At 62.9% G+C, this 82,243-nt stretch carries 75 protein-coding genes, 2 tRNA genes and 1 pseudogene; 38 read left to right on the top strand and 40 right to left on the bottom strand.

All coding sequences use genetic code 11. The features are described from left to right. Nucleotides 1–269, top strand: a 269-nt coding sequence (locus tag CS1GBM3_RS19195) for a phosphomethylpyrimidine synthase ThiC (protein ID WP_171946531.1), incomplete at its 5' end; no start/stop codon positions are given. A gap of 9 nt (nucleotides 270–278) precedes the next feature. On the opposite strand, the gene CS1GBM3_RS19190 is transcribed toward CS1GBM3_RS19195, so the two are convergent. Next, nucleotides 279–1,247 (bottom strand): PQQ-dependent catabolism-associated beta-propeller protein, encoded by a 969-nt coding sequence (locus CS1GBM3_RS19190; RefSeq protein WP_072397298.1) that lies wholly within the window; start codon nucleotides 1,245–1,247, stop codon nucleotides 279–281. Nucleotides 1,248–1,389: 142 nt separating this feature from the next. Further along, nucleotides 1,390–3,513, bottom strand: coding sequence for a PQQ-dependent dehydrogenase, methanol/ethanol family (locus tag CS1GBM3_RS19185; RefSeq protein WP_083567789.1), 2,124 nt, complete (start codon nucleotides 3,511–3,513; stop codon nucleotides 1,390–1,392). Between the two features lie 642 nt (nucleotides 3,514–4,155). On the opposite strand from CS1GBM3_RS19185, the gene CS1GBM3_RS19180 reads away from it, so the two are divergent. From CS1GBM3_RS19180 to CS1GBM3_RS19160, 5 genes are all read left to right on the top strand, one after another. Continuing rightward, the gene (locus CS1GBM3_RS19180; RefSeq protein ID WP_072397297.1) at nucleotides 4,156–5,112 is read left to right on the top strand and encodes a thiamine pyrophosphate-dependent dehydrogenase E1 component subunit alpha; all 957 of its coding nucleotides are present in this window, start codon (nucleotides 4,156–4,158) and stop codon (nucleotides 5,110–5,112) included. A gap of 57 nt (nucleotides 5,113–5,169) precedes the next feature. Beyond that, a complete protein-coding gene (locus CS1GBM3_RS19175; protein WP_072397293.1) occupies nucleotides 5,170–6,222 on the top strand; it encodes an alpha-ketoacid dehydrogenase subunit beta in 1,053 nt (350 codons plus the stop codon). Beyond that, a complete protein-coding gene (locus CS1GBM3_RS19170) occupies nucleotides 6,207–6,440 on the top strand; it encodes a biotin/lipoyl-containing protein (protein WP_072397291.1) in 234 nt (77 codons plus the stop codon). Before CS1GBM3_RS19175 ends, CS1GBM3_RS19170 begins: the two co-directional genes overlap by 16 nt. 19 nt (nucleotides 6,441–6,459) lie before the next feature. After that, nucleotides 6,460–7,173, top strand: a complete 714-nt coding sequence (locus CS1GBM3_RS19165) for a 2-oxo acid dehydrogenase subunit E2 (RefSeq protein WP_072397287.1) — start codon at nucleotides 6,460–6,462, stop codon at nucleotides 7,171–7,173. Between the two features lie 94 nt (nucleotides 7,174–7,267). Next, a complete protein-coding gene (locus CS1GBM3_RS19160; RefSeq protein ID WP_072397283.1) occupies nucleotides 7,268–7,951 on the top strand; it encodes a lipoate--protein ligase family protein in 684 nt (227 codons plus the stop codon). Here the strand turns inward: CS1GBM3_RS19160 and CS1GBM3_RS19155 are convergent. The 7 genes from CS1GBM3_RS19155 to CS1GBM3_RS19125 all read right to left on the bottom strand — a co-directional run bounded on the left by CS1GBM3_RS19155 (nucleotide 7,926) and on the right by CS1GBM3_RS19125 (nucleotide 16,868). Beyond that, nucleotides 7,926–9,710 carry a sigma-54-dependent Fis family transcriptional regulator gene (locus tag CS1GBM3_RS19155; RefSeq protein ID WP_171946530.1) on the bottom strand — a complete coding sequence of 595 codons (1,785 nt, stop codon included), beginning with the start codon at nucleotides 9,708–9,710 and terminating at the stop codon, nucleotides 7,926–7,928. The two genes, CS1GBM3_RS19160 and CS1GBM3_RS19155, sit on opposite strands and share 26 nt — an antisense overlap. Nucleotides 9,711–10,608: 898 nt before the next feature. Further along, nucleotides 10,609–10,785: a hypothetical protein gene (locus CS1GBM3_RS19890; RefSeq protein WP_171946529.1), complete on the bottom strand. Its 177-nt coding sequence runs from the start codon at nucleotides 10,783–10,785 to the stop codon at nucleotides 10,609–10,611. 19 nt (nucleotides 10,786–10,804) lie between these two features. Further along, nucleotides 10,805–12,262 carry a dihydrolipoyl dehydrogenase gene (lpdA, locus tag CS1GBM3_RS19145; RefSeq protein WP_139248025.1) on the bottom strand — a complete coding sequence of 486 codons (1,458 nt, stop codon included), beginning with the start codon at nucleotides 12,260–12,262 and terminating at the stop codon, nucleotides 10,805–10,807. A gap of 112 nt (nucleotides 12,263–12,374) precedes the next feature. Further along, on the bottom strand, nucleotides 12,375–13,955 hold the full coding sequence (locus tag CS1GBM3_RS19140) for a GMC family oxidoreductase (RefSeq protein ID WP_072397281.1): 1,581 nt from the start codon (nucleotides 13,953–13,955) through the stop codon (nucleotides 12,375–12,377). 28 nt (nucleotides 13,956–13,983) lie between these two features. Next, nucleotides 13,984–14,529, bottom strand: coding sequence for a gluconate 2-dehydrogenase subunit 3 family protein (locus tag CS1GBM3_RS19135; protein ID WP_139247976.1), 546 nt, complete (start codon nucleotides 14,527–14,529; stop codon nucleotides 13,984–13,986). Nucleotides 14,530–14,734: 205 nt separating this feature from the next. Continuing rightward, complete coding sequence (locus tag CS1GBM3_RS19130) at nucleotides 14,735–15,145, bottom strand: c-type cytochrome (RefSeq protein ID WP_210186224.1); 411 nt, start codon at nucleotides 15,143–15,145, stop codon at nucleotides 14,735–14,737. A 40-nt stretch (nucleotides 15,146–15,185) separates the two neighbouring features. After that, nucleotides 15,186–16,868, bottom strand: coding sequence for a pyrroloquinoline quinone-dependent dehydrogenase (locus CS1GBM3_RS19125; RefSeq protein ID WP_072397279.1), 1,683 nt, complete (start codon nucleotides 16,866–16,868; stop codon nucleotides 15,186–15,188). An 896-nt stretch (nucleotides 16,869–17,764) separates the two neighbouring features. Between CS1GBM3_RS19125 and CS1GBM3_RS19120 the strand changes: the two genes are divergently transcribed. The 3 genes and pseudogenes from CS1GBM3_RS19120 to CS1GBM3_RS19660 form a co-directional block, all read left to right on the top strand. Further along, on the top strand, nucleotides 17,765–19,078 hold the full coding sequence (locus CS1GBM3_RS19120; protein ID WP_171946528.1) for a porin: 1,314 nt from the start codon (nucleotides 17,765–17,767) through the stop codon (nucleotides 19,076–19,078). A 137-nt stretch (nucleotides 19,079–19,215) separates the two neighbouring features. Continuing rightward, complete coding sequence (locus CS1GBM3_RS19115) at nucleotides 19,216–19,596, top strand: response regulator transcription factor (protein ID WP_072397273.1); 381 nt, start codon at nucleotides 19,216–19,218, stop codon at nucleotides 19,594–19,596. Nucleotides 19,597–19,863: 267 nt separating this feature from the next. Further along, nucleotides 19,864–19,987: pseudogene (locus CS1GBM3_RS19660) on the top strand (IS110 family transposase); the annotation flags it as partial. A gap of 164 nt (nucleotides 19,988–20,151) precedes the next feature. Here CS1GBM3_RS19660 and CS1GBM3_RS19110 read toward each other — a convergent pair. Then, complete coding sequence (locus tag CS1GBM3_RS19110; RefSeq protein ID WP_139248024.1) at nucleotides 20,152–21,123, bottom strand: PQQ-dependent catabolism-associated beta-propeller protein; 972 nt, start codon at nucleotides 21,121–21,123, stop codon at nucleotides 20,152–20,154. 264 nt (nucleotides 21,124–21,387) lie between these two features. Here CS1GBM3_RS19110 and pedF point away from each other — a divergent pair, with 264 nt between their 5' ends. From pedF to CS1GBM3_RS19085, 5 genes are all read left to right on the top strand, one after another. After that, nucleotides 21,388–21,822 carry a cytochrome c-550 PedF gene (gene pedF, locus CS1GBM3_RS19105; RefSeq protein WP_072397270.1) on the top strand — a complete coding sequence of 145 codons (435 nt, stop codon included), beginning with the start codon at nucleotides 21,388–21,390 and terminating at the stop codon, nucleotides 21,820–21,822. Between the two features lie 14 nt (nucleotides 21,823–21,836). After that, nucleotides 21,837–22,685: a substrate-binding periplasmic protein gene (locus CS1GBM3_RS19100; RefSeq protein WP_083567928.1), complete on the top strand. Its 849-nt coding sequence runs from the start codon at nucleotides 21,837–21,839 to the stop codon at nucleotides 22,683–22,685. A 109-nt stretch (nucleotides 22,686–22,794) separates the two neighbouring features. After that, nucleotides 22,795–23,037, top strand: coding sequence for a hypothetical protein (locus CS1GBM3_RS19095; protein WP_139247975.1), 243 nt, complete (start codon nucleotides 22,795–22,797; stop codon nucleotides 23,035–23,037). Nucleotides 23,038–23,228: 191 nt separating this feature from the next. Further along, on the top strand, nucleotides 23,229–24,992 hold the full coding sequence (locus CS1GBM3_RS19090; RefSeq protein WP_072397266.1) for a PQQ-dependent methanol/ethanol family dehydrogenase: 1,764 nt from the start codon (nucleotides 23,229–23,231) through the stop codon (nucleotides 24,990–24,992). A gap of 96 nt (nucleotides 24,993–25,088) precedes the next feature. Further along, on the top strand, nucleotides 25,089–25,715 hold the full coding sequence (locus CS1GBM3_RS19085) for a DUF1194 domain-containing protein (RefSeq protein WP_171946527.1): 627 nt from the start codon (nucleotides 25,089–25,091) through the stop codon (nucleotides 25,713–25,715). A gap of 777 nt (nucleotides 25,716–26,492) precedes the next feature. Here CS1GBM3_RS19085 and CS1GBM3_RS19075 read toward each other — a convergent pair. Both CS1GBM3_RS19075 and CS1GBM3_RS19070 read right to left on the bottom strand, forming a co-directional pair. Next, on the bottom strand, nucleotides 26,493–27,749 hold the full coding sequence (locus CS1GBM3_RS19075; protein ID WP_072397262.1) for a tyrosine-type recombinase/integrase: 1,257 nt from the start codon (nucleotides 27,747–27,749) through the stop codon (nucleotides 26,493–26,495). A gap of 112 nt (nucleotides 27,750–27,861) precedes the next feature. Then, a tRNA-Tyr gene (locus tag CS1GBM3_RS19070) sits at nucleotides 27,862–27,946 on the bottom strand. Between the two features lie 259 nt (nucleotides 27,947–28,205). Here CS1GBM3_RS19070 and rlmB point away from each other — a divergent pair. Then, nucleotides 28,206–29,066 carry a 23S rRNA (guanosine(2251)-2'-O)-methyltransferase RlmB gene (gene rlmB / locus CS1GBM3_RS19065; protein ID WP_072397685.1) on the top strand — a complete coding sequence of 287 codons (861 nt, stop codon included), beginning with the start codon at nucleotides 28,206–28,208 and terminating at the stop codon, nucleotides 29,064–29,066. A gap of 57 nt (nucleotides 29,067–29,123) precedes the next feature. On the opposite strand, the gene CS1GBM3_RS19060 is transcribed toward rlmB, so the two are convergent. Together CS1GBM3_RS19060 and CS1GBM3_RS19055 are read right to left on the bottom strand one after the other, a co-directional pair. Beyond that, nucleotides 29,124–29,441, bottom strand: coding sequence for a hypothetical protein (locus CS1GBM3_RS19060; RefSeq protein ID WP_072397260.1), 318 nt, complete (start codon nucleotides 29,439–29,441; stop codon nucleotides 29,124–29,126). A 184-nt stretch (nucleotides 29,442–29,625) separates the two neighbouring features. Beyond that, nucleotides 29,626–30,012 carry a hypothetical protein gene (locus CS1GBM3_RS19055; RefSeq protein ID WP_139247974.1) on the bottom strand — a complete coding sequence of 129 codons (387 nt, stop codon included), beginning with the start codon at nucleotides 30,010–30,012 and terminating at the stop codon, nucleotides 29,626–29,628. A 127-nt stretch (nucleotides 30,013–30,139) separates the two neighbouring features. On the opposite strand from CS1GBM3_RS19055, the gene galE reads away from it, so the two are divergent. The 3 genes from galE to CS1GBM3_RS19040 all read left to right on the top strand — a co-directional run bounded on the left by galE (nucleotide 30,140) and on the right by CS1GBM3_RS19040 (nucleotide 32,154). After that, nucleotides 30,140–31,117, top strand: a complete 978-nt coding sequence (gene galE / locus CS1GBM3_RS19050) for a UDP-glucose 4-epimerase GalE (RefSeq protein ID WP_072397259.1) — start codon at nucleotides 30,140–30,142, stop codon at nucleotides 31,115–31,117. Nucleotides 31,118–31,168: 51 nt separating this feature from the next. After that, nucleotides 31,169–31,244: transfer RNA gene (locus CS1GBM3_RS19045), tRNA-Thr, on the top strand. A gap of 25 nt (nucleotides 31,245–31,269) precedes the next feature. After that, nucleotides 31,270–32,154, top strand: a complete 885-nt coding sequence (locus CS1GBM3_RS19040) for a TIGR01459 family HAD-type hydrolase (RefSeq protein WP_072397258.1) — start codon at nucleotides 31,270–31,272, stop codon at nucleotides 32,152–32,154. 33 nt (nucleotides 32,155–32,187) lie between these two features. Here the strand turns inward: CS1GBM3_RS19040 and ribA are convergent, their stop codons facing one another. Then, the gene (gene ribA, locus CS1GBM3_RS19035) at nucleotides 32,188–32,823 is read right to left on the bottom strand and encodes a GTP cyclohydrolase II (protein WP_072397257.1); all 636 of its coding nucleotides are present in this window, start codon (nucleotides 32,821–32,823) and stop codon (nucleotides 32,188–32,190) included. A 156-nt stretch (nucleotides 32,824–32,979) separates the two neighbouring features. Between ribA and CS1GBM3_RS19030 the strand changes: the two genes are divergently transcribed. Next, complete coding sequence (locus CS1GBM3_RS19030) at nucleotides 32,980–35,181, top strand: glycoside hydrolase family 3 N-terminal domain-containing protein (RefSeq protein ID WP_072397256.1); 2,202 nt, start codon at nucleotides 32,980–32,982, stop codon at nucleotides 35,179–35,181. A gap of 189 nt (nucleotides 35,182–35,370) precedes the next feature. Here CS1GBM3_RS19030 and CS1GBM3_RS19025 read toward each other — a convergent pair whose 3' ends face one another. The 7 genes from CS1GBM3_RS19025 to CS1GBM3_RS18995 form a co-directional block, all read right to left on the bottom strand. Next, nucleotides 35,371–35,955, bottom strand: a complete 585-nt coding sequence (locus tag CS1GBM3_RS19025) for a Spy/CpxP family protein refolding chaperone (protein WP_072397255.1) — start codon at nucleotides 35,953–35,955, stop codon at nucleotides 35,371–35,373. 104 nt (nucleotides 35,956–36,059) lie between these two features. Continuing rightward, entirely contained in the window at nucleotides 36,060–36,344 is a 285-nt protein-coding gene (locus CS1GBM3_RS19020; protein WP_072397254.1) for a DUF5676 family membrane protein, read from the bottom strand. Nucleotides 36,345–36,359: 15 nt separating this feature from the next. After that, a complete protein-coding gene (locus tag CS1GBM3_RS19880; protein ID WP_171946525.1) occupies nucleotides 36,360–36,503 on the bottom strand; it encodes a hypothetical protein in 144 nt (47 codons plus the stop codon). Between the two features lie 19 nt (nucleotides 36,504–36,522). Beyond that, nucleotides 36,523–36,996, bottom strand: coding sequence for a VOC family protein (locus CS1GBM3_RS19015; protein ID WP_171946547.1), 474 nt, complete (start codon nucleotides 36,994–36,996; stop codon nucleotides 36,523–36,525). A 151-nt stretch (nucleotides 36,997–37,147) separates the two neighbouring features. After that, nucleotides 37,148–38,008, bottom strand: a complete 861-nt coding sequence (locus tag CS1GBM3_RS20315; protein WP_348533608.1) for a CoA-binding protein — start codon at nucleotides 38,006–38,008, stop codon at nucleotides 37,148–37,150. A gap of 1 nt (nucleotide 38,009) precedes the next feature. After that, complete coding sequence (locus CS1GBM3_RS19000; RefSeq protein WP_072397252.1) at nucleotides 38,010–38,792, bottom strand: enoyl-CoA hydratase; 783 nt, start codon at nucleotides 38,790–38,792, stop codon at nucleotides 38,010–38,012. 128 nt (nucleotides 38,793–38,920) lie between these two features. After that, nucleotides 38,921–39,496: a hypothetical protein gene (locus tag CS1GBM3_RS18995; protein WP_072397251.1), complete on the bottom strand. Its 576-nt coding sequence runs from the start codon at nucleotides 39,494–39,496 to the stop codon at nucleotides 38,921–38,923. Nucleotides 39,497–39,931: 435 nt separating this feature from the next. On the opposite strand from CS1GBM3_RS18995, the gene rplM reads away from it, so the two are divergent. From rplM to CS1GBM3_RS20285, 5 genes are all read left to right on the top strand, one after another. Continuing rightward, complete coding sequence (rplM, locus tag CS1GBM3_RS18990) at nucleotides 39,932–40,393, top strand: 50S ribosomal protein L13 (protein ID WP_072397250.1); 462 nt, start codon at nucleotides 39,932–39,934, stop codon at nucleotides 40,391–40,393. A gap of 5 nt (nucleotides 40,394–40,398) precedes the next feature. Further along, entirely contained in the window at nucleotides 40,399–40,875 is a 477-nt protein-coding gene (gene rpsI / locus CS1GBM3_RS18985) for a 30S ribosomal protein S9 (protein WP_072397248.1), read from the top strand. Nucleotides 40,876–41,019: 144 nt separating this feature from the next. Continuing rightward, a complete protein-coding gene (locus CS1GBM3_RS18980) occupies nucleotides 41,020–41,730 on the top strand; it encodes a YjbE family putative metal transport protein (RefSeq protein WP_083567780.1) in 711 nt (236 codons plus the stop codon). Next, nucleotides 41,727–42,677, top strand: a complete 951-nt coding sequence (argC, locus tag CS1GBM3_RS18975) for an N-acetyl-gamma-glutamyl-phosphate reductase (RefSeq protein WP_072397243.1) — start codon at nucleotides 41,727–41,729, stop codon at nucleotides 42,675–42,677. Before CS1GBM3_RS18980 ends, argC begins: the two co-directional genes overlap by 4 nt. Before the next feature lie 76 nt (nucleotides 42,678–42,753). Beyond that, on the top strand, nucleotides 42,754–42,876 hold the full coding sequence (locus CS1GBM3_RS20285) for a hypothetical protein (RefSeq protein WP_280173507.1): 123 nt from the start codon (nucleotides 42,754–42,756) through the stop codon (nucleotides 42,874–42,876). A gap of 9 nt (nucleotides 42,877–42,885) precedes the next feature. Here CS1GBM3_RS20285 and CS1GBM3_RS18970 read toward each other — a convergent pair whose 3' ends face one another. Continuing rightward, nucleotides 42,886–43,950, bottom strand: coding sequence for a COX15/CtaA family protein (locus tag CS1GBM3_RS18970; protein WP_072397241.1), 1,065 nt, complete (start codon nucleotides 43,948–43,950; stop codon nucleotides 42,886–42,888). 135 nt (nucleotides 43,951–44,085) lie between these two features. Here CS1GBM3_RS18970 and CS1GBM3_RS18965 point away from each other — a divergent pair, with 135 nt between their 5' ends. Next, nucleotides 44,086–44,292 carry a DUF2842 domain-containing protein gene (locus tag CS1GBM3_RS18965; RefSeq protein ID WP_072397239.1) on the top strand — a complete coding sequence of 69 codons (207 nt, stop codon included), beginning with the start codon at nucleotides 44,086–44,088 and terminating at the stop codon, nucleotides 44,290–44,292. On the opposite strand, the gene CS1GBM3_RS18960 is transcribed toward CS1GBM3_RS18965, so the two are convergent. Then, nucleotides 44,264–45,388 carry a polysaccharide deacetylase family protein gene (locus tag CS1GBM3_RS18960; RefSeq protein WP_072397237.1) on the bottom strand — a complete coding sequence of 375 codons (1,125 nt, stop codon included), beginning with the start codon at nucleotides 45,386–45,388 and terminating at the stop codon, nucleotides 44,264–44,266. The two genes, CS1GBM3_RS18965 and CS1GBM3_RS18960, sit on opposite strands and share 29 nt — an antisense overlap. A gap of 87 nt (nucleotides 45,389–45,475) precedes the next feature. Beyond that, nucleotides 45,476–47,761: a GumC family protein gene (locus CS1GBM3_RS18955; protein WP_072397681.1), complete on the bottom strand. Its 2,286-nt coding sequence runs from the start codon at nucleotides 47,759–47,761 to the stop codon at nucleotides 45,476–45,478. Nucleotides 47,762–47,899: 138 nt separating this feature from the next. Here CS1GBM3_RS18955 and CS1GBM3_RS18950 point away from each other — a divergent pair, with 138 nt between their 5' ends. Beyond that, on the top strand, nucleotides 47,900–48,589 hold the full coding sequence (locus tag CS1GBM3_RS18950) for a polysaccharide biosynthesis/export family protein (RefSeq protein ID WP_072397235.1): 690 nt from the start codon (nucleotides 47,900–47,902) through the stop codon (nucleotides 48,587–48,589). After that, entirely contained in the window at nucleotides 48,589–49,821 is a 1,233-nt protein-coding gene (locus tag CS1GBM3_RS18945; protein WP_244534695.1) for a glycosyltransferase family 4 protein, read from the top strand. Before CS1GBM3_RS18950 ends, CS1GBM3_RS18945 begins: the two co-directional genes overlap by 1 nt. On the opposite strand, the gene CS1GBM3_RS18940 is transcribed toward CS1GBM3_RS18945, so the two are convergent. From CS1GBM3_RS18940 to CS1GBM3_RS18905, 8 genes are all read right to left on the bottom strand, one after another. Further along, on the bottom strand, nucleotides 49,719–51,599 hold the full coding sequence (locus tag CS1GBM3_RS18940; RefSeq protein ID WP_072397233.1) for a cyclic nucleotide-binding and patatin-like phospholipase domain-containing protein: 1,881 nt from the start codon (nucleotides 51,597–51,599) through the stop codon (nucleotides 49,719–49,721). The genes CS1GBM3_RS18945 and CS1GBM3_RS18940 overlap by 103 nt on opposite strands. 327 nt (nucleotides 51,600–51,926) lie before the next feature. Continuing rightward, nucleotides 51,927–52,376, bottom strand: a complete 450-nt coding sequence (locus CS1GBM3_RS18935) for a hypothetical protein (RefSeq protein WP_072397231.1) — start codon at nucleotides 52,374–52,376, stop codon at nucleotides 51,927–51,929. A gap of 6 nt (nucleotides 52,377–52,382) precedes the next feature. After that, nucleotides 52,383–52,616 carry a hypothetical protein gene (locus tag CS1GBM3_RS18930; RefSeq protein WP_072397229.1) on the bottom strand — a complete coding sequence of 78 codons (234 nt, stop codon included), beginning with the start codon at nucleotides 52,614–52,616 and terminating at the stop codon, nucleotides 52,383–52,385. 285 nt (nucleotides 52,617–52,901) lie between these two features. Continuing rightward, on the bottom strand, nucleotides 52,902–53,927 hold the full coding sequence (locus tag CS1GBM3_RS18925; RefSeq protein WP_072397227.1) for an HlyD family secretion protein: 1,026 nt from the start codon (nucleotides 53,925–53,927) through the stop codon (nucleotides 52,902–52,904). A gap of 15 nt (nucleotides 53,928–53,942) precedes the next feature. Further along, nucleotides 53,943–54,710 carry an ABC transporter ATP-binding protein gene (locus CS1GBM3_RS18920; protein WP_072397225.1) on the bottom strand — a complete coding sequence of 256 codons (768 nt, stop codon included), beginning with the start codon at nucleotides 54,708–54,710 and terminating at the stop codon, nucleotides 53,943–53,945. Between the two features lie 277 nt (nucleotides 54,711–54,987). After that, nucleotides 54,988–56,187, bottom strand: coding sequence for an ABC transporter permease (locus tag CS1GBM3_RS18915; RefSeq protein WP_083567921.1), 1,200 nt, complete (start codon nucleotides 56,185–56,187; stop codon nucleotides 54,988–54,990). A gap of 354 nt (nucleotides 56,188–56,541) precedes the next feature. Further along, a complete protein-coding gene (locus CS1GBM3_RS20280; protein WP_072397223.1) occupies nucleotides 56,542–57,192 on the bottom strand; it encodes a hypothetical protein in 651 nt (216 codons plus the stop codon). A 229-nt stretch (nucleotides 57,193–57,421) separates the two neighbouring features. Beyond that, the gene (locus tag CS1GBM3_RS18905) at nucleotides 57,422–58,285 is read right to left on the bottom strand and encodes an alpha/beta hydrolase (RefSeq protein ID WP_072397221.1); all 864 of its coding nucleotides are present in this window, start codon (nucleotides 58,283–58,285) and stop codon (nucleotides 57,422–57,424) included. Between the two features lie 292 nt (nucleotides 58,286–58,577). Between CS1GBM3_RS18905 and bfr the strand changes: the two genes are divergently transcribed. After that, nucleotides 58,578–59,069, top strand: coding sequence for a bacterioferritin (bfr, locus tag CS1GBM3_RS18900; RefSeq protein WP_072397219.1), 492 nt, complete (start codon nucleotides 58,578–58,580; stop codon nucleotides 59,067–59,069). Nucleotides 59,070–59,260: 191 nt separating this feature from the next. Continuing rightward, nucleotides 59,261–59,680 carry a response regulator transcription factor gene (locus tag CS1GBM3_RS18895; RefSeq protein WP_072397217.1) on the top strand — a complete coding sequence of 140 codons (420 nt, stop codon included), beginning with the start codon at nucleotides 59,261–59,263 and terminating at the stop codon, nucleotides 59,678–59,680. A 10-nt stretch (nucleotides 59,681–59,690) separates the two neighbouring features. Here CS1GBM3_RS18895 and hemF read toward each other — a convergent pair whose 3' ends face one another. Next, on the bottom strand, nucleotides 59,691–60,602 hold the full coding sequence (gene hemF, locus CS1GBM3_RS18890; protein ID WP_072397216.1) for an oxygen-dependent coproporphyrinogen oxidase: 912 nt from the start codon (nucleotides 60,600–60,602) through the stop codon (nucleotides 59,691–59,693). Between the two features lie 306 nt (nucleotides 60,603–60,908). On the opposite strand from hemF, the gene CS1GBM3_RS18885 reads away from it, so the two are divergent. After that, entirely contained in the window at nucleotides 60,909–62,750 is a 1,842-nt protein-coding gene (locus tag CS1GBM3_RS18885; protein ID WP_072397214.1) for an ABC transporter ATP-binding protein, read from the top strand. Nucleotides 62,751–62,776: 26 nt separating this feature from the next. Here CS1GBM3_RS18885 and CS1GBM3_RS18880 read toward each other — a convergent pair whose 3' ends face one another. Beyond that, the gene (locus CS1GBM3_RS18880) at nucleotides 62,777–64,450 is read right to left on the bottom strand and encodes a serine hydrolase (protein WP_171946524.1); all 1,674 of its coding nucleotides are present in this window, start codon (nucleotides 64,448–64,450) and stop codon (nucleotides 62,777–62,779) included. Between the two features lie 328 nt (nucleotides 64,451–64,778). Here CS1GBM3_RS18880 and CS1GBM3_RS18875 point away from each other — a divergent pair, with 328 nt between their 5' ends. From CS1GBM3_RS18875 to clpA, 3 genes are all read left to right on the top strand, one after another. Beyond that, nucleotides 64,779–65,129, top strand: a complete 351-nt coding sequence (locus tag CS1GBM3_RS18875) for a phasin family protein (protein ID WP_348533607.1) — start codon at nucleotides 64,779–64,781, stop codon at nucleotides 65,127–65,129. Nucleotides 65,130–65,383: 254 nt separating this feature from the next. After that, entirely contained in the window at nucleotides 65,384–65,722 is a 339-nt protein-coding gene (gene clpS, locus CS1GBM3_RS18870) for an ATP-dependent Clp protease adapter ClpS (protein WP_072397208.1), read from the top strand. A gap of 7 nt (nucleotides 65,723–65,729) precedes the next feature. Then, nucleotides 65,730–68,195, top strand: a complete 2,466-nt coding sequence (gene clpA, locus CS1GBM3_RS18865; RefSeq protein ID WP_072397206.1) for an ATP-dependent Clp protease ATP-binding subunit ClpA — start codon at nucleotides 65,730–65,732, stop codon at nucleotides 68,193–68,195. A gap of 69 nt (nucleotides 68,196–68,264) precedes the next feature. On the opposite strand, the gene CS1GBM3_RS18860 is transcribed toward clpA, so the two are convergent. The 4 genes from CS1GBM3_RS18860 to CS1GBM3_RS18845 all read right to left on the bottom strand — a co-directional run bounded on the left by CS1GBM3_RS18860 (nucleotide 68,265) and on the right by CS1GBM3_RS18845 (nucleotide 74,390). Next, a complete protein-coding gene (locus CS1GBM3_RS18860; RefSeq protein ID WP_072397204.1) occupies nucleotides 68,265–68,975 on the bottom strand; it encodes a DUF599 domain-containing protein in 711 nt (236 codons plus the stop codon). Between the two features lie 6 nt (nucleotides 68,976–68,981). Further along, nucleotides 68,982–69,989: a zinc-dependent alcohol dehydrogenase family protein gene (locus CS1GBM3_RS18855; RefSeq protein ID WP_072397202.1), complete on the bottom strand. Its 1,008-nt coding sequence runs from the start codon at nucleotides 69,987–69,989 to the stop codon at nucleotides 68,982–68,984. A gap of 232 nt (nucleotides 69,990–70,221) precedes the next feature. Next, on the bottom strand, nucleotides 70,222–72,405 hold the full coding sequence (scpA, locus tag CS1GBM3_RS18850) for a methylmalonyl-CoA mutase (RefSeq protein WP_072397200.1): 2,184 nt from the start codon (nucleotides 72,403–72,405) through the stop codon (nucleotides 70,222–70,224). Nucleotides 72,406–72,470: 65 nt separating this feature from the next. Continuing rightward, nucleotides 72,471–74,390 carry a methylmalonyl-CoA mutase family protein gene (locus CS1GBM3_RS18845; protein ID WP_072397198.1) on the bottom strand — a complete coding sequence of 640 codons (1,920 nt, stop codon included), beginning with the start codon at nucleotides 74,388–74,390 and terminating at the stop codon, nucleotides 72,471–72,473. A 377-nt stretch (nucleotides 74,391–74,767) separates the two neighbouring features. Between CS1GBM3_RS18845 and CS1GBM3_RS18840 the strand changes: the two genes are divergently transcribed. Further along, nucleotides 74,768–76,273 (top strand): helicase HerA-like domain-containing protein, encoded by a 1,506-nt coding sequence (locus CS1GBM3_RS18840; RefSeq protein WP_072397197.1) that lies wholly within the window; start codon nucleotides 74,768–74,770, stop codon nucleotides 76,271–76,273. 94 nt (nucleotides 76,274–76,367) lie between these two features. Continuing rightward, a complete protein-coding gene (locus tag CS1GBM3_RS18835) occupies nucleotides 76,368–77,570 on the top strand; it encodes a hypothetical protein (RefSeq protein ID WP_072397196.1) in 1,203 nt (400 codons plus the stop codon). A 78-nt stretch (nucleotides 77,571–77,648) separates the two neighbouring features. On the opposite strand, the gene CS1GBM3_RS18830 is transcribed toward CS1GBM3_RS18835, so the two are convergent. Continuing rightward, complete coding sequence (locus tag CS1GBM3_RS18830) at nucleotides 77,649–78,239, bottom strand: superoxide dismutase (protein ID WP_072397195.1); 591 nt, start codon at nucleotides 78,237–78,239, stop codon at nucleotides 77,649–77,651. Between the two features lie 398 nt (nucleotides 78,240–78,637). Between CS1GBM3_RS18830 and CS1GBM3_RS18825 the strand changes: the two genes are divergently transcribed. The 3 genes from CS1GBM3_RS18825 to CS1GBM3_RS18815 are packed head-to-tail and all read left to right on the top strand — an operon-like array spanning nucleotide 78,638 to nucleotide 82,115. Continuing rightward, nucleotides 78,638–80,101: an efflux RND transporter periplasmic adaptor subunit gene (locus CS1GBM3_RS18825; RefSeq protein WP_171946523.1), complete on the top strand. Its 1,464-nt coding sequence runs from the start codon at nucleotides 78,638–78,640 to the stop codon at nucleotides 80,099–80,101. Nucleotides 80,102–80,106: 5 nt separating this feature from the next. Beyond that, nucleotides 80,107–80,886, top strand: coding sequence for an ABC transporter ATP-binding protein (locus CS1GBM3_RS18820; protein WP_072397193.1), 780 nt, complete (start codon nucleotides 80,107–80,109; stop codon nucleotides 80,884–80,886). Next, the gene (locus CS1GBM3_RS18815; RefSeq protein ID WP_072397192.1) at nucleotides 80,883–82,115 is read left to right on the top strand and encodes an ABC transporter permease; all 1,233 of its coding nucleotides are present in this window, start codon (nucleotides 80,883–80,885) and stop codon (nucleotides 82,113–82,115) included. Before CS1GBM3_RS18820 ends, CS1GBM3_RS18815 begins: the two co-directional genes overlap by 4 nt. Nucleotides 82,116–82,243: the final 128 nt, after the last annotated feature.

Genomic DNA, 82,243 nt, shown 5'->3' with positions numbered 1-82,243 from the left:
CCCGCTTCGAGTTCCGCTGGAAGGATCAGTTCAACCTGTCGCTCGACCCCGACACGGCCCAGAGCTTCCACGACGAGACGCTGCCCAAGGAGGCGCACAAGGTGGCGCACTTCTGCTCCATGTGCGGACCGAAGTTCTGCTCCATGGAGATCACGCGCGAGGTTCGCGACTATGCCGCGCGCCTGAACGAGCAGCAGCAGGGAATGGATGAAATGAGTGAGAAGTTTCGGGAAATTGGAGAGCAGGTCTACATTCGAAGTGAGGCCTAACAGGACTAGTCAAGGCCGGGCGGCAGCACCCCATGGATATCGGCCAACCCGTATGGACTTGACGGGAGACAGCGTTGCCAAGTCGATCAACGTAATATCGTTGGAAACACCGTTGGTGGTGACAAGAAACTTGTCTTCGCGCGTAAGCTCGAGATGCCAAACGCGGATGCCGACGAGAAGGTACTTCTCGACGACGCCGGACTGAGCATTCACTACGGCGACGCGATTGGCCATCCCCAGTGCGACGAATGCCTTTTTCCCATCCTTCGTCAGCCGAATCCCGACCGGCGTGATGAGGTCTTTAGTGATGCCCCCAACCTGGAATGTTATGGTCCTCTCGATCGAGCGAGTTACCACGTCAATGACAGAGACGGAACCAGCGATCTCGGATGAGACCCAGAGCTTCTTGCCGTCGGCGGAAAACTCTGCATGGCGTGGACGTGCGCCGACGAGAACGTTGTCAAACACCTCGAGTTTGGCTGCATCGATGAAGTGCACCATGTTGCTCGTCTCTGACGTGACCACCACCGTTTTCCCGTCCGGCGACACGGCAATGCCCTCGGGCTCGACGCCCACGTCCACGCGCCCAACAACTTCCCGCGTCTTCACGTCGACGGCTGTCACCGCAGCGCTGTCCTCGTTGGCCGTGTAGAGGCGCAGGCCATCGCTCGCGAGAGCCAGCTGCTCCGGGTCATCGATATTATCGAAATCGCGCACATGCTCGTAAGTGTGCGCGTCGAACTCCTGGATGGCATTGCTGTCACTCGCACAAAGGTAGAGCTTCGTCCCATCTGGCGATATTTTCAGGCCGCGGGGCCGCTTCCCCACGCGCATGGTGTGCACGACCTCCATTTTCCTGATATCGATCACGGAGATGGTGTTGTCCTTCTCGTTGCTCACAAAAATCTCGTGAGCGCCGACCACAGAAGGCGCACAGATCGAGAGCACGACGGCAACAAGTCTCAGTCGGATCCACATGCTCCATTCCAATCAGGCGTTGAAGGGGGAAGGAAACATGATCTCTTTATTTCGACCCAAATGCTCAATTCGCAGGCAGCGTGGCGTGCAAGCGCTGGATAGCGCTTGCACGTTCTCTTGAGCCGATCGCAGTTGAGCGCAATCAGTTGCTCGCCGGCTGCGCCGCCTCCAAGGCCTGCTTTCTTATGAAATTCTGCAACGCCTTCAGATCGTCGTCAGAAAGGCTTCTAAACCTCGGCATCCCGTTGGGTGCGAGAGCTCCCTCCTGAACGATCGCCTTGAACTGCTCCGTGTGCACAACTGCCTCGGAGGCGCGAAGATCCGGTGTATAGCCGCCTGAGACCGCGCCGGCGCCATGGCACCAAGCGCAGGACGCCTTGTAGACGTGTTGCCCCCGATCGGCCAACTTGTCGTCCGGCGTGAAGCCATCGGGCGTCAGAACCTTCGCGAAGGTGGGCTCGCCGACCTCTGGCATGGGCTTGCCCGCGCCAACCGCAAAAGTCAAAAGCTGTCGAAGCTGTGCGCGGTAGCCCCAGCCATATTGAGCCATGGAACTTCCGCCGCCATAGGCGACGGCGGCACCGCCAAAGCCCACAAGCAGAGAGACATACTGGGTTCCGTCAACGGCGTAGGTAATCGGTGGAGCACTGATGCCGCTCCCCACGTTGACTGACCACAGCTCCTTGCCATCACGCGCGTCGTAAGCCGCGAACTTGCCGTCGATCCGACCTTGGAACACGAGGTTTCCGGCGGTGGTCATCGTTCCCGCATTCCAGTAGTTGGGTTGCGGCACCTCCCACACCTTTTTCTGCTTCACCGGATCCCACGCCATCAAAAAGCTGGTTCCCGCATCCTTCGGAATGTCGCTGCCGAGGCCAACATCGACGCCAACATCGATCTGGAACGACGGCTTTTTCCAAGAATTGAAATCGATTTTCGTGTCATCCCAGTGGGTCGGCAATTCCATCTGCGGGATGTACACGAGCCCCGTGTTTGGATTGTAGGACATGGCGTGCCACGAATGAGCGCCGAACACGCTCGGCCAGATCGTGATCGGCTTGTCCTCATAACGCGCGCCCGGGGCCTCAATTGGACGGCCGGTCTTCATGTCGATGCCAGTTGCCCAGGTCACTTTCGCAAATGGCTCCGCCGAGAGGAGCTTGCCGTCCTTCCGATCGATGACGTAGAAGAATCCGTTCTTGGGTGCATGCATCAGCACCTTCTTCCTACCCTCACCTTCCTTTAGCTCCAGGTCCGCGAGAACGATGTCCATCGTCGAGGTGTAGTCCCAGGTCTCCCCCGGCGTTGTCTGATAGTGCCACTTGTACTTTCCGGTTGTAGCATCGAGAGCGACGACCGAGCAGAGGAAGAGGTTGTCGCCGCCTTGCGGGCTGCGGATTTTCTGATTCCAGGGACCGCCGTTGCCGGTTCCGATCAGTATTTGATCGAACTCTGCGTCATAGGTGAAGGCGTTCCAGGTTTGGCCACCGCCGCCGATTTTCCACCACTCGCCGGTCCACGTCGTGGCCGCCATTGCTTGCGCTTCGTCCTCGAAGCCGTCGGCGGGGTTTCCGGGAACGACATAGAATCTCCACGCCTGCTCTCCTGTCTCGACGTGATACGCAGTGATGAACCCGCGCCCGCCACCTTGCTCGGAACCACCGTTGCCGACGATGACCAAATCTCGAAACGCCTTGGGAGCACCGCTGATATGAAGTGGCAGCTTCGGATCGAACGTCTGCGTGGTCCAAATGGGCGCCCCCGTCTTCGCGTCCAGCGCTATGAGGCGCCCATCAGCCGTCGCGATGATCACCTTACCCTTATAAAATGTTAGACCGCGGCTCCAACCCCACATCATGCGGGCGCGATCTCCGGCATGCTTCAGCGTCTCAGGGTTATATTCCCAGATCAGCTTTCCTGTTCTTGCGTCGACCGCGCGCGCGACGCTGTAGCTCCCCGTGAAATACATTACTCCATCAACCACGAGCGGCGTCCCCACGAGCGCGCGGTCTTCCGGCAAAGGCCGCGACCAGGCCAGACCAAGCTTTCCCACGTTGTCGACGTTGATCTGGTCGAGCGGGCTAAACCTCTGCTCGCTATGGTCCCGTCCATAAGCCAGCCAGTTGTCCTTCTGACCGCGGTCGCCCAACGCAGCATCATCGACAACCGTTTCCGCCGCGGCATCGCTCCAATATCCGGAAATAGTGCCGGCCAGGGCCAGCACCATTGCCGAGCCGGCGAGACACTTCAATCTGTCCACGTTCATCCTCGTTGCCTCCCCCTGTGTATATTCAGTTGTGTGGCGTTTCCTTTTATTTCCTTTACGCGGGAGGTGTCTCACGCGCGCGCGGCGACGCCTGCGATCCTTTGGGTGAGCACGGCGCGTGCGGTAGCAGACGTCGAAAGCCTCATTCCATTTTCTCCAGCGTTCGGGCCCACTTCATTGAGCAGCCCATTCCTTTTGTAGTCATCAATGCGCAAGCGTCATGCCAAGTCGAATCCACCCGGCACTTCCTTCAAAAACTTGCGAAAGCGCCACCCCTATACAGAGACAAATGTCACCTCATTGATCCAGGTGTCGTAGGACGTGTCGTGGCGCGCCTGCGCACGGCGTCGCACTCTCGGCGTGATACGATTCCCGCGGCGCCGTGATCTCTCGGCACGATGAAGGAGAAAGTCGATGCCGTGCGCATGCGACGATTGTCGCAACGGCGAGACATTCACGCAGTCGCTCATTTCAAAAGTTTGATTTTTCTCCCACCTTATCAGCGCCATAGGGCGGAGCCTCGTCCTGGCACGAAGGCTGCGTACATTAATTCGCGACGGCGACGGGCCGCAGGCGCGATCGCAATACGCAAGAAAATTGGGGAGGAGACACTTGCTTCCAACACGCGATCAAAAGGTATGGATGTACGAGACCATGCTCGTCAGCCGATACTTCGAAGAGACCATTGAAGCGATCTATCTCGAGGGAAAGAAACCCATTTTCAACATGGCCAAGGGGCCTATTCCGGGAGAGATGCATCTTTCCAATGGACAGGAGCCGTGTGCTGTTGGCGTCTGCGCGCATCTGGCGTCGTCCGACGTCGTCACCTCAACGCATCGCCCCCACCATGTCGCCATCGCCAAAGGCGTCGATCTCAGACGGATGGCGGCGGAGATCTTCGGCAAGAAGACCGGACTGAGCGGCGGCCGCGGCGGCCACATGCACATTTTCGATCCCGACGTGAATTTCAGTTGCTCCGGCATCATCGCCCAGGGCATGGGACCTGCGGTCGGCGCCGCGCTGTCTCGTAAGCTGCAGGGAAAGGAAGGCGTTGCAGTTTCCTATATCGGCGAAGGCGCCGCCAATCAGGGAGCCTTCCACGAGGCGCTCAATCTGGCCGCCTTATGGAAGCTGCCCGTGATCTTTGTCGTTGAGGATAACGCGTGGGGTATCTCCGTCGCGAAGGCAACATCGACGGCGGTGCCGAACAATGCCATGCGGGCGCAGGCTTACGGCATGCCCGGCTATCTGGTTCCGGGAAACGATCCGATCGCGATTTTCTCGGCGGCCGGCGAGGCCATCGCTCGCGCGCGCAACGGCGGCGGACCGAGCCTGCTCGACATCGAGACCGATCGGCTTGCGGGGCATTTCATGGGTGATGCCGAGGCCTATCGTCCGAAAGGCGAGCTCGACACCTTGAGAGCCAGGGATCCGATCCCAGCGCTTGCGCGGCGTCTCAAGACCGAGGACGCCCTTTCGGAGGCCGACAACAGTGCAATCCTCGCGCATGCCCGAAGCAGGGTGGACGACGCGATCAAGTTTGCACGCGAGAGCGATTACCCGGCGCCAGAGGAAGCGCTAGAGAAAGTCTTCGCCTGACGCGCGTACCCGCTGATTCAGAAACGACGTAGCCCAAAAATTACAGGAGAAACGCCCATGTCATCCGTAGCTGCCGCTGCTGTCAACGAGCGCCGGCTGACGATCGCGCGCGCTATGGCTGAATCGATTGCTCAGGAGATGCGGATCGATCCGCGGGTCTTTGTCATGGGCGAGGACGTTGGTCCGCTCGGCGGCGTCTTCGGCAATACGCGCGGATTGTTCGAGGAGTTTGGTGCCGAGCGCGTCCGCGATACCCCGATCTCGGAAACGGCCTTCATGGGCGCCGCCGTGGGTGCCGCATCCGACGGCATGCGCCCCATCGTCGAGTTGATGTTCGTCGACTTCTTCGGCGTCTGCTTCGACGCAATTTACAACTCGATGGCCAAGAATACCTACTTCTCGGGCGGCACAGTCAAGGTTCCCGTGGTGCTCATGACCTCGACGGGCGGCGGCTACTCCGATGCCGGGCAGCACTCCCAATGCCTCTACGCCACGTTCGCGCATCTGCCGGGAATGAAGGTCGTCGCTCCGAGCAACGCGTACGATGCCAAAGGGCTCATGACCACGGCGATCCGCGACGACAACCCCGTGATTTTCATGTACCACAAGGGTCTGCAAGGAATGGGTTGGCTCGGCACGGAACCCGCCGCCACGGTGAACGTGCCGGAGGAGAGCTACACGATCCCGTTCGGAACGGCGGCGATCGTGCGCGAGGGAAAAGACGTCACCATCGTCGGCGTAGCGATGGGCGTCCATAACGCGCTCAAGGCCGCGGATAGGCTGTCGACCCAAGGCGTCAGCGCAGAGGTCGTGGATCTACGGACTCTCGTTCCTCTTGATCGTGACACTGTGTTCGCTTCGGTCGCGAAAACCGGGAAGCTGATCGTCGTCGACGAGGACTATCGCAGTTACGGCCTAACAGGCGAGATCATCGCCAGCATCGTCGAGCGCGACATCACAATTCTCAATGCCGCGCCTCAGCGCGTGGCCTACCCGGATATTCCCATTCCGTTCACTCGGACGATGGAGCAGTTCGCTCTGCCGAATCCCGAGAAGATCATCGAAGCCTATGAAAAAATGAAAGGACGTCGCGGATGGCGGTGGATGTAAAGATCCCAACTGATCTTTGGGAGGAGGATGCAGAGGCAGCCATCACCAACTGGCTCGTCTCCGACGGAGCAAACGTGTCGGAGGGGCAGTTGATCGCAGAGATCATGGTCGAAAAGGTGCAGTACGAGATTCGATCTCCGGGCGCCGGCACCATTCAGATCGGGCTCCCGGTGGAGACTGTCGTGGCAAAAGGCGGCTCGATCGCCACCATCTCATAATTCGACGAGGAAAAGAGCCGTGAACGCTGAAATTCCGTCTCAAGTCGCCGCAGAAATCCCGGATCGAGTCATCCCGCTTTCTGGAATGAGAGGGATGATCGCGTCGAAAATGAAAGAAAGCATTTCGACCTCGGCTCAGTTGACCCACATCGCCGAGTGCGATGTGACGTCCCTCAGCGCGGCGAAGGCGCAACTGGCGGAGCGGGGCGTTAAAGCCTCGGTCGAGGATCTATTGATCCACGCCGTTGTCTCCTCGCTGCGAAAAAACCCACACCTCAACGCGACGCTCGAGGATAACGCCATCCGGGTGAAGTCTGCGATGAACATCTCCTGCGCGATCGCGCTGTCCGGCGACCTCCTAGTGGCGCCCACGATCTTGAATGCGGATTGCATGTCCCTCGCAGAGCGCATCGAAGCCCGGCGCGACCTAGTGGAACGCGCGCGCACCAACAAGCTCTCCGTCAAGGAGATGACAGCCGGGACGTTCACGCTGTCCAATATCGGCTTGTCCCGCGTGCGCTATTTCACGCCCATCCTGAATATGCCCCAGGTCGCAATACTCGGCATCGGCGAGGCCGGGTTGCGCCCCTGGGTCGTCGGCAATGGACGCATCGAGCCTCGCCCGATCATGGGCCTATCTCTGACGTTCGATCACCGGGCCGTCAACGGTGCTCCAGCCGCAAACTTCCTCACCGATCTCTGTCAGGCGATCGAACAATTCCGCCCCGAGTAGCTCCGTGCCAAACAACTTAGAGGCGACGACCTGGACGGCAGTGCCCGACGCTCCGCTCTTGGATTTCACCGCGGCTCGGAACCTGGAAAGGCGGATGCTCGATGCCGCGGCCGCGCGCGGGTTCGGCTGCGACTGGGTCGTCTGGAGAACGCATCAATCGCTGGTGGTTCCGTCGCAAACCGCAAACGTCGCGGATTTTTATCTGGCATCCTTGGATATGTCGCTGCGCGGATGGCCCGTCTACGTGCGCGACACAGGCGGCGACGTTACGCCTCAATCTCCTGGCGTTGTCAACGCATCCGCCGCGTTCGTCGTGCCACGCGCGGCGGACCTCAGCATACGCTCGACCTACCAACGCTTCTGCGAACCCCTGCTAGCGTTCCTGCGCACGCTCGGCGTTGACGCGTATCTATCGAGTGTGCCCGGCGCCTTCTGCGACGGCGCGTTCAACATTACCGTCGGAGGCAAGAAGCTGGCCGGAACGGCGCAGCGATGGCGGCTGACGCGAACATGTGATGGCGGGCCCGGCGTGGCCGTGCTGGCTCACGCGGCGATCCTGGCCGATCCGGACATCGAGCTCAGCATTGCCGCAACAAACCGGTTCTATCGCCTCTGTGGAGAGGGAGAGAGCCGCGAGGTGGATCCCGCACGACACACATCACTGGCCACTCTTCTGAGGACGTCGCAAGCTGGCGCGGAGCATATCTTACAGCGGCTGAGCGACTATCTCGAGCGGCAAAGAACGCTCGACATCAGTCTTGCTGGTTCGGCGAGATGATCCCGTACTTGCGGATTTTCCGGTGCAAGGTCGCTCGGCTGATGCCGAGCCCTTGCGCGGCGGTCGTAATGCACCACTTGGTCGCCTTGAGCGCGTCGATGATCTTCTCTTGCTCGACGCGCTCGTAAGCAAGCTCCAACGTCGCGTTCGGTTGATTGCTCGCAGTCGGCCACATGTGACGCGAGATCTCTGTTCTGGCGGCTGTCGACCAGGACAGCAGTTCCTCCGGAAGGTGCTCCAGCGTGATCTCGTGATCGTTGTGAACCGACAAGATCCAGCGGATCACATTTTTCAGTTCGCGCAGATTTCCCGGCCATCGATACCGCCGAAAAAGATCCTGCACCTCTTCCGAAATCGTGATCTTCTCTGCGTCGGGGCCCAGCTCGTCCTCGAGTATCCTCCCCACCAGCTCCAAAATGTCCAACCGCTCCCGTAAGGGCGAAACAACGATCTGCGCGCCTTTGATGCGGTAATAGAGGTCGCGTCGAAATCGTCCCGCCTCGACAAGCTGAGGCAGGTCGCGATGGGTCGCACAGATGATCCTGACATCAACGGCGATGGGTTCGGCGGCGCCCAACGGCGACACTTCGCGCTCCTCGAGGACGCGCAGGAGATGAGCTTGCAGGTCTGTCGGCATATCGCCGATCTCGTCCAGGAAGAGCGTGCCCCCGTTGCTGGCAACAATGCGTCCGACGCGACCCGTTTTCAGTCCCCCGGTGAATGTGCCCGGCGCATAGCCGAAGAGCTCGCTTGCGAGCAACGTCTCAGGGATCGCGGCGCAGTTAACGGCAATATATGGCTTGCTGGCCCTGTTGCTCTCGAGATGGATCGCCTTGGCGAATGTATCCTTGCCGACACCCGTCTCACCGAGAATGAGGAGAGAGATGTCCCGGTCCAGCAGCTTTCTGCAGAGGTCCACGTTGTGCCGCATCTTCGGGTCGCTGCCCGCGACGCGATCGAGCGCGAGTGGAGCCGACTTTCCGGACGCCCGCGACTTCGTCGCCGGCGATCCCGATGGACTTGCCCTCAGGACCTTCTTCTTGGGTAGGAAGGTCGTCACATACATGTCGGCACCATCAGTTCCGCTTAGCTTGACGTTGTGGGTCGCTAAGGGTTTGAGGTCGTCCAGGGGCACGCGCCAAAGATCCTGGAGATGCAAGCCTCCTAAATCGGAGAGCTCCGCCACACCCAGAAAGGACAACGCCTCCTGCGTGGCTCCCAGCAATCGTCCCGACTCGTCGATCGCAATAAGCGCATTCAACGCAAGCGGCATCGACTCCGGCTCACGCGAAAGCGCGACAATGCAGCTGTTCTGGTGGCATTTCCGAAAGAGGGTTGTGCTGATGCTTGCCGCTGCCTCTCGAACGATGTGATGTGCAAACGAACATTCGGAGCTGTTTGCAATCGACCGGCCGGAAAAGTCCAGCACCGCCACAACGCGGCCGTCGGGCGCGAAAATGGGCGCTGCCGTGCAGGTAAACCCCTTCAACGAGTGATTATAGTGGGCCGCTCCCGCCACTGTGACCGGGCGCCGCGACACGATGCACGTACCGATGCCGTTCGTGCCGACCATGTTCTCGTTCCATCGCGATCCGGTCGCGAGCCCCTCATCGGCCAACTCGCGGCTGGCCGATGTGTCAGCATAGCCCTGGATGACGATACCGGTTGCTTCGGTGAGCAGCAGGCAATAGTCGGCGTCACGCGCCACATGCCTCAAATGTGAAACGATCGCGTCGGATTCGAAGAGAATCTCCTCCATCCGTGATCGCAATTCTCGGACATTCTGATCCGCAACGCGCTCGACGTCCCGCCGCATGCTCGGCTCGAGGCCGTATTCTTGGATGCAGCGGTTCCAGGACGCTTGAATAACGTCCCCGCCAGGCGATTGCCCGGCAAAGCGCATCGGATTCTGGGGCATTGCCAGAGATCTCTATTGGTTGTTCTTTAAGCGTTTCCTAGTTCGAGCTTGCCATTAGTCCTGGAGACAAGCAAGGCGAGTTTGTCGCAAAATGATGACATTGAGAGTGCTGGATTAAGAAATTTAAAGTCGCAATTGTGCTCGGCAATCTGAGACGGCGGCATCGACTTTAGTACAAAATAGACCCTTAAAAAGGACGACCTGCTGCTGCAGATCCTGCTGCCCATCGATGCTCACAGCACGTTCGGTTCCAGCACCCGCTGCGGCATCCTCCCCTGTGGTGATCAAGCCGCCACGTTTGGCTCAGCAATAAGCATTGTAGCTCGAGACTTAATCTCGCGGGGCCCATAGCCGTTGAGTTCCCCTTTCGCTAGGGTGTTTTGATAAATAAAGAGAAGCCTGTCAGGGTCGCCGTGGCATCTTTGTCGACATCAAACTTCGGCGTCTTCAGTGCATGCATGGTAACAGTATACTTATGCTTTCGGCCATTCGGCGGGCACGGTCCGAAGAAGCCGGGTTTTCCAATATCGGTATTTCCTTCGACCGCGCCGGCAGGAAACACGCCGCCTTTTATCGCGTGTGCACTGGCCGGAATATTGTAAATGGCCCAATGCTAGAAACCGCTTCCCGTCGGGGCATCATGATCGAAGAAGGTGATCGCATAGCTTTGCGTGCCCTCCGGCCCCGCGTCCCACTCCAAGTCTGGGAGCTTGTTTCCGCCGCTGCATCCGAAGTTGTTTCAGAAGTGTTCGTTGCCGATCGGCTCGCCTTCCTTGAAAGTCGGGCTGCTAAGCGCCAGTGAATCCTCGGCGCGGGTCTGCGCACCACAGACCAAGGGTATGCTCACGGCCGTGCCGATGAAACCACTCGTTGCCAAAAATACCGCTGCCAGCGCCGCAGTCCTAACTTTGATCACTTTCCTCCTCCGTGGGTGGCTAGATGTGAATGGCCTGACCTGCAGCGGATAACGCACTCTCGTGCATCATTTCCGACAATGTGGGATGCGGGAAAATCGCCCAACCCAAGTCGCGGTGCGTCGCGCCGCACTGCATGGCGATGACGAAGCCATGGATCAGCTCCGTCACTTCTGCGCCGCACATGTGAGCCCCGATCAAACGTCCGTTTCCAGCGTCGAAGATGGTCTTGATCATTCCCTCGGTCTCGCCCAGTGCGATGGCCTTGCCATTGCCCCTAAACGGGAAGCGGCCAACAAGAATTTCGATGCCGGCCTCTCTCGCGCGCGCCTCGGTCAAGCCGACGCTTGCGATCTGAGGATGGCAGTACGTGCAGCCCGGAATTCTGTCCTTCAGCACGACATGCGCAGAACGCCCTGCAATCCCTTCGACGCAAGCGATACCTTCATGCTCCGCCTTGTGGGCCAGCATGGGGGGCCCGGCTACATCACCGATCGCGTAGATGCCCGGAACATTCGTCCGGCCGAGAGCGTTCGTAGCGATTGTGCCGTTCCTGAACTCAATCCCGAGAGCTTCGAGCCCCAGATTCTCTGTGTTGCCGACAACGCCAACCGCCAACAGCGTGCACTCGGCCGAAAGCTCCTGCGCGATATTCTTGTGGCTCACCGTCACGCGGACTTCGCCCGCTCCTGTGGAGAGCGCCACGACGCGTGCGTCCGTCAGGATCCTTATTCCGGACTTCTCGAGCTGCTTTCGGGCAAACGCGGCGATCTCCGCATCCTCGGCCGGCAGAATCTGCGGGAGCACCTCGATAACGGTAACATCGACGCCCAGCGCTCGATACAAGCTGGCGAACTCGATCCCAATAGCGCCCGATCCGACCACGATCATCGATTGTGGGATTGACGGCGGGTTCATGGCCTCGAAATAGGTCCAGATGCGGTCGCTGTCCGGCTCCATGCCGGGAAGCACACGTGGCCGGGCGCCGGTCGCGACGATGATGTGACGCGCCTGATAGGTACCGGGACCGATTGCGTCCTTTGGCGCGGGATGCTGCGGCTGAACAGCCGGCTTCTCTGTCGAACGAACGGAGACCTCTCCGGGCATGCCGTCACTCGGCGCACGCGCGATGAATGCTTCACCCCAGATGACATCCACCCTGTTCTTCTTAAGCAGAAAGCCCACACCAGTATTCAGCTGAGCGGAAATCGAGCGAGAGCGCTGGATCACGGCAGCCGAATCATAGTCGATGACGACTGTCTTGAGACCAAATTCCTTCGCACGGGAGGCGAGATGGAGGACCTCCGCGGTGCGCAGGAGCGCCTTCGTCGGAATGCAGCCCCAGTTCAGACAGATGCCCCCGAGGTGCTCCCGTTCGACGATTGCGCACCTGAGTCCAAGCTGCGCACCGCGTATGGCCGTCACGTAACCGCCAGGCCCCGCGCCAATGACAATCACATCGTAGACTGCGTTATCCATCGTTTCCTGCATGGTCGTGACTGCGAACTCCTGGCTGGGCGCCGCGGCGCTCCTCACGGGAGGTTCCGCGGGCTTGCAAGCCGGCAATGTGGTTGATCGGCAGTGGAAGAGCTCAGAGGTGTCCGCGCTGCATTTCTCCGGCGAGGTACTCCGCCTGACGGATCGCCAGTGCGACGATCGTCAGCGTCGGGTTCGGCGAGCCGCTGCTTGAGAACTGGCTCCCGTCTGAGACGAAGAGGTTCTTGATATCGTGGGATTGCCCCCACTTGTTCAGCACGCCATCGCGTGGCTTCTCGCTCATGCGGTTGGTGCCCATGTTGTGGCTCGCGGGGTAGGCCGGCAGATTGTAGATCTCTGTCGACCCGAGCGCGTTATAGATCTTCTCCATCTGCTGATAGGAGTGATTGCGCATGTTGGTATCGTTCGGGTGATCGGTCTTGTAGACGACGGGCGCCGGCAAGCCGTACTGGTCTTTCTCGGTCGGGTGCGGCTCGATGCGGTTCTGCTCCTGCGGCAGATCCTCCCCGCAGATCCACACCCCGGACATGTACTTGTACTTCTCGAGTGCGCCCGACACCTTCCGGCCCCATCCCGTGGGTCCGGGCACGAGAAACGCGGACAAGAAACCCAGCCCCAACGCAAGCTTCTCGATCGTGTAACCGGCGACAAACCCCCGCTTCGGATCGTTGTGCGCTTCGTCCCGCACGATACCGGCGACAGCCGTGCCGCGGTTCATATGCACTTCACCCGGCATGACCGCATAAACGCCCGCCGTAGTGTGCGTCATGTAGTTCCGACCGACCTGGCCCGACGAGTTGGCAAGGCCGTCCGGAAACATACTCGAGGCGGAGTTCAACAAAAGCCGCGGTGACTCGATGGAGTTGCCCGCCACGCAGACGACCCTGGCCTTCTGCCGCTGTTTTTTGCCTTCCGCATCCGCATACACGACGCCGGTTACCTTGCCGGACTTGTCGTGCTCGATCATCAGCGCCATGCAGTTGGCCCGGATTTCGCAGTTTCCGGTGGCCTGTGCGTTGGGCAGCTCAGTGTAAAGAGTCGACCATTTCGCACCAAGCTTGCAGCCCTGCATACAGAAGCCGATCTGCCGGCACGCCGGGCGACTGTCTCTCTCGACCGAATTGATCGACATCGGCCCCGCAGTGATCTTCGTGTAGCCGATCCGGCGGGCTCCTTCGGCAAGAACCTTGAAGTCTGCGCTCCAGGGAAGGTGGGGCATTCCCGTCACGTCCCCCGTCGTGCCCATCTTCAACTCCGCCCTGTCGTAATAAGGCGCGAGCTCCGCCAAAATGATCGGCCAATCGATGACGTTCGCTCCGACGACCTCACCATTGGTCGTCTTCATCTTGAACTCGTGCTCCTGGAATCGGATTGATACGCCAGCCCAATGCACCGTCGACCCGCCAAGCCCCTTCACGATCCAGGCCGGAAGGTTCGGGTGGTTCACCGCTCCGTGCCAGCCGCCGGAGGAGAAGCGCTTATCGAGCCAGGAGATCTTGGAGAACATCTCCCATTCATCGTTCTCGATGTCATCCAGGCTCAGCTTGTTTCCCGCTTCGAGAACGACGCATTTCACGCCTTTCTGAGCAAGCTCGTTAGCCATCGTGCCGCCGCCTGCGCCGGAGCCGACGATGACAACGAGGCTGTCGTCGTTGAGATCGAATTTCGCGTCCATGAGTTCCCCTGAGGAGTTTGTGCCGGCTTCAGAACCAGTCGATTTTGTCGAAATCCTTGTCGATGAAGCCGCCGGTCTCCCAGGAGGACCCGTCGTATCCGAACTTCGGCCACAGAGCCTTGTTGTTGTAGAGACCCATCAGGAGGCCTCCTTTGATTTTCTGGAAGAAGTCTGTGAGCTCGATCGAGCGGAGAACGCCTTCTCTCTCCTCCGGTCTGGGAATGGCGATGTAGCTTGTTTTGTAGATGCGTTGTGAGCGCTGCTCGAGGTCCGCGAGCCCTTTTCTCAAAAGGTCCGCGACGACAGGAGAGTTTTCGGCTTCGAGAAGGATAGCGTCGATCACGGCCTGATAAGGCGCATCGTCGAGAAAGCCCTCGTGGGGATAGATGTCGCGCGCGACGCGGAGCAACGTCGGCTTCTGGTCCACGCTCAGTGGAGCCGCGAAAGCATTGGGCGGAAGTGCCGGAAGAGCCAACGCGACAGTGACGAGCATCATAGCGTGGAGCAGACGCCGACGCGTAACGTCAGGCCTCGCCGCAGCGGGTCCTCCGACCTGCAGTGGTGAATTGTACATAGTTTCCTCCCCGATGCCGATATTTTTCGGCCTCTAACTTGAGGTCTCTTTGTGCGGCTGACAGACGTTCCGCAAATTGTGTGCCAACTGAATGCGGCCTGAAATGGCGCGAGGCGTCGGATGTTTGGTGTGCCTGTCCTCTCTGATGTGAGACACTCGTTTTGATGGTGCGCCACGTGTAACAGAGGCTACGACAGCAGGCCCTTCAGCGAGAGGCTGGTTGCTCGGACAAATAATTGAGGTAGGCGACGAGTTCCCAGATCTGCTCGGACGTGAAAGTCCTGCCCCAGGGGGGCATCACATCGGCCCCGACGCGCCCTTCGGTAATGGTCTTGTGCGCGTTGGCCGGGGCGAAGTTTGTATTGCCCTTGAAGCTCGGCGTTTTGCCGCCCTCACCCTCGGATCCGTGGCAATACGCAGCGCAATTCGCACCAAAGCGCTTTTTTCCGATTTCGATTTTGGCTGGGTCGGAAAGATCGAAGGGCGGCGTGCCGGCGTCATCTGCAAAAGCCGGATGCTCCATGAGCATGGATGCCATCATGCACACGAGGGCGAAGGGCAGACTGTGATGGTTCATCAATAAAAGATCCCCAGACTTAGAAAAGAAAAAGGCCACCGAGCCTAACGCCTCGGTGGCCGTCGGAAGCTAGCAGTTCTCAGTTCACCGTAAACACGAGCAGAGCCGCGCCGCCCGGAAGATCCTTGATCTTCGGGAACGCGCCGCTGAGGAAACCCGGTGCATGAGAGCCAAGACCGGTCGGAATGGCGATGTACTGCTTGCCATCGACCGCGTAACTCACAGGACCGCCGCGCGCGCCTGAACCAGCGTTGAACTTCCACAGTTCCTCGCCGTTGTCCGCGTCGAAGGCATAGAGGTTGCCGTACATATCGCCGGTGAACACGAGACCGGCTGCTGTCGAAAGGACCGTGCTCAGGGGCGGCATGTCGAAGCGAACCTTCCAGGCTTCCTTTCCGGTCAGCGGATCAAAGGCCGCAAGCCAGCCATCAGCCTTCTTCCCTGGAGGGTCCGTCAGTTTGATATCCGCGAGTCCAAGGGAGAGAGACCCCACACCTGCAGGCTTCTCCTGCTTGGCGCTGGTCACGTGATTGCAAACCTCCATGCCATGCGAGTACCAGAGCTTAGTGCCCGGGTTATACGAGCCGTGGTTCCAGCTGCGCGCACCGAGCAGGTTCGGGCAATGCAACTTCGTCTTGTCGGTCTCGGGGAAATTCGGCTCGATCGGGATCCCCGTCTTCGGATCGACGCCCTTCGCCCAGTTCATGTTCTCGGTGTATTGCCAGACGTTCTTGATATCTCCGTTGTCCTTGTCCATCACGTAGACAAAGCCGTTCTTGTTCAAGTGCACGAGCGCCTGCTCACCGCTGCCGTCGGGCACGAGCAGAGCCTCGTAGGCAGCATCGAAGTCCCAGGTATCATTGGGAACCTCCTGCCGATACCATTTGATCTTGCCCGTCTTCGGATCGAGCGCCAATACGGTCGCCGTATAGAGATTGTCTCCCTCGCGGCCCTCGCGATTGAAGTCAGGCGCGGCGTTGCTCGTGCCGATGTAGATGGTATCGGTCGAGGGATCGTAGGTGCCCGGCAACCATGCGGAACCGCCGCCGACCTTGCGGCTGTCTCCCGGCCAGCTCTTTGGATCGTCCTTCGGGATCTCGAAGGTCCACGCCCGCTCGCCGGTATCAGCCTTGACCGCAAAGATCTTGCCTATGATCGGCTGATCGCCGCCGGTCGTGCCTCCGAAAATGATGTCGCCAGCCAGCTGAGGTGGCGAAGAGAACAGAGCGCCGTACTCGTTCTTCATATCCGTAAGCTGAGTGGACCAGAGCTCCTTGCCGGTCTTCTGGTCCAGCGCAATGAAGCGACCGTCCAGCGAGCCGATAAAGACTTTGCCCCTGCCAACGGTCACGCCGCGGCTGGCGGATTGATAGAAGACCTCTTTGACGATCGGATCGAGCTTCGCCGTGTACCGCCAGATTATCTCTCCGGTCGCGGCATCGAGCGCAAAGACGTTGTTGTCGGCGGCAATTGTGTACATCACGCCGTCGATCACGATCGGCGTCGCCTGAAGGCCGTGCGTTATCACTCCCGGCTGATGGATCCACGAGATGCGGAGGTTTTTCACGTTGTCTTTGTTAATCTGGTCGAGCGGGCTGAACCGCCACGCGTTCGGACTGCGGTGATACTGAGGCCAGTTATTCGGATCATCGAACCCCGGACCTTTGCCTTCCGCGTTTGCGGCTCCAACACTCAGCAGAGCAATCGCTACCCCACCCACGATGCCTGACCAGGAGCGCTGCGGCTCCGTTTTTTTGAGCATGTTTCTCTCCCCGTCGCCCGACGCCGGGCAAACACTGCATTCTGACTTAACGGCATCAATCGATGCAGGCTCTATGCCAAACCCTAGCGATGCCTCTTACCTCCCTTTTTTCCAGCTTCACCGACGGAAAACTGAGTCATGTGACGCGCTACTCTTGTCGCATACCCAAACGAAATCGGCCCCGTGGACATCGCGGTCTTTGACTGATTGCGCATGGACACGAACAGCCGAGCCCTGTTCTGTCGGCGAAACCGGACTGAGAAAGCAGCATTCCCACACAGCGGATTGAACGTTGCGCGTCTTCCGCTCTTCTTTTCCTCATACACGCGCAATCAAAGGGAAAACGTCGATGCGGGGACGCCGTCCGAAATATGTCGCGCGACAGATGTCGCACGGCCTTTTCGCTTGTCTGCCTACAATAGGAACCCCAACACAATTCTCATGTGCTTGCACTGGCGCCAACTGCCTCCGCTGTTGCGCAATCACAACGATTCACAATAGGCGCGCAAAATAGCGAAGTGGCACACGCCTCCCCAACAACATTGTTTTTATTCGTTTTTTCTTACCGTTCGCCTCCAGCGCGACTTAGCGTTTTTTCTCTTGGGGCCAGATCGGTTGGGGGATAGCGCCGGATTGGCACAGCGCTTGCTGACAACATCCGTGACCGGACGATTTTCGAGTCCCGGCAGTCCTCGAGTTAGCCAGTCAATGCCGGCAACCAAGGGCGAAAGCGTAAGACCAGCCTTCGGAATAGGAGCGTCAAAGCGAAAGACGGGGGTTTTGAGCCTTTGGCACTCAATTGAAGATCAACGACAAGGAAACTAGACGAAATAACAATCGACGGGAAAGGGCCTAATGCGATGAATGGGGGAGTGAAAAACCGGGTGATATGCGCTTTGATCGCATCGGCCGGGTTGTGCATTGGAGTCGGCAGCGCGACATCTGCGGATCTCGGCGGAGACTGCTGCGCAGACCTTGAAGAGCGCATTGCCGAGCTGGAGGCGACGACGGCCCGGAAGGGCAATCGCAAGGTCTCGATCGTGATTTCCGGCTGGATCACCCAGCAGGTCATGGGGTGGGACGACAGCATCGACTCGGACGCGTATGTCGGCACCAGCTTGAATGATCTCGGCGACCGTCTGCATTTCGACGGCAGCGCGCAGATCAACGCGGAGTGGTCGGCGGGCTACAGTCTGCGCCTGGATATCACCGGCGCAAACGGCTTCGTTCAGGACGCACATAATGCCAACGGAGGCAGTGGGCCTCCTGGCAGCCTCAACTCGTACTGGTGGTTGAAAAGCGATCGCTTGGGTCGCGTCTCGATCGGCCGCCAGAGTCAGGCATCCGACGACACCTGGGTTGATCTCTCGGGAGCAGGCAGTATTTTTGCCGCCAACCTCGTGATCTTCGATGGCCAGAACTTCCAGCTGGTCCCCGAAGGAACGGGCACGCGGGCGAAAGCACGGTGGGGTGACATCGCTACCTGCTACACCGTCGGCGTCGGCATCTTCGCAGATTGCGGCGGCGATCGTACCAACAGCGTGCGTTACGACACTCCGACCTGGAACGGCTTTGTGCTCTCGACCTCATGGGGCCAGGACGATTTCTGGGACGTGGCGTTGCGGCATTCCGGTCAGTTTGGCTCGTTCAAAACCGCAATGGGCATCTCCTATCAGGACAACTCCGACAAGCGCATCAACACGATCACGGATTCCGAGCTCTTCCAGGTCAACTTCGCGTTCCTGCACGAGCCGACGGGTATTTTCGGCAGCGTCCACTGGGGACAGGAGAACCCCGCAGGTGCCAAGGACTCCAACCAACTCTATCTCAAGGCCGGTGTCCGCGCCGGGCTGAACAGCCTCGGCAAGACGGTATTTTACGGTGAGTACGGCCAGGACGACGATATGTTCAGCGGACTCACCGGAGGCGCTGTCTTCAGTGGCGTCACCGATATCTGCGACGGGTTCGCTGGCACAGGTGGCAACATCGATACGGCCTGCGGCGTCGCCGCAGTGGTTGATCCGACGGGTTCGACGTTCCGCCGGTTCGGCTTCGGCGTGGTGCAGGAAATCGATGCGGCATCGATGGCCGTCTGGCTCAAGTATAAAAACTACAGCGGAGAGGTCGACTTCTCTGCGGACGGTGTCGGCGGCAAGGAGGATTTCGAAGACCTCCACATCTATGCCCTCGGCGGAGCGATATTCTTCTGAGCTGGGGGATGTGAGGGAGCACTTGGCGCGTCTCTGGCAAGCCTCCTCCTCCGGAGGCTGCTGAGTGTTCCCTCACTCTTTACGTGACTACGGTCGACGGGCGGCGCTCACTCATATTGCCCACAAAGGAAGACTGAATGACGTACCTTGAGAAAAATTATGAGATTCTCGAAGCTGCCCGAAACCTCACCACACAACAGAAGCGCATACTGTTTCTTGTCACGCTTGGGCATCAGAACAAGGTGATCGGTGCCGCCCTCGGGCTGACAGAGGGCTCGATAAAGTCTCACATGACCCAGATACTCTGCGCGCTTTCCTGCTCCAACCGAACACAAGCCGCGCTTGTCGCCTTATGCTTGCAGCATCAGCTCAGGGTCGACGACATCGTCGGACGCCGGCGCGTGCTGACTGACAAGTGCCTTCCGACGGATCACCAGCTGGACGTGGGCTTTCTCGGCGAAGAAACACCGAACCCGAAAGCGAGTTCCTTAGGCGGTGCTCCGTGCTTTTCTTTGTAGGTTGAGAGCACCTTGTCTATCAGATCCTTCGCCGCTGGTGGCCGACGGTGATACTCGTAGTCGGCGGTTTTCCACGGGCCGTTGGCGCCTCGGAACACGACGCCGTCGCCTTCACTAAGGGACTTTGGGCCGCGCAGCAGACATGATGTTCGGGAAATTGGACAGGTGCTTATAGACAAGCCCCACGCAACGCGTGCCGGGGCGAACATTGGCGGGTTTCCAGGAGCGCGCAGGCTAGGTTTTATCGTATATCCCTGTTGTCCTCATGGGCACAAGAACGACTACCTCGACGCAGAGGGCAATCGCCGAAGCCGTCCAAAGGACGACGATGCGCTTTGTGCGGATTACTATGATCGAGCAACTCGACCTCCAAGCGATCCACCGTATGCGCAGAGAGCAAAGCGCCGGGGATGGGTGCGCGATAGCGACTGATTCTGAACCCAGTTGCCTGATCGAAGTGCGATCCTACAGTCTGCGCCACGACCGTTTGCGCAAGCATGATGGCTACGACGAGCGCGATGAAGGACCTACACGCCAAGAAACTCGAACTCCAGTTTAGCGCGTTTCCGTCGATGTGTTGCCGGAGGTGTGGGTCGGCTGCGGACGGACGGCCGCACCCCAGGGATAGCGGCCGACTTTGATCGACTTGATCGCCCTTTTTGTTGCCGTATCGATCACCGTCACGTCGTTCGAGACGCCGTTGGTCGCAAATAACATGTTTTCTTGGGGCGTAAATGCTAGGTGCCATACACGCTGTCCGACGAGAATGTAATCGGTGACTTCGTGTGTCCGCGTGTCGACCATGGCCACCCGGTTGGCCGGTCCGAGCGCGACGAAGGCAGTCGCTCCATCACGCGTAATACGAAAGCCGACTGGCTGAATCTTGTCGCGTGCAACGCCTGGAATATCAAAGGTGATCGTCTTCTCGATCTTGCGGGTGGCGAGGTCGAGGATGCTGAGGGTTCCGCCGATCTCGGAGGAGATCCAAATCTTAGCACCGTCGGGCGTGAACTCAGCGTGCCGCGGGCGGGCGTCGACCAAAATATTGTCGACGAGCGTGTTCGTCTTGGTATCGATCAGATGGGCCATGTTGGTCGTTTCTGACGTCGTTACCACCAAGCTGTCGTCGGGGGAGACGGCCATGCCTTCCGGCTCGACACCGACCGGAATCTGGGCCACCACTTGGCGAGCCTCGACGTCCACTACGGTCGCTATGGCGTCGTCCTCATTGGCGATGTAGAGGCGTTTGCCGTCGTGGGACAGCGCAAACTGCTCCGGGTCGGCGCCAGAAGGAAGATCGTGCATAAGTATTCCGGTATCTGCGTCGTAAACTTGCACGGCGTTGTCGTCGCTCGCGCACACGAAGAAGACCTTATGATCACGCGAGAAGGTGATGCCGCGCGGCCGCTTGCCGACTTTAATGGTTCGCACGACCGAGAGCGACTTGGTGTCGATCACGTTGATCGAGTTGTCTTTCTCGTTTGTCACGTAGACTTCGTGCGCGAAGACGGGCGCGGAGAGGATCATAGCGCCAGCCACGACTGCCAGGTCTATTCTGCGAAGCATCAACCCCTTTCCGAACGCTCGCGCGCGCCGATCTAAAACTCTCCGAGCATTTATCTATACGGGCGCATGAATGGTCGGATATTCGACCATGGTGCAAATTTGCGTCGACGCCGGCGCGGCCTTGCAAAAATAGAATTACACTAAATGGCAATTTCCGTTTCTCTCGGAGCGCGGCATAGCTTCTCGAAACAACTATAAACATTCGGGCGGACCCTGGAGCGCTTCATGTCACTTCGAGTTCTTTTTGCGGCACTGGCCGTCGCAGTGTCGTTTTGCGCCTATTTCGTCACCGGAGTCGCGGCTCACGGCGACGTCACTCCCCAGCCAATCGACACCACTGGGCTCGACCCGCTCGGCGAAGAGTGGCGCAAGCAGAACCCATATCGTGACAATGAAATGGCCGTTGAAATCGGCGCTTCTGGATACAATCAGAACTGCGCGCGCTGCCACGGCCTTGAGGTGATCTCGGGCGGGCTTGCGCCCGATCTTCGCCATCTCGACAAAGGCGATGCCGGCGATGAATGGTTCATGGAACGCATACGTCACGGCGCGAAGAAGTTAGACGGCACGACCATCATGCCGCCCTTCGAAGGGTTGATCAGCCAGGAAGCGATGTGGGCCATCCGCAGCTACATCGAGACCCAGCATACGGAGCAGTGACGACGGAGAGGCAGTTGCGATCCCTGCTCGCGCTCACATCCGCCCTGTTCCTCTGCACTGCTACGTGCGGAGATCATGCCAAGGCACGCCCTCTCGACGAGGTGGTCGCGACGGGTTCTCTGCGCGTCATCTCCTATTTGGATAACGCGCCGTTTTCATTTGAGCGGAACGGGCAACCGGCGGGGATCGACGTCGAGATCGCTCACGCAATCGCCCGGCAGCTTGGCGTCAAGGCCGACATCGTGCTGCGCATGCAGGGTGAGACGGCTGACGACGACATCCGCGCCAATGTCTGGCGCGGCCCGCTGACCGGTGGCGGCGTTGGCGATATCATGATGAACGTGCCGATGGACACGGAGTTCGCGCAGCGTAACCCGGAAGCGGTTTTCGGTAACTCCTACTTCCAGGAGCGGATCGTCTTGGCGGTCGATCCCGTGCTCAGCGACAAGATAACATCGGTCGACGCCTTCAAGACGCACAAGGTCGGGGTTCAACTAGCAACCGTTGCCGACTATTTCCTGATGACCTACGAGGACGGAGTGCTCGTTCCCAATATCTCCCACCACGTCAAGCCGGCGGAGGGCATTCGGGAATTCAAGGGCAAGGACGTATCTGCGCTGATGGGCGTGCGATCGAAGCTGGAATACTTGCTGCACGACGCGGGCGTCCGGGCAAAATTCCTGGTGCCTCCCATGCTTGGCATTGTACGAAAGAACTGGGTCGTTGGCATGGCGTGGAATAGGAACAGCCGGGATCTCGGGTATGCAATCGAAGGGGCGCTCGATAATCTTAAGGAGTCGGGCGAGCTTGCGCGGTGCTTTGAAAAACACGGTGTGAGCTACGTTCCTCCTCCCTTGCGTTGATTCTGAAGCGGGTCATGCGCAACGCCGCGACTGCATTGCTTTTTCTCGCGCAGGTTCTGCGTTCGCCGCGCCCGCTGCCGATCCACTGAAATCGCCGATGTGGTCGGACATGGTGGAACGCGTGCTCCAGGGTGGCGAAGTCATCTTTGACGAAGGGATCAAAGTCGTCGGACCGAGCGTCGTCGAGGACCAAGCTCAGGTGCCGGAAACGGCCGATGCGCGTGGCTTGTCGGGCGTCTATAAGATCATAGTCTTTGCCATCTACGCGATCGTGGCCGATGCGTTCGGGCGGACGGTTATGCGTCTTTATCCTAGTTTTCGAAGCCGAGCGTTGGCTGCGCGTGGACGATAAATCGCAAATAATACGCGGAACGTTTACGCTTCCTATTCGGAGCGATAGTTCCCGACTTTAGGCGAATAGACTAATTGCCAATTATTATCGACCCACCCCTAGAATAAGTTTCTGCGCGGCCTGCCTTCCTTGCCCAATTTTCAACGGGAAAAACTCCGGAAGCGGGTAGGAAACGAACAAAGGGGATTCCCATGAAGACTTCCAAGTGGCTCGCTTTTGCGAGCGCGCCTGCGCTTGCGCTTGTGCTCTCGGCGCCGACGTTGGCGGACGTGTCGATCGACGACATCATCAACGACGCCAGCACGACCAACGATGTCGTGACCTCTGGTCTCGGCGCTCAGGGCCAGCGCTATAGCCCGCTCAAATCGATCAACAAGGATAACGTCGGCCATCTCGTACCCGCCTGGGCCATGTCGCTCGGCGGCGAGAAGATGCGCGGCCAGCAGGCCCAGCCTCTCGTCAAGGACGGCGTCATCTACATCACAGGCTCGTACAGCCGCATGTGGGCCGTTGATGTTAAGAGCGGCCACGAAATCTGGCAGTATGACCATCGCCTCCCCGAAGGCATCTTGCCCTGCTGCGACGTCGTCAACCGCGGCGCCGCACTCATCAACGACAAGGTGATCTTCGGCACGCTCGACGCCAAGCTCGTTGCGCTCGACAAGAAGACTGGCAAGGTCGTCTGGACGAAAGAGATCGATGATTTCAAGTCCGGCTATTCCTACACCGCCGCTCCGCTGATCGTCCCGTCGAAGACATATGGCCCGCTCGTCGTGACCGGAGTCTCGGGTGGCGAGTTTGGCATCGTCGGCCGCATCGAGGCGCGCAAGGTCGATAACGGCGATCTCGTCTGGTCGCGCCCGACTATCGAAGGCCACGTTGGCATGCTCAACGGCAAGCCATCTACCATGACAGGAAAGAAGGGCGAGACTTGGCCGGGCGACCTCTGGAAGACTGGTGGCGGCGCCACTTGGCTCGGCGGCACCTACGATCCGGAGACAAATCTGATCTTTGTTGGAACCGGCAACCCTGCTCCGTGGAACAGCCATATGCGTCCCGGCGACAACAAGTGGTCGTGCTCGCGCCTCGCGATTGATCCAGAGACGGGCGACATCAAGTGGGGCTATCAGACAACGCCCAACGATGGTTGGGATTACGACGGCGTGAACGAGGTTGTTTCGTTCGACCTGAACGGCACCAAGGCCGTTGCTACGGCCGACCGCAACGGGTTCTTCTACGTGCTTGGCCGCGAGGACGGGGAATTCATCTCGGCGACGCCGTTCGTGGAGAATATCACGTGGGCCAAGGGTATCGGCAAGGACGGGCGTCCGGTCTACGATCCGGCGAACCGCCCGGGAGATCCCAGAAAGTCGGCGGACGGCAAGAAGGGCGAGACGATCTTCGCCGTTCCAAGCTTCCTCGGCGGCAAGAACCAGATGCCGATGGCCTATAGCCCGAATACCAAGCTCTTTTACATCCCCGCCAACGAGTGGGGCATGGATCTTCACAACGAGCCCGTGACGTACAAGAAGGGCGCGGCTTATCTCGGTGCGGGCTTCACGATCAAGCCGATCTTCGATGACCATATCGGCGCGCTGAAAGCCGTCGATCCGGCCACTGGCAATATCGTCTGGACTTACAAGAACAAGGCCCCGCTGTGGGGTGGCGTGCTAGCGACTGGCGCAGATCTCGTATTCTTCGGAACGCCTGAAGGCGAGCTCAAGGCGCTCGATGCAACCGACGGTAAGGAGCTTTGGAGCTTCAACACCGGCTCGGGCGTGGTTGCTCCTCCGATCACGTGGGAGCAGGACGGCGAGCAGTACGTCTCGGTTCTCTCCGGCTGGGGCGGCGCTGTTCCGCTCTGGGGCGGCGAAGTCGCCAAAACGGTCGCCAACCTGAACCAGGGCGGCATGCTCTGGACATTCAAGTTGCCGAAGAAGATGGCCAGCAACTAAGGGCCGCCAGCAACGTTTCCTCCAAGATACTGGGCGGTCCTTGCGGCCGCCCTTTTTCGTGTCGAGAGTTTGTCGACGCGCGCTACGATGAAGCTCATGGACATCTCCTTTCGATCATCGCTGTTCGCACTCGCAACCATGCTTTGCCTTGTACTCCCCGGCAAAGCAGGTGCCCCCGTCGAAGTCGACACGGCGTTGATTGTGGCCGTCGACGTCTCCGATTCTGTCAATGCGGAGCGATATCAACTTCAAATGGAAGGGATTGCTCGGGCGCTTGAGGACCAAGACGTTATTAATGCGCTGATGAGCGGACCGCGCGGCGGTATCGGCTTCGCGCTCGTCGAGTGGGCCGACACGTCGGAGTTCACCGTCCCTTGGCGTGTCATTCGCAGCCTCGAGGACGCACTTAAGGCTGCCGCAGTTGTGCGTGCACTCAAGCCAAAGAAGGGGGAACACACGTGCGTATCTCGCATGCTGTCCTTTATCCGCGAAAGCGTCGTTTACAACCTCCCTATCGCGGCACGTAGAACGGTGCTCGACGTTTCAGGAGATGGGATCGACAATTGCCAGGATCCCAAGAATATAATTGAAGAACGCGATAGCCTCGTGCGGCTTGGCGTTCAAATCAACGGTCTGCCTATCATCGTCGCAGGAGAGAACGAAATCGTTGGGGCCGGAGCCTATCGTGCGCCGGGATTTGGGCTTGCTCCGTTGAGCATTTGACTCCGGAGGCCAACAGACCACTCTCGACGGCTGGTATACTGATTTTGTCATTGGCGGTCCCGCTGGCTTCGTAATCCGCGCCAACGGGTACGAGGATTTCAGCCGTGCGTTCCGACTTAAATTTGTGACTGAGATCAGCCAAGAGAGCGCCGCCAAGCGGTGATGTTCCACCGGCCTTTCAATGCATGGATCAGCCAAGCTGCTTTAATGAAATAGCCATTCAATTTTTCAGCGAGACGACGAGCATCCATCGTGGGTACGTGGGTAATTTTGCAGCGACGGTGCAAATCTCGACGAGCGGCGTTGAGCTTGCATGCCAAGCTGGGAGTTGCGTGCACATGCGAATGCAACGGCGAATGATTTCGCTCTTTCGTGGTTGGTCGGAGCGGTGAATTTGGAGCCGGAGCCGTCACTGAGACACGGCTGAGACATGACCCAGGATCGCCATTATAGGAGGGTGCGATCAAAACGTGAGACTGAGACACCGGATGCCTAAGTCTCTGAGATGAATGGTCGGAGCGGGAGGATTTGAACCTCCGACCCCCAGTCCCCCAGCCTCGTGTCAGACAGCTACCCGCAATATATGCATAAGGCGCTTGGTTCGCGGGCACGCCCATTTCACTGGTTTTCCCGCTTTTCCCAATTGAGCCGAATAGCAGAGGCCACGATGATGATCTCGCAGCCCGTTGGATCGCCACCGCGGGCTTTCCCAAATCCGTGGCTCTGGGTCCTCAGGTTCGCCGTTGGTGGAAGAGCGAGGTCGAGCGCTGGATCGCGTCACGCCGCGTTTCGGAACCGTCGACTTGAGAGCAGCGCCGCAGCAGGCGGCAGGCCATCCAGGAGCAGATCAGCCCATTCCTGCGCAATTTCCTTGCGGAGCTCCAAATGCTCGGCGCGGTTGTACGCTGCTTCGATTTTGTCCTTCGGCACGTGCGCCAACATCAGATCAATAGCCTTGCTATCTGTCGGACGCCTCTCGTTCATGATCGTCGAGAACGTGGCTCGCCATCCGTGCGGAACGTGGCGGCCCTGGAAACCGGCACGTTTCAGGAGATACCCGAGCGCGTTTTCGCTCATCGGCCGGTGGAACCACCGATCGTTCGGAAACACAAAGGGGCTCATTGAACTCAACTGCTTCAGCGCCTCGACGACCTCCAAGGCCTGGCGCGACATGGGCACGAGATGATCGCGCGCCTCATCTTCCTTGTAGTGCAGACGAAGCTTCATGCGTTGAGCCGGCACCGTCCAAAGCCAATTGTCGGCATCGAGATCCCTCAGCTCGTCCCAGGGGCAGATCGCTATGACACCCGGCCGCACGATGGTCAGAGCCAATAAACGGTGTGCCAGCTTCGTCGTCGCGCTTCCCGCGATGGCCTCGCAGGCTCGCAGTACCTCCCTGGCGTCCTCGAGCTTACGCGTAGCCGGGTAGCGCCCTTTTTTGACCGGCGACAAGACCTTTCCCATCGCGGCCGCCGGATCGCTATCTGCCCGTCCGGTCGCCATCGCGTAGCAGAACACCATGGAGATGCGTTGCTTCACTCGGTGGGCGGTCTCAACTGCGGGTCGCTCCTGGATTTTCTTCAGCACGCTCCAAATCGTCGAAGGTCCCAGCTGCCGTATCGGCAAGTTCCCGATCTCGGGGAATACGTGGACCTCGAGGCTCTCGATGACGTCGGCGGCGTGATGCGGGACCCAGCCCGGCTTCCGGGATTGGTGCCATTCCCGCGCGAGGCTCTCGAAGGTGGCTTCGACCTCCTTGAGCTTCTCCATCTCCTGCAGCTTCTTCGCCAGTGCGGGATCCGTTTTCTCGCGCAGAAGCTGCCGCGCCTCTTCGCGCTTCCCCCTTGCCTCCACCAGTGACATGGTCGGGTACTCGCCAAACGACAGGATCCGCTCCTTGCCCTGCCATTCGTACCGGTATCGCCAGTACTTTCTTCCCGTGGGCATGATGTGAACGTAGAGACCTCCGCCGTCAGTCAGCTTGTAGGCCTTGGCCCGGCGAACGGCCTTCCTGACTGCCGTATCCGTCAACATCCCTGCACCTCAGCCGTCACCAAGCCTGCGCGGATGAGACAGATAATGTCAATGATTCTAGGGGCTTAGCTTACGGGAAGAGACAGGTTGGTATAACCTGAAATTGGAGGACTGGTGGAGGGGGCTGGATTCGAACCAGCGTAGGCGAAGCCAACGGATTTACAGTCCGTCCCCTTTAGCCACTCGGGCACCCCTCCGCGACCATCCTCGTGAAAGCCGGAACGAGCCGCGCCAGGCAGCGCTACCGTCAAAACCCGGCTCACAAAACGAAAGTGCCCTGCGCTCGCCGAGCGGCAGGGCAACGCTCGTCCTTATGGTAAGCCGCCCCCGGGATGTCAATTGGAAAAGCGCGCAAAAACGCTTATGGCTGCGGGGGCCAGCAGGGCCCGGCGCATCGGCGCAGGCAACCGGGCTGCGGGCGGTAAAAGCTCGCTAAATTTCAACGCAGGACAAGCCATGACACGGGGCTCAGCCGACAAAAAGGGGCCGAAATGGCGCCGCTTCGGGGAGGCCAAGGGGGCCGGGCGCGGGCGGGCCGGACCGCAGGGCCGCAGCGCGTCGAAAGGCCCCGCGGACAGCTCTGACGATAGCCTCGTCCGGCTGTTCGGCAGCCACGCCGTCGAGGCGGCGCTCAGGAATCCCGAGCGGCGCGCGCTTCGCCTGCTGGCGACGGAGAATGCCGAGCGTCGCCTCGCCGAGGCCATCGCCGCGAAGGGCGTGCCCATCGAGCGCACAAGCCCGGGCGCGCTCGACCGCCTGCTCGGCGCGGACACTGTCCATCAGGGGCTTCTGCTCGAGGCGGAGCCGCTGCCGGAGCCGAGCCTCGACGACCTGGTGGAGCGGGCGCAGCAGGTCGGGCCGCTCGTGCTGCTCGACCATGTCACCGATCCGCACAACGTGGGGGCCGTGCTGCGCAGCGCCGCCGCGTTCGGTGCGGCGGGGCTCATCTTTACAAGGCGTCATAGCCCGCCGCTCAACGGCGTGCTTGCCAAGTCGGCGTCGGGTGCGCTGGACCTGATCCCGGTCCTGCCGGTGCAGAACCTTGCCCGCACGATGCTCGACCTCAAGGGGATCGGTTTCCGTCTGATCGGGCTCGAGGGCACGGCCACCGCCGCACTGGAGGAGGAGCCCTTCGACGGCCTCACCGGGCTCGTGCTCGGCGCAGAAGGAAAAGGGCTGCGCGAGCTAACAAAGGAGACCTGCGATCAGCTCGTCTCGATCACCACCGCCGGAGCGCTTGCGAGTCTCAACGTCTCGAACGCCGCAGCCGTAGCGCTGCACTGGGCGGCGCTCAAGCGGCGGGCAAGCGCGAAATAGCGAAAGGCGACACCGCGATGGCGCCGCCTTCAGCTCAGTACGAAGCTTGTCGTGGACCTAATCGCAGTAGGTCGGGCGCCAACAGGTCCAGCGGCCGCCACGGCAAACGCGATCGCCCCAGCGATCGACGAAGCAGCGGCGGTTGGTCCAGCCGCACTCCTCGGGGCCGGGATAGCACTCGCCGCGCGAGCGATAGTAATAGTCGCGGTCACGCGAATGGGCATAAGCGCCAAGAACGCCGAGGCCGATGATGCCGGCGGCAACGCCTGCAGCTACGCCCCCTCTGCGGTGTGCTTCAGCAGGCTGGATCGACGATGCCGTAACGCCGACCATCAACGCCACTGCCATCACAGCTTGCATCAATTTCTTGATCATGGGTCGCTCCCAATCTCGACAGGTCAACTCCGCTTCGCCTAACGTGGAGCAGAGCTTTTGTTCAGGCATGCAGAAAATCACACGCTGTCCTAATAGGGTGTGAACGCGAAGATTTGAGGTCCAAAAAACGCCAAAAAGCCGCTTGGAAAGCGGCTTTTCAACGTCTCTGATCTCGATCGCGCTTTTACTTGAAGTGATGATAGCGGCGATGCGGCTTGCGGTATTTGTAGCCGTAATAGCGCGTCGGATGACCCCAGGCGCGGTAGTAAGGTGGCAGCTCTGCGTAGGGGCGATAGTTATAGCGGCGATAGCGCAGCTCCCGCGTCGGACGCCACTGGCCCGAGTTGTAGTAGGGATAGTAGCGGCGCGGAGAATACTCGTACCCATACGGGTCGTAATTCCAGTCCGAGCGGTAGTGCTTATGATAGAAGGGATAATAATGCGCAGTGCCGCGACGGCCGGCCTCGGCCGCAGCCGGGATCAGGGCCAAGCCGATGGCGGCCGCAAGCAGTGCGACGACCCGTGAACGCATGTTGAGCTCCTCGCTGTCGTTCTCAGCAGATTCTGCCATCACCTTAGCCCGAAACGCATAACATTGCTTTAACTTCGTGCGTTTCTCCGCCGGCTTTCCCTCGTTTTTGCGTGCTGCGTCGCCAGGCGGCACGGTTTCTCAACCAGTTCCGTGCTATGGGCGCGCCATGACCGTACTCGTCACAGGGGGCGCCGGATACATCGGCAGCCATATGGTGCTGGCGCTGATCGACGCCGGCGACCAGGTCGTCGTCGTCGACAATCTGTCGACCGGCTTTCGGTCCGCCGTGCCGCCGCCGGCCGTGCTCATCGAAGGCAACGTCGGCGACCAGGATCTGGTGCGGCACGTCATCGAAGAGCATGGCATTCGCGCCATCATTCATTTCGCCGGCTCGATCGTGGTGCCGGACTCGGTTGCCGATCCGCTCGGGTACTACCTCAACAACACCGTCAACTCGCGTGCGTTGATCGAGGTTGCCGTGCAAACCGGCGTGCGCTCGTTCATCTTCTCCTCGACGGCCGCCGTCTACGGCAACCCGACCGAAATTCCGGTGCGTGAGGATGCGGCCCTGAAGCCGGTCTCTCCCTACGGCACGTCGAAGCTAATGACCGAGCTGATGCTCGCCGACACCGCCTTTGCGCACGATTTCCGCTACGTAGCGCTGCGCTACTTCAACGTCGCCGGCGCCGATCCCGCCGGCCGCGCGGGCCAATCGACGCCGCGGGCGACGCACCTCATCAAAGTCGCCAGCGAGACGGCGCTCGGCAAGCGCGCGTCCATGGACGTCTTCGGCACCGACTATGCGACTCCGGACGGGACCTGCGTGCGCGACTACATCCATGTCACCGACCTCGTGGCGGCACACATGGCGGCGCTCAAGCACCTCGAAGCGGGCGGAGCGTCAGACGTCTTCAATTGCGGCTACGCGGCCGGCTATTCTGTGCTCGAGGTCATCGAGGCGGTGAAGCGCGCGTCGGGCGGGCCGTTTCCGGTCAATCTCGGGCCGCGCCGCCCCGGTGACGCGGAGGCCATCGTGGCGGACTCGGCGAAAATCCGCGAGCAGCTCGGCTGGCAGCCTCGGCTCGCCGACCTCGACCTGATCGTGACGCATGCGCTGGCCTGGGAGCGCTCGCTCCCGCGCTGAGGCATGAAGCCCCTTTTTCCGGCCGCGGGACTTCGATAAAAGGAGCGCAACGCCGCCTTAGCTCAGTTGGTAGAGCACCTGATTTGTAATCAGGGGGTCGGGGGTTCAAGTCCCTCAGGCGGCACCACTCCCACCCACCTCACCGGAACAGTATGTCAACGCCTCCAGGCTCGCGCGTTCCCCCGATCCTTGACCATGCCGGGGACCTGCTCGCGCGCTACGATGTCTTGTTCTGCGACGTGTGGGGCGTCGTGCACGATGGCGTGCACGCCTATCCGCGGGCAACGGACGCGCTGATCCGCTTCCGCGAGCGCGGCGGCACAGTGGTGCTGTTGACCAACGCGCCGGTTCCGCTGCATCGCGTGGAGGCGATGCTGGATGCCCGCCGCGTTCCGCCCGAGGCCTACGACACGATCGTCTCCTCAGGTGAGCTCGCGCTCGCGCATATTCGTGAGGCGAGCTATCGCACCATCTTCTTCATCGGGCCGCGCCAGCGCGATGCCGCGTTCTACGAGCGCATGGGGGCTGCGGACGGACCGCTCGAACAAGCGGAGGCTGTCGTCTGCACCGGGCTGGTCGACGACGTCAACGATACAGTCGAGACCTATCGCGACATCCTCGAACGGGCACACGCGCTGGCGCTGCCCTTCGTATGCGCCAACCCGGATCTTGTCGTCGACGTGGGCGGGCGTCTCTTCCTTTGCGCCGGCGCGCTGGCCGATGCCTACCAGACGCTCGGGGGTCGAGTGTTCTGGTTCGGGAAGCCGTATGCGACGGCCTACACGACGGCCAAGGCAACGGCTGAGACGATCCGTGGCGCCACTGTCGCGCCGGAGAAAATCCTCGTCATCGGAGATGCTGTGCGCACCGACCTGGCCGGCGCTGAGCGTGCAGGGCTCGATGCTCTTTTCATCACGGGCGGTATTCACCGAAACGAGACCATGACCGATGGCTCGATCGACGCCGGCAAGCTCGCGGCGCTGTTTCCGCCCGGCACGCCGCCCGCGCTCGGCGCGATGGCGGAGCTTGCCTGGTAAGAGAAGTCTCTGCCGCGCGCTTAATCCGCTGCTCTAAAGCTTGTGCGACATGCGGCGGCGCTTGGTCTCGAGGTAGCGCTCGTTATGCGCGCTCGGGTTGGTGACGACCGCCACGCGATCCAGGATCTCGATGCCCGCATCCTCCAGCGCCTCGATCTTAGCCGGGTTGTTGGTCATCAGACGGATTTTTGTGAAGCCAAGATCCTGCAGGATCTCAGCCGCCAGCTCGTACTCGCGTGCGTCGACCGGCTCGCCGATCTCCAAATTAGCGTCGACTGTGTCGCGCCCCTGGTCCTGCAGCGCATAGGCCTTGATCTTCTTGAACAGGCCGATACCCCTGCCCTCGTGGTACGGCAGATAGATGAGCACGCCGTTCGGAGTTTCTGCGATGCGTCTCAGCGCGGCGTCGAGCTGGGCCCGGCAGTCGCAGCGGAGCGAATGGAAAATGTCACCCGTAACGCATCCGGAGTGCACGCGCACGAGGGGAGCAGTGCCCGCCTCCGGGCCTTTGCCGCGATTGATGAGCGCCATCGCCTGAGTGTGCTCGTCCTTGCCCTGATAGGCACGCGCCTCAAGCACGATCTCGACACCGTCGAGTTCAATGGGCAGCATGGTGCGGGCTGAACGGCCCGTGTCGAGCTTCTTCTCCTGGACGCCGGTCAGCGGCATCTCCCTCTCCTTGATCTTGACCGGCTCTGTTCGGGCTGGGGTCGTGACGGTGGACATGTTGTAGCATAGGAGGCCGTGTACAAGATGCGAAAATAGGCGCGATCTGCCGCGCCCTTGTCCCATGGTTTCCTCCACCTAGCGCAAAGTCGAGTTTCGATGCGATTCCGCCTTATCCCACTGATATTCCTTGTTTGTTTCTCATCACTCCCCGCCAATGCAACGCCGCAGCCGAACCCTGCAGCGCGCACGGCAGAGGCCGAGATTACAGCCAAGGTGCAGGCGCTGCTCGCGCGCATGACGCTCTCCGAGAAAATCGGGCAGCTTAACTTTCCCTCGCTTGCCTTCCCCTTCGAAGCTCAGCTCGCGGAGGTCCGGCAGGGGCGCGTCGGGAACATGCTGAATGTAGTCAATCCCGATCACCTCAAGGCCTTCAAGGAGGCCGCGGCCGCCTCCCGGCTCAAGGTGCCGATGCTGTTCGCGATCGACGCCATCCACGCGTTCCGCATCACGTTTCCCGTTCCCATCGCATGGGCCGCGACATGGAACCCGCCGCTGGCCGAGCGGGCGGCGGAAGCCATCGCGACCGAGACGGCCCAGAACGGCATCAATCTGACGTTCGCGCCGATGATCGACATCTCGCGGGACCCGCGGTGGGGCCGCGTCATCGAAGGCGCCGGCGAGGATCCGTTCCTCGGCGCGGCGTTCGCCGCGGCGCGCGTCAAAGGTTATCGCGCGGGCGGGCTCGCGACGTCCGCAAAGCATTTCGTCGGCTACGGCGCGCCGGAGGGCGGTCGGGATTATAACGGAGCCCAGATTTCCGACGCGGAGCTGTTCGACCGCTATCTGCCGCCGTTCCAGGCCGCCATTGCGGCCGGCTCGGAGACGATCATGGCGTCGTTCAACACCGTCAACGGCGTGCCGGTGACGGCCAATCGGCCGCTGATCACGGACGTGCTCAAGGAGCGCCTCGGCTTCCCGGGGCTCGTGATGTCGGATTTCGTGGCTATCACCGAGCTCATCAACCATGGTGTGGCTGACGATCTCGCGGATGCGGCGCGCAAGGCGCTGCATGCCGGCATCGATCTCGACATGGCGAGCGGCGCCTACGCGCGCACCCTTGAAGCCGGCGTCGCAGACGGACGCGTGGCGACGGCCGAGATCGACGCTGCGGTCCGGCGCGTGCTCGCCGTCAAATATCGCATGGGGCTGTTCCCGGATTCGCCCGTCGGTGTCCGCACGCGAGCCAGCCCCATGGCGGAGAGCGATGTGCGCACGCGGGCGCGCGAGGTCGCCCGCGAGAGTTTCGTGCTGCTCAAGAACGACGGCGCCGCGCTGCCGATCGCACCCCAATCCGGCACCGTGGCGCTGATCGGCGCCGCGGCGCTCTCGACCAACGATCATTCGTGGTACGGGCCGGCCGGGCTCACCAAGCCGGCGACAGAGACACTGCGCGCGGCGCTGGAAGCCCGCGTGGGTAGTGGGCAAAAGCTCCTGTTCGCGGAAGCCTTCGCCGATCCCTGCGGTCTTTCCTTCAAGAACAAGGACGAGGCAATCGCGACCGCCAAGGCCGCGGACCTCATCGTGCTCGCCCTGTCCGAAGACTGTACGTTTTCAGGCGAAGGGACCTCGCGCGTGGATCTCGGCCTCTCCGGCGTCCAGGGCGAGTTGTTCGACGCGCTCGCCGAACTCGGCAAGCCGCTCGTGCTCGTCATCGAGACCGGGCGTCCGCTCGCGATCGAGGAGGTGGCAGCGAAAGCGTCAGCGGTTTTGATTGCGTGGCATCCGGGCACGGAAGGGCGCACGGCGCTTGCCGAGATTTTGGCGGGTGCCATTGCGCCCTCCGGCAAGCTGCCGATGACGTTTCCGCGTTCTGTCGGCCAGATACCGATCGCCTACAACGACCTGCCGACAAGCCGGCCGGCCAAAGGTGATCGCTACACGACAGGCTACATCGACGAGCCGTGGACGCCGCTCTATCCGTTCGGTCACGGCCTCAGCTACACGACGTTTGCCTATTCCGGGCTCGGCCTCAGCGCACCGGACATGACCCGCAACGGCCGGATAGAGGTTCGCGTCGACGTGACGAACACGGGCTCGCGCGCCGGGCAAGAGGTCGTGCAGCTCTATACGCGCCAGCTCGTTGCCGAGCGCTCACGCCCGGTGCGGGAGCTCAAGGGGTTCGAGAAGATTTCACTCGCACCCGGAACGCGGCGCACCGTGCGCTTCTGGCTCAATGCGCGTGACCTCGCCTATCACGACGACGAAGGGCGGCCGGTGATCGAGCCGGGCACGTTCCGGCTGTTCGTGGGCGGCAGTTCGGCGGCGGAGCTCGCCGGCAGTTTCGAAATCACGGAGTGAGAAAAAGCCGCACATACTTGCTCAACCAAGCCCTTGCAGGTTCTCTGCAGGCTACAAGGCAGTCATCGAGGCAGTTCGATCCACGTCGCCGCAAGGTGAGGATTAGAAATTCGATCGCTTACAGCTTCGGACAATTGATAGAGGAATGCCATTCGCCGAGCCGATCCATCCGCCTGTTCGGTGGCTCCACTACATCAAGCAGCCCATGCCGATGAGAAGCTCATCTGCCGTCTTCTTCTGATCGTCGCTGAGCGCTGCGTAGAGGTCGGTCAGCGCGGGCTTTACTTCTTTCAATGCGGCGGTTCTGGCCTCCATGGCCGCAATATGCTGATCGAGCCGCTGGACCGGCGATCTGGCTTCCATCATTTTCATCTTGGAGTGACGCATCGACTGCACGCTCTCGAGGTTTTTTTGGACTGCAGCAGCATATGCGTCCCACTTTTCTTTCTGCTCGTCGGTGATGGCGAGCTCGGCCTTGAGGAAGGCGATGCGGCCCTTCACTCGCGTTTCGGGGCCGCCCGGTCCCATCATGCCCATCATGGGGCAGCCTTGCATCATCCCCATCATGCCGCCGCCCATCATTCCGCCTTTTGGCGTTCCCGAGGTGTTGGCACCTTTGTCTGCCGGCGAGGGCTCGGTTTGAGTGTCTTGGGCGGGAGCGGCTTGAGGATGATGCTGGTCATGATCAATCTGCGCGATCGCGCCAGAAGAAGCGCTGCCGAATAAGCTCAGAAGAGCCAATGCGATCGACACATACTTGGCCGGTGTCGTCATTCGACTTACCTCCAGATACCGACAGCAGGACGCCTCTCGCTGCTGTCTCTACTTTGATTATCGCCTAGGCCGCAGGCCACAAGGCACGTCCTCTGTCCCGCACCTCATCGAACCGCCCCGGTTCGCGCTGCAAAGAAGTTGAACAGCGATCCGAAAACGATTGCCGTCCACCAGCCATAGACCTGGGTCCAGAGGAGACCGAGCAAAACGCTCCGCGGCGTCAGCCATTCGAAACCGGGAAAGAACTGCAGCCACGGACGATGCATGCCTCCGTCGGGGACGACGAGGCCGAGGAGAAGGCAACCAAGGAAGCTGATTGCGAAGAAAATACCCAGGCTAAGGCCGAGAGCGATGACGCTAACCTTCGCCGACGGCAAATCGGAAGTCATGACGACTACTCCTCATCAAGACTGCCATATGAGCAACAATTCTAGCGCCATTCGCGCACGCAGGATTTGATTGACGTCAAATGGCGCAACAATCTCCGGTGGTTCAGCAATGCGCCGAAACAGCGCTTCAAAAGCCAGCCGCGAAATGGCCAGGGCCATTTGCGGACGCTCTCCGAGATCAGCCCCGCCGCGCCGCCTCAATCGCGGCGACGTCGATCTTCTGCATGTCCATCATCGCATCGAACGCGCGCTTTGCTTCTTCGCCGCCGGCCGCAATCGCTTCAGTCAGGGTGCGAGGCGTGATCTGCCAGGAGATGCCCCATTTGTCCTTGCACCAGCCGCACGCGCTTTCCTGGCCTCCGTTCCCGACGATCGCGTTCCAATAGCGGTCTGTCTCCTCCTGATCGTCGGTTGCGATCTGGAACGAGAAGGCCTCGTTATGCTTGAAAACGGGACCTCCGTTTAGACCGAGGCACGGGATGCCGGCGACGGTGAATTCAACCGTCAACACGTCGCCCGCCTTGCCCGATGGGTAGTCGCTCGGAGCATAGTGGACCGCATCCACCGAGCTTTCAGGGAACGTTGCGGCATAGAAGTTGGCAGCAGCTTCGGCATCCTTGTCGTACCAAACGCAGATCGTGTTCTTGGCTATCGCGCGTCCCTTCGGATTTCCCATGGGCTGATCTCCTGTTTGCGAGGCACTTGTGAATTACCTAATGCGTCTGGTGGTGTCTGCTGTTCCGCGCACAGACTGGGAGCGAACAATCTTCGGCTTCTGACCGGTCGCCATACAGCCTTCGCGCCTAGCGGAGCAGACGCGGGTACTCAATCTTGGGACAGCGGTCCATGACGACTGTCAGACCGGCGGCGCGCGCCTCGGCGGCCGCGATCTCGTTGATGACGCCAATCTGCATCCACACGGTTTTGATGCCGAGGCGGTCCTTCTCGCGGATGGCTGCGCGCACGGCATCCAGCGCGGCCTCCGGGCGGCGGAAGACGTCGACCACGTCGACCGGCCTCTCGATGGCGGCAAGGTCGGACAGCACCGGCTCGCCGTGGATCGTGCGACCCTCGAGCGTCGGGTTGACCGGAATGACCACGTAGTCCTTCGCCTTCAGAAAACCCATGACGCCATAGCTCGGCCGTGTCGGATTGTCGGACGCGCCGACAACGGCGAACGTGCGTGAGGATCGCAGAATGTTGGCGATATCGTCGTCGCTCGGCTCTATGGGGGGCTCGTCGTAGGGCAACGTCGGACGTCCGTCGGCATCGAGCGTCATAAACGGGTTGTAGGCGACCTCCCACAGGTGGCCGTCCGGATCGGCGAAATAGCCGGCGTGACCGCCCCAGAACGTGTCCTGCGCCGGCTTCACGACGGTGCCGCCCGCCGCCTCGGCTTCCGCCAGCACGCGGGCAACCTCGTCCTCTGTACGCACGTTGTGAGCCAACGCGACGCCAGAGAAACCCGGCACGCTGTCTGCCACGTGTGCGTCGTTGGCCAGATCCTTGCGGCCGAAGACCGAGAGCACGATGCCACCGGCATCGAAAAAGGCGACGGTCTTCTGCGAAGCCGATGAAGCCTTGAAGCCCAGGCGCTCGTAGAACGCGCGGGCGCGCGCGACGTCTGCAACACCGAGCGTCACGAAGGACAGGCGCGGCTCCACATCAGCACCCTTTCCAGGTGGGATCGCGCTTTTCGAGGAAGGCGCCTATTCCTTCGGCTGCGTCGCGCGCCATCATGTTTTCGACCATCACGGCGGCGGCGTAGGCGTATGCATCGGCGAGTGGCTGCTCGATCTGGCGATAGAAGGCTTCCTTGCCGATCGCGACCGTCAACGGCGACTTGGCAGCGATGATACGGGCAATGGCGAGCGCCTCGTCGTGCACGCGTTCCGGCTGCACGACACGATTGATCAATCCGTAGCGCTCCGCTTCTTCGGCGGACAGCATCTCGCCGAGCAGCAGCATCTCCATAGCGCGCTTGCGCGGCACGTTGCGCGCTAGCGCGACCATGGGCGTCGAGCAAAAGAGACCGATGTTGACGCCTGGCGTTGCGAACGTGGCCGTGTTCGCGGCGACGGCGAGATCGCAGGTGGCAACGAGTTGACAGCCGGCCGCAGTGGCGACGCCTTGTACGGCGGCAATCACCGGCTTCGGGCTTCCGACGATGGACTGCATCAGCTTTGCGCAGGCCTGCATCGTCTCTTCGTAGAACGCGCGCCCGCCGTCTGGATCGGCGCGGTGGCGCTCAAGCTCCTTGAGATCATGCCCCGCCGAGAACACGGGACCGGTCGCTGCAAGCACGATGGCTGCGACGCCCTTATCGTCGGACAAGGCCCGGACCGTGTCGTCGAGCAGAGCGATCGTGCGGCGCGACAGGCTGTTGCGGGTTGCCGGCGCGTCGAGCGTTACGACCGCCACACCGGGCTCGGGGCGCGCGATCTGCACGGGCTCCCCGTCCGCGACGTGTCTATCTGCGACACGTCCTTCAGCAACACGGGCCTGCGGAGTATCCGCAGACCCGGTCTGACCTTCCGAGGCTTTCACCCCGGCAGCGTGCTGTGTCTCCCGGCCGGTCACGGCGCGGGCGCTTCATCCCCTTCGGGACCACTCTCACCGGTCTCCTCGGGAATGAGCGCCTCGATCTCGGCGATGTGCTTCTTCACGACGTCGATGTTGCCCTTGTGCTGCAGGGGCTGCGATGCCGCGATCTCCTGAGTCAGGTCATCGACGGCGAGCTTCTTGTCCTCGGCGGGGATCGAGTCATCGGCTTTGATGTCCTCGAGCTCCTTTTTCATTTTCTCGATGGGGTCTGTGAACTCTCCCGAGGAGCGGTCGAGGCCGTCGAGGATCAGAGTGATGTTGGCGCCTACGTCCTCGAACTCGTCGAAGCTCGCGAAGCTGTGCTTCCTGGCGATCTCGTCCAGCTCCTTGGTGAGAGCCGCGTCGGGCTGGTCGCCGCCTTCGATCAGCTTGCTTGCCAACGGCGCAAAATCCTTCTGCGCGGCAATGAACGACGTCACCAGCTTGTCGTTGAGCTCGATCTGCTTGAACTCCTGAGCGGCCGCGCCCAGGGCTCCCGCGCAGGCCACGCCCGCGCTTAAGCCGAGTACCAATGCCACCGACCTAAAGCGCGAAAGAAACAGTTTCATCGAGCGTAACCTCCCCTCGTTGGATCTCATGGCGATGCGTTGCTTCCCGGCGCGTCGCGAATCCCGACTTAAATTCACAAGTGAGACGGATCTAAGAACTGATCCCGCCCCATGTTTCCGTCGCGATGCGGCCAAAAAGTGCGCGCAACGCGCGGCTGTACGTCTCGGAGCTATGGGCTACACCGGCATGGCACCTGCCGCAACCTTGGTTAAGCCGGATGAGAGGGCAAGGCTTCGATTTATTGTGGTATTTTAATACCATATATGTGGTTTTATAATACCTTATATGGTAACCATATGTTTTAATTGTGTTATTTATTTTCTATCGGCAATTGACGCCCATCCAAGCGTCGCGTAGACACCGCATCTCACAAACAGCGGCGGCATCTGACGCCCGCTGCCTCAGTCCAACTCCAGGCAGGAGCGCTTCCCGCCATGAAGACTTTCGTCGCAAAGCCCGGCGAGGTTGAGAAGAAGTGGGTGCTGATCGACGCCGAGGGCCTCGTCGTCGGCCGCCTCGCGGCTCTCATCGCCACACGCCTCAAGGGCAAGCACAAACCGATCTACACGCCGCATGTCGATTGCGGCGACAACGTCATTGTCGTCAACGCCGAAAAGGTCGTCTTCACCGGCAACAAGCGCGATGACAAGGTCTACTATCGCCACACGGGTTATCCCGGCGGCATCAAGGAGACGACGCCGAAGCGGATCCTGGACGGCCGCTTCCCCGAGCGCGTCATCGAGCTTGCCGTCGAGCGCATGCTGCGGCGCGGGCCGCTGCAGCGCAAGCTGATGCGCAATCTCAAGATCTACAAGGGTGCCGAGCATCCGCACGCCGCGCAGACGCCGGTTGCGCTCGACATCGCGAAGCTCAATCGCAAGAACGCGAGGGCCTGATACTCATGGCACAGGAAACCAAGTCGCTCGACGATCTCGGCGCCCTCAAGGACGCTGCCCCGGAGGCTCCGGTGCACGTGCAGAAGCTTGATAGCCTCGGCCGCGCCTATGCTACGGGCAAGCGCAAGGACGCCGTTGCGCGCGTCTGGATCAAGCCCGGCCGCGGACAGATCACGGTCAACAAGAAGGACTTCAAGCAGTACTTTGCACGCCCTGTGCTGCAGATGCTGCTTCAGCAGCCGCTCGCAGCGGCCAACCGCGCCAGTCAGTTCGACATTATCGTGACGGTGGCAGGCGGTGGTCTCTCGGGCCAGGCCGGCGCGGTTCGCCACGGCATCTCGAAGGCGCTCACTTATTACGAGCCCGAGCTGCGTGGCGTGCTCAAGAAGGGCGGCTTCCTGACGCGGGACAGCCGTACCGTCGAGCGTAAGAAATACGGACGTATGAAGGCTCGCCGCAGCTTCCAGTTCTCGAAGCGCTAATCCGGCGCGACCCTTTTTGCCAAAATACCTACAGCCCGCCCCCTAAGGCGGGCTGTTTTGCTAAGGCGGACCTTGACGAAGGTGCAACGCCTCACCTAATGGCACGTTTGTTCAGGACGCGCTTGGCTGGGAAACATTCAAACGATGCTTCAGTGGATATCGGATCACGCGGTCGAGCTCGTCAATATCATCATTATCGATCTCACCCTCGCCGGCGACAACGCCATCGTCGTCGGGATGGCGGCTTCGCGTGTCGCACCAAACCTCAGGGCGAAGGTCATCTTCTGGGGCATCGCCGGCGCTGTCGTCCTGCGCGTGCTGTTCTCGGGCGTCGCGGTTCAGCTCCTGCAGATCATCGGCCTCACGCTCGCGGGCGGTCTTTTGCTCCTCTTCGTTGCCTGGAAGATGTATCGCCAGATCGTCGACGGCAGCGAACATTCGATCGACGACGTGGAAGCGAAGGTGGCCTCCGGCGAGAGGCATCCGGGCGAGGTCAGCTTCTGGAGCGCGCTCTGGACCATCATTCTCGCCGACGTGTCGATGTCGCTCGACAACGTCCTCGCTGTTGCAGGCGTTGCGCAGGGTGCGCAGGAGCCGCTGCCGGTTCTCATCATCGGCCTCGGCCTGGCCATCATCCTCATGGCGGTGGCCTCGACGTACATCGCGAAGTTGCTCGCCAAGTACCCCTGGATCGCTTGGCTCGGCCTCCTTATCATCCTGTGGGTGGCGCTCGACATGATCTACACCGACAGCCACAAGATCACTTGCGCCACCTATAATATCGGCTGCTCGGAGACACTGTGGCAGGCTGTGCTGCACCGGCTCGGCCTTGGACCTGGCGGAACTGGAGGATGAGCGAGAAGCTCTCAACTTCTGGAGCGCGCGTCTTCATCGACGGCGAGGCCGGCACGACCGGCCTCGAGATCCGCGAGCGGTTGGCTGCTGAGCCGAGCGTCACCGTTGCCAGCATCGCAGCAGAGAAGCGCAAGGATCCAGAGGCACGGCGCGCGCTGATGGCCGAAGTCGATCTCGTCGTTCTCTGCCTGCCGGATGCTGCGGCCGAAGAAGCCGTCGCCATTGCCGACGATCTCGGCAACCGAGCGCCGCGGATCATCGACGCCTCGACCGCGCATCGCGTTGCGGACGACTGGGTCTACGGCTTCGCCGAGCTCGACGCGACGCAGGCCGACGCCATCCGCTCCGCACAGCGCGTCGCCAATCCAGGATGCTACCCAACGGGCGGCATCGCGCTTATCCGGCCGCTGGTCGACGCCGGCCTCGTGCCGCGGGATTTTCCGATTACCGTCAATGCCGTCTCGGGCTACTCGGGCGGCGGCAAGTCCATGATCGAAAGCTACGAGGTCGCGCACTCGGCGCCGGACTTCGAGCTTTACGGCCTCGGCCTCGCGCACAAGCACCTCCCCGAGTTACAGCGTTACAGCGGGCTCTCGCGGCGCCCGATCTTCGTGCCGTCCGTCGGCAACTTCCGTCAGGGCATGCTGGTCAGCGTTCCGCTGCATCTCGATGCGCTACCGGGAGTGCCGTCAGGGCAAGACATCCAGGACGCGCTGGAGGTGCACTACAGCGGCGCGGCGCTGGTGCGCGTGGTGCCGGCTGCGGAGGCCCAGAAGCTCAACGGGCGGCTCGACGCGCTGGCACTCAACGGCACCGACAAGCTCGAGATCTACGTCTTCGCCAACGACGCGCTAGGCCAGGCGGTGCTGGTCGCGCGGCTCGACAACCTCGGCAAGGGCGCGGCCGGAGCCGCGGTTCAGAACCTCAAGCTGATGCTGCGCCTTTGAGGCGGCGCTGTAACGTAGGGAACAGCGCCGCCATCGCGAAGCGACGATCCTGGCCAAGGAGCCGGAGGATCTCCCAATGGATGTGCTCGCACTCATCATCCTGATCGGCGGCGCCTTCGCGATTGCAGTGGTGGCGTCCAACGTGCATTTCGGCAAGCCGCGCCGCCGTGATGACAACAAATCCGATCGAGACCCGTGAGCGGCGTCGTTAGGCGTGCCGCGCCGTGACGTGCACATGCCGTACGGCCAGGATCAAGAGAATTGCGGCGCAGGACTGATGCGCGATGCCGAGGCCGATCGGCACCGCCTCGAGCAGCGTCCAGATGCCAAGCGCCGCCTGGCCGATCACGCCGGCCAGCAGCAGCCCAGCTGACACGCGCACCTCCTGCCTGGCACGCGAGGCAAACGCGCGCCAAGCTTCGATCGCCGCCAATGCGAAGATCGCGTAGGCGATTAGTCGGTGGTTGAACTGTGCCATCACCGGGTTCTCGAACGGGTTGTGGTGCCATGGCTCGATGGCCCAGAGATCGTCCGGAATGAAAACGCCGTTCATCGACGGCCACGTGTTGTGGACGAGCCCGCCCTTGAGGCTGGCGACGAAGGCGCCGATCACGACCTGCACGAAGAACGCGGCTACGATCAGAACCGGCAAAGATTTCAGCTTGCCGCCGGCGGCGACGCTCTGCCGCTGCGGCCTTCCCAATTCGAACGCCAGCCAGACGACGAGCGCCAAGATCAAGAACGCCACCGTCAGATGCAGCGCGAGGCGATACTGGCTGACGTCGACGCGGTCGACGAGCCCGGACTTCACCATGTACCAGCCGATGAAGCCCTGCAGTCCGCCGAGCGCAAGCACGCCAAGAAGCTTCACCGGGTATCCGCGACGGAGCGCGCCCGTGTACCAGAAGACGGCAAGCGGGATCGCGAACGCGAGGCCTATGATGCGGCCGAGGAAGCGATGGCCCCACTCCCACCAATAGATGAATTTGAACTCCTCGAGCGACATACCCTTGTTGACGAGATGATACTCGGGGATCTCCTTGTACTTGTGGAACGCATCGAGCCAGTGCGCCTCGGTGAGCGGCGGGATGGCACCGAGGATGGGCTTCCACTCGGTGATCGAGAGGCCGGAATCGGTGAGCCGCGTCGCGCCGCCGACGGTGATCATCGCGAGCACGAGGGCGGCCACGAACCAGAGCCAAAGCTGCACGGCGCGGTCGCGCGGGGCTGCGGCAGCGTCCGCCTTGCCGTTCATCGTCTCGATCGAGGCCATGCGCTTTTTTCCCTGTCTCCTGCCCAGGTGTGATAGGGCCAAGCGGCGCCTCGATCAATGCGATGATCGGGCGCTGGATCTTTATCCGGGGCCATGGTCCAAGGCGCTGGAAACAAACGTGAATTCGAGCGACCCATGACCCTTCGCACGCGCAAGCTCGTCGGCGCCATCGCGCTGCTCGTCTTCCTCGCCGTGTATGCACTGGCGGCGATGCTGGTCGCGGTCGCGCTGCAGGTCAGCGAGAGCACGGTTGCTCCGCTGCTCTATTTCCCACTGGCGGGGCTGCTTTGGGTGCTGCCGGCGATGTGGCTGATCAAATGGATGCAGCGTCCGGACGCGTAGCGCCTGTTGCGGGCGCGTCTGTACTTTGCGGCGCGCCGCGCCCCCGCACGCGCGCCAGTGCTGCCTGCGCGACGTCGCGCAGGGCGAAGGGTACGCCCGTCATCAGAGCCGATACGTAGCGGGGCTTCTGGAAGTCGCCGTTGAGCGAAATACGGGGAAGCCCGGTCATGGGGCTGTCGGCGCGAAGCACGTGCTTGTGCGTCGTCACCGCGGTCTCGAGCCCCAAGGTGCGCGCAATGGCGAAGTCGCGCGGGCCGGCGCTCGTAGCGTCTCCGTACGGGAAGCTGAAGTGGCGGCAGGGCCGTCCGAGCTCGCGCTCGATGCGCGAGGCGCTTTCGGCGATCTCCGCCCGCGCTTCGTCCTCCGGAAGCCTGGCGACGGCAAAGTGCCGACGCGTGTGGGCGCCGATGGTGACCAGCGGATCGGCGGCCAACGCGCGGATCTCGTCCCAGTCCATGATCAGGTCGCGGCAGAGGGTGGACGAGTCATAACCTGCATCTTCGGCGATCTGGTGCACGGTCGCGCGCAGCATGGCTTCAGGGCCCGAGCGCAGTGACCAGTAGATGCGCTCGAAGGCGCGATACTTCTCGTCGACCGACGCAGCGGGAAGCGTGTGCTCTTTGCCGCCGAGAGACACACGAACCCCATTTGCCTTGCGGATCGCGGCCTCGAGAACGAGCCACCACAGCTCGCCTTCTCCGTCGGCGTAGGCGGTCGGCACATAGATGGCGAACGGCAGGCCGTGGCGCTTGAAGACGGGATAGGCATAGTCGCGGTTGTCGCGATAGCCGTCGTCGAACGTGAAGCACGCGAAGGAACGCTCCGCTGTGCCGCTCTTCATGCGCCGGGCGGCTTCGTCAAGCGAGACGATGTCGTAGCCGGCCTGCCTGACGGTCTCGATGGCGACTTCGAGAAACGCCGGGGTGACCGTCAGAATGCGGTTGGGCTCAAAGGGCTGTGGCGGCTCGGGGCGCACGCTATGCAGCGTGAAGATCACGCCCTTGCCGCGCGCAAACGGCGCCAGCAGCGCCGCAAGTCCTGAATAGTGAAACGCCGAGAGTGCGCTTTGCATCAGCGCGGTGGTGGTGCGGCGCATGTCGGCCCTCTATCGCGGCGATTGCCCGAGATCAGCTAAGCGGCTGTTCGTTCAAATCCTGTTAACCCGCGCCGACGCGTTCGCCCGTCAACCGACGCGGGCCAGCTTTCCACGGCCACGCGCCGGTGTGCGCGCCACCCGCTCGCACCGATCGAGTGCAAAGAGCGCGATACCTTCGACGTCGAAGCCGAGGAACGAGCCGTTGCCGTCTTCCTGAACGCGTGCCCTCTGAGCCTCGTCGATGACGAGCGTGATGCCGCAATCGAAGCGACCCTGGATAGCCTCGAACAGGCGGTGCGCCGGCTCGGCCCGCGCGACTACGACGATGTGCTCGTAGACGTCGTCCAGCGCGTCGAGCAGGAAGTTCAAGCTATCGCTGTCGAGCGGTTCGTCGGCGTCCTCGACACCACGCCCACACGGTATGAGGTGCACCTCGCTGTCGTGGAGCGCGCGCACGACGTCCTCGAAGCGGGCGCGGCCGTCGATTAGCTCGGCAAAGCCCGGCCAGGCTGGCGCTCCCAAAGGCTCGGCGATGCCGGAGCCGTTGAGGCTCCAATCGACCAGGATCACGGACGCGCCGTCGGCGGCCAGGCGGCGGCAAATATCGGCGGCCTCGTTGGCGAGCGAGAAGACGTCGGCCGCGCCGGTGAGCAGCGTGCGCGTTCCCGTCTGGCCGCTCTTGTGCAGGGCGCCGATGCGCGCTGCCATGGCCTCGTGGCTCGCGATCTCCGGCACGGAGCCGGCCGCGTGTTTTGCTGCTGGCTGCTCGGGACCCGCATTGGCATTGGCGGCTTCGAGCGGCGCGACGGGCCGTGGCGGCGGATCCACTTTCGCGGTGGCGGTCATGGGGAGCGGCGCCTTTGGCGGTGCAATCCGCGGCACCGGAACCGGAAGCACGGGCTGGGCGCGATCGCGCCGTCGCCTGTCGCGATTGCCGCCGCGCGGAGGATGGCCAGCCGGCTTGCCGGCAACGTGGGCGTCGGATAGCAAGCCGCGTGTCACAACGAGCGCAAAGCCGATCATCAACGCCGCGACGGCGACCAGAAGCGCCGTCTGCATCTTCTTTGGGAATACCGGCGTGCTCGACGGCCTCGCGCCGGAGACGATATGCGCCTCGGCCGGAATGGTGCGGGCATCGTCCGCGCGGACGCGGTTGGCCTCGTACTGGGCGCGCAAGCGGTCCAGCTCGGCGCGCTTGGAGCGGGCATCGGCTTCGAGGCTGCGGAGCCGCGCCTCCTCGGGGCCGGCCGTCACGATGCGCGCTTTGATGTCGGCGATGCTCTTCTGGATCGCCTCCTCGCGCAGCGCCGCGACCTTGGCCTCCTTGGCAAGACCGTCGACGATCTTTGCCACCTCGGCGTCGATCTGGCTCTTCAAGCCTTTGAGATCCGCCACGAGCTGGCGCATGCGCGGATGGCCAGGCAGCAGCGCCGCCGAAAGCTCCGAGATCTGGCGCTCGACGCGCACACGGCTTTGCACGAGGCTCTGGATCAGCGGCGAGCGCTGCACATCGGCCAATGTCTCTGCGCTTCCCAGCGCCTGCATCTCGCGCGCCTGCTTGGCGCGCGCCTCAGCCTCGCTGCGCGTTCCCGTCACGCGCGACAGCTCGGCGTTGAGCTCGGCGAGCTGCTGCTCGTTGAGGCCCGTCTGCTGGCCGCCCTTGAAGATGTTGGCCTCGCCCCGGAACTTCTCGACGGTCGCTTCTGCGGCGGCTGCCTCTTCGGCGAGCTTGGCGATCTTCGGCTCGATGGCCTTCTGCACCTCGTCAGTTTCGATCAGCGACTGGCGCGCCAGGTGCCCGCGATAGGTCTCCGCGATGCGGTTCGCGACGGCGGCGGCCAGCTCGGGATCGATCGAGGTGAAGCGTATGCCGATAAAGCGGCTCTCCTTCGGCGAGTAGACCTCGAGCCGCTTGAAGTAGGCGTCGAGCGCACGGTCCTCGGGGCTCTCGCCGGCGCGCGGGACGCCGATCCCGATCCGGCGCAGCAGGGCCGTCAGGCGATCCGTCGGACCCAGCGCACCGTTGAACTCGGCACGCTCGGCGAGCTTCATCTCGCGGACGATGGCCTCGCCGAGGTCGGTCGACATCATCGCGCGGACGTGCGTGTTGATCGCCTCGCGGTCCATGCGGACGCTGACGTTGTCCGAGCCGGCGCCGCGAGACGGATCGGTGAACGGGTTGGTGCTGCTCTTCGATTCGATGGCGAGTTGCGTCTCCGACACGTAGCGCGGCGCCACCATCCCCAGCACCGCGTAGGTCGCGGCCCCGAGCGCGAGCGCGACCAGCGCGAGCCACGGCAGGCTCCTGACGGCCACCTGCCAGAGCGCGCCGAGATCGATATCGTCCGGGCGGGTTAGAGTTGATGACGTCATTTCGCTTTCGTCGACGGCCTCTTGGGTGGGAAGGCGCACTGCTCGTTAAGTTTCCTGTAACGGAACAACTCCTTAGATTTTCTTAACCGTGCGCCCCTAACACTCATCGCTGCCCTATCCCTCCTCCAGCGATCGACCATGCGCGCCGGCATTTCTGCATCCCTGCTCCGTTTCATCCCCTGCGCCCTCGCGCTCGGGCTTGGCGCGTGCGCCCACGATCCGGACGTCGTCATCGCGGGCGCACTCGAGAACATGGGCCGGCAGACCGAGACCATGGTCTACGCGGATGCGCCCGCCGCGGAAGCGGACTGGGATGCCGCGGTCGTGCACCCTGCAGGCTATGGCGGCACCAAGTTTGTCGATGGAAGCGGGCCGTACCGGCTCGATACCGGCGACAAGCTGCGCGTGTTCGTCTACGGGCAGCCGAACCTTTCTCGCGCCTATACCATCGACCACGACGGCATGATCACCGTGCCGCTGATCAACGAGGTGCGCGCACGCGGGCGCACGACGCGCGAAGTCGAAGAGGCGATCGCGTACCGGCTTGGCGAAGAGTTCGTTCGCGACCCGCAGGTAACCGTCGACATCCTGCAGAACCGGCCGTTCTTCATTTATGGCGAGGTCAAGAACGGCGGGCAGTATCCCTTCGTCTCGGGCATGACGGTCGAGACGGCCATCGCCATCGCGGGTGGATATACGGAGCGCGCCAGCACCCGCAGCTACCGCATCACACGCCGCAACAGCGGCTTCTCCGATCAGATCGCCGTGCCGGGTGATTATCCGGTGCAACCCGGCGACGTCGTCTATGTCAACGAGCGATTCTTCTGATGGCCGCGACAGTGGACATTGACCGCATGCTGCGGCTTCGCATCCTGCACGTGATGCGCGCGCCCGTCGGGGGGCTTTTCCGCCACGTTCTGGATCTTGCCGGCGAGCAGGCGCGGCGCGGCCACTCCGTCGGCATCATTGCGGACAGCACGTCGGCCGATGCGCTGACGGTAAAGCGCCTGTCGAAGATCGCGCCGAAGCTCAGGCTCGGCCTGTCCCTGATCCCCATGAGCCGGCAGCCGGGCCTCGGCGACCTTGCCGCCTTGAGGTCGGTCGTCAGAATCGCCCGTACGCTCGAGCCCGATGTGTTGCACGGGCACGGTGCCAAGGGCGGTGCGTATGCGAGGCTCGGCAAGGTCTGGCTCGCGGCGCACGGCGTGCGCGTCGCAGCGTTCTACACGCCGCACGGTGGCAGCCTGCATTACCGGCCCGGCACGGCGGCCGGTGTCGCCTTCATGCTTCTCGAGCGGGCTATGGGGCTTGCGACCGACGGCGTGATCTTCGAATCCGATTTCGCGCGCGCGGCCTATGCGCGGCTCGCGGGCGTGAGCGGGCCGACACGGCGCGTCATTCCGAACGGCCTTGCTGATGCGGATTTCGTCGCACGCCCGGCTCGGACGGATGCCGCGGACTTTCTGTTCATCGGGGAACTGCGCCATCTGAAAGGCGTCGACGTCTTGCTCGCGGCGATCGCCCGCCTCTCGCAAACCGAACCCGTGCGCGCCATCATCGTCGGATCGGGCCCGGATGCGCAAGCGTTCAAGGCGGAAGCGCGCCGTCTCGGCCTCGATGAGATCGTGACGTTTCCGGGCGCGATGCCGATCCATGACGCGTTGCCGCTCGGGCGGTGCCTGGTGGTGCCGTCGCGCGCCGAGAGCTTCCCATACGTGGTGCTCGAAGCCGGAGCCGCGGGCAAGCCGCTGATCGCAACGCGCGTCGGCGGGATTCCGGAGATCGTGGCCGGGACACCCATGGACCTGATCCCTGCGGGCTCCGTGGACGCGCTCGCCGATGCGATGCAGGCCGTGCTCGCGGACCCCGTGGCCGCCGACGTGCGGGCCATAACACTGCGGGCTGCCGTGCAGGCCAAGTTCACGGTGCCGGCCATGACGGATGCCGTGCTCGACTTCTATCGCTCCTCGGTGCCGCGTCGCGCTTCGAGAGCGGCGGTGAGCCACGTCGGCGGACCGCTGGTTGAGAGAGAGGCAAGCTCCTCGCACGTCCAGCAGTAGGCCACCTGGAACAGCTCGCGGTGCCGGTGCCAATCGAGGAACCCGACGCCGGCCGGTATCGGCAGCACGAGAGAAAGATCCTCGGGGCGAAGCTCGCGCAGAAAATCCCGGCGGTTGGCCATGAGGGCGCGGATCAGGACGGTGATGAGCCCCGGCGCGTCGGGCAAGCGCTCGCGTCGTAGCGGGTTCAGCATGAGGCGGAGCAGCGTGGCGCGCGATGGCAGCGCCTCGTAGTCGACCTTGCAGCGGTCGAGCATGGGCGGCTTGAAACTGATCACGACGTTGGGCCCCGCCTTGATGTCGCGCATCACCTTGATGGGGACGTTGTCCAGCAGGCAGCCGTCGACCAGCATATCGCCCTCGTCGGTATAGACCGGCGGCAGCAGCGCGGGGATGGAGGCGGACGCGCGGATGGCTTTCCAGAGCGATCCCGTCCGGTGGCAAGCGATGCCGGACCGCGAAAGGTTGCTCGAGATGGCAAAGAAGGGCAGCCACAGATCCTCGATGTCCGTCGTGCCGAAGAGGCGCTTCAACTCGGCGTCGAACACGGTGTGGTCGAGGAGCGCGTAGCGGGGGACTGTGTAGCGGCCCAAGGCGTGGCGCGTGACGAACATCTCGCCAACCGCGTCGTCGATCTCGTCCGGCGAGGTGTCGTGCATGAAGGCGGCCGCCAATGCCGCGCCGGCCGATGTGCCGCCCATGATGTCGAACGAGATGCCTGCCTCGGCGAGGGCCTTGAAGGCACCCGTGTGGGCCGCGGCAAGCGCGCCACCGCCTGCCGCGACAAGACCTACGGCACGGCCCTGAATGAAGCGAACCAGACGCTCGACATCGTCGTTGCGATCGAGCGCCACGTGATGATGCATGAGGATCCGCCGCTCCGCGAGCCAGCGGGCCGTCCCCGAGACCTTGCCGCGCCGCGGGTGTAGTAGGACGAGGCGCGTAGCCTCCGGGGCGACGTAGCGGGCCGCGAGGCGCTCGATGGCGTTCGGCTCGGGATCGTCGTCATGACGGGCGACGGCGAGCACGAGGTCCGCATGGCGGATGGCCTTTTCCGTCCAGGGAGATACGTCGTCGTCCGCGATTAGAAGCACATAATCGTGGGCAGCTTCCAGCGCGTTGAGTTGGCGGATGGCGCCGGCGTCATCGAACGAGCCGTCGGCTCCCAAGAGACGCTGGGCCGTTTCGCTCGATAACACGACGCAGCGTGTGCCCCGACCGAGCGCGCGCGCCAGCATCTCGAGGAAGTCGCCACATCTGCTGGCGCGCCCCGCCGGGACGACGCAAATGGTGCGCGGTGTTGGGGTTGGCTCCTTCCAGACCGCGGCCGAATTCAAGGTCGTGTCCGCGAGCCGGCGCGCCAGCGTGGCTGCAAGCGCGCTCCAGATGCCCGGATGCGACGAGACAAGCGCGTCAAATTCCGTACGCGGGAGCGCGAGCACCAGGCTGTCGCGCATAGCGGTCACGGTCGCAGTGCGGGGGCGACCCGTGAAGAAAGCGATCTCGCCCACCGGCTGGCCGGCGCCGATCTCGCTTACCGGATCGCGCCGCCCTTCGAGCGTGACGGCGAAGCGGCCCGAGACCACGATGTACAGCGCATCGGCGGCATCGCCCTCGCGCATAAGGACGTCGCCGCGCCGGAGGGCGCGCTGCTCAAGCCGCGCGCCCAGTGCCGCCCGCTCGTCCGAGTCGAGGTCGGAGAAGAGATCCACGTCCAGGAGCGCGTGTACGGGGCTCCCGTGCGTCGGACCGCCGGCAGGTGGATCGTAAAGGTCCATGGGAGCGCCCGGTCACTTCAGCCGCACGGGCGCAGTATAGACCGGCGGCGAACAATACGAACGGACGTTGATGAGGGCTGTTAATCCGGCCGCGGTTGCGCCGCGCGGGTGTTGATTTCGGCGGGATTCAGGTCCTGGACCGGATCTGCTCCGCGCGTGTCCGAAAGCGCATCGGCACGGGCGCACGGGCAACCCGATCCAGGCCCGCGATAAACAGGCCCAGCGCCGGGAGAAAAACGGTCATAAGCGAAAATGTATGCGCCATGCCGCCGGATATAGGGCGGCGTGCGGCCGTTTACAGTGGGCTGCGGCTTCGGCGGCTCACAATCAGACTGCGGCGGGTTGTCCGTGCGGCTGGCAGGAGTCGAGAGCCTCGCTCATGGCGCGGGCCATCTTCACCGGATTGAAGCCCCATTTGGCATTGAGGCGCATCTTGGCTGCCGCCTCGAGGGCGAGGACGAGCGCCGCCTGTCCGTGCCGGGAGATCAACGCGTTGACGTGGCGCGTCTGGCAGGCCGCCAGGAAGCTGCGGAAGCGCAGCAGCACGGCCACTTTCCGCACGCGGGCGCGCGGCGAGATCTGCCAGAAGTCTCGCTCGACCCGGCGCAGGTCCTCGTCAGACAAGGTCACGGTTGGAAGCAGGAGGCCGTCGCCGGCAGAAAGGATCTTGAGGGCCAGTGCCAGCTCGCGGGCGCCGACGAGCGGAACGTCGCTGGTATCGACTGCCCTCTCGGGGGCCTGGTCGATCATCGCGGGCGATGTCTGGGCTTGCGACATGGTCGATTAGCTCCGCTTTGCGGCCGGGTTCGCGCGGGCGAAAACGCTCCAGGGCGACCCATGCAACAGAATTATGTCTTTCGGACTACGCGATTCGACGAGGAAATCCACGTCGAGACCGACAAGGCGGCCGTTCGGGTTGCGGATATCCGTGCTCGAAAAGCGATACTTGCGACCGTCGTCAGCACTGATGATGCCGAAGCCGATGCGCTCGTGAAACTTTGTGATCTGTCCTTGCATGGCCCTATCCATCTCGCATGAGAGCCGCCTCGGTGGCGTTGGCAGAAATCTGCCAGAGATGGACAGCGCCTGCTGTTCCGGCCGGTACATTCCCCAATCTTTTCAAGGCTGTCAACCTAAGGGCTCGCTTGCGGTCCCCAACAAAAACGGGCCGCCCCGCGGGGCGGCCCGTTTTGTCGCAGGAAAATCCCGGAATTGGGGCCTCAAGGCCCTTCTTCGGAGCCCAATCCAGCCAGCCGAACCGGCTTTCGGCCCCGCTGCGGCTCGGAGGGTGGTGCTGACACCTCAGTTACTACGAAAAAAGGCGTCTACCCGCATGCCTGGCTTCAACGCCGCGGCCGTCCCCTCGAGCTCGATCGTCACCTCCATCACCTCGACGTCCGTCGGGCGCAGTGGCCCGCGCGTCGCGATCTTAGTGGCGCCGAGCGTCGGGGCGATGCTCGTCACCTTACCCTCGAACTTCTCGTCGCCGTAGCTGATGCTCTTCACGTAGGCGACCTGGTTCAACTTGATCTTGTTGACGTCACCCTCGTCGACCTCGGCCTTGACGCGGACGACGCTCATGTCGCCCATGACGACCAGTGGCCTCTCGGGCGAGGGTGCCACGACCTCGCCGGCCTTGGCGTCGAGCTCGAGAATGGTGCCCGCGACAGGGGCGCGGATGCGCGTCTTGTCGAGCAGGGCCTCAGCCATCCGCACCTCGGCGCGCGCGGCGCTGACAGCGGATTCGGCGCGGCTCGGCGCCGGCAGGTTGGGTTTTGACTGCGCTTTGACGTAGGCGATGCGCTCGCGCTCGAGGCGATCGTTGGCGTCCTTCAGGCGGCGGCGCGCGTCTGTCACGGCGGAGTCGCTTCCGGTGCCATTGCGCTTCGCCGAGATGGCGTAGTCGAGCTCGATGCGGGCGCCGGTCACGGCGCGCTCGGCCGAGTAGATGGCGTCCTCGGCCTTGCGCACGTCCTCGCGGCCGGAGGCGAACGCCTTCTCGCGGTCCTCGCGCAGCGCCTCGGCCTCGGTTTCGGCAGAGGCGAGCTTGGCGCGGGCCTCCGCGTCGTCGAGGCGCAGCAGAAGCTCGCCCTCCTCGACCTTGTCGTCGACGCTGACGAGGACCTCCTCGACGCGGCCGAGGTAGGTGGCACCGACCCGGATCTCGCCGGACTTCGGCTCCACGCGTCCTGGCGCGGCGACCACATAGTCCTTGATCTCGACCGCGACGGGCTCCTCGGCATTGCTCTGCTTGATGCGGTCGTACGCGAAATAACCGCCGGCCCCGGCGAGGCCCAATAGCAGAATGAGATTGATGGGCTTCAGCATGACACCTGATCTTCCTTAGGCTGCAACGTTCTTTTTCTTCGACGCATCTCCCGGGCCGCCCGTGTTTGGCGAGCGGTCGTCACTGACGATGCGTCCATCCTCGATGGTGATGATGCGATCGGCGTAGTGGAGCGTGCGGTGATCGTGCGTGACCGCCATGACGGCGCGTGTCGGGTCCTTGGCGACCTCCTTCAGGAGCTCCATCACGGCTTTGCCGTTCTCGCTGTCGAGCGCGGCCGTCGGCTCGTCGGCCAACACCACGGACGGGCGGCCAGCCAGCGAGCGGGCGATGGCGACGCGCTGCTTCTCGCCGCCCGACAGCTTCGAGGGATAATTGTGCATGCGATGGCCGAGGCCGACGGCCTTCAGCGCTTCCGCCGCGGTTTCCATTGGGTCGGCCGAACGGGCGTCGCGAACGTCGAGGGCAACCAACACGTTCTCGAGCGCCGTCAGGGTCGGGAACAGGTTGTAGCTCTGAAACACGAAGCCTACGTGCTGGCGACGGATCTCCGCAAGCTCCTCCGATTCAAGCCCAACGGCTTGATGGCCGGCGAGGTGAAGCTCGCCGCTCGTCGCCGAGAGGATGCAGCCCAGGATCGAGAGCAACGTCGTCTTGCCGCTGCCGGACGGGCCCATCAGCAGAGTCAACTCGCCCGGGCGCAGGTCCATGCTCACGCTCTTCAGGATGCGGAGCTCGCCGGCGCCGGTGCCGATGGTCTTTACGATGTTGCGAGCCTCGAGCAGCGGGCGCGGCCCGTTCGATGCTCCTCCAGCCTTGGACATGTCAGCAAAATCTCCCGAATGCGAACCCCAGATTTCAACGCGGCGACATTGGCATTGACGGCGCGTCTCGTCTGTTCCGCCTGTCACACGCGGCGTTGATGCGGCCGCAAAATTACACAAACGCTCCTGGAACAGAATTTCCAGCAGGGCCAAGATCAATCGCAATCTCCTCTCGGAAAAAGGCGACGAAACCTCGGCCCTCTACGGACGAGATCTGGAAAGCGTATCGGCTTTCCAGATCCCGTAATCGCTGACCCGCTCGATGCGGAGCGTCTTCCTATCGATTGAAGACGCCCGCCGGATCGATGCGCGTCACTTTCCGGATCGCGGTGATGGCTGCGAAGATGCACATGCCGACCGTCAACGCGAACAGGTATGCTGCAATCGTCGGTGTCATAACGATGGTCAGAGTGGGCACGCGCACCGACAAGCGGTAGATCGCGAGCATAGCCAGAAGCATGCCTGCCGCATAACCCAGGACCGCGCTCAGCAGCGCCTGAATCAGAATTACGGCGTGAATGTAGCTTGCGGATGCGCCAAGCGCGCGCAGGGTCGCAAACTCGTTCAGGTGATCCTTCGTACTGGCATAAAGCGTCTGGGCGACGATGACGACGCCGACGATGGCACCCAGCACCATGCCGGTGATCAGCGCAAGGCCGGCGCCGGTCGAGAACATCCAATAGTTGATGCTGCGACGCGTGAACTCGTCATGGGTCAGAACCTCGACGCCTACCATGCGATCCTCCAGGGCCTTGCGCACGGTCTCGACATCGGCGCCCTGTTGCAGCTGGACCATGACATAAGTTGCCTGGGACGAGCTGGCACCGACGAACTTGCGCGCGGTATTGATCGGCGTGAACACGTAGGGCAGCGTCGTGAACGAGCGGATGCCCTTGGTCACCGCTGCCACCTTGATGCGCTGGTTGTTGATCTCGGCGTAGTCACCGCGCTTCTCGATGCCGAGGTCCTTGAAGTACGACCGATCAACGGCGACCGCGTTCGGGCCGTTCAGATCCTCGACGATGCCTTCGTCGAGGCTCCAGGGGCGAACACCACCGTTGGGCCAGTCCAAGCCGACGAGGATGAACGACTTGCGACCGCCTTCCGGTTTGCGCCAGGAGGCAAAGCTTACGATCATATCTTCGGCCGAGGCGACACCTGGCGTCGACAGCGCAGCGTACTTCTCATGGCCTACCAGCAACGAGGGATCGTCGAAACTTTTGGTGCCGAAGGGAACGATCCAGAGATCGGCCGGCGCCTTGTCGAGGACAGTTGCGATCTTGCTCTCGCTGCCCTTGTAGAGACCGACCTCGATCGCGACGAGCACCACAGAGAAGACGATGCCGATCAGCGTCACGACCAGGCTCATGCGATCGTGAAAGAGATTCCGGTAGGCGATCTTCGGCGCCATGCGGATGATCTTGCCCTGAGGGGCCGAAGCCGCTAGCGCCGCACCGCCTTTGATCCACTTCATCATGTTCGACTCCAATGGGGCAAACGGGAGTGTTGTGCGCTGAAGTTGTTGCCGCGTCCAGCGCTACCGCAGATCGAAATGCGCTTTATTCCATGCCGATCGGCGCATCTCGTTCTAGGTGATCCTGTCATACTGATGGCACGCGCCGGCCTTTCGCTCATTCGCCGCAGGCTGCGGCGATATTCGCGTCTCACGACGCAACGCGGGTAAGTCAGCGCGACCTCATCGCAGATTGCACATCCGCTGTGCCACGCGCTGTTCCGGGTGGCACATGCGCCAAACCCATGCGCGTGCCGCACAAAAAATAAAGCCGGCCCACCAGGGGCCGGCTGCAATTCACGGGGCGTCTTCTTCGCGTTACTGGCACTCGACGTCCACCGCGACACCGAGCGCCGGGACGAAGCGCTTGCAGGTCTTCGGCTCGTCCGGCTGCTCCTCCGTCTTGGCCATGGACGCGGTTTCGGCCGGGGCTTCGGTTGCAGCGGCGACGGTTGCCGCCTCTGCCGGCTTCTCGGTCTCCTCCGACATGCTGACCTGGTCAACATCGACCCGGGTCAGGGCCGCCGTGCTCGAGGGCGCCGCGACGTAGGTGCTCGGCGTGGCCTTTGTCGTCTCCTCGGTGGCGACGTCCTGCGTCTCCTCCGCCTGCTCTGCCTTTGCCTTCGCGGCGGCGGCGGCAAGCTGTTGCTTGCGCTTGGCGGCTGCGGCGGCCTCGGCCCGCGCCTGAGCCTGAGCCTTTGCCTTCGCCTGGGCTTGGGCTTGGGCCTGCGCCTTCGCCTTCGCCTTGGCGCGTGCCTGTGCCTGCGCCTGAGCGCGGGCCTCGGCCCGGGCTCTTGCCATCTTGTGCTGCTTTGCCTGTTGGGCCTGGTGAGCCATGGCGCCTACGGCCAGCACACCAAGACCGATGCCGAGGCCGATACCGCGTCCGCCGGCCTCAGCGGCCGGGGTGATTGCGAGGCTAGCGGCCACTGTCGCCGCGATCGCCGTGATGCTGAGCTTCTTGGCCATGGGTCTCTCCATCTGTGTCACGAGCGATCGGGGTGTCCTCAGCGCTCTCTTGAGCCCCACAGTGCCGGATCGCCGCAGGGCCCGCTGTTCCGACTGGAACACGCGCAAAAAATTGGCGGGATGCCCCGAAAGAATTTCGAGGCATCCCGCCCTGATCCTGGAGACAGTGGGCAAAACGAGGACACGGTCCTCAGGTAATATGTAGATATTTCAACGTATTATTACATACTCAGGCCGCGACAAGCCCTCCGAGCCGCTCGCCGACTTGGCGGGGGCAGATGCCCTCGGCGACGGCGCTCGCAACACGCGCCACGAAATCCGCCGTCCGGTCGAGCACCACGTGCCGCTGCCGGTCCACGGTGACCATATGATAGCTGTCCTCTAGCACCACGAGATCGACCGGTCCGGCCAACTCACGTTGCAGGTAGGACGCGTTATCCAAGCCAGCGTAGTCGTCCTCGCGCGCATGAAGGATGAGCACCGGCTGCGTAATCGAGCCGAGCCGGCGCATGACCTCCTTGGCCAGCCGGCGGCGTTCGAGAACCGCGCCGCCCGGCGTTGCGGACGGAACGCTCTTGCCGCCTGGTGTCGCCATGGCGTTCAGGATGAAATCACGGATGCGGCGGTCCTTGATGCCTACGTGGATCGGGACCGGGAAGCGGAACAGGTTGGCGACCCGCTTGTTGTCGATCAGTCTGAACAACGGCAGATACCAGGGGATCTGGCGGCCGCTGAGCCAGAGCGTCGGCGAATAAAGCGCGATAGCGTGCACCTTGTCCGGGTGGCGCGCGGCGAGCAGCAGGCTCAGCACGGCGCCGGTCGAGAGACCGCCGACAACGACCGTGTCGCAAGTGGTGGCGAGTTCATCGAGGCCCTTCTTCGCGCTCTCGTACCAATCGTGCCAGCTCGTCGCCATGAGGTCGGCTTCGCTGCCACCATGACCGGCGAGCTCGGGGCAGACCACGGTATAGCCGCTCCGCATCAAGCCATTGGCCACAAATCTGATTTCGCTTGGAGAGCCGCACAGGCCGTGAATGAGCAGCACGCCCACCCGGCCGGCCTTGCCATCGAATTTTCTTTCGCTCGCCTGCATCACACACGCCCCGAATTTGGTCCGTCATCGATGGGGGGACGTTAGGGGCCGGGGCTGCAGGCCGCTGTTCCGGCTGGCACATCTGTGGGGAAATTGGCGCGGGGATAATTGGTGACAGTGGCTTGAAAGTTTTCGGCGCTACCTGGAGAAGCTACGCTTCTTGCTGGTTAACGCACTTAAGGCATTGACCTTATCGCGCGCCCGGATTACCACATTAGAATTGTTCTAAATAATCCTGGAATGGCCGAAGGATCTGCCGTCGGACCTTCCATTTCGGCAGACGGAGGGCTCCATGAAGGGCAAACGCGAGATTATCGATATCCTGAACGAGTCACTGAAGCTCGAGCTCGGCGCTGTGAACCAGTACTGGCTGCACTACCGGATGCTGGAGAACTGGGGTTTCACGAAGCTCGCCAAGAAGGAGCGCGCGGAATCGATCGAGGAGATGCATCACGCGGATCGGCTCGTTACCCGCATCATCTTCCTCGAGGGTCTGCCCAACCTGCAACACGTGGCGCCGCTGATGATCGGCGAGCATCTGCAGGAGGTGCTCGAGTGCGATCTCAAGGGCGAGCTGATCGCGCACGAAACCTATATCCGCGGCCGCGATCTCTGCCGGGCCGCCAAGGATTACGTCACGATGGATCTGTTCGAGGACCTCATCAAAGACGAGGAAGGCCACATCGATTTCATCGAGACGCAGCTCGACCTGATCTCGAAGATCGGCATCGAGAACTACGGCCTGCTCCAGTCCGACCCGGCCAACGAGGTCGAGGGCCACTGACACCTCCCGGCGCGGTCGGTGCTCCAACCGCCGCGCCGGCAACGCCCTTCGGGGCGCTCGGTCGAGTTGCCTATCCGCTCGTGAACACCGATGCCAAACGTCCCGCTTCCCGTAGCGGGCATACGTCGTCGCATTGCCGAAAAATACGGAACCTCTGTCATCTGCCCAGCGTTGGCTAGCTGGTGAAAATGATGACAACTCTGAGCCTTAGAAACTTCGCGCAGGTTAACTCGCCGGTCACTATCCTGGTCGTCGAGGACGATCCTATTTTGCGCTTCACGCTCTCCATGGAGCTCAGCCAAGCTGGGTTCAGGGTTCGCGAGGCCGGCAACACGGAGGAGGCGGAAACCGTCCTTTCCACCGGCGCGCCGATCGACCTCGTCGTCACCGACATCGAGATGCCTGGCCAGCGCGACGGGCTGGCGCTCGCCCGCACGGTGCGCGCCTTTCATCCGCACATGCGTGTCGTCGTCGTGTCGGGAACCGTGCCCGAGGTCGGCATCGTCGGCGTGGCGGACGCCTTCTTCGGCAAGCCCTACGACACCGACCGTCTGATCCTCAGGATCCGCTCGCTGCTCGCTCCGCGCCGGCGCTCGACCGGCCGGAGTTGAGCATCGCCCGCTAGGGCCATTTCACGACGGGCGGCAGCGACGAGAGGATGCTGTCGACGTTGCCGCCGGTCTTGAGGCCGAACACCGTGCCGCGGTCGTAGAGCAAATTGTACTCGACGTAGCGGCCGCGGCGGACGAGTTGCTCCTCCCGATCCGCGTCCGTCCAAGGCAGCGTGTAGTTGCCGCGCGCGAGCATCGGATAAACGCGCTGGAAGGCGCGGCCCACGTCCTGCGTGAAGGCAAAGGACGCGTCCCAGCCGCCTTCCTCCTCGGTCGGCGTCAGATAATCGTAGAAGATGCCGCCGATGCCGCGCGGTTCCTTGCGATGCGGCAGGTAGAAGTAGTCGTCGCACCATTTGCGCAGCTTGGCGTAGTCGGCGATGGGCTCGTGCGCTGCACAGGCCCCATACATGGCCGCATGGAAGGCGAGGCTGTCAGCGTCGTCCTCCTTGCGCCGCCGGTCGAGGACGGGCGTCAGGTCCGCGCCGCCGCCGAACCACCACTTGCTCGTCACCACCATGCGCGTGTTCATGTGCACGGCGGGTACATTCGGGTTCTGCGGGTGGGCGATCAGCGAGATGCCAGAGGCCCAGAACTCGGGGTTCTCCTCGGTGCCGGGGATCTGCTTCCTAAATTCCGGCGCGAACTCACCGAAGACGGTCGAGGTATGGACGCCGACCTTCTCGAAGACGCGCCCCTTCATGACGCTCATTTTGCCGCCGCCGCCCGGTGCGCCGGTATGATCCGTGCGCTGCCAGGGTGTCTGCACGAAGCGGCCCGGGGGCTCGCCGCCGAGCTGAGCCGAGGGCGGAAGGTCGGTCTCGAGCTTCTCGAAGCTTGCGCAGATCTCGTCGCGCAGCGTCTGGAACCACGCCTCGGCGGTTTGCTTGCGTGCCTCGATATCGCTTGCCGTGCCGGCCATGGTTGCCTTTTCCTCCCGCCTTGCCCATCTCAGGGTTTCTCGTAAGAGCGGGATCGCGCTCTACGTCTTGGTTAGATCCGTGATTCACGCTTCGGACTGATAGGGCCGGAAGCGATCATGGTCTCGATTGGACCGATGATTCGCGCTCCGGACTGATAGGGTCCGGAGCGACCATGGTCCAGGCCATCGTTTCGGCACGATGGCGGGGTAGCGCATAGCGCGATCCATGAGAAACGAGAAGGGGTTTGCGCCGGCAAGCGGTTGCGGGCTCGCGGCAAGACAAGATCACAACAAGACTAGAGCCTGATGTTCCGCTGGTTTGAATCCCGTATCGATCCGTTTCCGCCCGCCGCACCGGGGCGCCCGCCGGACACAATCGCGGCCTTCTACTGGCATTTCATCAAGCCGGTTTGGCGCCCCTTCGCCGTGCTGCTCGCCATCGGTTTCATGGGCTCGCTGATCGAGGTCATGCTGATGGCCTTCGTCGGCAGCCTCGTGGACATGATGTCCAGCGCCACTTCTCCGCGCACATTCTTCAGCGATCATGGCTGGACGCTGATGTTCATGGCGTTCGTGGCCCTGATTGCACGGCCTGTCGTTTCGACCCTGCACGACCTGGTCAAAAACCAGATGATCAGCCCGTCGGTGACGACGCGCATCCGCTGGCAGACGCACACGCAGGTGTTGCGCCAATCTCTCGGATTCTTCCAGAACGACTTCGCCGGACGCATCGCGACGCGCATCATGCAGACTGGTGCGTCGCTGCGGGAATCCGTCGTGCAGGCCGTCGACGCCATCTGGTACATGGCGGTGCACGTCGTCGGTGCACTCGTCATTTTCTGGGAGGCGGACGCGCGTCTCGTCATCCCGCTGTTGGCCTGGATCGGGCTTTATGCGCTTGTCGTGCGCGTGTTCGTGCCGCGCATCCAGAAACTCTCGACGGAGGCTTCCGAGGCGCGCTCGTGGCTTACGGGGCGCGTCGTCGACAGCTTCACCAACATCCTCACCGTCAAGCTCTTCGCGCATGCCGAGCGCGAGGAGGCCTACGCGCGCGAGGCCATGCAGGCGCACCTCGAGCGCCATCAGGCGTCGCTGCGCAACCTCACCATCATGGAGTTCGTGCTCTATGCGTTGAACGGGGCGCTGCTCGTCTCGGTGGCTGGGCTGTCGCTCTGGCTCTGGAGCTACGAGGCGGTCAGCATGGGCGCCATCACGGCGGCGATGACACTCTCGATCCGCATCATCGCGATGTCCGGCTGGATCTTGTTCACGGTGGCCGGCATCTTCGAGAACATCGGCATCGTGCACGAGGGCATGCAGACCATCGCGCGCGACAACGAGGTCATGGACCGCCCGGACGCCCGGGCCCTCGTCGTGGCAAAGGGTGAGATCCGCTTCGAAGATGTGCGCTTCCACTACGGCAAGGTGAAGAGCGTCATCGAGGAGGTGTCGCTCACGATCCGGCCCGGCGAAAAAGTCGGCATCGTCGGCCGCTCCGGCGCCGGAAAATCGACGCTCGTGAACCTGCTCCTGCGCTTCTACGACCTCGAGGGCGGGCGGATCCTCATCGACGGCAAGGACATCAGCGCGGTGACGCAGGAGAGCCTGCGCGCCAACATCGGCCTCGTGACGCAAGACACCTCGCTCCTGCACCGCTCGGTGATGGACAACATCCTCTACGGGCGTCCGGAGGCAGGCCCCGCCGAGGCCATCGCCGCGGCCAAGCGCGCGCATGCGCACGAGTTCATCGAGGCGCTGGAAGATCTCAACGATCGGCATGGGTACAACGCTCACGTCGGCGAGCGCGGCGTCAAGCTCTCAGGCGGACAGCGCCAGCGTATCGCCATCGCGCGCGTGCTCTTGAAGAACGCGCCGATCCTGGTGCTCGACGAAGCGACGAGCGCGCTCGACAGCGAGGTGGAGGCTGCTATCCAGGAGAGCCTCGCGACACTGATGGCCGGCAAGACGGTGATCGCCATCGCGCACCGGCTTTCGACCATCGCCGCCATGGACCGGCTGGTCATCATGGACGGCGGGCGCATCGTGGAGCAGGGCAGCCATACGGAGCTTCTGCGCAAGGGCGGGCTTTACGCCAGCCTGTGGGCGCGCCAGTCGGGCGGATTCCTCACCGAGGATGCCGCGGAATAGGCGCCTTCTCTCGTTTCGCGGCGGGATCAGTCGGCCTTCATCACGAAGCAGTCGATTGCCAAACGGCGCAACTCGAGGCAGGCGTTCGAAGCACCGCCTTCGTCAAAGCTCACGAAGCGCGCCCTGTAGATCAAGCGGTTGTCGCGATGCACGGGGATCGTGATGTCGTGGTGGCCCTCCAGCAGCCCCGCAGCGCGGCTGCGGACGGTGTTGAGCTTGGCCTGCGCATCCTCGGGCGAAAGGTAGGCGCCGATCTGGATCGCGTAGCCGGCACCCGTCGGCGCAGGCTGGAACTGCGGCACCGGCGGCTTCGGACGCGCGGCTTGAGCGGGCGTCGTCAGCCCGGCGAGCATGGTGGCCTGGGCCGCCAACGTCGACGGCTGGCGGACCGAAGGCGCCGCGGCACCCGCATCAGACAGCGTGCGAACGGTGGGAGCGGACCTGTTATCGGATGCGCCATCGACGACGGAATCGCGGATCAAGCCGTTGATGTCTTGCGGGGCGGCGTTCGACGCGGTGACCGTCTCAGTTTGCTGTTCCGCCTCCGCTTCCGTCTCGGACATGGCAGCACGCAGGGCCTCGAGGTCGAGGCGCGGCGGCGGCAGGACGGCCGCCGAGGACGTTGCCTCGGCAAAGGTGGATTCGTCACCCTCGGCCAGAACCTCCGCGATGGCGTCATGCGCAGTTGCAGGGGCTGCCGGCGGCGGAGCATTGGCCGCCACGATAGTTGCGGGCTTTCTCGCAGGCGGCGGCATCGCGGTCTTTGGCGGCCGGGCCGTCTCGGCGCGTGCGGGGGCTTTCTGCGGACGCGCTTCGGCAACGAGGGCGGAGCCCTGCTGACGCGTCCTCTGTGTCGAGGCCTTCGCGAGGGCGGTGAACAGCAGCGAGCGCATATGCGCGTTGCGCGTAGCGGCCGTCTTGCCGCCGAACACGGCGCCGACGACGTGCTTTCCGTTGGCGCGCACGGACGAAACCAGGTTGAAGCCGGAGGCGCGCGTGTAGCCGGTCTTGATGCCGTCCATGCCCGGGAACCCGAGCATCAGCGTGTTGTGCGTGCGATAGGTCTTGCCGCCGTAGGTGAACGAGGCGGTGGAGAAGAGATGATAGTGCTGCGGGAAGTCATCCTGCAGCCTCATGCCGAGCGTCGCCATGTCCCGCGCGGTCGAGCGCTGATCGGGGTTCGGCAAGCCCGAGGCGTTGCGGAACGTCGTTGATCTCATGCCGATCTGGTTCGCGCGCTCGGTCATCATGCGCGCGAATTGGTATTCCGTGCCGCCGATGTGCTCGGCAACCGCAACGGCAACGTCGTTGGCCGACTTCACGACCAGCACCTTGACGGCGTCCAGCACCGTGATCTCCTCGCCGACCTTGAGGCCGAGCTTGGACGGCGCCATGCCGACGGCGCGCTCGCTGAAACGAACTCGACTCTGGAACGTGAGCCGCCCCCGCTCGATCTCCTCGAAGACCATGTAGAGGGTCATCATCTTGGTCAGCGAGGCCGGGAACCGGGGCTCATCGGCCGATGAGGCGTGAAGGACCTTGCCGCTGTTGGCGTCAATGACGATCGCGGCCTGCTTCTCTGGAGCGGCCTTCTTCTTGCTCTGCTTGGCATCCTGGGCGCGCGCTTCCTGCGCGAGCGCAGGCACGACCGCGAACAGGGCGAGCGCCAGAAGCATCGATCGCATGACGGTGGTCGCCAAAGATCCCCTCTCCCTCGTGCGCTTCGAGAGCCGAAGCCGGCCCGTCTGCCCCCTGCCGGAGCGCCAACCATATCCGAACCTGCCCTGAATGCCCATGCTTCAGGGCTACTTTACGGCTTCAGGGTCCCACTTTCCCCAACTCCGGGCTCACGCGACCCTGAGGATCGGGAGGGGCGCAGGTTAACGGCTGCGAGCTTCGATTCCGTTAATGTCTCGGTCATTGATACCCGAGGCGAGCCTATATGCTGCGTCGCAATATGTGACTTGAAGGAATGGTGCGCTGCGGCTAAATTATGGCCAAGGCATCCGGCGCCGACGATGGTCCCACGTGACAGCAGCAGCAGGCATCCCGATGATCAACAATTTCCAGGACTTCCAGAAGCTCGGTCAGAACAATGTCGATACGGCATTGAAGTTCTTCGGTGATTGGAACAAGGGTTGGCAGGCCATCGCGGCCGAGCTGACCGACTACCAGAAGCGCGCCTTCGAGGACGGCACGGCGACTTTCGAGAAGCTCGCCGGCGCAAAGTCGCTCGAGCAGGCTTTCGAGATCCAATCCAGCTTCGCCAAGCGTGCGTATGAAGACTACGTTCAGCAGCTGACCAAGATTGGCAGCATGTACACCGCTCTCGCCAAAGACGCCTACAAGCCCGTCGAAAAGGCCTTCCAGGGCAGGTAGAGATGGCGAGCCCCCGGCTCAGAGCGACAGTGACATGAGGCCTGGGCGCATCGCCCGGGCCTTTTTTATCTCGCGCGGGACCCCACTTTCATTTCGCCCGATTGGTCTGGTGGTCTGCCGTGAGAATAGGACGCAGGAATGGCATTGCTGGCGCAAGCTAGGTGCGCAAACATAGCCAAAATGTACGCTGGCGCTTGGCGCGGGACGGCGGGAAGATATCGACGACGACGGCAATGATGACACTAGGACCAAGAATGGCGGGCAAGAACGGCGCCGGCAACGACCGGGGGGGTGAGGAGGGCAAAACCGGCCTCGTCACCAAGACACGCCCGAAGACGAAGAAGCCGTCACTCTACAAAGTGCTGCTTCTCAACGACGACTACACGCCGATGGAGTTCGTGGTCCTCGTGCTGGAGAAGTACTTCAGCAAAGGACGCGAGGAGGCGACGCGGATCATGCTGCACGTTCACCACAAGGGCGTCGGCATCTGTGGAGTGTTCACCTACGAGGTCGCCGAGACCAAGGTGACGCAGGTCATGGACTTCTCGCGTCAGCATGGCCATCCTCTACAATGCACCATGGAGAAAGAGTAGGTCAGACGTGCCATCCTTCTCGAAGAGCCTCGAATCCTCGCTGCACCGCGCGCTCGAGTTCGCCAACGAGCGCAATCACGAGTTCGCAACGCTTGAGCATCTGCTCGCGGCGCTGATCGACGACCGCGACGCGGCGGCTGTCATGCGTGCCTGCAATGTGGATCTCGATCAGCTCCGCGGACGCGTCACCGAATACCTCGACACCGAGCTCGGCAACCTCGTGCACAAGGGCGCGGCGGAAGCGCAGCCCACCACGGGCTTTCAGCGCGTGATCCATCGCGCCGTCGTTCACGTGCAATCATCTGGGCGCGAGGAAGTAACCGGCGCCAACGTGCTGGTCGCCATCTTCGCCGAGCGCGAGAGCCACGCCGCGTTCTTCCTGCAGGAGCAGGAGATGACGCGCTTCGACGCAGTTCAGTACATCAGTCACGGCATCGCCAAGCGAGCGGGCATGTCGGAGCCGAGAGGAGTGCGTGGCGTGGAAGACGAGCAGGCGAGCGAGGCCGGCGAGGAGAAAAAGCCCGGCCAGGACGCGCTCAACACCTACTGCGTCAACCTCAACAAGAAGGCGCGCGAGGGGCGCATCGATCCCTTGATCGGGCGCGAGCAGGAGGTGCTGCGCACGATCCAAGTTCTCTGCCGCCGCCAGAAGAACAATCCGCTGTTCGTCGGCGATCCCGGCGTCGGCAAGACGGCCATCGCCGAGGGCCTGGCGCGCAAGATCCTGCGCGGCGAGGTTCCCGAGGTGCTGAAGAACGCCACCATCTTCGCGCTCGACATGGGCGCACTGCTCGCCGGCACCCGCTACCGCGGTGACTTCGAGGAGCGCCTCAAGGCGGTGATGAAGGAGATAGAGAACTATCCGGGTGCGATCTTGTTCATCGACGAGATTCACACGGTGATCGGCGCCGGTGCCACGTCCGGCGGCGCGATGGATGCCTCGAACCTTCTGAAGCCGGCGTTGCAGTCGGGCAGCGTGCGCTGCATCGGCTCGACGACCTACAAGGAATACCGCCAGCACTTCGAAAAGGATCGCGCGCTCGTGCGCCGCTTCCAGAAGATCGACGTCAAGGAGCCGACGGTCGAGGACTCGATCGCCATCTTGAAGGGGCTCAAGCCCTACTTCGAGGAGTTCCACAAGCTCAAGTATACGGGTGAAGCCATCAAGGCGGCGGTGGAGCTGTCGGCGAAGTACATCCACGACCGCAAGCTTCCGGACAAGGCAATCGACGTCATCGACGAGACGGGCGCCTCGCAGATGCTTGTGCCTGAAGGCAAGCGCAAGAAGAAGATCACAGTGAAGGAGGTCGAGGCTACCGTGGCCACCATGGCGCGCATCCCGCCGAAGACGGTGACCAAGTCGGATGCCGAGGTGCTTGGCAACCTCGATAAGGACCTGAAGCGGCTGGTGTTCGGCCAGGATAAGGCCATCGAGGCGCTCTCTGCCGCGATCAAGCTCGCACGCGCGGGCCTGCGGGAGCCGGAAAAGCCGATCGGCTGCTACCTGTTCTCAGGCCCGACCGGCGTTGGCAAGACCGAAGTCGCGAAGCAGCTCGCTTCGCTCATGGGCGTCGAGCTTCTGCGCTTCGACATGTCCGAGTACATGGAGAAGCACACTGTTTCGCGGTTGATCGGCGCGCCTCCGGGCTACGTCGGCTTCGACCAAGGCGGCCTCTTGACCGACGGAATCGACCAGCATCCGCACTGCGTGCTCTTGCTCGACGAGATCGAGAAAGCGCATCCGGACCTGTTCAACATCCTGTTGCAGGTCATGGATCACGGCAAGCTCACGGACCACAACGGCAAGTCGGTCGACTTCCGCAACGTGATCCTGATCATGACCACGAACGCGGGTGCATCCGACATGGCGCGGCCGCCGATGGGCTTCAACCGCGAGAAGCGTGAGGGAGAGGATACGGAGGCCGTGAACAAGCTGTTCACGCCGGAGTTCCGCAACCGACTCGACGCGGTGGTTCCGTTCGCTGGTCTGCCGCCGGAGGTCATCGCCAAGGTGGTCGAGAAGTTCATCTTCCAGCTCGAGGCTCAGCTCGCCGACCGCGGCGTGATGATCGAGCTTTCGGAAGGTGCGCAGAAGTGGATCGCCGAGAAGGGCTATGACGACAAGTTCGGCGCCCGCCCGCTCGCGCGCGTCATACAGGAGTACATCAAGAAGCCGCTCGCGGACGAACTGCTCTTCGGCAAACTCGAAGGCGGCGGCACGGTCAAGGTGCTCGTGCAGGGCAAGGGCGAGGACAGCACGCTGACCTTCGAGATCATCCCGGCAGATCCCTCCAAGAAAACGCGTGTGCGCGACGAGGATGACGAGGATGACGACGAGGAGGGCGCGGAAGCAGCCCTCGTCGAGGCGACGCCGCCACGCAAGGCGCTGCCCGGGCCGAGGGAGAAAAAGGAGCGCGGGTCGCGGTCCTCGGGCGGTGCCGTACCGAGCGTGCCGCGCAAGAAGGAGGATTGAAGCCGTAGGGGCCCTCGCCGCTCCGGCTATACATGCAAACGCCGCGAAGCCTCGCTTCGCGGCGTTTTTTTATTGACTGTCCCGCGTCCCGCCCGCTGTCACGCGCCTCAGGCTTTCCAGCATGGGAGATGCGAACTCCCGCCGGTAGAGCACGAAGGCTACGATCAACGTCACCGCGAGGAACATCAGCGGATCGACGAACCAAGCCAGCAGAGCGATCGCGAAATAGTAGGCGCGGATGCCGTTGTTGTAGCTCTCGCCGGCAAGCGTCGCGATGCGGGCGGCATTCTCGATGTAGATCTCGATCTCATCCGGCTTTGCTCCGCCGACCGTGGGCGCCGCGCCGACGATGATCGCCAGAACGTTGTATTGCCAGGCCGACCACGTGAACTTGAAGAACGCGTAGACGAAGAGCGCCAGCAGCACGAGCGCCTTCAGCTCCAGCACCCAAGGCTCGGACGGCGCCGAATACGGCAGATGCGAGACCACGTCGCCCATCGCAGGCCCCAACAACGCGATGAGGCCGCCGAGGATGAACACGGTGGTCGAGGCGAAGAACAAGGCGCCGCGCAAGAGATTGCCGAGTAGTGCAGCATCCGCGATGTGTGAATCGTGCTGGCAGACCCGACGCATCCAGCGGGCGCGGAAGACATTCACCGAGGAGATCAGGCTCGGCCGCCGTTTGCTGAGCCAGCGTGCGATCAGCCAGTAGCTGAACCAGCAGAGCAGAAAGCACGCGAGCGCAATGGCATCGATCAGCGGCAAGGTGAGGATTTTCATGTGCGGCTAGATCTCGATGCAGATCTTCCCGAAGTGACCCGCGCCTTCCTCGTAACGGAATGCATCGGCGAGGCTTGCGAGCGGAAACGTCTTGTCGATCACGGGGCGGATGCCGGTGGCTTCCAGGCCGCGGATCATGTCGATCTGGTGTGCGCGGCTGCCGACGACGATGCCCTTCAGTTTGATCTGCTTCGCCATGAGCAGCATTGTCGGCACCTCGCCCTTGAGGCCCGTCAGGATGCCGATCAGCGAGATGTGCCCGCCGATGCGCACGGCCTGAATGGATTGCGCCAGCGTGCCCGGCCCGCCGATTTCGAGCACGTGATCGACGCCGCGCTTGCCGGTCCACTTGCTGACCGTCGACCCCCAATCGGGATCAGTCTTGTAGTTGACGGTGAAATCGGCCCCCATGGCGTGGGCGCGCTCGAGTTTTTCGTCCGATGAGGAGGTGACGATGGCTGTGGCGCCCATGGCCTTGGCAAACTGCAGAGCGAAGATTGCGACGCCTCCGGTGCCCAGGATCAGCACGCTGTCGCCCGCCTTGATGCCGCCTTCCACGACGAGCGCACGCCACGCCGTCAGCGCGGCGCACGGAAGCGTCGCTGCCTCGGTATGGCTCCAGCCCTTCGGGGCGTGCGTGAACCAAGTCGCGGGCGCGACGACTGCCTCGCGCGCGTAGCCGTCGAGGCCGTCGCCGGGCACATGGCTGAAGTTGCCGTGGGGCGCCTCGCTACCCTGCCAATAAGGGAAGAAGACAGAGACGACGTGATCGCCCGCCGCGTACTCGGTGACGCCGTCGCCGACCGCCTCGACGACGCCGGCGCCGTCGGACATGGGGATGCGCCCGCTGGACGTCGGGATGGCGCCAACGGCGACCGCGTAGTCGTGATAATTGAGCGAGTTGGCCTTGAGGGCGACGCGGATCTCACCCGGCGCCGGGGCACCGGGATCGTCGATGTTGGCCAGTTGCAGTTTGTCGAGGCCACCCCCGCGCGGAACCTTGATGGCTTTCATGTAACCCCCCGTTTCGATGGTTCGCTCTTACCGAACGAGTTAAGTAGACCGCGGCGCGATTGCTACCCGCACAAAAGGTCAAACACACGGGCGGGCGGATCATCCATCGGGGTCATATTCACTGCCGGCGCTTCCGAGCGCGATTATTTTGAGCCCTGCCTCACCCGCACTGGCCCGGCCCTTTGGGCCGGCCGGGGCAATGTGGGCGAGGCAGGCGAGAGGCCGCGCCTAGCTACTCCGCGGCGGCTTTGGTGTAGCCGTACTTCTCATTGAGCTTGTTGATGAGGTCGGCGGCGGCCTTCGGGATGTTGGTGCCCGGGCCGAAGATCGCCGACGCGCCGGCCGCGTAAAGCGCCTCGTAGTCGTGCGGCGGGATCACGCCGCCGACGACGACCATGATGTCCTCGCGGCCGTCCTTGGCGAGCGAAGCCTTAAGATCCGGCACCAGCGTCAGGTGACCCGCGGTCATCGTCGAGACGCCGATCACGTGCACGTCGTTCTCGACGGCCTGGCGCGCCGCCTCGTCGGGCGTAGCAAACAGGGGACCGATGTCGACATCGAAGCCAAGGTCAGCGAAGGCGGACGCGATGACCTTCTGGCCGCGGTCGTGGCCGTCCTGGCCCATCTTGGCGATCAGGATGCGCGGGCGGCGCCCGTCCATCTTCTCGAACGCCGCCGCCATCTGGATGACTGTGCCGACCTCGTCGTTCATGGCGCCCGCCTCCGATCTGTAAACGCCCGAGATGGTGCGGACCTCCGCGCGGTGGCGTGTGAAGACGCGCTCCATCGCCTCCGACATCTCGCCGACAGTCGCCATCGCGCGGGCGGCCTTAACGCCGAGATCGAGCAGGTTGGCGTTGCCCTTGGCGCCTTCGGTGAGCGCCGCGAGGGCGGCCTGCACTTCATCCTCGTTGCGCTCGGCGCGCAGCCGCTTGAGCTTGGCGATCTGCTGCTCGCGAACGGACGCGTTGTCGACCTTGAGGAAGTTAATCGGCAGATCGTCCTTCACGCGCAGCTTGTTGATGCCGACGATGGTCTGGCGGCCGCTGTCGATGCGGGCCTGCGTGCGGGCGGCCGCCTCCTCGATGCGGATCTTCGGGATGCCGGCGGCGATGGCTTTCGCCATGCCGCCGAGCTTCTCGACCTCGTCGATGTGTGCCTTGGCCTTCAGCGCCAGTTCATATGTGAGCCGCTCGATGAAGTGGCTGCCGCCCCACGGGTCGATCGGGCGCGTGGTGCCGCTCTCCTGCTGCAGGACGAGCTGCGTGTTGCGCGCGATGCGGGCCGAGAAGTCCGTCGGCAGCGCGATGGCTTCGTCGATGCCGTTGGTGTGCAGCGACTGCGTGTGGCCCTGGGTCGCCGCCATGGCCTCGATGCAGGTGCGCGTCGCGTTGTTGAAGATGTCCTGCGCGGTGAGGCTCCAGCCAGAGGTCTGGCTGTGCGTGCGCAGCGACAGCGAGCGGGCGTCCTTGGGCGCGAACTCCTTCTTGATCAGCTCGGCCCAGAGGAGCCGCGCGGCCCGCATCTTGGCGATCTCCATGAAGTAGTTCATGCCGATCGCCCAGAAGAACGACAGGCGCGGGGCGAACTTGTCGATGTCGAGACCGGCGGCGACGCCGGCGCGCGCGTATTCGATACCGTCGGCGATAGTGTAGCCGAGCTCGAGGTCGGCCGTCGCGCCCGCCTCCTGCATGTGATAGCCGGAGATCGAGATCGAGTTGAACTTCGGCATGTTGGCCGAGGTGTAGGCGAAGATATCCGAGACGATCCGCATCGAGGGCTCGGGCGGATAGATGTAGGTGTTGCGCACCATGAACTCTTTCAGAATGTCATTCTGAATGGTGCCCGCGAGCTTGGCGGCCGGAACGCCTTGCTCCTCGCCCGCGACGATGAAGAGCGCGAGCACCGGTAGTACGGCGCCGTTCATGGTCATGGACACGGTCATCTGCTCGAGCGGGATGCCCGCGAACAGCGTGCGCATGTCGTAGATGGAATCGATGGCCACGCCCGCCATGCCGACGTCGCCGCGCACGCGCGGATGATCGCTGTCGTAACCGCGGTGGGTGGCGAGGTCGAATGCGACCGAGAGGCCCTTCTGGCCGGCGGCGATGTTGCGCCGGTAGAACGCGTTGGAATCCTCAGCCGTGGAGAAGCCTGCGTACTGGCGGATGGTCCAGGGCTGGTTGACGTACATCGTCGGATACGGGCCGCGCACGTACGGCGCGATGCCGGGCCAGGTGTCGAGAAAGTCGAGGCCGGCGGTGTCGGCATCCGTGTAGATCGGCTTGACCGGGATGCCTTCCGGCGTCGTGAAGATCTCGTCCTCGCGGGCGGCCGGCGCCTCGTGCGCGAGACCATTCGGCTTGCGCGAGCCTTCAAAGGCGATCTTGGTGAAATCCGGGATGCTGCTGGTCATGCCTTGAGCCGTTTCCTGCCGGGCAGTCCGCCCTCTTGCAACACTACATCGGCTTGTGCCGAAGCTTAAGAAATTCCGAGCTTTTCCTGAAGACCCTCGAGGGTCGCGACGGCATCTGCGCCAGCGAACAGGAACTGATCGACGCCAGCGGCCTTGAGCGCCGCCTCCCCTTCTCCCGGACGGCCTGCCATCAGAACGAGCTTGGCGCCCGCTTGTTTCAACGCCTTGGCGGTCGCTTCCGCGTGCTCGGCATAAAGTGCATCCGAGGAGCAAATGCAGGCCGCCTCGGCGCCCGAGGCCTTGAATGCGCTCGCGGCGTCCTCGGCGGAGGCGTAGCCGTCCGACGTCAGCGCGGCGATGCCGCCGGCTGCGAGATAGTTCTTGATCCACGTCGAGCGCGCCGTGTGCTCGATGACCGGGCCGAGGCTCGCCAAGAACACCTTAAGCTCGTTGCCCGTCTTCGCGGCGTGCGCATCGGCGGCATCGCGGAGCGCTTCGAACGGCTCGGCGAGACGCTGCGGCGCGAGCGGGCGCACTATCTCCTTGCCGGTGACGGGCGGGGTCGGCCGCGCGGGCGTCACCTTCACGCCGTCGTCGCCGAGCAGCGGGAAGGCCGAGACGCCGGTCAGCGATTGGCGACCAGTGGTGATCGCCTTGGCGCGGGCTGCGGCGTCGGCCGCGATCTTGTCCTGTACGAAGCCCTGGTTGAGCGCAGCGATGATGCCACCCTTGCCCTCGATCTCCTGCAGCAGCTCCCACGCCGCTTTGGCCACCTCGTCGGTCAGGGTCTCGATGTACCAGGAGCCGCCCATGGGATCGAGCACGCGGCCGAGCCAGGACTCTTCCTGTAGCACGATCTGGATGTTGCGCGCGGTACGACGCGCGAAGTCGTCTGCCTCGCCCAGCGCCGCCGTGAAGGGCAGCACCGTGATCGCATCGGCGCCGCCGAGGACGCCGCCGGCGCAGGACAGCGTCTCGCGCAGGAGGTTGGTCCACGGGTCGCGCTTGGCCAGCATGCGGAACGACGAATTTACGGACAGATGCAAGGACGCGGCGGCGTCGCCCGCGCCTGATGCATCCGCGATGCGCCAGATCAGGCGGCGCGCCGCGCGCAGCTTGGCAACGGTTGTGAAAAGATCGGTGTCGGAGGACACGGCGAATGCGATCTGGCCGAGCGCCACGGACGGCGAGATCCCGGCCGCTTCGAACATGCGGAGGTAGGCGATCAGCGTCGCGCCCAACGCCGCGAGCTCGAAAGCCTCCGTGGCGCCAGCCTCGTGATAGAGAGTTGCATCGACCTTGACGGTGCGCGCATTCGGCAGCGCACCGCGTGCCTCCGTCGCGAGCGCGATGGTTTCCACGAGCACCGCCTGGACTGGCGACGGCAGCGTGCCCCAGCGGGCCAGCGCGCCGATCGGATCGAGGCCGAGAAACACCTGCGCCGACTTGGTCGCGATGCCGAGCTGGGGCAGCGCTGAGATGAGCTGGGCGGCGGCGTCGGCTGCGCCAATCCCTGCGCGCAGCTCGAGCGGCGCAAGATCGATCCGCATGCCGGAGAGCGCGACCGTCATGTCGGCAGCGCTCTTGATCCTTGTGCCGACCTGGCCCGGCGCCTCGATCGCAAGCGCGATGCCGTTCGAGCCGGCTTCCAGCTCGGAGAGGATTTCGCGATTGGCCTCCTCGGGCGAGGCCGCGTTGACCCTCTGGCGGATCTCCCAGCCGAGCCCCTCGACGACGGAGCGCGCGCCCCGCGCATAGGGTGCGTGGCCGGGGATCGCCGCCTGCAGTGCGGGCACGGCCGTGTCGCGCGCGTAGAGCGGCTCGATACGGATGCCGTCGGCCGTGCGCGTGACGAGCTTTTTCTCGAAATCGGCGCCCTTCAGCACCTTCTCGACGAGACCCAGCCACTGGTCGCGCGTGGCGGCCTCGAAATCCGCGGCAAGCGGTGTTGCAGAAAGGTCTCGGGAGCTGCCGGCGGCCGTCATGGAAGGTCTTACTCTTCTTTCGGAGTGATCGGTCGGAGGCCCTCAAAGGGCTCGGTAGTTAGCTTCGCTCTATAGGGAAAATAGCACGTCCACGCACGCGGAAATCGCCTTCTGCGACAGTTGGGCGACGGCCCGGGCGCGCTCGGTCCGAGAGGCGGCAGCACTTCGCCCGAGGTGCGGCACCACCTTGCACGCATGATGACAATTTCCCCAGCTTGACGAAGAGGGCCATGCAACTGAATTTGCAATGGGCTCAAGCCCATGCAAAGAGGGCCTGAGGTCTATCGAGACTTGAGTCGGCGCTTTTGCGTGCTGCGGACATCCTGCCGGCTCGGGGCAGGCCCGCTGGGGCCGAGGGTGACAATTCGGAGAGCGGAATGAGCCAGTCGGTGCTTCAGGATGGAAAAATCTTTCTCGGCAAGAGCACGAAGCCCGAGTACCTGGAATTGCGCTTCGCCAACCGGCACGGCCTGATCACGGGTGCCACCGGCACCGGTAAGACCGTCACGCTGCAGGTGCTCGCCGAAGGTTTCTCCGCCGCCGGTGTTCCGGTTTTCGCAGCCGACATCAAGGGCGACCTCTCCGGCATCGCAGCGGTGGGCGAACCCAAGGACTTCATCGTCAAACGGAGCGAGGAGATCGGCCTCGGGAGCGATTGGCAAGCCCGCGCTTTCCCGACCATTCTCTGGGACGTGTTCGGCAAGGAAGGGCATCCGATCCGCACGACCGTGCTCGACATGGGGCCGCTTTTGCTCTCGCGCATGCTCGAGCTTAACGAGGTGCAGGAAGGCGTGTTGAATATCGCCTTCCGCGTCGCGGCGGACGAGCAGATCCCGGTGCTCGACCTCAAGGATCTGCGCTCGATCATCGCCAACGTCGCCGAACGCTCAAAGGAACTGGCGCAGAAGTACGGCAACGTCGCCACGACGTCAGTCGGCGCCATTCAGCGTCGCCTCCTGGTGTTGGAGGAACAAGGGGCGGAGCAGTTCTTCGGTGAGCCGTCGCTCGACATCAACGATTTCATGCGCATCGCACCTGACGGCCGCGGCGTCGTCAGCCTGCTCGCGGCAGACAAGTTGATGGAGAAGCCGCGCCTCTACACCACCTTCCTGCTCTGGATGCTCACCAAGCTGTGGCAGACGCTGCCGGAGGCCGGCGATCTGCCGAAGCCGAAGCTCGTCTTTTTCTTCGACGAGGCGCATCTTCTCTTCAACGAGGCGCCCAAAGCGCTGCTCGAACGCATCGAGCAGATCGCGCGCCTCATCCGTTCGAAGGGTGTCGGCGTCTACTTCATCACGCAGAACCCAATGGACGTGCCGAACTCCGTGTCAGCCCAGCTCGGCAACCGCGTGCAACACGCGCTGCGTGCCTTCACGCCGCAGGAGCAGCGGGCCGTTCGCGCTGCAGCCGAAACATTCCGCAAGAACCCGGATCTCGACACCGCGCGCGTCATCCTGGAGCTCAAGGTCGGCGAGGCGCTGGTCTCCACGCTCGAGAACAAGGGCGAGCCCTCCATGGTGCAGCGCACGCTGATACGGCCGCCGGAGGGACGCATCGGCCCGATTTCTCAAGATGAGCGCTTGAGCATTATCGAGTACAGCCCCGTCTACGGAAAATATGAGGAGACCGTGGACCGCGAGAGCGCGCACGAGATCCTGACAAAGCGCGCCAATACGGCGGCCGAGCAAGCCGGCACGGAGAGCGGCGGTGGATGGGGCGACATCATCTTCGGAGGCGGCGGCTCGTCGTCCGGTGGCACGGGTCGGTCGCGACAGGGTATGGGCGAGATGATCAGCAAAGACCTGCAGCGCTCGATCTCGCGCACGATCGCCACTACGATTAAGAACATCATCGTGAAGTCGATCACCGGCCGCAGCCGTTAGGTTTCGGCACCTGTGCCGCCTCGAGGCGGATTACTGCGTACCAGTATGTTGGCGTAGACACGCGGCATCGGGCTGCGTGGTTCGAGGATTCAACATGGCACGCATACTCATCTGTCACGTGCCGAAGGACGGAAGTCTGGCGCGTGAGCTCGGCGCGGCTCTCATGGGGCGCGGCCACTTCGTCTCCTTCGACGGTGAGCCGGATTCAACACGCCCCGACCGTTCGGCGCGGCTGCGCCAGTTCGAGGCCGTCATCGTGCTCTGGACCGAGACGAGCGCACACAGTGCCGGTCTCGCCGGCATTGCGCGCGAGGTTCTGCCGCTCAACCTGCTAGTGCCGGTGCGCGCGGCGGACCTCCCGGTGACGCGGCTGCCGCTCTCTTTCCGTAAGCTCAGTATGCCGGCGCCGCGCGACATCGACGGGATCGCGCGCGTTGTGGCGCGGCTCAGCACGGCCGCCTCGTCGCTGCGCGAGTTCGCCGAGCGGCAGGTCGCGCGGCGGCCAGGAGCTACGGCGCCTGCGCCTGCCGGCTCCACGGGGGGCCCACTTCCGCCGCGCCAGCAACCACCGCCTCCCGCGATCAAGCAAACGGCAGCGCAGCGCTCGGCCCCTTCCGCCGCCTCATCGTCTGGTCCCGTTGTTACCGAGCCGGCTGCCGGGCCGCGCGTGCGCCCTCTTCTTGATCTCCCCGAGGTCGAGACCGTGCTGTCGAGCCCCGTGGCGCCGAGCGCACCGCCTCAGCCGCCAGCCCCCGCTCCGGCGAACGCTACGCCGGCCGTGTCTGCACCACCCCGGCCGACGCCGAGGGTATTCGGCGCGGAGGACCTTGGTCGCGCTATCGATGCCGGACTTCTCGCGTACCACATCCCGGCAGCCATGTGGCTCGGCGCGCCGACCACGATCGAAATAACGCTCGGGCGCGACGTGCTCGTGCAGCTCTTCCCTGCAAAGGATAGCCACGGAGGCAGCGGGCAAACTCTGGAGACGCTGTCCGTCAGCCTCTACGGCAGCGCGGACGCATTCGAGATCGAGCGCCAATCGGAGCGCACGCAGTTTGTCAGCGCAAAGCACGCGCTCGCTACGCACCACCCAGCCACGTTCGGACGCTGGGCGTGGCTCATGACGCCGTGCGCCGCTGGTCCGCATGACGTCGTGATCCGCGTTTCGGCGCTGATGCGCGACGCGCGCGGCGTGCCGGTTCCCCTCGCCCTGCCCGATCGTCGTCTCTCGATCGACGTCCAGGTGCCCGAGGAGGAGAGCTTCAGCCCCGCGTTCGCCGGCTGGCACCGCAGCTAATCAGCGTCAGGCTCCACCACAAATAAAAGCGCGGGATCCGTGGGATCCCGCGCTTCAATTCCCAATCGTCGGCTAGCGTCAGCCTGCCAGCTCCTCGACGTGCTCCCAGTTGACGAGGTTATCGAACCAGGCCTCAAGGTACTTCGGGCGCGCGTTGCGATAATCGATGTAGTAGCTGTGCTCCCAGACGTCGACGCCGAGGATCGGCTGCGCGCCGTGCATCAGCGGGTTCTCACCATTCGGCGTCTTGGTGACTTCGAGCTTGCCGTCGTTGACGGTCAGCCAAGCCCAGCCGGAGCCGAACTGCGTTTGGCCGGCGGTGATGAAGTCGGCGCGCACTTTGTCGTAGCCGCCGTAACCGTCGACGAGCTTCTGCACGTTGCCCGGCAGCTTGTTGCCGCCGCCGCCCTTTTTCATCCACTGCCAGAAGTGAATGTGGTTGTAGTGCTGACCCACGTTGTTGATCAGCGGCTGGTTCTTGCCCGCATAGGCCGCCACCACAATCTCCTCGAGCGACTTGCCCTCGAGGCCCGAGCCAACAATCAGCTTGTTGCCCTGATCGACATAGGCCTGATGATGCTTGTCGTGATGATACTCAAGCGTCTCGGCTGACATGTAGGGCGCGAGAGCATCGTAGGCATAGGGAAGGTCGGGGAGCTTGAAGGTCACGGGCGATACTCCGTTTGAGCGGAAAATTATTTCGCCCCAATGCCTACCGGCTCGGGAGGTTCCATTCAAGCGTTGCTGATGCGGGGGCCCGGAGGACCAACAGGCGTGGCGTTCAAGGGCGGGATGGGGGTGCACCGACCCTGAGCGGTACACCCCCGTGGATCACGCCGGGGAAGATAGGATCTCAGGGTGAAAACACCCTAGGCCCGGGGCGCTGAACCCGTCCTGAATGGCGCATTCATCTGCCGTTCATCGATGTGGCCGTTTTGCGTCACCGCGTCACGGGCCGCAGATGCGTGCCGCGACCGCCGACGGAAGTCGGCTGCAATTCCGTCTTCTAATACGAGTAGACGTCATGAGCACATGCCGGGATTAGGCTGAAACCTATGCCAAAACGTTTGAGTTCCCTTTTTACCCTCGCCATCCCGGTGGCAGCTGCGGGCTTGGCCGCGCTTTGGCTTTTCAATCCGGGATCCTCCGGCGGCAGAGGTGTCGTTTATGAAACGGTGCCGGCTTCGAAGGGGCAGATCCGCAAGATTGTCTCTACCTCTGGTCCCGTGCGCGCGCTGGTGACGGTCAGCATCGGCTCGCAGCTCTCGGGGCAGATCGAAGAGGTCCGGGTGGACTTCAACAGCGAGGTCAAGCCGGGCGACGTCCTGGCCACTCTCGACGCCAAGACGTTCGCGGCCAGGGTCGCCCAGGCCAAGGCAGATCTCGAGGCGGCGGATGCCACCCTCCTCAACCAGCATGCGACGCTCGAAAAGGCAAAAGCCGTGCTTCTGGCCGCCGAGACCAACGTCACGCGCCAGCAGGGCCTCGCCGAGAAGCGCCTCTCTCCGCAGCTCACGCTCGAAACTGCCGTGCGCGACCGCGACGTGGCGAAGGCCGATATCGCCGTCACGGAGGCGCAGGTCGCAAGCGCACGGGCAACGGTTGCACAACGCAAAGCCGCCCTCGATCAGGCGCAGATCGACCTCGAGCGCACCGACATCCGTTCTCCCATCGACGGCACGGTGATCTCGCGCACGGTCGACCCCGGCCAGACCGTGGCCGCAAGCCTGCAGGCGCCCGAGCTGTTCCAGATCGCGCAAAATCTTGCGCGCGTCCGTATCGAGGCGCAGGTGAACGAGGCGGACGTCGGAGCCGTAGCACAAGGCAACGAATCGACCTTCACGGTCGATGCCTATCCCGACAAGCAATTCGAGGGGCGCGTCACGCAGGTGCGCCTCGCCGCCACCGAGCTCAACAGCGTCGTCACTTATACCGTCATCATCGAGGCGGCCAACGAAGGCCGCAAGCTGTTCCCCGGCATGACGGCGAACGTGCTCATCGTGTCGGATACCCGCGATGGCGCGTTGCGCATCTCCAATGACGCGTTGCGTTTCAGGCCCCGGACGGAAATCGCGCAGACCGGCGGCGACCGCGGCCGCAGCGGTGCCGATCGCGGCGGGCAAATGATCGAGCGGCTCAAGGGCGAGCTCGAGCTCACGGACGAGCAAGCCGCGACCGTGCGCCAGGTCATGGATCAGCTCCGGCAGGAAATGAGTAGCAATGCCCAGCCGGGTTTCGTCGCCGGGGGCCCGCCGGGCCAGCGCGACGGATTTCGCCAGCGCATGATGTCGCGTATCGAGCAGGCGCTCGTGCCGTCTCTGACGGACAAGCAGCGGCTCGCGTTCCAGCGCTGGAAGGATGGGCGCGAGGCGGTTCGTCCCGCGACCGTTTGGGTGCTCGGGCGGACGGGCGTCCCCGAGCAGCGGCGCGTCCGCATCGGTCTTGCCGACGACCAGTTCACCGAGATCGTCGGCGGCGATCTCCAGGACGGCGATCGCGTGATCACCCGAGCGAGGGATGTGAAGCCGTGACCCTGATGGAGAGACCTGTCGAGCCCGAGCCGGGCCAAGCAGGGCCATCCCTTGGTCCGCCGCTGGTATCGGCCCGCGATCTCAGTAAAATCTACCGGGTGGGCGACCAGGAGGTCGTCGCGCTCGACCACGTCTCGCTCGACATCGCGTCGGGCGATTTCGTCGCCATCATGGGGCCGTCGGGCTCCGGCAAGTCGACGATGATGAACCTGATCGGCGCGCTCGACGTGCCGACCTCCGGCCACCTCGTGCTTGACGGACGCGATATCGGCACGCTTTCGGTCGACGAGCTGGCGGCGCTCCGCAACCGCACCATCGGTTTCGTCTTCCAGCAATTCAATCTGCTGCCGCGCACGAGCGCGCTCGAGCAGGTGATGCTGCCTTTGCTTTATGCCGACCCGCGCCCCACCGACAGCGAAGAGCGTGCGAAAAAGCGGCTCGAGCAGGTCGGCCTTGGAAACCGCATGGATCACACGCCGCGCCAGCTCTCGGGCGGCCAACAGCAGCGCGTCGCCATCGCGCGGGCGCTCGTCAACGATCCGAAGCTGATCCTCGCCGACGAGCCGACGGGCGCACTCGACACGCGCACCTCCGAAGAGATCATGCAGGTCTTCACGGATCTCAACCGCGAAGGCATCACCGTCATCGTCGTCACCCACGAGCCGGAGATCGCGCTCTGGGCCGGGCGACGCATCACGTTCCGCGACGGGCACGTCGTCGATGACGTCCGGCAGACACCGGCGCCCGCGGGCGTTCCTCCCGCCGGCACGGGGGAGGCGCCATGAACGTCTTAGACAGTGTCAGTATCGCTGTGCGCGCACTCCGAACGAACCTCCTGCGCTCGGTGTTGACCACGCTCGGCATCGTCATCGGCGTGGCGTCGGTCATCATCCTGGTGGCTGTCGGGACGGGTGCTTCGAGCGAGGTCGACAAGCAAATCAAGGCGCTCGGCACCAACATGCTGGTGGTGTTTCCCGGCTCGATGCGCGTCATGGGACGTGCCGGCGGGGCGGGCACCGACATCCCTCTCAGCGAGACTGATGTAGCCGGCATCCGCGACAAGATCCCGGGCGTGATCGCCGTGTCCGGCCAGATCGACGATTCCGGGCCGATCGTGCGCGGCAACGCGAACTGGATCTCCAATCTCAACGGCGTGCACGCCGAGTACACGATGGTTCGCGACTGGCCGATCGCCTCCGGGCGCGATATCGACCCCGCGGACGTGCGCTCGGGCACCAAGGTCGCGGTTATCGGCGACACGGTCGCCAAGGAGGTGTTCGCGGGTGAGAACCCCGTCGGCGCCATCATTCGCATCCGGAACGTGCCGTTCGAGGTGATCGGCGTGCTGGTGCCCAAAGGCCAGTCGGTCATGGGGCGTGACCAGGACGACGTCGTGCTGGTGCCGATTACCACGGCGCGGCTCCGCGTCTCCGGGCGCAGCCAGGTTCAGAACGACCGCGTGGGGCGTCTCTATGTCAAAGTGGACGAAAGCGCCAACATCGACGAGGTCCAGGAGGACATCGAAAATTTCCTGCGCCAGCGCCGCAAAACGCGGGCGGGGGCCGACGACAGCTTTTCGGTGCGCAATCTGGCCGAAACCATGAAAGCCAGAAGCGAGGTGCTGACAACGCTCAGCTACCTTCTCGCGGCCACGTCGGTGATTTCGCTGATTGTGGGCGGCATCGGCATTATGAACATCATGCTGGTTTCGGTCACCGAGCGGACGCGTGAAATCGGGCTCCGTATGGCGGTCGGGGCGCGGCGGCGCGATATCATGCTGCAGTTTCTGGTCGAGGCGGTTTCGCTGTGTTTGCTCGGCGGGCTGATCGGCATTGCCGTAGGCGTTTCGGCTTCGGCCGTCATTGCATTTGCTGCCAATTGGCCAGTTCTGGTGTCGCCCGCGGTCCTCGGCGGCGCCCTTGCGGCGGCGGCTGCGACAGGGATCTGTTTCGGTCTGTTTCCCGCCCGTCGCGCCGCGCATCTAAATCCAATTGATGCATTGCGTAGCGAATAAAACTTCTCGGATATTTTTTCCCGGCCTTGACGAAGGCTCTCAAAAGATTTTATTGACCTGACGGTGCCGCACTCGGCGGCCCGCGGTGCTTTCGCCCGCGGAAGTTGAAAATGTGCGTAAACCCAGCA

The organism is Hyphomicrobium sp. CS1GBMeth3, from assembly GCF_900117455.1.
Classification (GTDB): Bacteria; Pseudomonadota; Alphaproteobacteria; order Rhizobiales; family Hyphomicrobiaceae; genus Hyphomicrobium_C.
This window is presented reverse-complemented; position numbering and strand designations above follow the sequence as displayed.

Coding starts and splice junctions, on each gene's coding strand:
- CS1GBM3_RS19135 (WP_139247976.1), bottom strand. CDS start 14,529: ATGTACAATTCACCACTGCAGGTCGGAGGACCCGCTGCGGCGAGGCCT.
- CS1GBM3_RS18820 (WP_072397193.1), top strand. CDS start 80,107: ATGGAGAGACCTGTCGAGCCCGAGCCGGGCCAAGCAGGGCCATCCCTT.
- CS1GBM3_RS18905 (WP_072397221.1), bottom strand. CDS start 58,285: ATGCAGGCGAGCGAAAGAAAATTCGATGGCAAGGCCGGCCGGGTGGGC.
- CS1GBM3_RS19060 (WP_072397260.1), bottom strand. CDS start 29,441: ATGATCAAGAAATTGATGCAAGCTGTGATGGCAGTGGCGTTGATGGTC.
- CS1GBM3_RS18920 (WP_072397225.1), bottom strand. CDS start 54,710: ATGTCCAAGGCTGGAGGAGCATCGAACGGGCCGCGCCCGCTGCTCGAG.
- CS1GBM3_RS18995 (WP_072397251.1), bottom strand. CDS start 39,496: ATGAAACTGTTTCTTTCGCGCTTTAGGTCGGTGGCATTGGTACTCGGC.
- CS1GBM3_RS19190 (WP_072397298.1), bottom strand. CDS start 1,247: ATGTGGATCCGACTGAGACTTGTTGCCGTCGTGCTCTCGATCTGTGCG.
- CS1GBM3_RS18940 (WP_072397233.1), bottom strand. CDS start 51,599: ATGGACCTTTACGATCCACCTGCCGGCGGTCCGACGCACGGGAGCCCC.
- CS1GBM3_RS19025 (WP_072397255.1), bottom strand. CDS start 35,955: ATGACGACACCGGCCAAGTATGTGTCGATCGCATTGGCTCTTCTGAGC.
- scpA (WP_072397200.1), bottom strand. CDS start 72,405: ATGACCAGCAGCATCCCGGATTTCACCAAGATCGCCTTTGAAGGCTCG.
- CS1GBM3_RS19175 (WP_072397293.1), top strand. CDS start 5,170: ATGTCATCCGTAGCTGCCGCTGCTGTCAACGAGCGCCGGCTGACGATC.
- rpsI (WP_072397248.1), top strand. CDS start 40,399: ATGGCACAGGAAACCAAGTCGCTCGACGATCTCGGCGCCCTCAAGGAC.
- CS1GBM3_RS18955 (WP_072397681.1), bottom strand. CDS start 47,761: ATGACGTCATCAACTCTAACCCGCCCGGACGATATCGATCTCGGCGCG.
- CS1GBM3_RS18885 (WP_072397214.1), top strand. CDS start 60,909: ATGTTCCGCTGGTTTGAATCCCGTATCGATCCGTTTCCGCCCGCCGCA.
- pedF (WP_072397270.1), top strand. CDS start 21,388: ATGTCACTTCGAGTTCTTTTTGCGGCACTGGCCGTCGCAGTGTCGTTT.
- CS1GBM3_RS19055 (WP_139247974.1), bottom strand. CDS start 30,012: ATGGCAGAATCTGCTGAGAACGACAGCGAGGAGCTCAACATGCGTTCA.
- CS1GBM3_RS19170 (WP_072397291.1), top strand. CDS start 6,207: ATGGCGGTGGATGTAAAGATCCCAACTGATCTTTGGGAGGAGGATGCA.
- CS1GBM3_RS20280 (WP_072397223.1), bottom strand. CDS start 57,192: ATGGCCAAGAAGCTCAGCATCACGGCGATCGCGGCGACAGTGGCCGCT.
- CS1GBM3_RS19040 (WP_072397258.1), top strand. CDS start 31,270: ATGTCAACGCCTCCAGGCTCGCGCGTTCCCCCGATCCTTGACCATGCC.
- CS1GBM3_RS18835 (WP_072397196.1), top strand. CDS start 76,368: ATGGCACGCATACTCATCTGTCACGTGCCGAAGGACGGAAGTCTGGCG.
- CS1GBM3_RS18895 (WP_072397217.1), top strand. CDS start 59,261: ATGACAACTCTGAGCCTTAGAAACTTCGCGCAGGTTAACTCGCCGGTC.
- CS1GBM3_RS19155 (WP_171946530.1), bottom strand. CDS start 9,710: ATGGAGGAGATTCTCTTCGAATCCGACGCGATCGTTTCACATTTGAGG.
- CS1GBM3_RS19030 (WP_072397256.1), top strand. CDS start 32,980: ATGCGATTCCGCCTTATCCCACTGATATTCCTTGTTTGTTTCTCATCA.
- galE (WP_072397259.1), top strand. CDS start 30,140: ATGACCGTACTCGTCACAGGGGGCGCCGGATACATCGGCAGCCATATG.
- CS1GBM3_RS19160 (WP_072397283.1), top strand. CDS start 7,268: ATGCTCGATGCCGCGGCCGCGCGCGGGTTCGGCTGCGACTGGGTCGTC.
- clpS (WP_072397208.1), top strand. CDS start 65,384: ATGGCGGGCAAGAACGGCGCCGGCAACGACCGGGGGGGTGAGGAGGGC.
- hemF (WP_072397216.1), bottom strand. CDS start 60,602: ATGGCCGGCACGGCAAGCGATATCGAGGCACGCAAGCAAACCGCCGAG.
- CS1GBM3_RS19095 (WP_139247975.1), top strand. CDS start 22,795: ATGGTGGAACGCGTGCTCCAGGGTGGCGAAGTCATCTTTGACGAAGGG.
- CS1GBM3_RS19020 (WP_072397254.1), bottom strand. CDS start 36,344: ATGACTTCCGATTTGCCGTCGGCGAAGGTTAGCGTCATCGCTCTCGGC.
- argC (WP_072397243.1), top strand. CDS start 41,727: ATGAGCGAGAAGCTCTCAACTTCTGGAGCGCGCGTCTTCATCGACGGC.
- CS1GBM3_RS20285 (WP_280173507.1), top strand. CDS start 42,754: ATGGATGTGCTCGCACTCATCATCCTGATCGGCGGCGCCTTCGCGATT.
- CS1GBM3_RS19085 (WP_171946527.1), top strand. CDS start 25,089: ATGGACATCTCCTTTCGATCATCGCTGTTCGCACTCGCAACCATGCTT.
- CS1GBM3_RS19090 (WP_072397266.1), top strand. CDS start 23,229: ATGAAGACTTCCAAGTGGCTCGCTTTTGCGAGCGCGCCTGCGCTTGCG.
- CS1GBM3_RS18915 (WP_083567921.1), bottom strand. CDS start 56,187: ATGATGAAGTGGATCAAAGGCGGTGCGGCGCTAGCGGCTTCGGCCCCT.
- CS1GBM3_RS18845 (WP_072397198.1), bottom strand. CDS start 74,390: ATGACGGCCGCCGGCAGCTCCCGAGACCTTTCTGCAACACCGCTTGCC.
- CS1GBM3_RS18945 (WP_244534695.1), top strand. CDS start 48,589: ATGGCCGCGACAGTGGACATTGACCGCATGCTGCGGCTTCGCATCCTG.
- CS1GBM3_RS18950 (WP_072397235.1), top strand. CDS start 47,900: ATGCGCGCCGGCATTTCTGCATCCCTGCTCCGTTTCATCCCCTGCGCC.
- CS1GBM3_RS19115 (WP_072397273.1), top strand. CDS start 19,216: ATGACGTACCTTGAGAAAAATTATGAGATTCTCGAAGCTGCCCGAAAC.
- CS1GBM3_RS18840 (WP_072397197.1), top strand. CDS start 74,768: ATGAGCCAGTCGGTGCTTCAGGATGGAAAAATCTTTCTCGGCAAGAGC.
- CS1GBM3_RS18925 (WP_072397227.1), bottom strand. CDS start 53,927: ATGCTGAAGCCCATCAATCTCATTCTGCTATTGGGCCTCGCCGGGGCC.
- CS1GBM3_RS18970 (WP_072397241.1), bottom strand. CDS start 43,950: ATGGCCTCGATCGAGACGATGAACGGCAAGGCGGACGCTGCCGCAGCC.
- lpdA (WP_139248025.1), bottom strand. CDS start 12,262: ATGGATAACGCAGTCTACGATGTGATTGTCATTGGCGCGGGGCCTGGC.
- CS1GBM3_RS19140 (WP_072397281.1), bottom strand. CDS start 13,955: ATGGACGCGAAATTCGATCTCAACGACGACAGCCTCGTTGTCATCGTC.
- bfr (WP_072397219.1), top strand. CDS start 58,578: ATGAAGGGCAAACGCGAGATTATCGATATCCTGAACGAGTCACTGAAG.
- rplM (WP_072397250.1), top strand. CDS start 39,932: ATGAAGACTTTCGTCGCAAAGCCCGGCGAGGTTGAGAAGAAGTGGGTG.
- CS1GBM3_RS19880 (WP_171946525.1), bottom strand. CDS start 36,503: ATGGCCCTGGCCATTTCGCGGCTGGCTTTTGAAGCGCTGTTTCGGCGC.
- CS1GBM3_RS19125 (WP_072397279.1), bottom strand. CDS start 16,868: ATGCTCAAAAAAACGGAGCCGCAGCGCTCCTGGTCAGGCATCGTGGGT.
- CS1GBM3_RS18980 (WP_083567780.1), top strand. CDS start 41,020: ATGCTTCAGTGGATATCGGATCACGCGGTCGAGCTCGTCAATATCATC.
- CS1GBM3_RS18965 (WP_072397239.1), top strand. CDS start 44,086: ATGACCCTTCGCACGCGCAAGCTCGTCGGCGCCATCGCGCTGCTCGTC.
- CS1GBM3_RS19180 (WP_072397297.1), top strand. CDS start 4,156: ATGTACGAGACCATGCTCGTCAGCCGATACTTCGAAGAGACCATTGAA.
- CS1GBM3_RS18860 (WP_072397204.1), bottom strand. CDS start 68,975: ATGAAAATCCTCACCTTGCCGCTGATCGATGCCATTGCGCTCGCGTGC.
- CS1GBM3_RS18930 (WP_072397229.1), bottom strand. CDS start 52,616: ATGCAAGGACAGATCACAAAGTTTCACGAGCGCATCGGCTTCGGCATC.
- CS1GBM3_RS18855 (WP_072397202.1), bottom strand. CDS start 69,989: ATGAAAGCCATCAAGGTTCCGCGCGGGGGTGGCCTCGACAAACTGCAA.
- CS1GBM3_RS18960 (WP_072397237.1), bottom strand. CDS start 45,388: ATGCGCCGCACCACCACCGCGCTGATGCAAAGCGCACTCTCGGCGTTT.
- rlmB (WP_072397685.1), top strand. CDS start 28,206: ATGACACGGGGCTCAGCCGACAAAAAGGGGCCGAAATGGCGCCGCTTC.
- CS1GBM3_RS19185 (WP_083567789.1), bottom strand. CDS start 3,513: ATGAACGTGGACAGATTGAAGTGTCTCGCCGGCTCGGCAATGGTGCTG.
- CS1GBM3_RS18935 (WP_072397231.1), bottom strand. CDS start 52,376: ATGTCGCAAGCCCAGACATCGCCCGCGATGATCGACCAGGCCCCCGAG.
- CS1GBM3_RS18815 (WP_072397192.1), top strand. CDS start 80,883: ATGAACGTCTTAGACAGTGTCAGTATCGCTGTGCGCGCACTCCGAACG.
- ribA (WP_072397257.1), bottom strand. CDS start 32,823: ATGCCGCTGACCGGCGTCCAGGAGAAGAAGCTCGACACGGGCCGTTCA.
- CS1GBM3_RS19110 (WP_139248024.1), bottom strand. CDS start 21,123: ATGATCCTCTCCGCGCCCGTCTTCGCGCACGAAGTCTACGTGACAAAC.
- CS1GBM3_RS19075 (WP_072397262.1), bottom strand. CDS start 27,749: ATGTTGACGGATACGGCAGTCAGGAAGGCCGTTCGCCGGGCCAAGGCC.